This window comes from Nonomuraea sp. NPDC003727, from assembly GCF_053586935.1.
Genome location: NZ_JBSFNE010000014.1, coordinates 152593 through 265433, shown reverse-complemented (window position 1 = coordinate 265433; position 112841 = coordinate 152593). Strand labels below are relative to the sequence as shown.

Sequence of the window (112841 nt, the reverse complement as noted above, 5' to 3'; positions counted from 1 at the left end):
CTCGGGGGTGGCGGGCAGGTCGGCGGGAACGGCGAGCAGCCGGATGTGGAGGGGCCTGGCCTCCGGCGGGGCGTCGGCGGCCCGCCGGCTGTACTTCTTCAGCAGCAGGATGTACTCCTCGAAGAAGTCCTCCAGCTCGTCCAGCCGCATCCGGCCGAGCGCGCGCGACACCTTCACCCAGGCGGGGTCGGCCTGGTAGGCGGCGGGCAGCTGCTCCAGGAGGATCCGCTTGTCCTCCTCCAGCCCGATCCGGTGGAACTCGGCGAGGACCGGGCGGTCCTCGGGGGCGAGCTGGGCGGGCAGCGGCAGCCTGATGTCGCCCGTCTCCGCCCTGCGCCACCACCGCTCGCGCCCGGTGGACCGCTCGGGGATCTCCTCGATGAATCCGTACTTCTCCAGCTGGCGCAGGTGGTAGCTGGTCGTCCCGGTCTTGGCGTCGAGCAGCGAGCCGAGCGTCGTGGACGTGGCCGGGCCGTGCAGGCCGAGGTGGCGCAGCATCGCGCGGCGCATGGGATGGGCCAGGGCCTTCAGCTTGCCGGGATCGTCCAGAACCCAGGGCTCGTCATCCTTCATGACGATCACCCTAGTACTCCAGAAGGATTTCTGCAGACATCTCTTTGCCGAGAGTTCTCTGCAGACTATCTTCGGCAATATGACGCGATTCGTGAAGACAGTGATGCCGGCGCTGCTGGCGCTCTTAGCGGCACTCGGCCTGGCCGGGGCGGCTCAGGCCGCGCCCCCGGCCCCGCCCGCCGTACCCGTGCCCGGCGACCTGGCGGCGACGGAGGTGAGCTTCGCCGGCAGCGGGCTCACCCTGCACGGCACGGTCCTGGCCCCCAGGAACCGGCGCGGCGCGCTGCCGGGGATGGTGCTCGTGCACGGGGCCGGCGCCGGCACGCCCAGGACCAAGCTCATGACCGAGGCCGTGGAGTTCGCCAGGCGCGGCATGGCGGTGCTGGTCTACGACAAGCGGGCGGCGGGCTACTCGACCTTCCGGCGCTCCTACTCGCAACTGGCCGACGACGCGCTCGGCGCGGTGGCGGCGCTGCGCCGGCAGACCGGGGTGGACCCGGGCAAGGTCGGGCTCTGGGGGCTCAGCGAGGGCGGATGGGTGGTGCCGCTGGCCGCCTCCCGCTCCCGGGACGTGGCGTTCGTCGTGCTGGTCGGCGCCAACTCCCTCGAGCCGCTGCGCCAGCAGTCGTGGGCGGTCATGGCGGGCCTGCGCAAGGCGGGCGTGTCCGGGGCCCTGCCCGGCAGGGCGGTCCCCACGCTGTACCGGGCGATCTCCGCGGGCGGGCTGTTCCCCGAGCCGTGGCACGACCCGCTGTCTGTGCTGCGCGCTGTCCGCCAGCCGGTCCTCGCCATCTGGGGCACCCACGACCTGCTCACCCCGCCGCGGGAGAGCCCGCCGCTGATGGCGCGGGCCCTGGCCGAGGGCGGCAACGAGCACGTGACGCTCCGGCTGTTCCCCGGCGCCGAGCACGCCGCCCACCTGACCCCCGACGGCGGCGTCACCCGGCTGCCCGAACTGGCCCCCGGCTACGCCGACCTGGTCGGCTCCTGGGTGTCGGACGTCGCCACGGGCCGGGCGCCGCGGACGAGCCCGCCCCCCGCCGCCCCCCGGGCGCACCAGGCCTCGGCGACCGTCGCGGTGCCGCCGCCCGCCTGGTGGGAGTCGGCGCCCGTGCAGACCGCGGCGCTGCTGCTGTTCCTGACCGCCTTCCTCGGCTACCCGCTCACCGCGGCCGCCCGCCGGATCAGGCGCCTGGCCACGGCTTCGGGCGCACGGGGATCCCGCGAAGGGGCCTCCGGCACAGGGCGTCCAGGCGCGGCGGCCTCCGGCACAGGGCGTCCAGGCGCGGCAGCCTCCGACACAGGGCGTCCGGGCGCGGCGGCCTCCGACACAGGGCGTCCAGGGGCGGCGGCCTCCGGCACCGGAAGATCCGGGGCGGAGGAATCCGGCGCGAACGAAGCCGGGGCGCGGTGGGCCGGGGCGCGGTGGGCCGGGGCGGGCGGATCCGGCGCGAGGGGAGCCGGGGCGGCGCCGAGGGTGCTGGCGGCCTCCGGTCTGGTCGTGGTGCTCGGCGGCTTCGCGTACCTGACCTACCTGATCATGACCGGTGGCAAGCTGGCCCAGCCCGGCCCCGTGCTGGCGGGACGGCCCGTGCTCTGGCTGGCGTTGCAGGCGCTGACGGTGACCGTCGCCGTCACCACCGTCCTGACCGCCCGCGCCTGGCGCGCGGTCGAGCGGCGCGCGGAGCGGGTACGGCTCGGCCTGCTCGTCACGGCGGGCGCCGTGATGATCCCCTGGGCCCTCTACTGGGGCCTGCTGCTGCCGTGAAAGCGGCAGGCCGTCCGGGGGGCGGGCCGTCCGGGGGGCGAGCCGTCCGGGGTGCAGGCCGTGCCGGGGTGCAGGCCGTGCCGGGGTGCAGGCCGCACGGCCGCTCCGCCCGCACGGCCGCTCCGCTACTCGACCGTGACGCTCTTGGCCAGGTTGCGCGGCTTGTCGACGTCGCGCTCCAGGGCGACCGCCGCGTGGTAGGCCAGCATCTGCAGCGGGATGGTGAGCAGGATCGGGTCGAGCTCGATCTCGTTCTTCGGGATCACGATCACGTCGTCGGCCAGCTTGGCCTCGGGCTCGCGATGGCCGACCATGAGCACCCGCCCGCCGCGCGCCCTGATCTCGCCGAGCGTGGTGAGGTTCTTGTCGAGCAGCTCGTCGTCGGGCACGATCGCCACCGTCGGCAGCTCGGGGCCGATCAGCGCGAGCGGCCCGTGCTTCAGCTCGCTGGCCGGGTAGGCCTCGGCGTGGATGTAGGAGATCTCCTTGAGCTTCTGCGCGCCCTCGCGGGCCACCGGGTAGCCGCGCACCCTGCCGACGAACATCATGCTCGGGTGCCCCGCGTACTTCCTGGCCAGCTCGGCGATGCGGTCGCCCTGCTGGAGGATCTTCTCGATCTGCGCGGGCAGCTCGCGCAGCCCCTCGACGATGCGGCGGCCGTCGGCCGGCGACAGGTCGTGCACCCGGCCGAAGTGCAGGGCCAGCAGGGCGAAGGCGACCGCGGTCGAGGTGAAGGCCTTGGTGGAGGCCACCGACACTTCGGGGCCCGCGTGCAGGTAGATGCCGCCGTCCACCTCCCTGGCGATCGCGCTGCCCACGGCGTTGACGATGCCGATGACCCGCCCGCCCTTGCGCTTGAGCTCCTGGACGGCCGCCAGCGTGTCGTAGGTCTCGCCGGACTGGCTGATGGCGACGTAGAGGGTGTCGGGGTCGACGACCGGGTTGCGGTAGCGGAACTCGCTGGCGGGCTCGGCGTCCGCGGGGATGCGGGCCAGCTCCTCGATGAGCTGCGCGCCGATCTGGCCGGAGTAGTAGGCGCTTCCGCAGCCGATGATCTTCACGCGGCGGAAGGAACGGGTCTCGCGGGCGTCCATGTTGAGGCCGCCGAGGTGGGCGATGTGGAAGCGCTCGTCGAGGCGGCCGCGCAGGGTCCTGGCGATCGACTCGGGCTGCTCGGAGATCTCCTTGAGCAGGTAGTGCTCGTAGCCGCCGGTGTCGTAGTGGCCCGCGTCCCAGTCGACGGTCAGCGGCTCCTTGGCGGTCTCGCGCCCTCCGCTGGCGAAGGTGTGGAAGCCGTCGGCGGTCAGGACGGCCAGCTCGCCGTCCTCGAGGTGGACGACCTGGCGGGTGTAGCGGACGAGGGCGGCCACGTCGGAGGCGGCGAACATCTCCTTCTCGCCGAGGCCCAGGACGATCGGGCTGCCGTTGCGGGCGACCACGATCTCCTTGGGCCGCTCGGCGTCGACGACCGCGATGCCGTAGGTGCCGACGATGCTCTTGAGCGCCTTCCTGACCGCCGCCTCGAGCGTGTCGGTCTCGGTCACCGTACGGGCGATCAGGTGCGCGAGCACCTCGGTGTCGGTCTCGGAGGCGAAGGTCACGCCCTCGGCGACGAGCCTGGCGCGCAGCTCGTCGGCGTTCTCGATGATGCCGTTGTGGACGACCGCGATGCGCTCGTCGGACGACAGGTGGGGGTGGGCGTTCTCGTCGCTCGGCACGCCGTGGGTGGCCCAGCGGGTGTGCCCGATGCCGAGCGCGCCCTTGAACCTGGCGGGTACGGCCTTGGCCAGGTCGGCCACGCGTCCCTTGACCTTACGCAGCTTGAGGCCCTTGTTCGAGACCACCACCCCTGCCGAGTCGTAGCCGCGGTACTCCAGGCGCTGAAGCCCCTCCAGCAGGATGGGCGCGGCATCCTTGCTGCCGACATAGGCGACGATTCCGCACATGGGCCAACCTTCCTATCCGTAGACGATCCTGCGCAGCTGGCGCAGCGACAGCTCGGGAGCCGCCACGCGCCGCACGGGTAGTTCCGCCGCGATCCTCGGGAAGATCTCGTCGTTGGTGAGGCCGCGAGACTTCAGCTCGCCGTGGCGGCGCCGTACGAACTCCTCGACCGGCTCGGAGAAGTAGGCCACCACGTCGGCCACCACGCGCGCCGCCTCACCGGGATCGAGCTGGCTCGTCCTGGTCAGGTGCGCGATGAGGTCCTCGTAGGGATGCACAGGGCAGGACACTACGCATGGATCACACGACACGCCAACATCCTGCCCGAAATCGGGCAGGAATTCGCTCGATCGGATACGACACGCCGAAGGGCGGGATGCCCGCAAGCCCCGTAGGCGCTGACAACGCGCGCAGAGATCGCCATACCCCTCGAAAACACGAGCCACATGCCCTTTACGCTACGTAATTGACTGGTCTCGCATCGCAGGGGGTTCTCATGCTCTTCTGGGCCGCCGCACTTCTCGTCGCGCTCGCCCCAGGAGGGGCGCAGGAGGATTTCCGGGCCGCGGCCAAGGAGTACGGCGTGCCGGAGAGCGTGCTGCTCGGGGTCTCCTACCTCGAGTCGCGCTGGGACTCCCACGACGGGCGGCCCAGCGTGTCGGGCGGTTACGGGCCGATGCACCTGGTGGACGCGGAGGCCGTACCGCAGGAGGGGCATGACCACACGGGCGACCCGCGCGGCGACGACGCGCGCCCCATGCGCATCGCCCCCGCGCACCCGCCCGCACACCCCGGCGCCCGCTCCCCCACCGCCACCCGTGACGCAGCCGCCGGTGACGCCGCCGCCGGTGGCTCCTCCTCCGGTGACTCTGCCGCGGGTGACTCTGCCGCGGGTGACACCGCCACCAGTGACGCCGCCGCCGATCAGGACGCGCCGACCCTGCAGCGGGCCGCGCTGCTGACCGGGCTGCCCACCGAGACGCTGCGGCGCGACCGGGCGGCCAACATCCGGGGCGGCGCCGCGCTGCTGGCCGACCGGCAGCGCAGGCTCGGCGCCCCGCTCAGCGCCGAGCCCACCGCCTGGTACCAGGCCATCGCCGCCTACGCCGGCCCGTCCTTCGCCGGCGAGGTGTTCGAGGTGCTGCGCGAGGGCGCCGAGCGCCGCACCGACGACGGCTCGCTGGTCCGCCTGCCGGCCGCCCCCGTGCCGGTGTTCAGGACGGCGTCCGCCGCGAACACCGAGTGCCCCGCCACCCTGGCCTGCGAGTGGATGCCCGCCGCCTACAAGCGCTTCGGCAAGGACGACTACGGCAACCACGACAGGATGCGGACCGAGCGGCCCATCGACTACATCGTGATCCACGACACCGAGGGCTCGTACGGCGGTATCCCCACGCTGGTCAAGGACCCCAAGTACGTCAGCTGGCACTACACGATCCGGTCCGGCGACGGGCACGTCGCCCAGCACGTGGCGACCAAGGACGTGGCGTGGCACGCGGGCAACTGGGACGTCAACACCCGCTCGATCGGCATCGAGCACGAGGGGTTCATGGCCAGGGGCGGCAGCTGGTACACCGAGGCGATGTACCGCTCCTCCGCCCGGCTGGTGCGCTACCTGGCGAACAAGTACGACGTGCCGCTCGACCGGGCGCACATCATCGGCCACGACAACGTCCCAGGCGCGAGCGCCTCGGCCATCCCCGGCATGCACAACGATCCCGGGCCCTACTGGGACTGGGCGCGCTTCTTCGCCATGATGGAGGCCCCCCTCGGCGACGAGGCGGAGGACGGCAGGTCCGTGGTCATCAAGCCCGACTACGACGCCCACCGGCCCGACTTCGTCGGCTGCGTCCGCAAGCGTCCCGCCAAGCTGTGCGAGCCGCAGGGCGCCGCCAGCGTCTGGCTGCACACCGAGCCGCGCGACGACGCGCCCCTCGTCGACGACGTCGGCAAGCGGCAGAAGGGCGCCTCCACCTACAGCGTCTACGACCACAGCGCCCGCGCCAGCGCCGGCCAGCGCTACGCCCTCGCCGACACCAGCGGCGACTGGACGGCCATCTGGTACCTCGGCCAGAAGGCCTGGTTCCGCAACCCGCCCGACCAGCCCACCGCCGTCCGCGCCGCCGGCCCGCTGGTCACCCCCGTCCACGACCAGGTCAAGGTGTACGGCAGGGCCTACCCCGAACGGTCGGCCTACCCGCCGGGCGTGCGCTTCCAGGAGCTCACGCCGCTGCCGTACCGGCTGGGCAGGGGGCAGCTCTACTCGCTCGGGCAGACGGTCAGGGGCACCTATCTGGCGGCGTCGCATTTCAACCCGGCCAAGCACGTCATGGTGCGCGGCAGGATCCGCTACCACCAGATCCAGCTCGGCCACCGGCTGATGTTCGTCAAGGCCGACGACGTGCGGATCGTGTCATGAAAGTCGGGCCCCCCGCACCTCGCTGCGCACACGCACTCTCCAAAGGCGATATGGTTTTCCCGTGGCCGACGAGCACATCGCCGGATCTCACGCGGAAGTGGCTCAGTGGTAGAGCATCACCTTGCCAAGGTGAGGGTCGCGGGTTCGAATCCCGTCTTCCGCTCGGAGCACGATCTCCTGGTGGAGTGGCCGAGAGGCGAGGCAGCGGCCTGCAAAGCCGTCCACACGGGTTCAAATCCCGTCTCCACCTCGGGCGTCACGCGGAACCTCGCGGATCCGCTAAAGTAGGTAAAGCGCCATGCGGAAGTGGCTCAGTGGTAGAGCATCACCTTGCCAAGGTGAGGGTCGCGGGTTCGAATCCCGTCTTCCGCTCTGAGTGACAACTCGATACGGACGATTAGCTCAGCGGGAGAGCGCTTCCCTGACACGGAAGAGGTCACTGGTTCAATCCCAGTATCGTCCACCACGCTTCAGAGCCCCAGCTCACGGCCGATGCCGCGAGTCTGGGGCTTCTCGCTTTTCATGGACTTTCGTGGTTGCTGTCAGCACATGTGCTGACGTTGAGGGCCGCGCGCCGGATCGTGGCCAGGATGCCGGCAAGAAGCGGTCACAAGTCGCGCCAAGTGCGGCACCAGTGGGCGTCGGCATCATGTCTCCCTTCCTCCTTGAGAAAGGGACATCCATATGAGAAGGACAGCGATGCTGCTGAGCGGTTTGCTGCTCACCAGCCTGCTGGCCGCCAGTCCGGCGCTCGCCGCCCCCACCGGGAAGACCGCCGCCCTCCCCGCGAAGACAGCCGCCGCCACCGTGAAGACAGCCGTGGCCAGTGTCAAGGCGAGCCCCGCGAAGTCGGGCGAGTGCCCCACCACGGTGGGCTTCTCCGCGGTGGTGGCGGCCAAGGGCGCGGGAACCGTCCGCTACCGCTGGGTGCGTGGCGACGGAAGCAAGGGCGTCATCAGGAGCTTCCGCGTCAACGGCGTGCGCAGGGTCGTGGTGAAGGAGCGTCAGACGTTCGACCGGACCACCTCGGGCTGGCAGGCCGTCGAGATCCTCGGCAGGCGCGGCCTGTCCGGCAAGGCCCGTTTCGACGTCACCTGTACGGGCCCCGGCACCGTGTGGGACGGTTCCCACCTGCTGCCCGCGCGGATGGACAGGCCGCTGGTCGCCGCCGCCCACGTCGACGGTCCGCCGGTCCACCACGGCCCCTGCCCCACGACCGTGACGTTCACCGCCACCATCCAGGTCTCGCGCACCCCTGCGACTGTCGACTACCAGTGGATCGACAGCGCCACAGGTGAGGGCCGGCCGGAGACGGTCTTCTTCGCCGCGGGCGGCCCCCGCGTCCGCCAGGTGACACTGCCGCTGGCCGTCGGCGACTCCACCAGCGGGTGGAAGGCCGTTCACATCCTCAACGCGAACGGCCACGACTCGGGGCGGGCCATCTACCAGGTGACCTGCAAGGGCACGCCGGCCACGCCCACACCCACGCCCACGCCGACCTCCACGCAACCGCCGGCGCACAAGCCGGAGGCAGAGATCTTCGACCTCTCTCCGGGTGACTACGCGGGTCGTTGCACCGAGCCGGTCGAGTACCAGGCCGTCGGCCGCGTCAAGCTGCCGGCGGGACCGGCGCAGAGGGTCACCTACTGGTGGAGGCTGGACGCCACCCAGTGGGAGTCCAGGGAACTCGACTTCCCCGCGAGCGAGCAGCCCCGGGCTCTGGCCGTCACCGCCACCTGGAAGCTCACCTCCAACGACGGAGGCTCCCACAAGCTGACTCTCAAGGCCGAAGGCGGCGCCGCTCCGGCGGAGCGGGTGTTCACCTTCAGCTGCGCGGCCCAGCCCGACCCCGCCAGGCTGACCGTCCGGTACCTGCTGACGCCTCGGTTCAAGGGGACGTGCACCGGCAACCTGACCCTCCAGGCGTCCGGGGTGGTCACGACGGATCGCGCGACCACGATGCGGTACCGCTTCGTCGTGGACGGCGTGCCGGGCCCGACCAAGACGCAGGAGCTCGCGCCCGGCACCAGCCGGGAGATCGCCGAGGTCTGGACCAACAGGGCGACGAGCAGCGGCACCGGCGTCGTGCGGCTCGAGGTCCTCAATCTGAACGAGCCGGTCAAGGAGGCGGCCTACGCCTGGACCTGCGTTCCGGAGGACACCTCGGGCGCGGTGCGCATCAGGGAGCTCTCGACCAGCGGCTACGACGGCGACTGTGTGGAGACGCCCCAGCTCGGGATCTACGCCGCACTCGTCGCGGCCGCGGGCACGGAGGTGACCTACCGCTGGGTCGTCGGCGGGGTGCCCATGGGCGCCGTGAAGACCACGACCCCGGCCAACGGCATCATCTCCATCGGGCAGGGTTGGCGCTGGGAGGACAGGCCGAACGGACCGGTCAGGTTCGAGGTCCTGAGCCACGACAAGCCGGCCGCTGAAATCACCGTCCCTGTGACCTGCCGGAAGTAGCGCACGGGAGACACGGCGTGCCCATGGGTTCACCCGTGGGCACCGCCTGCGTTCGGGGCTCGGCGGCAGGTCCCGGTGTCGCCGCGGGACGGCCATGGGGATCAGCGGCCGAGCCCCGCGTCCCTGGCGCGGAGGATGGCCTCGGCCCGGTTGGCGACGTGCAGCTTGGCGAAGATGTTGGAGACGTTGTTGCGCACGGTCTTCGGTGACAGGAACAGGGCGGCCGCGATCTGCGGGTTGGACCGGCCCGCGGCGATCAGCGCGAGGATCTCCCGCTCGCGCGGGGTGAGCTGCGGGAACGTGGCGTCGTCCGGCCTGGTGGCCGGGCCTGAGAAGTACTCGGCCACGCGCCGCGCGACCGAGGGGCCGAAGATGGCCTCGCCGTGGGCGACGGCCTGGATGGCACGGACGATCTCGGCCTGGTTGGCGCCTTTCAGCAGGTAACCGCGGGCTCCTGCGCGCATCGCCTCGAACAGGGTGGCGTCCTCCTCCGACATCGTCAGCATGAGGACGCCGATGTGCGGGCTGTCCGCGACCACGCGCCGCGTCGCCTCGATGCCGTCGAGGCCGGGCATGGCGACGTCCATGACGACGATGTCGGGCTGCAGGGCGGCGGCGCGTTCCACCGCCTCCAGACCGGTCGCCGCGGTGCCGGCCACGTCGATGCCGGGGATCGAGCCCAGCAGTACCGCCAGCCCGTCGCGGTAGATCGGGTGGTCGTCCGCGAGCAGCACGCGGATCGGTTCATCGGACACCTGCCACCTCCATGGTCTGCTCCAGCGGAAGCCTCGCGCGCACGAGCGTGCCACCGCCGGGCGGGCAGCTGACCTCGCAGTCTCCGCCCAGCTCGGCGGTGCGTTCGCGCAGCGACAGCATGCCGACCCCGGCCACGACGTCAGGTTCGATGCCGGAGCCGTCGTCGCGCACGAGCACCTCCAGTGCCCCGTCCCGCACGCCGAGTGAGATGTCGCAGCGCCCGGCGTCGGCGTGCCGTGCCACGTTGGCCAGCGCCTCCGACACGATACGGTATGCCGCGACCTCGACCGCGGCAGGCAGCGGGGCGAGCCCGTCGCCGGACACGACCACGTGCAGGCCGCCTGCGCGGACGCGCCCGGCCTGCTGCTCCACCGCGCGGAGCAGGCCGAGCTCGTCGAGCGCCGGCGGGCGCAGGTCGTGCACCAGACGGCGGACATCGGCCAGCACGGTCGAGACCTCGGCGGCCGTCTGCTCCAGGATGCGATCGGACTCCGCGGGCGCGGTGGCGGCCAGGTTGCGGGCGGTCTCGATGCGCAGGGCCACGGCGCCCAGGCTCGGCCCGAGCCCGTCGTGCAGGTCACGGCGCAGCCGGCGGCGCTCCTCCTCACGGGCGAGCACGAGCTGGGCGCGGATGCGTTGCAGGTCGGTGCTGAGCTCGCTGGCCCTGGCCGCCGCGGCGGCCTGCCGTACGAGGTCGCCGAGCAGCCGCTGGTCGCGTTCCGTCAGGTCGGCTCCGCACAGCACCAGGCGGCCCACCGCTTCGGCGCGGTAGGCGACGGGCAGCGAGACCGACGGGCCGCGCGGTGAACCGTGCTCGACCACGGACCGCACGCCGCCCGGCCGCTCGATCTCCACCCGCACGTACGGCAGCCGGAACGCCTCCGCCACTGTCCGGGCCAGGGCGAGGAGTTGCTCGTCCGGCTCTATGGCGAGCTCGAGCCGCTGGGCGAGGGTGGAGACCATCGCGTACGGATCATCGCGCGCCCCGCGGACGAGCCGCCGTGCCGCCCGCCACAGCCAGGTGCGCAGCGGCGCGTAGGCGACCGCCACGATCGCGGTCGCGGCCAGCGCGGAGTCGCGTTCGCCGAGCACGCTGCCCGCGAGGGTGAACACCGCCACATCGATCACCACCACCGCGACCGCGAGCACGCCGTACAGGAACGTCGCGGGCAGCAGCCGGTCGATGTCGTACAGGCGGTATTTGCTCACCGCGACCAAAACGGCGCCCGAGGTGAGCCCGAGCGCAGCGCACAGCAGCAGCGGCGGCAGCTCCGGCGGGGCCACCAGCGGCAGCGGCAGCACGAACATGCCCACCAGCGCCGCCCAGGTCAGCCAGCGGATCTGCGCCCGCCGCTCCGGATCCGCGACGCGGTAACGGTGCACCATGACCGCGAAAGGCACCACGAGGCTCACCGGCACCGCGGCACTGGCGACTTCGAGCACGGGCAGCCAGACCTCGTAGGGCAGGCCGACGCTGAACGGGTCGAGGTCGAGCCGGGCGATCTCGGGAGGCAGCGGGGCCGCGTCGTAGCGGGTCAGCACGGCCATCGGCGCGAACGCCCAGACGGCGGGCAGCAGCGCGGTCAGCGCGAGACTGGCCGCCGACAGCCACCGCCATCCTCTGCCGGACGGCAGGCGCCCGTCAGGGAACAGCAGGATCAGCAGCGGCAGCCCGATCAGCAGCGCGGCGCCGAACCGGGCGTAGAACCAGTAGGCGAAAGCGGCCCATGGCGCGCCGGGGGACACGTAGATCGCGTGCACCGCCCACGCGCCGAGGAAGCCGTTCAGCGCCCAGGCGAGCCCGGAGAGCGTCAGCACCCATGCGACCGGATGCCGGGGCAGCCGCCGCAGCAACAGCGCGCCGGGCACGGCCTGGGCCAGCCCCGCCAGCGCGGAGGGCCAGCCGGCCTCGTCGAGGTCGCTGTTCGGCGGAAGGGCCACGCCGGCGTTGCCGACGTCCAGCAGTACGGTGCCGACCAGCAGCGCGGCCGCGCACACCGTCACGGCCACCGGCAGGACCACGGGCCTGCGGGCAGAACTCGACGCCGGCATCCCTGCCGGTCCGGCATTCATCACCCGAGCATTGTCGCCGGGTTCGTGTCCTGATGTCCCGGGACAGCCTGTCCCGGGACAGCGGGCCGAGCGCCGGGACCTGAGTGGGGACGGGCGACCCTGCCGGCCCGGGACGGCGGACGCGCATCGTGGACCCCGTCGCCATTCGCAACCGGAGGGAAAGCATGGACGCCCGCATCACAGACGAGCCGGCCAAGGCTCGCACGGATCTCCAGATCATGAACGGCTCGCCGGGCACCGGCCGTCGACCGATCGGCGTCGCCGCCGTCCGCCTCGCCGGCGCCGGGCTCACGGCGGGCACGCTTTCCTGGGCATCGGCCATCTTCGTCTTCGGCTCGACCGGCGTCGGCGTGGGAGAGCGCGTCGTGGACCTGACCGGCCTGCTGTTCCAGCTCGGCGTGTTCTGCCTGCTGTGGGTGCAGATGAGGACCCAGGCCATCGGAACCTCCCGCGCCGCCGCCGTGGCGCTCAGGGTCGAGGCGGTCCTGCTGGGCATGGCCAGCGTCTGGTCGTTCCTGCACGGCGTCCTGCCGGACGACGTGAAGAACGCGGACTGGCTGGCCGCGCTCGACCTCTGCTGGCCGCTGTCGATGCTGGGCATGGCCGCCATCAGCGTGAAGCTGGCGGTCGCGGGCCGGTGGGTCGGGAAGCTGCGCTGGTGGCCGCTGGTCGCGGAGAGCTGGGCCGTCGTGACGGTCCCCTCCTACCTGGTGCTCGGCGAGGACGTGTCGCGCTGGGTGGGCGGTGGGCACCTGGTCGTCGGGTACGCCGCGCTCGGGGTGCTGCTTGCCGTCCGGCCCGGCCACGTGGCCTTCGTCCCGTCCGAGAAGGCGTGAGCGAGTACAGGTGGAATTTCGAGTCCTGGGTTCTCTGGAGGTGCGCGACGCCGAGGGAGGACCCGTCGAGCTGGGCGGTCCGCGCCCGCGCGCCGTACTGGCCCGGCTGCTGATCGCGCGGGGCGCGGTGGTCTCCGCCGACGCCCTGCTCCACGACCTGTACGGCGACGCGCAGCCGCCCAGCGCCCTGGCGACGCTCCACTCGTACGTGTCGAACCTGCGCCGCGCGCTCGAACCCCGACGCCCTCCGCGCACCAGGCCCACCCTGCTGATCGGCCGCCCGCCCGGTTACCTGCTGGCGACGGACCGGGTGGACGCGGTCCGCTTCGCCGACCTGGTGGGCCGGTCGGAGCTGCGTTCGCCGGGGGACGCGCTGGTCTGTCTGGAGGAGGCCATGGGGTTGTGGAGGGGCGCGCCGTACGAGGAGTTCGGCGACCAGCTATGGGCGCTCACCGAGGTGAGCCGGCTGCACGAGTTGCGGCTCACCGCCGTCGAACGGCACGCCCGCACGCTGCTCGACCTGGGCCGCCCGCAGGCCGTGCTCGCCTTCCTGGAGGCCGAGACGATGGCCAACCCGCTGCGCGAGCGGCTGTGGTGCCTGCTCGCGCTGTCGCTGTACCGCACGGGGCGTCAGGCGGAGGCGCTGGCCGTGCTCCGGCGCGCGGCCGACCTGCTGGCCGATCAGCTCGGCCTCGACCCGGGCCCCGAACTGCGCGCCATGGAACGTGACATCCTCCACCAGGCCGATTCGCTGGCCGCCGTCGCGCACGACGCCGTCCTGCTTCTGGCCGCTCCCGAGACCGCCCTGGCATCCTCGCCCCAGCCCCGCCCGATGACCGAGCCCAGTCCGATGCCCGAGCCCAGTCCGATGCCCGAGCCCAGCCGGATGCCCGAGCCCAGCCGGATGCCCGAGCCCCGCCCGATGCCCGAGGTCGGTCCCACGCCAGGGCGGGTGTTGCGCGGGCGCGACGGCGAGCTCGCCGCGTTGCTGGCGCCGGCCGGCCGGGCCGCGCACGCTGGGCTGTCGGTCGCGGCGGTGACCGGGGACCCTGGGGCAGGCAAGACCTTCCTGCTGGAGGCGTTCGCCGAGCTCTGCGCGACGCGGCTGGGGCAGCTGGTCCTCTGGGGCCGCTGTCACGACGACGAGACGACCCCGCGGCTGTGGCCGTGGATCCAGGTGTTGGACACGCTGGAGCAGCACTGCCCGGCGCCGGATCACCACCTGGTCGAGCCGCCACAGGACCGGTGGCCGGACGGGCACGCCGCATCGCCAGGCGCGAGCCGGACCGTCGCCCGACGGCTGATCGCCGCCGCCGGGTCCCGCCCGCTGGTGATCATCCTGGACGACCTTCAGTGGGCCGACCCCGCCTCGCTCGATCTCCTCAGGGACCTTCTCGACCTGGCGAAGGACGCCGCGATCACCCTGGTGACCGCGTTCCGTACCGGCTTCGACGGCCCGCTCACCACCTGGGCGCGCTACGACCTGGTCCGCGTGCCCGTGACCGGCCTCGGCGCCGACGCCGTGCGTGCCGTCGCCGCCGACCTGGGAGTGCACCTGGACGAGGAGTCCGCCCGGAGAACGACCCGGCGCACCGGAGGCAACGCGTTCCTCGTCCGCGAGAGCATCCGGGCGAGGAACCTGGACGCCGTCCCCGACGCGGTCGCCGAACTGGTGCGGCTGTGGCCGGCGCCCCTGCCCGGGATGGCGGAGGCGCTGGCGGTCGCGGCGTCGATCGGCGTCGCTTTCGATCCCGCGCTGGTGGCCGAGGTCGCCGGAGTCGAGGCGTACGGCCTGCTCGACGAGGCGGTCCGCGGAGGACTGCTGAGGACAGACGGGGCCGGTCGCCTGGCGTTCGCCTGTGACCTGGTCCGCGAGGCCGTGCGCCGCGGCATCCCGCCCCTGCGCGAGGCGGCCATCCACCGGGACCTGGCCACTGCCCTGTCCTCCCGTCCCTCCACCGAGGTGGCCGTCATCGCCCGCCACGCGGTCCAGGCGGGACCCGCGGCGTACGGCGAGGCCGTCCGCTGGGCCGTGACCGCCGCCGAGCACGCGGACCTGCATCTCGCCTACCAGGAGGCGGCCACCTGGTGGGACAGGGCGGTCGCCGCCCACGACGCCTCAGGGGGCGACCCGGCCGAACACGTCGAACTCCTCCTGCGCAGGATCCGGGCGTGCCTGAACGCCGGGGACCCGATCGCCGCGCGCCGGGCCAGAGCGGTGGCGCTCCGCGTCGCCGACCGCGGGGACCAAGAGACCGGCCTCGTGGTCCGCGTGCTGACCGCGTTCGACGTCCCGGCCTTGTGGACGTTACGGGACCCATACGAGCCTGTCGATCTCAGGCTCGTGCGACGTTTCGAGGCCGCGCTGCGCGACCTGCCCGCCACCGACTCTCCCGAGCGGGCCAGGCTGCTGGCCGGGCTGGCTCAGGAGCTGTACGACGGCACCTGCGACCCGCGTCGCGACGACCTGTCCGCCGAGGCCGTCGCCATGGCCCGCCGCCTGGGCGACCCGCACCTGCGCATGCTCGCGCTCAACGCCCGCCACCTCGCCCTGCCCCATCCGCGGCATCTCCCAGAACTGCAGCGCATCGCCGCCGAACTGCACGACCTCGCGGCACAGACGAACACCCCCGAGTTCGAACTGCTCGCCCACATGATGGACACCCACCACCACCTCGAAACGTTCGCCCTGCCCGCGGCCGACCGCGCCGCCGCCCGCTGCGACACCCTGCTGGAACGCCTCCCGCTGCCCTGGCCACGCCTGCAACACACCCTGTGGCGTGCCAACCGGCTCGCCATGGACGGCCGGTTCGACCAGGCCGCCCTCCTGTACGACGACGCCGAGGCCCAGTCCGCCCACCTCGGCGTCTGGCACGCCCGCCAGGCCGTCGCCATGGGCCGCATCGGCCTCGGCTTCCACCAGGGAACGATGGCCGAGGCCGGCCCGCTCATCGACGCCGTCCACGCCGTCCACCCCACCCTCGGCCACGACGTCCGGACCTTGCAGCTGTGCGCCCAGGGCCGCGTCGACCAAGCCAGGCTGCTGAACGACGGCCCGCGCCCCGCGCCGCGCCGCGACTGGTCGTGGCTGTCCATGGTCTGCCTGCGCGCCGCCGCCGCGGCCGCGCTGGGCCGCCCGCACGAATGCCGCGCCATCTACGACACCCTCCTGCCCTACAGCGGCCGTGTCTCCGCCCTCTCCGCGGTCGTCTGCATGGGGCCGGTCGACTGGTACCTGGCCCTGCTGGCCGCGGCGATCGGCAGGCACGACACGGCCGCCGCCCACCTGAGCACGCTCGAACGTCAGGCCGACGCCAACGGTCTCCTGTGGTGGCGCGAGCGCGCCACCGCCGCGTCCCGGCGCCTGCCGGACCGCAAGCCCCTCCACCTCGTCACCAGAGGATGACGGTTCCGGCCGGCACCGCTGGGGGTACCCGTCCCCGCGTGCCACCCGGGCGCGATCGGGCGGCACGTCGGCGCGACTTCCGGTGCGTACCGCACCGGAATTCCTGAGCCTGCCGAGTTTGAGAAGTCGTTGACGCCCTGCTCCACCTGGTCTTCCACGGCCTGACTCCGCGCGAGTCCAGCCTTCAGCAGGAGAAGGGATCTCCTGAGTCCGGCGTGCCGGGCACGCGGAGGGCGGTGTCGGCCGGCCTTCAGGAACTCCGCCGCATCCAACAACCTGCGCTTACGCAGAGGTCACAAGCTACGGGCGGTGATGTCGCCGTTGGAGGTGGTGGCGTGGATGTCGAGTCCGGCGGTGCCGTCGTTCTTGAGGGCGTTGGTGATGCGGCCGCGGGTGGTGCCGGCGTCCAGGGCGGCCGAGACTCCGCCGGCAGCGGCGATCGAGATGTCGCCGGACTGGGTGCGGAGCACGACCTTGCCGCCGACGGCCTCGGCGATCCGGATGTCGCCCCGTGCGGTGCTGATCTGTGCGGGGCCGCCCAGCCGACCGACCTCGACGTCGCCGTCGGTCGCGGTGAGGTGAAGGCTTGCGGTCTCCTCGAGCTTGATCCGGTGGTACGCGCCGTCGAAGGCGACGTCGCCGAGGCGGCCGACGGTCCTGAGTTCGGCGCCGGCCGTCTTCGCCTCGATGTGGGACCCGGCGGGCAGCCTGACCGTCACGTCGATGGATCCAGACGGGCCGAGGTACTGGTTCTTCACCGAAGTCCCGATCCGCAGGACGCCGTCGGCGTATTCGACCGTGGTCTGCTCGGCCGCCTTCACATCGCGGCTCTTCGCGGCGTTCGTGGGCCGGACCTCGACCGCGGTGTCGGCCCGGTCGGCGGCGATGAACTGGACGCGTCCGGCGGGGATGTCAAGGACGGCGGAGATCGGGGCGGGGGTGTCGAACGTCTGCATCATGTGCTCCTTGTGCTGTGTTCTGTCGACATCCACCATCGCCAACCGCTCTGATACCGGGCTGTCGCCGTCCTGACGCCGCCGCTGACATACGGCGGAGAGTAGCCAGCCGGGCCCGGCCGGGGTCCAGCTTGGTCGGGCCTCTTGCGCTCAGGGCGACCGCGACCGCGGCGGCGGCCACGGGTTGATCAGGAACTCTCAGGAGCTCGGTGAGCTGTCATGGAGCCCGCGGTAGCTTCGGCGATACCGGCTCACCTAGTCGTTTCTGCTGGTCAGGCACATGTGTTGGATGTTCGGCGGGTCGACCTGCCGGATCTGCCGTTGGAAGTGATGGGCCGGGTTCCGGTCTTCGAGGCCGCGTTCACCTCGGTCGCCGGCGGGGTGAGCAAACCGGCCGACTTCCACATCTCGGTTGCGGCCTGCCGCACGGCCGTCACAGTCGGGGCCGGGGCACGGTTCGCTCGAGCTCCAGGAGGGCAAGCGGAGGGCCCTCTCCGAAGTCGTGGTTGTGTCGCCTGCCGGTCTCGCTGAAGCCGTTCTTGGCGTAGAAACGGCGCGCCTGGGCTGAGTCTTGAAGCGTCCACAGATGCACGCGGTCATGACCGACCTCCCGCAGCCGGTCCAAGGTGGCGGCCAGCAAGGCCGCCGCGAGGCCGCTGCCCCAGACGTCTGGGTGGGCGAAGAAGGTGTGGATCTCCGCGAGGCCGGGGCGGGAGGAGGAGGCCCCGAAGCGGGCGAAGGCGCCTGGACGATCATCCAGGAGCGCGAGCAGAACTGTGTCCTTGCCCTCGGCCAGGATGGCGTCCCACTTGGTGCGCCGCTCCTGGATACCGGCGGCAGCGACCTTCGGCGTGCACAACGGGCCGTGCGAGATGCCCCAGGAGATCGCATGGATCTCGCCGAGGACGTCCCCGTCGCCGGGCCCCGCCTCGCGGATCGTGATCATGCCCTTCATGGAGGAGACTCTACGCGGTGACGTCGAGGGATGACCTCGCGGGTTCGCACCTCGCCACCCCTGCCGGTGATTTCTGTCGTGGCGGAGTGCCCGCGGTGGGGGCCGCTGCCTGTGCGGGCGTGGCCGCCGGCCCAGTCGACTGCTGCTCGCCAGGTTGGGCCGACTCGGCACGGACACCGGCCAGGCCTTGCCGACGGTGCCGTGTCACGCCGGCGGCCGGGTGAGTTTGGCGGCCACGGCGTCGAGGACCCAGTCCAGTCCGATCGCGAAGGACTCCTCGGCGTCCACCTCGGTGCCGTCGTGCACGGCCTTGGCCAGCGCGGGAAAGCGGCCCGTGGCCAGCATCCTGCTCACATGCGGGCCGTAGGCGCGCTGCCAGTCGCGCTTGGACAGGCCCGTGGCGCGCTCGGCCCGCAGGTTCGCGATCTCGCGCCTGATCGCGCCGGTGAAGTAGGCGCTGACGGTCTCCACGGCGCGCATGACGGTGTCGAGGTCGGCGAGGCCGTCGAGGGCGGCCAGCGTGGCCTCGGTCACGGCGAGGGCGTTCGGGCCCAGGCTCGGACGGCCGCCGAGCAGGTCGGCCAGCCATTCGTGACGGAGGGCGGCCTGCCTGGTGCGGTCGGCGCGGATGCGCAGCACCTCCCGCCAGTCGCCGGGCTGCTCCTCGGGGAGGATCTCGGCATGGACCTCGTCCACCATGAGGTCGAACAGCTCCTCCTTGGTGGAGATGTATCCGTACAGCCGCATCGGGCCGGCGTCCAGCCGGGCGGCGACCTTGCGCAACGACACCGCCTCCAGCCCGCCCTCGTCGGCCAGCGCGATGGCGGCGGCGACGATTCGCTCGCGGTCGAGCGGCGCGGGGCGCGTCGGCGGCTCCGGCCGGTCCCACACAGTCATGGGTCACATCGTAGCTGTTGCGATACAGCGTCTCGGCAAAATACAGTGTATCGATATGAGACATCGTATCGCCGTGATCGGAGCCGGCCCCGCCGGCCTTACCTTCGCCCGCGTCCTGCACCGCCACGATCACCCCGTCACCGTCCTCGAACGCGATCCCACCCCCGACGCCCGTCCCCCGGGCGGCACGCTGGACCTGCACGAAAATCTGGGCCAACTCGCGCTGGGCAAGGCGGGGCTGCTGGCGGAGTTCCAGGCGCTGTCCCGTCCCGAAGGACAGGCCATGCGCATCCTGGACGTGGACGGGACCGTCCTGCGCGACTGGCAACCCCGTCCTGATGACCGGGCCAATCCCGAGATCGACCGCAGGCAACTCCGTGACCTGCTGCTCGGCCCTCTGGACGTTCAGTGGGGGCGGGGCGTGACGGAGGTGGTGCCGGGGACCGGGGATGGCGTGCTGGTCCGTTTCGCGGACGGTCGAGAGGAGACGTTCGACCTCGTGATCGGCGCGGACGGCGCCTGGTCCCGGGTCCGTCCGGCGGTCTCGTCCGTGACGCCGCACTACACCGGCGTCACCATGGTCGAGACCTCCCTGGACGACGTCGACACCCGCCACCCCGACCTCGCCCGGCTGATCGGCGACGGTTCCATGGCTGTGTACGGCGTGAACCGCGGCCTCGTCGCCCAGCGCAACAGCGGCGGCCACGTCAAGGTGTACGCCCAGTTCCGCGCGCCGCTGGACTGGCACACGAACCTGGACCGGCATATGGGCCTCAACCGGCGCGCAGGCATGGACGCGGGCCTGGACCTGGCCGACGTCGAGGCCGTGCGATCAAGCATGCTGGCTCTGTTCGACGGCTGGGCCGCTCCCGTCCTCGACCTCTTCCGCCACGGCACCGCTTTCGTCCACCGCCCCCTCCACGTCCTGCCCGTGTCCCACACCTGGGCCCACGTCCCCGGGGTGACGCTCCTGGGCGACGCCGCCCACCTGATGCCCCCACTCGGGTTGGGCGCGAACCTCGCGATGCTGGAAGGCGCCGAACTCGCCGAGTCCGTCGCCGCCGCCCCCGGCCCAGGCGAACTGGACGAGGCCGTCCGCGCCTTCGAGGAACAGATGTGGGCACGGGCCGGCAGGTGGGCGAAGATCACGACGGCCGGGCTGGAACGCCTCGTGAGCCCGGACCCCACCGAAGCCCTCGCCCTATTCGACGAACTTCAGCCATCCTGACCGCCAAGCGCGACGCCAAGGCTTCACGGGGCAGCACGGCACGGCCGCGGTTCCGTCCGGCAGTTCCGCCGCCATGGGGCGGGCAGCAACCGGACGGCCGGTGCCGTTGGCAAGCCAGGGCGGGTGCGCTCGTCTGCACCGCTCGGGCTGCGAACCGGCCTCCAGCTGATTTCGACAGGTGCGCCCGCCATGACGGCAGACACCCTGCTCGCCACGTGGCTCGCCGAGGAGTCCACCTGGGCAGGTACCCGGCTGTCCAGCACATCGCGGCCGTCTCCTGCTGCTCTGGGGCGGGAAGTCGGTCTACCGAGCTTTGTGTCCCAGCACCGCCTCGTCGTATGACGGTAGGGGCTTGATCAGCGGGTTCAGCAGATCGGCGGCCTGCTGTGTCGTGATGACATCGGCCGGGTCGACCTTGATGATCTCGGCTTGGTCGGGGTCGAGTTCCCAGACGTCCTCGCCGATGAGCCGGCCGCGGTCATCGTAGGGCCAGACCATCTCTTCCTGAGCCTTGTAGATGTACATGGCGTTCTCGTCATCGACGTCGAACCCGGCGGCAGCGAGCACCTTGCCTGGTTTGAACTGGTATCCGGTCATCTTGGAGGCGATCATGTTGTCGCCGACGGCGATCATCTCGTCGTCGGTGTACATGACGCACTCGCCGGTTTCCGCCCAGGTGCGGTACAGATTGCGTATCGCGTCCTGTCCCCGCAGGGTCACGTCCATGCCCAGGGCATGGAAGTGGTACACCGGCTCCTCCACCATCATGTCCGGCGCGAAGATCTCCTGGTAGCGCCCGGCGATCTCCAGGTAGCGGTGACGATAGTAGGCCTGCAGAAGGAACCGGTGCCGCGGATTGTCGGTCGTCTCGAGCAGTCGCTCGATCGCCTGGTTCGTCCGGGTGATGTCGAGTTTCATGTCGGCCGCCTCTCTCGTGTGGCTCGCGGCGGAGCGCTGTCGTCAGGGTGACTTGGTGACCGGAGGGGTCTTCCAGGTGCCGTCGATGACGCTCTGCTCGGGCCAGTACATGCGCAGCATGAGGTTGAAGGCGCCGGTCGGGGCGGGCAGCCAGTTGGCCTGTTTGCCCGCAGGGGCGTCGTGCGCGATGTACAGGTCCACCGACCCGTCCGGGTTGGCGGTCGGCTTTGCGGTGTGCCCGATCTCGTAGCGGTTGATGGGGTTGTCGACGAGGAAGCCCGAAGGGCCGTACATCGTGATCGACCAGAACGCGTTCACCGGAGGCGTCTGTCCGGCAGGGAAGTGGATGACGTACTCGCCGGCCCCGTCGAGCGGTCGGCCCGAGGAGTCGACCAAGGTCAGCGGATAGATGGCGTCCTGGGGCAGGTTCGCGCCCAGGCCCTGCCAGGCTGTGGCGGCGCGCCGCATGTAGTCGGTGCCGTAGCTGCCCAGGTTGGTGGCGAAGCGCCAGCCGTTGACGTCCTCGCCGAGCGCGGCCACACCCGCCTTGATCTGTTTTTGTGCCGTTGGTACCGCCGCCCGCAGGGCCTTGCCGATGGCCGGGTCGACGGCGTTGAGGTCGAACGGCTTGCCAGGGTGGATTCCCAGCTTGGCCAGCGTGGCGACCATCGGCGCGTCCGCGGGGGCCGGCGGGTTGGTTCCCATCGCGGTGGCCAGCGTGGAGAAGAATGCTTGGGCCTCCATCTGCTCCACTTGCGCCGGCGGGGAGGCCGCGGAGACGGTCGGATCGACCTTGCCCGGCGCGGGCGTGTAGGCGCCGTGACCATAGGCGCTGAGTGGCAGCAGGGTGTACTGGGAGACGAGCTTTTGTACGGCGGGCAGGTCGGAAGGGCCGTTGAGCTGGGTGCGCCCGAGGATCCAGACCGTGTCGGTCGGAGATTTGATCTGTTTGACACCGTCAGGCAGGGCGCCGCGCCAGTTCGGCCCGGTGATGGCGAAATCCCCCTTCCCGGTGCCGGTGGTCCTCTTGCCGGGCGAGGCGAACACGTTGGTCCAGGCGTCCAGCATCGGCATCAGGTAGTACCGGCCCTGCGTGTCGGGCATGTGCAGCACCAAGGGCTCCTTGGCCAGATCCAGCCAGGCGCTGGCGTAAAGGGTGTCGACGTTGGGCGAGACCACCCCTTTGAAGGCGGGACCGGGAACGTTCTGCGCTTTCGCGAACTGGTTGATCGGCGCCTTGATGGCGACGGGATCGGGCTTGGCGACGTTGCTCAGGGTCCGCTTGGAGGTCTCCATCAGCACCAGGGGATAGCCGTAGACGTAGGCCCGGACGGCCTCCGCACTGAGGTCCTGGGGCATGGCCGAAAGGGATGGTGCGACTGTAGGGCGAGGCGAAGACCAGGCGACCGACCCCAGGAGCAGCAGGCCAGCGGCGGCAAGCGTGCCCGCACAACGAGCACGGGTGCCCGGTGGCCTCCTGCCCGTCGATGTCCGGGGTCGCGGGACAGCGTCCATGGTGCCTCCTCCAGTTGAGGACAACATCAACAGCCTTCCGCTCCTCTCCATCAGGCTCCGGAATCCATCTGGCTCCGGAATGAAGAGCTGCGGGTGAAACCGTGAAAGGCAAATTTCGCGGTAAATGACTTACTTCGGCGCCCCGGGAGAGGGCGACGCATGTCTTGCCGGACTGGCCGGTGTCCGCTTACGCACGATGTCGCGCCGCTTCGATCGTCGACCTGGAACTGTTTCAGCAGGGCCTCCACCAGCGGCCTGCCCGCGCTCGCGTTCAACCTTCAGCTCATCGGCCAGCCGCCGTCGGGCGCTGCCCTCAGGGACCGGCCGCGGTTTCGGCCGGCCGTACGGTCCGGGGACCGAGCTGGCGACGTGCCTGGCCGAGTGGGCGACCTTGTTTCTGCCGGGGCGGTCCGGAAGGCAGCGCAAACCCCGCCTCGGCCGGCTTCGTGAATCCGCCATGCCTCACAGGCTCCCCGGTCGGCCTGTCGGCTGTCCCGCAGGCCGTTGATGATGCCGTTGACCTCCGTCAAGCTCATGCGGCCATACCGGGACCCCCTTCCGCCCCCCAGGGCGAACACGCATAGTGAGTATGATTATACTCCATGTCACAATCGAGTGGATGTGGTCCGGATCCGGAGCGGTGAACCGCGTTGCCATGCGCGCCACGCCAGTCGGTGAACGTCCGGCCCGTGACGTGCCCGCCCGCCGGCGGAAGAGTGATCATCGGAGAGGTACACCCGAGGAGAGGGGATGTTCCGTGAGTCGTGCACTGATCATCGTCGATGTGCAGAAGGACTTCTGCGAGGGCGGCAGCGTTCCGGTGAAGGGCGGCGCGGATCGAGCCGCCGCCATCGCCCAGCTGGTCCGGCGCGCCGACGGACAGTATGCCTTCGTCGTCGCCACCCGTGACCACCACATCGATCCGGGCGCCCACTTCTCCGACAATCCCGACTTCCAGGACTCGTTCCCCGCGCATTGCGTCGTCGGTAGTGAGGGAAGCGAGTTCCATCCGGATTTCGCGCCCGCCGTCGACTCCGGGCACGTCGACGAGGTCTTCTTCAAGGGCGCTCACTCCGCCTCCAAGAGCGGTTTCGAGGGCTCGACCCAGGACGGCACGACACTGTCCGCCTGGCTGAAGGCCCGCGACATCACCGACCTCGATGTCGTCGGCATCGCGACCGACCACTGCGTGAAGGCCACCGCACTGGACGGAGCGCGCGCGGGCTTCACGGTGCGGGTCCTGCTCGACTACACCGCCGGCGTCGCTGCCGACACCACGCGCACCGCACTGGACGAACTGCGCCGGGCCGGTGTCGCGCTGAGCGGCGAACCTGTCGTCGCCTGAACAGGCCGGTCCGGCCTGTTCAGGCGGTTCGGATGACCCCGCGGATCAGTGCTTGGCGTTACCGCCCGGATGGAGAGTCCCAAGGCCTGGCACGCCGGGGCGTTCCGGCGTGACCCGTATCCGCACGGGGTCTCGACCCTCGACTCGGGTCGCGGCGGGCAAAGTAGAGCAACCCGGCCTGGGCAAACACGTCTCCCGCGCGTTATCGCCCAGCGGGCGCCCGACTGCCTGATCGGACCGAAACCCGGCCTTGGTTCGGGCGCACTCCATCCTCTGCGACCTGCGGCGATCTTCTACCTTGCGGCGGCGGTGAGCGGTCGGGGTGGAAGCACCGCGCGTTCCTGAGGGTCGAAGACCTCTGCCGGCGGGATTAGAGGCGCCGGCCACGGTGGGCTGCTACCTGCCATCGGCCTGGCCAGAGGGCGTTTGAGTGGTCCCATCAGCGGCCCTGCTGCCGGAAGCAGCCTATGGGCGAGGCGCCGCAGCCGGTGACGCCGATACCGGTAATCCGCAGGAGGGCGGCGAAAATCGTCTTCATGGCCCTGACTGTGGCCCGCTCGGATTGACACCCGGTTGACAGGAGATTGAGGTGAGCGCGGTCTGGCCGTTCATGGACATGCCACCAACCGGCACATGCGGCTGATCACTGGATCGCATGGAATGTCCGCCTGCACAGCATGATCCGTGCGGTAGGAAGGCACCGTGACCAACGATCAGCGGCACGGCAGTCGATGGCAGGACCGCTCGCGCGTGATCCGTCCCGTAGAGATCCTGGTGAGTGCCCTGGCGGTCGGAGCGGGATTCGGCGCGGCAACCTCCCTCGTGAACGCCCTCTCCCACAGCTACGCCGACCTTTCAAGCCGTGCCTACACCACCAGCGGGTGGTCGATCGCGGAAATCATGAGCGTGCTGCTCGACTCCGGCTGGGCTTGGGCGGGTTTGGCGGTCGCAGTGGGGTGGCTGGTCACACGTGCCGGGGAGAGCCGCCCCACCGCGCTGGCGCGGGGCGGTGCCGCCGCCGGCGCACTGGCCCTTCTTGCGGCCACAGCCGCCTACAGCATCGTGGACACCATCCGTAGCGGCGGGCAATTCCCCTGGTACGAGTCCGAACCGCCCCTGTGGTGGGTCGCCAGTGTCGTGTTCGGAGCGCCCTTGGGAGCCGTTGGTACATACGTCAAGCGATCGGGAGCGATCGGTTTGCTCGCACGCTTGACCGTGCCGGTCGGCGCCGCCGTCCAGATGGTCGTGCTCCCGCCCGGCAGGAACGAGGTGGTCGAGACCATAGGGAAGACGATCGTATGGATGGCGGCTGCGGCGAGTACCGGCTTCATCGTCGTCCGTTTCCTCCTCGTGGAGCGACGCCGGCGCTCTCTGGCAGCTGCGGAGTCGCCGTCAGTAAGGCCTCGTTCGTAAGTCCCTCAGGGGGCCTCAACGTTGGCCGAGGTGGAGACCGCCGGAGCTCCGGCGTTCGCGAGAAGGCCCGACTCACAAAAGCTGTGCCCGAACGAATCCAGCCAGCAGTACGGCGAAGCCGCCGATCTCACCGACGATCAGAGAGACCATGAACGCGCTCGTGCCGCGTACGGGATGGCGCAACTGATTGTCGGTGTCACGACGCCAGCCGTGGTAAACGTAGGTCCCGATCGCGGCCACGAAGAAGAAGATCATGACCCCCGCCGCCACCAGGTCCACCGACGACGGCCAGTCGCTCAACTCGACGAACGCCGCGAGCAGCAGCGTCGCGAACGAATAGAGCAAGGCGGTTCGATGTGCGACGTCCACGTAGGGGTGAGCCACGTGCTCCGCAGAGGTGGCCATCTGGCGATATTTCCATACGCCCAGCAGCAACGCCAGCAGAAAGATCAGGCCCGCCGCCAGCAGAACCGTCTTGGCATCCATGCTCAGCACCACGACCGTGCGCGCCTCCATCCATGATCGGACAGGTCTCCCGTAACTCGAACAATCATGTACGAATTAAGGTGGAGATCGTAGCACTGGGCCGGAACATGATGGCGAACGCCTACCCGCGATGGTTCGCATGCAATACCTGGGTTCGAGTTCGAGAAGGACGCCTCCACCATGCGTTCGAGCTCGGAGCGCAGGCTCCAAGACCTCCCGCGCTCGGCGACTGCGCCAGCACGCCCGCGACCGCTGGCCCCAACTGGCCGGCACACCTCAAGAAGCCCTCGACCGCGCCTGCCGGGCAAAGCAGCTCCGTGCGACGGGTCAGGTTGGCGATCGCACCAAGGAGCTGCGAGCGTTCCCCTTGCGGAACACCAGTTCGTCCCGGACGCCCGGGCCTCGGCCTTCACCGAGGTCGAGCACGAAGATCGACATTCCGGTACATGCCGTCGCCACCCGGATGGATCGGCCTCCTGACGATCCACTCGTGACGATCCAGAACCAGCAGGCCGAAATCGCACCGCAGGACTGACCCGGCGATGACAATGGTCGCGGCCGAGCCGCTCGTACAGGTGGACCACGAGGGTGACCGCCTCACGGGCTCACGGCACCGCGACGCGGGAGACAAGATCTCCGCCGACCTGTCGCCGCGCGGGGTGGATACCCAAAGGGGCTCCTGGCTGTCCGGAAGCCGCTTCATCACGGTCGGCATGCTCTGCTGCCGCCAACCGCCACGTGAACCATCCCGGCAGCCGCCGGCTACCTACGGCCCAGGTCCAAGCATGGAAGGAGGCGTGCCCGACTCTTCTGCTTCCGGCCCGACCGCATCGCGCGGGCGCCGCCGGAAAGCCGGGACGCGTCCTCGCGACGACCGCGTGTACCGCGCGGGACCGGTTACACCGCAAGGGGAGCGTGAGGTGGTGTGACCCGCCGCGGCGGGGCCCTTCCGGTCTCCGGTTACGGGGGGACGGGCGTGGGTAGCGCGACAGTCCCAGCTCCTCGCGTCAGGAGGGTTGCCGTGCCGGCTCTTCGCGTCATCGCGGCCACCGCGCTCTGCCTCGGCCTCGCCACCGGCGGGTGCACCGGCGTGACCCACGATCTCGACGATGTCACGCGGTTCCACCAGCCGCAGAACGAGGGTGCCAACGTCAGCCACCACGACGTGCACCTGCGCAACGTCTTCCTGCTCGCCGGCGCGCCCGGGCAGCCCCCGCCGGCCACGCTGCCCCTGTACGCGGTGATCATCAACGACCAGGGGCAGCCCGACCGTCTCGAGCGGGTCACCGTGGACGGCGGCGGCGGATCGGTCCAGCTGGCCGCGCCGGTCATGGTGCCGCCGGGGCGGCCGGTCGGGCTCGACCGGCCGATCGCCCAGGTCACCGGCGTGCGGCCGACGGGCTCGATCCCGATGACCTTCACCTTCAGCAGGGCGGGCGCGGTGCGGGCGCTGGTGCCGGTGAAGGAGAAGATCGGCTCCTACTCGACCGTCGCCCCCGGCCCGAGCGCCATGCCGTCGTGACGCCGTGATGCGCGCGGCAAAGGACGGCAGGCGTCCGGGACATACCATTCCGTATGGTACGGTGACGCGGACAAGAGAGGTTCACCATGGCGAGCAAGCGTGACTGGCTGGAGGCGGGGCTCCGGGTGCTGGGTGAGGACGGCGCGCCCGCGCTGACCATCGAGCGGCTGTGCGGCGACCTCGGCCTGACCAAGGGGTCGTTCTACCACCACTTCAAGGGCATGGCGGGCTTCAAGACCGACCTGCTGCGGCACTTCGAGACCGAGCACACCAGCCGCTACATCGACAGTGCCGAGGCGGTCGCGGACGCCGCGTCCGCCAAGCTCGATCACCTCGTCACCCTGGTGCTCGAGGACAAGGGCGGCAGCCACGACCTCGAGATCGCGATGCGCGCGTGGGCGGCGCAGGACGCCGAGGTCCACGCGCTCCAGCAACGCGTCGACCGGCTGCGCATCGACTACCTGACCGCCCTGTGCGGCGGGCTCGTCGGCCGGCGGGCCGACGCCGGCCCGCTGGCCCACCTGCTGTACCTGGTGCTGGTCGGGGCCCAGCAGGTCGTGCCGCCGCTGCCCGCCGAGGACCTGCGAGAGATCTACGCGCTGGCCCTGCGCCTGGCGCCGGAGAACCGGGGAGACGACGAATGAACGGGCTGAACCGCTGGGTCCCGCGGCTGATCATCGGGTTGGCGGTGCTCCATTTCGGGTGGGCGTTCCTCCAGCCCAACGCCTGGGCCGCGATCGCCGCCGACGGCTTCTTCCGCGGCGTCGCCGACACGGCGCTGCCCGACTTCTGGGTACGCGAGTCGAGCGTGTGGTTCATGATCTCCGGCATCGCGTTCCTGGCGCTCGGCACGATGTCGCGGCACGCCGTACGGACGACGGGGCGGGTGCCCGCGCAGCTCGGGTGGTACATGCTGGCCATGGGCGTCCCGCTGTGCGTGCTCTACTTCCCCGTCACGGGAAGCTGGCCGATGCTGGCCATCGGCGTGCTGGCCCTGATCGCCGCGCGCCGTCCGGAGGGCGCCGGCGGCTGAGATGACATCGCCTCGACGCGCGCCCGGTGTCGCCGGGCGGCCGGAGGGCGACGGGATGCGCGGGCGCGGGGGACGCGGTTGGATGTCGGGATGACGAGCGCACATCCGTGGCCCACCACGATCGCCGAGGCCGAGGCCGAACAGGAGCGGCTGCGTCCGCTGGTCGACCTGTCCGACCCCGGCCCTGAGCGGGTGCGGTTCGTCGCCGGGCTCGACGTCGGCTACGCCGCCGAGGGCGACGAGGTGACCGGCGCCGTGGTGGTCCTGGAGGCCGGCACGCTGCGGGTGGTCGACAGCGCGGTGGCCCGCGGGCCCGCCGCGTTCCCCTACGTGCCTGGCCTGTTCGCCTTCAGGGAGCTGCCGCCGCTGCTGGCCGCCATGGAGCGGCTGACGGTGGCGCCGGACCTGCTGGTCTGCGACGGCTACGGCCTGGCCCACCCCCGCCGCTTCGGCCTGGCCTGCCATCTGGGCGTGCTGACCGGCCTGCCGGTGATCGGCGTGGCCAAGACCGCCTTCGTCGGCGCGTGCGACGACCCCGCCGCCGAGCGGGGATCGTGGAGCTCGATCCTGCTCGACGGCGAGGTCGTGGGCCGTGCGCTGCGCACGCGCGACGGGGTGAGACCGGTGTACGTGTCCCAGGGCAACCGGATCGGCCTCGACAACGCCTGCGCCCATGTGCTGCGCATGACGCCCGCCTACCGGCTGCCCGAACCGATCAGGCAGGCCGACCGGCTGTCGCGCGCCTGAGCCCCTAGGCGGACGCGCACGATGGGCAGCTGGACGGGCCAGTGCCCGCGGTGGACGAGGAGCTGAAGCACATGCCGCATGCGTGGATGCGGACGACGACCTGGCCCGGCCCCGCCACGGGGTCGGGCAGCTCCTGGAATTCCCATGGTGAGTTCAGTTGTGTGACCACGGCTGCGCGCACGGTCTCCTCCTCCGCCTGCGATCCGGAGGACCAACGTAAGGACGGCTCGCGCGCGGCGGACAGGCTGACTTAACGCAGCTCGACGCGTTTCCTCGACAGGCGAAAGCGCTGGACATCCTCCCGGGTGACCATGAAGGTGGGTGCATGACCAGTCTGTACTCGCACGCAGGCGGCGACGAGGCGCTGCACAGGCTCGAGGAGATCTTCTACGCGAAGGTCCTCGAGGATCCCCTGCTCAAGCAGCTGTTCCGAGAGCGTCGCGCCACCCACGTCGATCACCTGACCTGGTTCACGGCCGAGTCCTTCGGCGGGCCCGACCGCTTCACCCGCGAGCTCGGCTTCGACCATCTCATCCAGGTGCACCGCCACCTCGACATCACCGACGAGCAGCGAGAGCGTTTCGTGGCGCTGTACATGGAGTCCTTCGACGAGGCGGGCCTGCCGGCCGACGAGCCGTTCCGCGAGGCGGTGCGCGAGCACCTGGAGTTCGGCTCGCGCGTCGCGCAGCAGAACTCCCGCGCCGCCACCGACGACGAGCTCCACCCCCTGCGCGACGTCCCGCTGTGGACGTGGAAGGAGCCCGATCAGTCCAGCTCGTAGTGCAGGCGCGCCTCGATGGCGTAGGCGTGCGGCGCGTACCCCGTGCGCCGGTGCTGGAAGACGACCCACGCGGCCTGCGCGTCGCGCTCGGCGGGCAGGCCGGCGTTGTGGGCGACGCGCAGGGTGTCGGAGAAGTTGCTCTCCTCGCGGCCCTGCAGGCTGACGGGCACGGCCGGCAGCCTGATGCACAGCTCGGCGGCCAGGCGCTGCATGCAGCGGGTTCCGGTGTCGAGCAGGGCGCGGGTGTGGGCGGGGGCCCAGCTGGGAGCCAGCGCCTCGGTGAGCGCGGCCACGTCGAGCACGATGACCGCGGCCTTCAGCCAGTCCAGGTCGCCGGCGGGCCGGCGGAAGGCCAGGGTGGGAGGGGCGATGTGGGTGCTCTCCACCTCGGTCATCCAGCCCGTCTACTCGGCGAACAGGCCGTCGAGGTGGTCACGGGAACCGGTCCTGAGGTAGGCGGCCAGCAGCGCGTCGGCGTCCCGCGGGTTGCACACGCTGGCCGCCAGCCTGGCCACGAGGCGCTCGCGCCTGCCGTAGGCGTGCAGGAAACGGAGCAGGTAGGCGGTCACGGCGGCGAGCAGCAGGCCGTGGGAGGCCCACTCGGCCTCCCGCAGCGGCGTGGCGTCCAGCAGCGCGAAGCCCGCCGACGACACGCCGAGCCAGATCGCGGCCACCGTGAGGACGGCCAGCGGCGCGCACAGGTCGAGCAGCGGTTCGCGGACCCGGCGCGGCAGCCGCCCGCCGACCGCGACGAGGACGGAGGCGTGCGTGCGCAGGGTGCCGCGGACCAGCCTGGACGGCCTGCCCCTGGGCGTGAAGACCGTGAGCAGGACGTTCGCACAGACCGCTGCCACCAGCGCGCCGCCGGCCAGCGCGGTCATCACGGCGATCACCATGGCACCCATCCTCCGGCCTGCGGCGCGCATGTCCCAGAGCCGCTTGATACTGGCAGTGCCACTGCCACCCAGGCCACCGCCACCGGGGTCACCAACCGCGACCAACGGCCACCGCCACCCGGGGCAGGGCGTCCCGGGGGCGGCGGGGCGGTCAGAGCGACGCGCGCAGCTCGGTGGCCAGCTCGCGCAGCGTGGCGGGCCCGAGCAGGTTGCGCAGCGGCACGTCCACGCCCAGGTCGCGGCGCATCCTGTCCCTGAACCTCATGGCCAGCACCGAGTCGAGGCCGAGGTGGGTGAGCGGCGTGTCGACGGCCACCTCGTGGCCGGGCACCGCCAGGACCTGCGCGGCCAGGCGGGCGACGGAGGCGGCCAGTTCCGCCTCGGTGAGCGCCGCGAGGTCGGGCCGGGAAGGGCCCGAGGCGGCGGGCTTGGGCGGCTGCGCGCTTTTCGCCGAGTCGGGCCAGAAGCGCCGCCGCTGCCAGCGGTAGGCGGGCAGCGGGACGAACCCGCCCTCGGGGTGCAGCCGCTCCCACGCCGGCCGGCACCCGAGGCCGTAGGCCCTGGCCAGCGCCGTGGCCAGGACGTCCGCTTCGGGTTCGGCGCGTTCCAGCGAGGAGACCACCGCCCCCTTGCCGCCGCCGGCCTCGATCTCCTCCTCCAGCGACGACCGCAGCAGGGGGTGGGGGCTCAGCTCGACGAAGACGGTGGGCCTGGCGCCGTCCATGACGGCTTGGGCGGCGTCGGCGAAGCGGACCGGCAGCCGCAGGTTCTCGAACCAGTAGCGGGCGTCGAGCTCCTCGCCCTCGACGAGCCTGCCCCACACGCTGGAGTGCAGCGGGACGGTGCCCGGCATGGGCTTGAGGTCGGTCAGTCCCGCCGGATGGCGACACCGGGCGGGATCGGGCACAGGTCCCACCGGGCGATGAAGCCGGCGGGGGTCGGGATCACAGGTCCAGGTCGAGCCGGGCGATGGGCTCCACGAGTTCCTGCTCCTCGTACTCCAGGTGCGACAGCAGGGCCGCGGCCAGTTCGTCGAGCCGGTCGCGGACGCCGTCGATGGCGTCGCCGTCCTGCACCATGGCGACCAGCGCGTCGTCGAGGCGGGTCAGCAGGCCGGCGATGACCTCGTGCTCCTCCTGGAGCCGGTCGATGACCGGTGCCAGCGAGGCCTGCGCGGACCGCAGCGTGGGGAACAGGTGCTCGTCCTCGATGGTGTGATGGGTGGTGACGATCCGGCAGTAGGAGGCGCAGAAGCTGCCGAGCGTCCAGTAGTTCTGCCGCATCGTGAGCTGGTTGATCATCGACCGGAGCGCGGCGACCTCGCCCCTGCCCTCGGCGACCTGCTCCAGCGCCTCGCGGATCCCGGCCAGCTCGTCGCGCAGGTCGTCGTGCACCTTGACCAGGTGCAGGCCGCGCTGGCGCTGGGCGGGCGAGAGCTCGGCCAGGTCGCGCTTGGGCAGCCTGGGCCTGGTCGAGTCGTCGAGCGGGCCGGGGGACGGCTTCGGCTCGGCGGTTCGCTGCTGCTCGCGGCCGACGGCCTGCCTCACGGCGGGCGCGACCTCCTCGGCGAAGATCTTGAGGTCGCGCTCGTCGGCGGGGGCCAGGACGAAGACGCTCATGCCGTACCGGTGGACGAGCTCGGTGAGCTGCTCGGCCCACAGCGCGGGCGGCCCGTCGAGGAAGCCGGTGCCGGGCAGCCGCGAGAAGCGGCCGTTGATGTTGTAGACGCGGCGGATCAGGGCGGGATCGCGGCCCGCGTCCGCCGCCGCGCGGTCGACGATCGCGCTCATCGCGGCCAGCTCGGCCGGCGGGGCGTAGGCGGAGGACGGCACCCAGCCGTCGGCGGTGCGCCCGGTCAGCTCCAGCATGCGCCGCCGGTAGGCGCCGACCCACACGCCGATGCGGTGCGGCGGGAACGGCCCCGGCGCGGCGCCGTCCAGCCGGTAGTGGGCGCCGTCGAAGCTGGCGGGGCCGCCGGGCGTCCACAGCGCGCGCATCACCTCGATGGCCTCCTCGAGGGCGGCGACGGCCTCGGCAGGGGTACGGCGGGGCCCGCCCATCGCGGCGACGCCGTCCCGGAAGGCGCCTGAGCCGACACCGAGCTCCACCCTGCCGCCGCTCAGGATGTCGAGGCTGGCCGCGGCCCTGGCCAGGACGGCCGGCGGACGCAGCGGCAGGTTGGCCACGTCGGGGAAGAACCTGATGTGCTGGGTGCGCGCCGCCAGCACCGACAGCAACGTCCACGTATCGAGGAAGGAAGGCTGGTAGGGATGATCCTGCACGCCGATGATGTCCAGCCCGGCGTCCTCGGCGAGCATGGCCTGGCGCGTCAGCGGGTGCGCGTCCTTGGCGGCGGGGGTAAGGAAGGCACCGAACCACAGGTCATGCCTAAAATCCGTCATAGGTCTTACATTACATAACCGGCTTACGGAAGGTAAGTGATGTCCTCTCCCGAGGCGCTCATGCGGCACTGCCCGCACTTCCAGACCGCGATCGAGCTGGTGGGCCGCAGGTGGAACGGCGTCATCCTGCTCGCGCTGGCCAGGGGCGCGACGCGGTACGGCGAGCTGCGCGACGCGGTCCCCGGCCTGTCGGAACGCCTGCTCGCGCAGCGGCTGCGCGAGCTGGAGTCGTCGGGCGTGGTGGCGCGCGAGGTGCGGCCGACCACGCCGGTACAGATCCGCTACTCGCTCACCGAGAGCGGCGCGGCGCTGGTCGAGGCCATGCGGCCGCTGATGGCTTGGGCCGACAGGTGGGTCGGTCAGTCGGCGATGTAACTGATCGACGAGACCTCGTACCCGCGGGCCTTGGAGCCGGCGACGTGCAACAGCAGCGCGCCGCCCTCGTACGACCAGGCGCAGGTCTTCTTCTCGCACCCCTGGAAGGTGTACGGCACGCCGTGGGGATCCCAGGTGACCTTGAACAGCGTCTTCAGCGCCGGTGTGGCGGCGACCTCGGCGCCCTGCCTGCGGTCGCCCTTGCGCCAGGCGTCCATCAGGTGCGTGGCCGCCTTCTCCTTGGAGTAGTGGCGCGACTCATACACGCGCGTCACCTTGCCGCCGGAGACGATCATCAGGATGCCGTTGAGCTCGCCCGGCACCCGCACGCTGGTGTGCCTGAACGCGCAGGCGCCGCCCGCACAGCCGGCCAACCCGTCGGGCGCGCGGAAGGGATAGGCGAACAGCGTCGTGACGGCGGCGGGCGTGGCGACCTTGGCGGCGGCGGTCCTGTCGTCGCGCAACCAGGCGTGGAACAGCCGGTTGGCCGTGGTCGCGGACTTGGGAGCGGCGGCGAGGGTCGGCGTCTCGAGGGTGGGGGCGTTCGCGGCCGCGGCGGGGGCGGGCGTGCTCGCCGGCGCGGCGGGCGCGGGGGTGGCACGCGGGGTGGCAGGACGGGCGGCGGCCTGTGCTACCGCGGCGGAGGAGAGGGAGGCCGAAGAGAGGGTGGCCGAGGGGAGGGTGCGGGTGGTGGCCGCCGTGGCGGCGGTGGGGAGCGTGAGGGTGGCCGCCGCGGCGGCGGCCACTCCGAGCAGCCATCGACTTGACATGCCCCGACGGTAGGGTGCGGTCCTTGCACCCCGGTTGCAGCGGCCTAGGGTGGGCCCATGGACTTCCTGGAGATCGCCGTCGAGCAGGCCCGCACGGGGCTGGCCGAGGGCGGGGTGCCCGTCGGGGCGGTGCTGGTGGCCGACGGCGAGGTGCTCGGCGCCGGCCGTAACCGCAGGGTGCAGGAGGGCAGCGTGATCCGCCACGGCGAGACGGACGCGCTGGAGCGGGCCGGACGACGGAGCGCGCACGTCTACCGGCGCTCGACCATGTACACGACGCTGTCGCCGTGCGCGATGTGCACCGGGGCGATCCTGCTCTACGAGATCCCGCGCGTGGTGATCGGCGAGAACCGCACCTTCATGGGCAGGGAGGACCTCCTGATCGCCCACGCGGTCGAGGTCGTGGTGGTCGACTCGGCCGAGTGCCGGGCGCTGATGGCGGCCTTCGTCGAGCGCTGGCCCGAGGTGTGGAACGAGGACATCGGACAGCCGTCCGAGTGACAGAATGCCCCTGCCCGGTTACCGAAAATCACCGCAAGCCGGGAACGCCCGCGGCTAAGGTCGCCCCATGGATCTACTCGCGCGTGCCGCGGAGCTCAAGCCGGAGCTGCTGGAGTTCGCGGTGTCAGGGCGGTTCACCCGGGAGCTCGGCCTGGTGTACGGCCGTTTCTTCCCCGACGGGGTGGTCACCGACGAGGCGACCTCGGCGCTCGCGCTCGACCACTTCGCGCTGGAGTACCGCCTTCCGGGAGGCGACCTGCTGATCGACAGGTTCGTGGCCGAACGTCCCGAGCTCCCCGAGGCCGAGCGCGCCATGGTGCTCGGCTGGAAGGACGTGGTGGAAGGTGTCTTCGAGGTCCGCACGGTCGCGGGCCCGGCGATCATCCTGTTCAACCTGATCGACGAGCTGACCTACACCGCCCACTCCGATCTGGGCGAGGGCGCCTTCGACGTGCTCGACCCAGGGATGTTCCTGGTGGGACGGCTCATCCCCGTCACCCTCGACGCCTGGCTGATCAGCGCCACCCCCGCCGTCCACACGAGCGAGGCACGGCCGCTGCTGGTGCGCGCGGCGGCCGAGGCCGCGCTGCGCCATCCGGCACGGGTGTTCCGCAACCCGGCTCTGCTGGCCGAGGCGTGGCAGATCCAGGCGGCACAGCGGCGGCAGTTCGTCGAGCACTTCGGCTCCGACCTGGTCGTCATGCGCGGCGCCGAGGTGGCCGAGCGGATGGGCGAGTTCGCCTCGCTGGAGTTCCCCGGCCATCTCGCCGAGGAGGAGAGCGTCGCCCTCATCTTCGACGAACGCGACGGGCTGGGCTACTACACCGACTTCGCCGCGGTCGAGGCGGCCTTCGCCGACCCGTCCCTGGTCACCAGGAGCCGCTACCGCGACGCCGTCAGCCGGTACCTGAGGGGCGACGCGGTCTCCCCCGTGCCGATCAGGCGCCTGGCGGCGCGCGACCCCCGGCCGGCCGGGGAGGTGTTCGCCAGGCTGCTCGGACGGCACGGCTTCACCTGGCAGCTGGACGGCGAGGCGCTGCTGCGAGCGCACAAACCCGGCTACTTCGCCACGCCCCGCCTGCCGGCGTGCACGCCCGTCACCTCGGTGATCGCCGAGCTCGAACGCGTCCTGGAGGACGGCCGCTGACCCCGGCGGCCCGTCCTGCGGGGCGGATCGGCCGCGGGCACCCGGGATCGCAGGGTGGGGGCACGGGCGGTCGCCGGTAGCGGTCGGGGCGCCGGCGGGCCTGGAGTCAGGGCTCGGGTGGGCGCCAGTCGGCGGGCCAGGGGTTGTAGTCGACCTCCAGCGGCTCCTGCTCCGGGCGCAGGCCCTCCGGCACGTGCTGCAGGTTGACCCTGATCCGGTACCACACGCTGCTGCGCCCGCGCATCCCGTCCACCAGCACATCGGCCGGCTCGAGGAACCCCACCACGTCGGGATGGCGGGCCTTCCACGCCTCGAGGCCCGCCAGTGCCTCGTCCTTGTGCTGGGCCCTGGCGATCTCGATCAGCGGGAGCTCGGTGCGCTCGGGCGGCGGGCCCTGCGCCTCGGCCAGCTCCAGCAGCGGGGTGAGCGAGCCGGCGTGCAGGTCCATGTCCTCCCACGGGTCGCCGAGCGCGGCGAACCGCTTGGGCACCGTGTCGATCGTGAACTCCTCCGGGCGGCACCCCGGCACCTCGTCCCACGCCAGCGGCGTGGACACGCGGGCGTCCTGCACCGGCCTGACGGAGTAGGCGGAGGCCACGGTGCGGTCGTAGGCGTTCTGGTTGTAGTCGACGAAGACGCCCTGCCGCTCCTCCTTCCACCACCGGCTGGTCGCCAGATCGGGCGCCCTTCGCTCCACCTCGCGGGCGACGGCCTCGGCCGCCTGCCGTACCTGCGAGAAGCTCCAGTCGGGGGTGATGCGGGCATAGACATGGAAGCCGCGTGAACCGGAGGTCTTCGGCCACGCCACCAGCCCGTGGTCGGCGAGCACCTCGCGCGCCACCTGCGCGGTCTCCAGCACCTGGCCCCACGGCACGCCCGGCACCGGGTCGAGGTCGATGCGCAGCTCGTCGGGATGGGCGAGGTCGGCGGCCCGCACGGGGTGCGGGTTGAGGTCGACGCAGCCCAGGTTGACCACCCACAGCAGCTGGCGGGCGTCGGTGACGACGACCTCCTCGGCGCTCCGCCCCGACCGGTAGCGCAGCTCGGCGATCTCGATCCAGGGCGGGCGCTTGGCCGGGGCGCGCTTCTGGAAGAACGCCTCCTGCTCGATGCCGTGCACGAACCGTTTGAGGATCATCGGCCGCCCCGAGACGCCGCGCAGGGCGCCCTCGGCGACCGCCTGGTAGTAGCGGACCAGGTCGAGCTTGGTCCGCCCGCTCTGCGGGAAGACCACCTTGTCCGGGCTGGTGATCGTCACACCGTCGATGTCCGGCATGGTCTCACCATACGTGAGCGCACCGACAAGATCCCGGCGCGCGCACGCCGCGCCGGGAGGAGGCGCGGCCGGTCAAGCCCAGGCCCGGGATCATGGTCACCAGGACCCCGGCGGGCGGTCCTCCCGAAGGGGTGGGGCCGGGTGGTCAGGGGGTGGAGAAGTCGCCGTGGCGGCCCGCTCCCGCGGCGAACCGGGCGGCGCCGTCGGCCGCCTCGCCCAGGGCGGCGATGCCGTGGCGGAGTTCGTTGCGCATCGCCTCCTGCTCGGGCAGCGCCGCCTGCTCCAGCGCCGACATGCGGTCGCCGCGCAGGCAGGTCTGGGGGAAGCGGGCCAGGTCGTGGGCCAGGCGTTCGGCGGCCTGGCGTGACTGCCCGGCGGGGACGACCCTGTTGGCCAGCCCCATGCGCAGCGCCTCCTCGGCCGCTACGGGACGGCCGCTGAGGATCAGGTCCATGGCGTGGGAGAGACCGATCAGGCGCGGCAGCCGTACCGTGCCACCGTCGATGAGCGGGACGCCCCAGCGCCGGCAGAAGACCCCGAACACCGCGTCCTGCTCGGCCACGCGCAGGTCGCACCAGAGGGCGAGCTCGAGGCCGCCTGCGACCGCGTGGCCGGCGACGGCGGCGATGACGGGCTTGCTCAGCCGCATCCTGGTGGGACCCATGGGGCCGTCGCCCTCCTCCCCGACATGGTTGTCGAGGCGTTTGAGGTCGGCCCCCGCGCAGAAGGTGCCGCCCTCGCCCCACAGCACGGCGACGGCCGCGTCCGACGCCTCGAACGCGGTGAAGGCCGCGACCAGCGCGTCGGCGGTCTCGCGATCGACGGCGTTGCGGGCTTCGGGCCTGGAGAGCACCACGGTGGTGACGGGGCCTTCCCGCTCGGTTCGCACGGTCATCCGGTCCTCCGGTGGACGTCGGGATCGGGCTCCTCCCTGGTCGTCGGCGGCCGTGGCGTGATGGGTGCCTGGTGACCGCCTGACGGGATCAGAGGGTGAACGCCCCGGCGACGAGCTCGTCGAAGCGCTCCAGCTCCTCCGCCGGGCGGTCGATGCCGCGCAGCGGCCCCTGGTCCGCGAGGTGCGCCTCGGCGTGGAGCCGGGCCACCAGGGCCTTGCGGTCGCCGAAGCCCGCGCGCTGCTCCCAGCCCGCCTGCTCCAGCAGCAGGGCGGCCGCGTAGACGTCCGCCATGAGCTGGGCCAGCGGGAACAGCCGGGCCTCGGCCACGACCGGGTCGAGCGAGGACCACACGGTGATCGCCTTGCGGAGGTCGTCGATGCGCCCGCGGACCAGGTCGACGGTCGCGGAGTCGCCGGACGGGGCCTGGTCGGCGGCGGCGGTCAGGCGGTCGAGGAAGGGCTCGTGCGCGTTCTCGCGGAGCATCGCCCGCCGTACGTCGAGGCACAGGATGTTGTCGCCGCCCTCCCAGATCGGGTTGACCTGGGCGTCTCGCAGGAGGCGGGCGACCGGCCACTGCTCGATGTAGCCGTTGCCGCCGTGGATCTCGATGGCGTCGCCGGCCGCGGTGACGCCGAGCCGGGCGGCGCGCAGCTTGACGAGGGCGGGCGCCAGGCGCAGCCGCGGGCCGAGGTGGCCGTCGAAGACCAGCGCCTGCGCCGCTTCGACCTCGACGATGAGCTCGGCGAGCTTGCGCCGCATGAGCGGCTGGTCGATGAGGCGGCGGCCGAAGGCCTCGCGGGCGGAGGCGTAGCAGATCGACTCGACGAGGGCGCGGCGGGCGACGCCGGCGCCCATCATGGCGACGCCGAGCCGTGAGGCGTTGGTGAGCTTCATCATCGTGCCGAGCCCCGAGCCTGATCCTGAGCCCGCCAGCAGGAACGCCTCGGCGCCGGTGAACTCCACCTCGGCGGAGGCGACCGAGCGGGTGCCGAGCTTGTCCTTGAGCCTCCTGATCCGTACGGCGTTGCGGGACCCGTCGCGCCGCTCCCACAGCACCAGGAAGGGCGCCACGTCACCGGTGGGCAGCCTGCCCAGCACCACGAACGCGGAGCCGTTGGCGTTGGAGGCGAACCACTTCAGGCCGGTCAGGCGCCAGGCCTCCCCGTCGGGCTCCGCGCTCGCCTCCAGGGCCGCGAGGTCGGAGCCGCCCGTCCGCTCGGTGAACATCTGCGCGGCCTCGCCGGAGTAGAACCCGTTGGCGAAGATCGAGCGGACCCGGTCGCGGACGTCGGCGGGCGCGTGCTTCTCGGCCAGGGACACCACCATGTCGCCGCCGGTGCCCAGGGCGCAGCCCATGCCGATGTCGGCCTGGTCGAGCAGGTACGTCCAGGCCGCGGCCAGCGCGGCGGGGTCGGCTCCGTGCTGTCTGGCGGTCTCGGCGAACGCGGGCGAGGTGAAGTTGTCGGCCATCAGCGCCTCGCGCGCCGCGAGGAACGACGGCGGCATGACGACCTGGCTGATGTCACGCCCCCACTTGTCGTACTTCTCCAGGCGGGGCGGGTTGCGGTCGGTCTCCTCCGCGTGCGCGGCGATCGGCCCGCCCATGAGCGCGCCCAGGCGGGACAGGTGGGGTGCGGCCCAGTCGTACCCCTCGCCCAGGTGGCGGCGCATCAGCAGCTGGAGCGAGGGGTCGCAGGACCACCAGTCGCGTCCGGCCGCGCCCTGGTAGCGCGCGGTGTCGTAGCGGCCGCTGGGGCCGTCGACGGGTTCGATCAGATAGCTCGCCATGCTCGGAGTGTTACATATAATCGACACGCGATGGAAGACCGTAATACTCTGACCGCCCGCTCGGCCGTGCTGAGCGCGCTGCTCGGCAGCCACCCGCCCCGGCTGCCGAGCCGGGCGCTGGTGCGCATCGGCGAGGTGTTCGGCATCGCGGAGGGCACCGTGCGGGTGGCCCTGTCGCGGATGGTCGCGGCCGGCGACCTGGTGCAGGACGACGGGCGCTACGCGCTGTCCGAGCGGCTGCGCGAACGGCAGGCCAGGCAGGACGAGAGCCGGTCCCCGCACACCAGGGCGTGGGACGGCACGTGGGAGATCGCCGTCGTCACCGCGGAACGGCGCGCGCCCGCCGACCGGGCGGCGCTGCGGCACACGATGACCACGCTGCGCCTGGCCGAGCTGCGCGAGGGCACCTGGCTGCGCCCGGCGAACCTCATCAGGCGGTGGCCGGAGATCGTCACGGCGCAGTGCACGCTCATCGACGGCACGCCGCGGGAGGACCCGACGGCGCTGCTGTGGGACCTGGCGGGGTGGGCGGCCGAGGCGCGGCGGCTGCTGACGGCGCTCGACCGGGCCGAGGGGCTGGCGGAGGGGTTCCTGGTGTCGGCGGCCGTGCTGCGCCACCTGCTGGCCGACCCGCTGTTGCCGCCGGAGCTGCTGCCCGAGGGGTGGCCGGGTGCGGAGCTGCGGGCGCGCTACGACGACTTCGACCGCGGCTACCGGAAGGCGCTGCACCGGCACCTCGAGGCGTGACCGCCGCCCGGCCGGCGTCGGGCCTCATCGGGAGCGCGAGGTTCGCCGGCCGGGCGGTTCGGCGCGTCCCCGGCGACCTCAGAGCGGGACGCCGAAGATCACCCGGCGGTTCCTGAACTCGGTGACGCTCCACAGCTTCCCGCCCGACACCGTCAGGTCCTCGGGCCCGACGGGGAACGGCCGGACCGTCACCTCCCCGCCCCGGTCCACGACGAGCCTCCCGTTGGTGCGCGCGTCGGCCGCCTGGCTGAGGTACCAGGCCCCGCCGGACGACACCGCCCCCTGGATCTTCGCGTGCGGCATCGTGAAGGCTTCCCGCGGCACCCCGTCGCCGAGGGGCAGCTCCCACCTGGCCACCCTGCCGGTGGGCGCGTCCTGGACGTACTCTCCCGCCACCAGCGTGTGCGGCGTCGTGCTGCGGTCGACCGCGACGAAGGAGAAGAGCGCCCCGGGCGTCGCCACGCGCCAGAAGTCGGTCTGCGGGATCACGTACCGGTAGCCGAAGGCGTGGAACCTCTCGCCGGATCGCCCGATGCGGGTGGGGTCGCCGAGGTCGTTCTGCGCCGTCCGCAGGTCGAGGAGGTTGTTCATGTCGAACACCCGCAGGCCCCGCGTGGTGTCGGCGACGTAGAGCTGGTCGCCGTACCACGCGATGCCGCCGGCGTGGATGTTGATCGGCCCGTACGACCCGTCGGGCTTGGCCTCCACGAGCAGCGCGTGCTGGTAGCGCAGCGTCGACGGGCTCAGGAAGGTGACCCTGACGCCGCGCTCGGCCACCGGCGGCACCGGCTTGAAGTACCAGCCGGCCACGAACACCGGCACGCCCGCGGCACCGGAGTCCTCACCGCAGGTCAGGCCCTGCGGGTACCAGTCGGGCGTGTCGTTGTCCTTCTCGTCGAAGGCGTACCAGTCGGCCGGCCTGGGCTGCATCGTGCCGAGCGCCGCGGCCGCGCCCTTGCGCACCGCCTTCCTGTTGGCCTGCGCGAGCACGGCCTCCACCGCGCTCGCCCCGATGTCGGCGGCCAGCTTGGCGGCGCCGTCCCGCAGGGTCCCCGTCACCCTCCGGAGCGCGAAAGGCGCCTTCTCGGCCGGAACCATCCCCTTGGAAGCCATCGTCCCCTCGCTTTACTCTCCCTTGGGATAGTTTGACGGACGAGAGTGGCTTCTGGTTCGGTTACCGCCACATGTGCACCGGCTGGCCGCTTAGCGCGTTCTCGTAGTAGCGCCGCACCATCGCCTCGCTGTCGCCGCCCAGCTCGGCCATGGCCTCGCGCTGCCACACCGCTCCGGTACGGCCGAGCCGTACCCGCTGGGCGATGATCTCCAGGTCGGCCTCGGACGGCTGGACGCCGGCCCTGAGCAGCGCCGCCCTGGCCTCCGGCAGCAGTGACAGCACCAGGTCGGCGGCGAGCACCTCGCGGCCCTCCCAGGTCAGCTTGGCCTGCAGCCCGTTCATGGCCGCGCGGTAGAAGTTCTGGTAGGCGGTGCCGAACGGCAGCCCGGTCAGGTCCCGCTCGGCCAGCGCGAGCGTCAGCCCCAGCAGGAAGGCGGTGTTGGCGGCCATGTCGGCGCAGGTCGGCCCGGCTGGCAGGGCCCGGAACTCGATGCGCAGATGACCGCCGTCGACGGGGTCGTAGACGGGCCTGTTCCACTGCCACACCGTCCCGCTGTGCAGCCTGAGCTCGGCCAGCTCGCCACCCTGGTCGAGGGCGGGGATCACCGGCTCGTAGTCGCGCGCGTACCGCTCGAACAGCTCGTAGGCCCCTTCGCGCACCCAGTCGGAGCCGAAGGTGGCGCGGCCGTCCCTGCGGAAGCGGCGGCCGATGTCCCTGTCGTCGGCCGCCTCCTCGAACAGCGCGATCCTGGTCTCCTCCCACAAGGTCCTGCCCAGGAAGAACGGCGAGTTGCCGCACGCGGCCAGCACCGGCCCGATGGCGAGCTGGGCGCCGTTGTAGGTCCTGGCGAAGTCGGCGGCCGGCGTGCGCAGGTGGACCTGCCACGAGGTGTTGGCCGCCTCCAGGATGACGTCCTGCACCTCCAGCTCGAGATCGTCGATCCTGACGATGAACGGCTCGAGCCGCAGCCGCCGCATCCCTCGGGCCAGCGCCCGGTACCGGGCCTCGTCGCTGATGGCCAACTGCGTGAAGTCGCCGGTGCCGAGCGTGGGCAGGATGCCGATCGGCACCGCCCCGCCGCCGGCCAGTTCGCCGACCGCGCCGTCGACGGCTCTGATCAGCTCCTGCATCTCGTCGGCCAGCCGCTCGAAGGGGCGGCCCGCCAGCGGCAGCGGCGTCAGGTTGGCTTCCACGTTGTAGCGGCCCAGCTCCACGGTCAGCCGGTCGTCGCCGAGCCGCTCCAGCACCTCGGCGTTGCGCGGCAGCGGCCGGCCGCGCCCGTCGACCAGGAAGAGTTCGAGCTCGGCACCGATGGTGGTGGGGCCCGCACCGAAGCCAGGTCTATCGAGCAGCCGGCGCAGCTCGGCCAGCTGGTCGTTGAGGCGTTCCGCGAAGCGCGTGTATTCGGCCTCGGAGAACCGCTCTTTGTCAACCTCTTGTCCCATGCCCCCCTACTGTCCGAGCGGCCAGGCTCCACACCTCACCGCGGAGGGCGGCCCGTCGCGCCGCGGCGGCCCCGGGTGAGCGACGGATCCCGGCTCCGGGCGGCCCGGCGCCGGAGCTGCCCTTGCGCGCATCGCGGGAGCTCACTCTAAGCTCATGAGATGCGCGCGGTGATGTTCGACCTGTTCGGCGGCGATCTCGACCTGCGGGAGGCGCCCGACCCCTCCCCCGGCCCTCATGGCGTGGTGATCCAGGTGGCCGCGACGGGACTGTGCAGAAGCGACTGGCACGGCTGGCAGGGCCACGACCCCGACATCACCACGCTCCCCCACGTACCGGGTCACGAGCTGGCCGGCGTGGTCGCCGCGGTCGGGGCGGAGGTACGCGAGTGGCGCGAGGGCGACAGGGTCACGGTCCCGTTCATCTGCGCCTGCGGCTCGTGCGGGTCCTGCGCGGCGGGCGAGCAGCAGGTGTGCGAGCGCCAGACGCAGCCGGGCTTCACCCACTGGGGCTCCTTCGCCGACTACGTCGCCATCGACCACGCCGACGTCAACCTCATCGCGCTGCCGGAGGAGATGGCCTTCACCACCGCGGCCGCCCTGGGCTGCCGCTTCGCCACCGCCTTCCGGGCCGTCGCGCACGTCGGCGCGGCCAAGCCGGGCGAGTGGGTGGCCGTGCACGGCTGCGGCGGCGTGGGCCTGTCCGCCATCATGATCGCCACGGCGGCGGGGGCCAGGGTCGTGGCCGTCGACATCAGCACCGAGGCGCTTCACCTGGCCGAGCTCGCGGGCGCCACCCACTTCGTCAACGCCTCGTCGGGCGACGCCGCCGCCCAGGTCATGGAGCTGACCAGGGGCGGCGCCCACCTGTCCATCGACGCGCTCGGCAGCGCGTCGGCGGCCGCCGCCTCCATCGAGAGTCTGCGCCGCAGGGGCCGCCACGTGCAGGTGGGCCTGCTGCCCGGCGAGCGCACGCCGTTGCCGATGGGCCGGGTGATCGCCCACGAACTGCGCCTGCTCGGCAGCCACGGCATGGCGGCCCACGCCTACGGGCCGATGCTGGAGCTGATCAGGGCGGGGACACTCCACCCCGACCAGCTCGTCACCCGCACGATCGGGCTCGCCGACGCGGGCAAGGCGCTGGCCTCGATCGGGTCGGTGCCGGGCGTGACGATGATCACGCCCTGATCCGGCGGATCGGCAGCCTGCCGCCCCACGTCTCGACCGCCTTGTCGTCGGCGAAGGCGAGGGCGCGCATCATGTTGCCGCCGTCGCTGGTGTCCACGGCGTGCCTGAGCCGGGCGCGCATCGCCTCCGGCAGCTGCGTGGTGCCCGCCTCGATCGTGTCGCCGTAGTGCGGCGCGTAGGACACCCCGGCGAAGCCGGTACGGCGCAGCAGCGTCGGCAGCGTCCGCGAGGAGTAGAACATCAGGTGGTTCTTGGTGAACCCGCTCCACGCCGACTCGTAGGCCTTCAGCAGCAGCGATCCGGCGTTGACCGTGAGGATGAGCAGCACCCCGCCCGGCGCCAGCAGGCCCCTGAACCGCTCGAAGTCCTCCAGCGGCCTGGGCAGGTGCGCCAGCACCGACCACAGCGTGATGACGTCGAACCCGCCCCTGGCGATCTCGGGCACGTCCTGGGGCGAGCCGAAGTAGGCCTTGGCGCGTGACAGCCTCGCGTTGGCCTGCTCGACCGAGTCGGGCGACAGGTCGACCCCGACGGCGTCGAAGCCGCGCCGCTCGGCCAGTTCGAGGAACAGCCCCGCGCCGCAGCCGAAGTCGAGCAGCCGCCTGCCCTTCCCGTCGTCGAACACCGGGGAGAAGGCGTCCATGGTGAGGGTGTAGCGGCGCTGCCTGTTCTCGGCGTACTTGCCGGTCAGGAAGCTGCTGTAGGCGTTGGCGTACAGGTCGCCGAGCCGTTCGGGCCTGACGTTGGGGTTGCGGTAGAGGAAGCCGCACGACGGGCAGCGCACGACGCGGTAGCGCCAGCCGTTCCCGCCGGTCGGCTCGTACATCGGCTGCTGGCGCGACTCGCCGCACATCATGCAGGAGAGGAACTCCTCGATCTCGCCGAGCGGCACCTCACGCCGGTATTCGTCCAGTGACACGGTCCGCGCCCGTGCGATCTTGATACGCCACTGCGCTTCGCGGATCAGCCTCTCACCAGGACGGACGTAGACCCGCTGTCCCCATGGCACCTTCTCGTAGCGGGATCCGAAAAGGAGCCTGGCTGCCTTGCGCTTGACCGAGACCATCGACACCTCACCTGTGTATGCCCCCGAGTCGTTGCCGGGTTAGATGTGCATTTCTCCTGACTAGTTCTGATCCTTTTTCCGCGCACCATTCCCCATAAGGTGGCAAACATGGAATACGCACGTCTTGGCACCAGTGGCCTCGCGGTCTCCAGGATCTGCCTCGGCGTGATGAGCTACGGCGATCCCGCGGCGTGGGAGTGGGTGCTCGCCGAGGAGCAGGCCGAACCGATCGTCCGGCGGGCAGCGGAGGCCGGCGTCACCCTGGTCGAGGAAGCCCCGTTGAGCTGCCGATCCGCTCCAGGGCACACCACCTCACCCACCGGCCGAAGATCTGACGATCATCACGCAAGCGCCGATCCGGCGTGGACTTTCATTGCACGATCAGGGGCGCGCGTCGGCCGGCCGGCCGGGCTGCGGCTCTTCGGCTGGTCCCTGCCGGCGCCGCCCGCGCGCTCCCAATCACCGAGACAGACCACCAGGCGATCGGAAACCACCGCCACCAGGACGACGTGATCCAGCTCGCCGGGGCAGCCCGGAGAGAAGGGAACGCATGAGGCTCTGCCCCTCTGCACCCTCGGCCCTCCTTGGTGGCGCGTCGGAGAAGGCTGCGACAGACGGTGGCCATCTCTCCGTCGGTCACCCATCAGTGATATGCCGGACCGGTCGCCCAAGGTGAAGCCGTTGAATGAAGGCACCTTTCACCACTTTTCGCAACAAAACGCCCTTTAAGAGGGCAAAGGTGACCTGTGTCGATCGGCGACCGAAACCCGCCGACAAATCGACGTCGAGCAAGGATTGTCAGCAGAACCGTTTTCAAACACCTGACTTCGCCCTTACGCTACGCTCTCGGACAGGAGTCAATATCGAGTCTCATGGCGGGGCCGCGGATTTGGTGAGCGAGACTTCACCGGGCACGCTCATCGCTGGCCGGTACGAACTGATCAAGCGCTTGGGCAGTGGGGGCATGGGTGAGGTATGGGAGGCCCGGGACCTGAGCCTGAACGTCGACGTGGCGGTCAAGTCCGTCCGATTGGACACCCCGAGCACCACCCGCCCGGCCGTCCTCGCATACGCCCGCAAAGAGGCACAGCACGCCGCCTCGCTACGCGAGCATCCGAACATCGTGGCAGTTCACGATGTCGTCGAGCATGCCGGGCTGCCGTGGACGGTGATGCGCCTCGTCCGTGGACGGTCGGTTGCCGAGTTACTGGAGGCCGAGCCCGACGGTCTTCCCATCGCGCTGATCAACCGGATCGCCCAGGGCGTCCTTGCCGCGCTCGGGGCAGCACACGGCATCGGCATCATCCACCGGGACATCAAACCGCCGAACATCATGGTCACCGACGGCGGCGACGTTCTGGTCACGGATTTCGGGATCGCCAAGCACTACGCCGACACCCAGATCACCAAGACCGGAGCCGTCATCGGCACGGTCGCCTACATCGCCCCCGAGCGGTTGGATGGAGTAGAAGGTCCGCCCGGGGATCTATGGTCGCTTGGGGTGACCTTGTACCACGCGGCCACCGGCGTCTCCCCGTTCGAGCGGGGCGCAATGTTGCCCACGATGCACGCCATCGCCCACGAGCAACCGGACGATCCGGTCCGTGCCGGGCACCTGGCACCGGTGATCATCGCGCTGCTGGACAAGGATCCGAAAACCCGGCCCGGCGTCGACTCGGTACTACGGATGCTGGACGGCACACCGCCGCCCACGCTGACGGCAACACTGCCGCCGCTGACAGAGACCGGTCCAAGGCGTACCTGGGTGCGGCCCATACTGTCACTGCTCGGCGTCGGGATGGCCGGGCTGCTGTCTTTCGCTGTCGCTTCCCAGTTCCGCGGGAAGGCCGCCGAGACACCCTACACAGGGGCGGAATCGGCGGACATCACGCCGAGCAGAAGCGGCGGTGACAGTTCGTCGTCCACTGCCGAACCGACCATCAGCCGCAGCCCCGGACCGGACGCGAGCTTGTGCACGGCTGCGGTCCAGACGGCTGGCAACGCCCTGCGACTGTCTGCCATCGCACTGGGCGACTCCAATCGCGGTCGGGCCGACAAGGCGAACGCTACCAGTGCGGCTCTGCGTGATGGTGTCAGGCAGATCTCGTATCTCGCCGGCCGCGCCACGATACCGGCGGTCAAGGCGAAAATCCACAACATGGCCGGAGACCTGACCGCTCAGGCCGACGCGTTCGACGCTCAACTCTCCGACATCGAGGCCGGACGTACCCCCGACACCAACGCCACCAGGCTCGCCATGAGACAGCTGAGCGAGGACGCGAAAGATCTGGGTTCACTCTGCTGGGAGTGAGGAGCGCCCGGCGTGGGAATCCGATCAGACCATCAATCCGACGAAACGGAAGCCTGGCTTCAGCAGCCGTTTCATTCATTTTCCCGCTTTTCTCAACCATACGAATATACAGGGGTGGACATGGCGCGGCAGAACAAGTTCGTCCTGATCGCTTACGGCGTGGCGGTCGCGGCGGCGATCGGGGTAGGAGCGTGGGCGGCTCTCGGCAGTGGCGACGGGACGTCGACAGTGAACAGCAGTGGCGTCGGGAAGTCGGCGGCGAACATACCGGCCTACTGCACGGACGGCGCCGAGGGGGGTTGGAACCCAGCTTCCGGCATGTGCAACATCAGGAACGTCGCCGGCTGCCAGCACGTCACAGAGTTCCAGCACATCGATACCCAACTGGCCTCGGAGAACCCCTTCAGGTCTTCCGGCTACAGCGGCAGCACCGCAGTGGTGCCGCTGCTCACGAAGATGAAGGACCTGACCGAGGAGGACCTGAAGCAGCCGAACATCCCCGATCCGATCAAGGTTGCCCTGCAGAACCAGGCCAAGGAACTCCAGAAAGAAATAGACCTCTACAACCAGCGGGGCAACTGGGTTGAGGTGAATACGAAGCGCGGCCTCAGCGAGACGAGCAGTTCGGCGCTCGCCTGCTTGAACTTCGTGGCCGACGAGGCGAAATTCGCGACGCCCGCAGCTGGACAAGGGTAAGAAATCATAATGTCCACACTCCGATGAAGTGCGCCGGGATCCGGCCGAAATCGTCCGGATCCCAGCGGGAAACGCGCGTCGCTCCGATCGGCCGATGAACGGGAACGCGTCCTTTCGGCCGCTCCGTCGCCAGATAAGACGCGGACGCGAAATTCTTCGGCCGGCACGGAATCACGCGGTGATGGCGTACAGCTTGTTGTCGTTGCTGCCGACGTAGACCACTCCGTCGGCGACCGCGGGAGACGAGTGCACCGAGCCGCCGGTGGCGAAGGACCAGATCTCGCGTCCGGTGGTGGCGTCGACGGCGTACAGCTTGTGATCGTAGCTGCCGACGTAGACCACCCCATCGGCGACCACGGGAGACGAGTGCACCGAGCCGCCGGTGGCGAAGGACCAGCGCTCGCGTCCGGTGGTGGCGTCGACGGCGTACAGCTTGTGATCGTAGCTGCCGACGTAGACCACCCCGCCGGCGACCACGGGAGACGAGTGCACCGAGTCGCCAGTGGTGAAGGACCAGCGCTCGCGTCCGGTGGTGGCGTCGACGGCGTACAGCTTGTGATCCTGGCTGCCGACGTAGACCACCCCGCCGGCGACCACAGGAGACGAGAGCACCAAATAGCCGGTGGCGAAGGACCAGCGTTTGCCTCCGGTGGTGGCGTCGACGGCGTACAGCTTGTCGTCCCAGCTACCGACGTAGACCACCCCATCGGCGACCACGGGAGACGAGCGCACCGAGTCGCCAGTGGTGAAGAACCAGCGTTTGCCTCCGGTGGTGGCGTCGACGGCGTACAGCTTGTTGGCTTCGTTGCCGACGTAGACCACCCCGCCGGCGACCGCGGGAGACGAGGACACCATGTCGCTGGTGGTGAAGGACCAGCGCTCGCGTCCGGTGGTGGCGTCGACGGCGTACAGCTTGTGATCGTAGCTGCCGACGTAGACCATCCCGCCGGCGACCGCGGGAGACGAGTGCACCGAGCCGCCGGTGGCGAAGGACCAGCGCTCGCGTCCGGTGGTGGCGTCGACGGCGTACAGCTTGTTGGCTTCGTCGCCGATGTAGACCACCCCGTCGGCGATCGTGGGAGACGAGCGCACCCTGCCGCCTGTACTGAAGGCCCACTGCTGCGCCCCGAGGGAGGGGCGCTGATCATGGAGTCGCGAGCCGATGACGCCGGCCGCTGCGGCGCCAATGCCCGCAAGCCCGAGCAGGGCCGTCCGGCGTGATATCCCTGTGCGGCCATCCGCCGGGCCGTCTGCGGCTGCTTCTCGGCGGGGGCTGCCTTCGTTGGAGGGGCGTGACAGACCACGGCTGCCGAGTCCCTCGGTTGGGCGATTGGCGGCTTGATGTGCCTGCGCGTTACTGTCAGGGAGCTGAGCCGCCGGCTGTACGACCGGCTTGGCCTGTGCTTCAGAAGCCCCAGGCGTGTCCGTGAGCGGCAGTGTTCGGTGCGGGCCGAAGGGCGTAAGTGGCGGTGGTGTGGCGGGCGGCGGTGTGGCGACGTGGGTCTGTACGACCCGTGCCACATTGTCGGGCAGCCAGGCGGACTCGGTGAAGAACTCGACGATGGTGGATGCGCCGGTGATGTTCTCGGCCAGCTCATCCAGAAGGGCTGGCGCGCTTGGCCGCTGTTCAGGCTGCTTGGCGAGGCACCTCGCCACCACCGACCGCAGCGTGGGCGTAAGCGCCGCAAGGTCGGGTTCCCGGTACACGGTACGGTAGAGCAGCATCTGCCACGAGCCGGTCCCGAAGGGTCCCTTTCCCATGGCGGTGAACGCCAGCACCGCCCCAAGGCAGAACACATCGCTGGCCGGTCCCACCGGGGCGCCGGTCAACTGCTCCGGAGACATGAACCCGAGAGTTCCCACGGCCACGCCCGTCTGAGTCAGACTGCTGTCCTCGGCCGCTACCGAGATCCCGAAGTCAATGACCCGGGGCCCGTCGGCGGCCAGCAACACGTTCGACGGCTTCAAGTCCCGGTGAACGACGCCGGCGGCGTGGATCGACTCCAGCGCTTCGGCCAGCCCCGCTCCCAACGCCAACACCGACGCCTCCGGCCATGGCCCATGGTCGGCTACCGCCTCATCCAGTGACATCCCCGGCACGAATGCCGTGGCCAGCCAGGGCGGTGAATCATGAGGGTCGGCAGCGACCACGCCCGCGGTGAAGAAGCCGTTCACCGTACGGGCCACAGCCACTTCACGGGCGAACCGGCGCCGGAATTCGCGATCCTCGGCCAGATCGGGCCGGACCACCTTCACCGCCACCGCCCGGCCGCTTTTTGAGCGCCCCAGGTAGACTCGGCCCATTCCGCCCGCGCCCAGCCGGGCCACGATCCGGTACGGGCCCACCTGCCGCGGATCTTCCGCCTGCAGCCCCTCGGACACCCCCATGCATCACTCCTCGGCCTCGTCCGCATTCCAGGTGTACTCGAGCAGCACATTATTCCTACGCCCGGATCACCACAGTGGAAGGCGATAACAAGTCAAAGGCGATGTGAAGCACCAAAGCCAGGGCTTGTGTGATCGAAGACAGCAGGCGATGCGCAGGGTGGCGTACGGCTGTCGACATCGGCGCCACCAAGGACAGGCACGTCGGCGACGCGGTGGCGGTGGAGCTGACGGACAAGGAACCGGCCTTCCTGGCCGAGCCCTACCGGCCGCGCGAGGTGCGCTTCTGACCGGCCCACGCGGCGGGGATCCTCCAGCGGTCCTCACCGCGTGGATCGGCTTGCCCTGACCCTGCCGCCTCACTCACGTCAGCTCCGGGACGCCGTCATGCCGGGTGCCCCCGGACAGGCGGGAGCCGGGCCGTCAGGGGGGTACGGCCCGGCTCTCGCGGTGTGCGGCGTGGGCGAGGGGGGACGCCCACGCAGCCCGTCTACGGGGTCAGGACCTTCGCCGACGCGGAGGTCCAGAACAGCGCCCTGGCCACCTGCGGGAACAGGCCCTTGGGGTGGTTGCGGAACATCGGCTCGGTACCGAAGAGCACCACGGCCGCGCCCCGCTCGTCCCTGCCGCTGACCACCGCCGCCTGGCCGCGCGCGGCCTCGGGGCCGCCGCTGCCGTCGGGGTTGGCCCGCCAGTGGCCCGACACCAGCGGCCCTTCGGCGGCGTAGGACTGCTCGACCTTCACCTCGGGGCCGAGCGCGGTGAACCAGCGTGGCGAGTAGACGAAGGAGTGCGCGGGCGAGCCCGCGCCGACGGCGCCAGGACCGGTGGAGCCTGTGGCGTTCATCCTGACCACGCCGTTGGCGTCGCCGCGGCCCGCCACGGCGGTCACGGTCAGCAGCCCGGCCGCGGCGTTGAAGTTCGCGCCCGTGCTGCCCCGGGTGACGACGCCGCCCTTGGCGAGGAATGCCTCGAGCGCCGCCCTGGCCTGGGGGTTGAGCGCCGGGAACGACAGGCCGCTGGAGACGTACAGCACGTCGGTGCCGCTCCAGTCGAAGCCCGCGTTCAGCACGGTGGTCGAGACGGGGGTGACGGCGAAGCCCATCTCGCGCAGCGTGAACAGCTCGTCGGCGGAGGCGGCCGCGGTGATCCGCACGCTGGACAGCGGGGTGCCCGTGGTCTGCGCGGCCCTGGTGAACGGCACGCCGTACCGGTCGGCGGCGGTGGTGGCGGCCTGGCGCGCCGAGGCCGGCACGATCGCGCTGCCGTCGGCCGCGAGGGTGACGGCCACGCCCTGGCCGAGCAGGTCGTTGAGCGCGCGCACCGCCTTGGCGTCGTCCAGTTTCAGCGCGAGCGGCCCGCCGCCGCGCGGCACGTCGCCGGTGGGAGAGGCGACCTTGACCGGCACGGACGCCACGTGGAAGCGCCGGTCGGCGACCGGGTCGGCGGTCGCGCCCCACAGCAGGCCGTGGCTCCAGCCGGAGATGTCGTACATCGCGTCGACCCGTCCGCTGATGTCGGCGCCCGCCTCCAGCATGACGTTGGCCAGGCCGCGCTTGGGCTGGCGCATGTCCACGACGTACGTGCCGGCCGGGTAGGTCCTGCCGCCTGCGCGGAAGGACAGCAGCGCCCTGTCGACCCGCACGTCGTTGGCGATGAGGTGGTCGACCAGGCGCGCGGCCGACGGGCCCGAGGCGGGGATGGCGTAGGCGCGCGGGTAGGTGGTGTTGTAGACGTCCTCGGGGCCGAAGCCCGGCACGATGCCGAGCGGCACCTGCCTGGACGGCTCGCCCGCCGCGCCCCGCCTGAACACCTCGATCTGGTCGGCGACCAGCTTCTCCCTGTTGTTCTGGACGAAGGTGTAGGTGGCCCTGATCGCGGCGGCGGCGATGTCGACGTTGATGCGGCTGCGGCGCTGCAGCTCGGCCACGGGCTGGTTGGTGTACTCGCTGCCGTTGACCCGCATGGGGAACTCGATGGTGTGCGAGGCGACCGCGCCGTGGAAGGGGGCGTACTGCGGTGTGAAGATCGGCGGCCAGTCGTCCCAGCCCTCGGCGGAGTCGCGGAAGGGGATCTGCGGCGGGAACGTGCCGTCCTTCTCAGGGGTGTAGCCGAGCGCGAGGATGGCCTGCTCGATGCCCAGCGCGTTGGCGTAGGCGTTCTTGATGAACAGGTCGTACTCGTAGTTGGCGCCGTGCGGCGGGGTGGTCGGCTCCACCAGGGTGCCGTTGACGTAGCCGTGCAGGTCGATCATGACGACCGGCTGGTTGTCGATCATGATCTGGCGCATCGCCCGCGTCTCCGGCTGGGAGGCGGTGACGAAGTCGCGATTGAGGTCGAAGCCGTCGGCGTTGGGCCGCTGGCCGAGCACGCGGCCGTCGGGGTTGGCGGTGATGTTGAAGTACAGGCGGGTGCGCTCGAGCAGGTCCTTGATCCGGGGCTCGGTGCTGGTGGCCAGCTCCTCGATGACGCGCAGGTTGGCGTCGGTCCCCTCCCACTCGTTGCCGTGGATGTTGCCGTTGACGAAGACCGGCGCCTTGTACCGCCTGGCGTCGACCTGCCTGCCCTCGGCGATCTGCCGGCGCAGCCGCTCCTGCCTGCGCGTCTCGGCGGCGCTCTCGGGGGCGGTGACCGTGACCAGGTACATCTCGCGCCCGCCCGCCGAACGGCCCACGACCTCGGCGCTGACCCTGTCGCCGACGGCCTGGAGCCGGTTGAGCCTCGCGGCGATGGCGTGGTGCGGGACGAGCCCGAGCTTGATGGAGGCGTCGGCGGGGTTCTCCGGCGGGATCGGCAGCGTGTTCGTGCGGGGGTAGCCGCGGCTGTGGTCGGCGCGCCAGGTCAGCTCGGGCGCGCCGTCACGCAGGGTCTTGGCGGACTCGGCTGCGGACCGCCCCACTCCGGCGGCTTCTTCGTTGCGGTCGGCCCCGTTGCCGAAGTCCCTGACGGGTGGCGTGGGGTCGGCGGCGGCCGTACCGGAGGGAAGCAGCAGAACGGACAGCAGAGGGATCAGAACACGTAAGCGCACGAAGTTCCTCCAGATGGTTCAGATCCGTTCGTACTGAACGCACCTGACCTGACACAAGGGGCGACATTCAATTCAGGCCGATCCGTGATCTGGAAGTGTCAGAGCGCTCCCCTACGCTGGGGCGCATGGCACGGGCTAACGACGAGGCGGCAGCCGCCCTTCAGGAGTATTCGGAGCTCTTCGCGCTCACCGGTGGCGACGCTTTCCGCGTGCGCAGCTACCAGAAGGCGGCCAAGGCGATCGCCGGGTTCCCCGACGACATCGCGCAGGTCGACGTGCGCAAGGTGCCGGGCGTGGGCGAGGCGATCGCGCTGAAGATGGAGGAGTTCCTGCAGCGCGGCAGCTTCCGCCAGCTCGACGCGCTGCGCGAGCGGGTGCCCGCGGGGGTGCGGAGCCTGACCAGGGTGCCGACGCTCGGCCCCAAGACCGCGATCATGCTGTTCGAGGAGTTCGGCATCGACTCCCCGGCGGCGCTGGCCGAGGCGATCGGCGCGGGGCGGCTCGACGGCGTCAAGGGGCTGGGGCCCAAGACGCTCGCCAACCTGGTCAAGGGCATCGAGCAGCTGGAGCAGGCGGGGCGGCGGGTCCACATCGGGGTGGCGATGTCGCTGGCCGAGAGCATCATCGCGAGCCTGAGCGCCGAGCGGATCGCCTACGCGGGGTCGCTGCGGCGGATGAAGGACACGATCGGCGACATCGACATCCTGGCCGTGGCGCCCGAGTCGATCATGGAGGAGTTCCGGGCGCAGCCGTACGTGGCCGAGGTGATCGCCGCCGGCGACAAGAAGACCTCGGTGCGCACGACCAGCGGCATCCAGATCGACCTGCGCAGGGTGCCGGCCGAGTCGTGGGGGGCCGCGCAGATCTACTTCACCGGCTCCAAGGAGCACAACGTCGCCATCCGCGAGATGGCGGTGAAGAAGGGCTGGAAGCTGTCGGAGTACGGCCTGTTCGAGGGCGAGCGGGTGATCGCGGCGCAGACCGAGGAGGAGATCTACGCCGCGCTCGGCATGCAGTGGGTGCCGCCGACGATGCGCGAGGACGGCGGCGAGGTGCGGGCGGCGCTGCGCGGCGAACTGCCCGCGCTGGTCACCCTGGAGGATCTGCGGGGCGACCTTCACACCCACACCGACCTCACCGACGGCATCGCCTCGCTGGAGGAGATGGTGGCGGCGGCCCACGCGCTCGGCTACGCCTACTACGCGGTCACCGACCACGCCCCCGACCTGGCGATGCAGCGCATGACGCTCGACAAGGCGATCGAGCAGCGCGGCGCCCTGCGGAAGCTGCAGGACGCCTACCCCGGCATGCGGCTGCTGCACGGCACCGAGCTCAACATCGCGCCAGACGGCTCGGTCGACTGGCCGGGCGAGGTGCTGAGCCAGTTCGACGTGTGCGTGGCCTCGGTCCACTCCCACTTCACCCAGAGCCGCGAGGAGATGACCAGGCGCTTCATCGCCGCCTGCGAGAACCCCCACGTCGACATCATCGGCCACCCCACCACCCGCAAGATCGGCAAGCGGCAGCCCGTCGACGCCGACTGGGAGGCGGTCTTCCGCGCGGCGGCCCGCACCGGCACGGCCATGGAGATCGACTCCTTCCCCGACCGCTCCGACCTGCCCGCCGACCTGGTACGGCTGGCCAAGCACCACGGGGTGAAGTTCTCCATCGACAGCGACTCCCACGCCATCCCGCACCTGGGCAACCAGCGCTTCGGCGTGGGCCTCGCGCAGCGGGCGTGGCTGACGCCCGACGACGTGATCAATACGTGGCCGATCGACAGGCTGCTGGCGTTCCTCGGCCGCTGAGCCGCGCGTGGCGGATGGGGGGCGACGTCATCCTGGTGGCGATCCGCTGACCCTGACGAGGTGCGCGCACGGAGGATTGGATGGTTAATAGGTAGGGAATTAGTGGAACCATGAGGCTAGCCACCGACACCATCGTCAAACCCCTGCCGGCTCACCTGTTCACCCTCCACGATGGCAGTGCCGAGACGCGCTGGGAAGCGATGGCGGGCCAGGGTTACCACACCCCCACCGACCGCTTCTTCGTCCGCAACCACACCTCCACGCCGCGCGTGGACGCCGCCTCCTGGCGGCTGCGCCTGCACGGCGGCGGCCTGCGCCGCCACCTGCTGATCGGCTACGACCAGCTGCGCGCCATGCCGTCCCGCACCAGGGACATCGCGCTGGAGTGCGCGGGCAACGGCCGCCGCTTCTACAGCACCCAGCAGCGCCAGGCCGCCCCCGGCATGCAGTGGGGCCTGGGCGCGGTGGGCGTCGCCCGGTGGAAGGGCGTGCCGCTCGGGCACCTGCTGGAGCTGGCGGGCCTGCGCGCCGGCGCGGTCGACGTGCTGGCGACGGGTCTCGACCAGCCGTTCGTGCACGAGGGCGTGAACCTCGGCCACGTGCGCCGCCCGCTGCCCGTGGAAAAGGCGCTCGACGACGTCCTCGTGGCCTACGAGATGAACGGCGCGCCCCTCCCTCCCGACCACGGTTTCCCCGCCCGTCTCATCGTTCCCGGCTGGGCCGGAATCGCCTCCGTCAAATGGCTCGGCGACCTGGAGGTGTCGACCAAGGAGTTGTTCACGCCGTGGAACACTCTTTTTTACCCAGGGGTCACGACCATGACCGTGAAAAGCGCGTTCGAGCTGCCGTGGCCGGCCATACTCAAGGCCGGCGTGCGCCACGTCCTGTACGGCAGGTCGTGGTCGGGCACCGGCCGGGTCACGCATGTCGAGGTGAGCGCCGACAACGGTCTGACCTGGCATGCCGCCGAGCGGCGCGGCCTGCAGGACGACGCCTGGCTGCCCTGGCGGATCGCCTGGACGCCGCGAGAGGAGGGCCCGCACGCCCTGCTCGCCAGAGCCCGCGACGACAGCGGCGCCTGCCAGCCCCTCCAGCGGTCCTGGCACCCCTTCGGCTACCACTTCGACGCGGTCGTCCGGCACCCTATTCTGGTGACCAGCGGATAGGTAAATGTCACTTCCATTACCTGAGCTGGGAGGTCATAAAGCTCCGGACAATCGCTGGTCTGCGTCATGGAATTCATCTGGAAGACTTTTGCGGAAACGTTCCTGAAATCCTGAAGAGGCACGATGGACGCATCGTGCAGAGGGAGGCCCGATGACGCAGCTGACCGCGCTCGACGCGCAGTTCCTGAGTGCCGAGTCCGCGACGACCGCCGCGCACGTGGCGGGGGTGGCGATCCTCGACCCCAGCTGCGCTCCGTCGGGTGCGATCACTCGTGCGGGCCTGGCGGAGCTGCTGCTGGAGCGGCTGCACCTGTCGCCGGCGCTGAGCCTGCGGGTGACCGGCGTGCCGTTCGGGCTGGACCTGCCCTACTGGGCGCCCGACCCCGGTTTCTCCATCGACAACCACCTGTTCGAGGTGGAGCTGCCCGCGCCGGGCGGCGACGCGGAGCTGGCCGAGACCGTCGCCGCGCTCCACATGCGCCATCTCGACCGCGAGCATCCGCTGTGGGAGATGCACCTGATCACCGGGCTGGCCGATGGCAGGGTCGCCGTCTACACCAAGGTCCACCACGCCGCCATCGACGGCGTGTCCGGCGCCGAGACGCTGGCCGCGCTGCTCGACCTCTCCCCCGAGCCGCGCACGGTCGAGCCGCCCTCGTGCCCGCCGCCTCCGGCGCCACGGCTGCTCGACATGCTGGCGGGCGCCGCCGTACGGACCGCCGCCCATCCGGTCAAGGCGGTGCGCTCGCTGGCCAGGGCCGCGGGCGACCTCGACGCGATCCCCGTCGTCGCGACGCTGCCGGGTTCCCGGCTGATCGCCAGGGCCGCCAGGTTCGTCACGGGCGACGACCGGCCGCGCCCCGAACTGCCGTCGCTGTCGGCGCCGCGCACCCCGCTGAACGGCCCCATCAGCGGCGAGCGCCGCTTCGCCTTCGGTTCGGTGCCGTTGAAGGAGGTCAAGCAGGTCGCCAAGAGCTTCGGCCTGAGCGTCAACGACGTGGTGATGGCGATCTGCGCCTCGGCGCTGCGGGCGTGGCTGGACGAGCATGGCGCGCTGCCCGGCCAGCCGTTGATCGCCGCGGTGCCGGTGGCCGTGCGGACGGCGGGGCGCGACTGCGCGCGCAACCAGATCTCCGCCATGATCACGCCGCTGCCGACCCACGTCGCCGACCCGCGCGAGCGGCTGCTCGAGACGGGCGAGACCATGCGCACGGCCAAGCGCAGGTTCGCGATGTCGCCGGCGAGCTGGCTGAGCGAGCTGTGCGCGATGCTGCCCGCGCCGATCTCGGCCCTGACGCCGACGGTGTTCAAGCTCGCCTCGGTGGCGCGCCCGGCGATCAACCTGATCATCAGCAACGTGCCGGGGCCGCAGTTCCCGCTGTACCTGTGCGGGGGGCGGGTGCTGTCGTACTACCCGGTGTCGGTGCTGACCGATGTCAGCGGCGGGGTCAACATCACCTGCTTCTCCTACGACGGGGCGCTCGACTTCGGCGTCGTCGCCTGCCCGAACCGGGTGGACGACGCGTGGCGGCTGATGCACCACCTGCGGACGGCGATGGACGAGCTCACCGCGCTCACCCGCGACCTCGCCCCGGTGTGACCGTCACCTCGGCGGCACGACCCGCCTCCCCGTACGGCGGCGCGTGAAGGTCACGGTCGAACCAGCGCGCGGCGGGGCGCCGCGCGAGGCCGGGTTCGCGTCAGGCCGGCCGGGGCCGGCGGGGTTCGCGTCAGACAGGGCCGGGCCGGCGGGATTCGCGTCAGACAGGGCCGGGCCGGCCAGGCTCCTGTCGGGCAGGCCGGAGCCGGCCTGAGTCGTGTCAGGCCGAGGTGCCGCGGACGGCGTCGAGGATGATGGCGGCCACCTCTCGCGGCCGGGAGACCGCGACGGCGTGCGACGCGCCCTCGACCTCGACGATCGTCGCACCCGCGCGCTTGGCGCCGTACCGCTCGACCTCGGGGTTGATCGCCTGGTCGGCGGAGGCGACCAGCGCCCAGGAGGGCTTGGTCTTCCACGCCGCCGCCGAGGCGGTCTCGGCGAAGGCGCCGGCGGCCAGCGGGCGCTGGGTCACCGCGAGCACCTTCGTCGCCTCGGCCGGGACGTCGGCGGCGAAGATCTCGGGGAAGGCCTCCGGGGTGATGGTGACCTCGACCGCCGGGTCGCCACCCGCGACCGGATAGGTGGCCTGCCGCAGGTTGGCGACCAGCGGCGAGGCCGGGAAGCGGCCCTGCAGCTCGCCGAGGCTCTCGCCTTCTTCGAGGACGTACGCGGCGATGTAGACGAGGCCGACGACGTTCTCGGTCACGCCGGCGACGGTGATGAGCGCGCCGCCGTACGAGTGGCCGACCAGGATGACCGGCCCCTCGATCTGGGCGGCCACGGAGGCGATGTACGCGGCGTCGGCGGCCAGCCCGCGCAGCGGGTTGGGCGGGGCGACGACGGGGACGCCCTGCGCCTGCAGCTCGGCGATCACGCCCGACCAGCTGGAGGAGTCGGCGAACGCGCCGTGCACGAGGACGACGGTGGGGGTGGTGCTTGCCATGAAGGTTTCCTTTCTGTGCTGTACGGCACGCGGAGCCGCGCGCCGGCCGAGGCCGGTGCGGCACGGGGGGCGCAGGCCGTCAGGAACGCGCCGGCGTGCGGCGTCGCACGCCGTTCAGGGGCGCACGGCCCGCGCGGACGCGAGCCGTACGAAGCGGACAGGTCAGGGGCGCACGGCCCGCGCGGACGCGAGCCGTACGAAGCGGAGAGGTCAGGGGTGCAGGGCGTCGCGGAGGAACTCGCCCGCCTGGCGGGTCGCCGACGTCGCCGCGTGCGTGTCGCGCATCGCGTTGACCATCACGAAGTCGTGGATGATCCCCTGGTAGCGCACCGCCGTCACCGGCACGCCCGCCGCGCGGAGCTTGGCGGCGTACGCCTCGCCCTCGTCGCGCAGCACGTCGGCCTCGGCCACGATCACCAGCGCGGGCGGCAGCCCTGCCAGGTCCTCCAGGGAGGCCCGCAGCGGCGAGGCGGTGATCTCGGCGCGCTCCTCGGGCGAGGTCGTGTACTGGTCCCAGAACCACTTCATGCCGTCGCGGCTGAGGAAGTATCCCGACTGGAACTGCTCGTAGGAGCCGGTGTCGAAGTTCGCGTCGGTGACCGGGTAGAACAGCAGCTGCGCGGCCAACCTGGGGCCGTTGCGCCGCTTGGCCATGAGCGTGGTGGCCGCGGTCATGTTGCCACCGACCGAGTCGCCCGCGACCGCGATCCGGGTGGGGTCGAGGTCGTGCTCGGCGCCGTGCTCGGAGATCCACACCAGCGTGGCGTAGATCTCCTCGATCGCGGTGGGGTACTTCGCCTCGGGCGAGAGGCTGTAGTTGACGAACACCGTCGCGGCCCCCGCACGGGTGGTGAGCTCCCGCACGAGCCGGTTGTGGGTGTGGGCGTTGCCGAACACCCAGCCCGCGCCGTGGATGTAGAGGACCACGGGGAGGACGCCTTGGGCGCCGGCCGGGCGGAAGACGCGGATCGAGACCTCGCCCGAGGGCCCGCCGGGGATGGTCAGGTCCTCGATGTCGGCGTCCGGCACGGGGACGTCGCCGTCCTGGACGGAGTCCACGGCCTTACGTCCCTCGACCGGGCCGAGGTCGTAGAGGAACGGCGGGTTCTTGGTCGCCTCGACGAACGCCTGCGCGGCGTCCTCGAGGACGGGCTTGATGTCGTGCATGAAGCTCAGCCTGGCGATCCTTCATGCGGGACGCATCAGTATGTTGACTGTCCTTTTCGGATGAGGCCGCCGAGCGGCTCCACCAGGGCTCAGCGCCCCGTCCCCAGGGACTCCCGCAGGAAGGTGCCGCCCTGCCGGACCGCTGTACGCGCCGACGGGCTGTCCCGCACGGCGTTCAGCGACACGAAGTCGTGCACCGTTCCCTGGTAGCGCACCGCCGTCACCCGTACGCCGGCCGCCAGGAGCCGCCGCGCGTACAGCTCGCCCTCGTCCCGCACCACGTCGGCCTCGGCGGTGACGATCAACGCCGGCGGCAGGCCCGCGAGCGCCTCGATGCTCGCCCGCAGTGGCGAGGCGGTGGGCTCGGCGGCGTCCCGGGGATCGTCCAGGTACTGTTCCCAGTACCACTCCAGCGCCTCCCGCGTCAGCAGGTAACCGGAGGCGAACACCCGCCGCGAGGAGGTGTCCGCGCGCGGGTCGACGAGCGGGTAGTACAGCACCTGCGCCCGCAGCCGGGGCCCGCCGCGTCGCTTGGCCAGCATCGTCAGCGCCGTCGCCATGGTGGCGCCCGCGCAGTCACCGGCGACCGCCAGCCTCCGCCCGTCCAGCCCCAGGCCACCGGCGTGCTCGGCCACCCAGGTCAGCAGGGCGTAGGACTCCTCGACGGCCACCGGGTATCGCGCCTCCGGGGTGCGGCTGTACTCGGGCACGACGAACGCCGCTTCGCTGCGCTCGGCCAGCTCGCAGATCAGCCGCGCGTGCGTCTGGGCGTCACCGAGCATCCACCGGCCGCCGTGGACGTAGAGGACCGCCGGCAGGTGCCCGGCCGGCCGTACCGGCCGGAACACCCAGAAGCCGACGAGCCCGGACGGCCCGACCGGCGCGACGCGGAACTCGACCTCCACCCCGAAGTCGTCGCGCGGGTGTCCCTGGCTCTCCAGCAGCGCCTGCCGGCCGTCCACCGGCCCCAGCTGGTGCAGGTACGGCGGCGCGGACGACGCGTCCACGAGCCGCTGCACCAGCGGATCGAGGACGACGCGACGATCCTCGGAAGCGGATCCCACGGGCTCACCTCTCGTTCGTCACGGCTGCGAAGGCTCGATCACAGGTCGTCGAAGAAGTCGCGCAGCTGGTGGCGGCTGCTCACACCCAGTTTCGGATACACCTGGTACAGGTGCGAGCTGATCGTGCGCGGGGACAGCATGAGCTGCTCGGCGATCTCCCGGTTGCGCAGCCCGCGCGCGGCCAGCCGGACGATCTGCTGCTGCTGGGCGGTCAGCTCGGACAGCGGATCGGGGTCGGCGGGCGTGGCGGCGGCGCCCGCCGCCCGCAGCTCTCCGCGCGTCTCGTCGGCGAGGCCGGACGCGCCGAGCCGGGTGAACGCCTCCAGCGCCACGGTGAGCAGCCCGCGGGCCTCCAGGGGGCGCCGCTTGCGCCGCAGCCACTGGGCGTAGTGCAGCCGGGCCCTGGCTCGGGCCAGCGGCCATTCGTCACCGGCGGGGTTGACGACGGCCAGCCGGAAGTCGCGTTCGGCCTGCTCCGGGTCACCGGCGAGGGCCGCGGCGTGGTGCAGCAGCAGCGTCATGCGGGTGGTCGGCTGGGGGCCGGCGGCCTCGCGCACCGCGTCGATGATCGGCGCCACCTCCTCCTGACGGCCGATCCGCTGGGCGGCGGCGGCGAGGTCGGTGATCGAGCGGGGCGACAGGAAGTAGTGAAGCGGCGCGCCGTCCGTCCCGAAGAGCTGCCGGAAGTGGCGGAACGCGCCGTCGAAGTCGCCCGCCGCGGCGGCCGCCGTCCCGGCGGCGTGCAGCAGCCGGGCGTGGGTGGCGCGGTTCTCCTCCAGGGCGACGGCCGTCCACTCGGGGTCCTCCGGCATGCCGCCGGTGGGCCGGCCGCGCAGGGCGCGCAGCGTGACGCGCAGCGCCTCGACGTCGATCTCGACGTGCCGCCACTTGTGGACGGTCGCGAGCGTCGCCGCCTCCGCGAGCAGTTCGTCGGCCTCCGCCCAGCGGCCGGTGTCGATCAGTACCGAGGCCATCGGCGTGAGGGACTGCGCGGTCACGCCCATGGCGCCGAACGCGCGGTACATGGCGAACGCCTGGCGGAAGGACGCGACGCACATGTCCGATTCGTCGGCCCAGTAGCTGATCCCCCCGAGCCCGTGCAGCCGGGTCGCCTCCACCACGCCCGTCGACGCCGGCGGCGGATTGCGCCGGCCGAGCCGCTGCGCCATGACGGGGGCGATGGCGACCGGGTCGACCGCGGCCTGGACCACGGCGCGCACCGCGTCGAAGCTCGCGGCCTCCGCCAGCTCCGCGTAGGGCGACTCGTCCGGCCCGGCCTCGACCCCGTCGAGCAGGTGCGCCAGCACCCGCCGCACCTCCGGCAGCCCGGACTGGAACGCGACCGCCACCAGCGCCGACGCCACGGCGAGCGCCGTCCTGCCGTCCGTGGGCCGGTCGCGCTCGAACGGCTGCATCAGCAGCCGGAACGCCTCCCGCTGGCGGCCCAGCAGCGACAGCGCCATGCCGGCGCAACCGGCGGCCATGCCGAGCAGGTCGGGGTCCCGCGTCAGGGCCGTGACCTTCTCATAGAGCTCGCGGACCCACGAGGAGTCGCCCGCGTTGTTCATGACCCTGATCGCCTTGGCGTACCGTCGCGCGCGGTCCTCTGTCGCCGGGCTGCACTCGGCCGCGCGCTCCAGCGCCCGCGCGGCCGCGAAGAGGCCGCCGCGCCGCTCGGCGAGCTCCGCGCTGTCCTCCAGCGCCGCCGCGACGGACTCGTCCCGTCCCTGGCACGCGAAGGCCAGGTGCCAGGCGCGGCGCCCGGGATCGGCGCCCAGGACGGCCGCGAGGTCCGTGTGCACCCGCTGCCGCTGATGCGCGGGGGCGCTGTAGTAGGACCCCGCGCGCACGAGCGGGTGACGGAACGCCACCCGGCCGTCGGCGATGACGATGAGCCCCGCCTCCTCGGCCGGCGCCCACGGTCCGAGGTCCTGGCCGGACCCGGCCGCCGCCATGATCGTGTCCAGGTCGCCGTGCTCGGAGGCGGCGGCGTAGAGGACGAGCCGCTGGGTTGCCGCCGGCAGCGCGCGCAGCCGCGCGGCGAACATCTCCTGGATGCGCTGCGACTGCGGGAGCCCGCCGCCCGGCCACGCGTGCCCGGCCCGTACGGCGTGGCACAGCTCGATGATGGCCAGCGGGTTGCCGGCGGCCTGGTCGAGCAGGTCGATGCGGCCCCGTCCGGTGGGCGGCTCCGGCTGGGCGTCCAGCAGCCGCGCCGACGCCTGGCGGCTCAGCGGCGCCAGCGCGAGAGTGGGCAGGTCGGCGGCCAGGCCGTCCGGCCGGGTGTGCCCACGCGCGCCGAGCAGCACCGTCACGGGCTCGGTACCGAGCCGCCGCATCACGAAGGCGAGGACGTCGAGGGAGTCGCGGTCGAAGTGCTGGACGTCGTCGACGACCAGCAGGACCGGCCGTTCTCGGGCGACCCCGGCCAGGAGACCCAGCACGCCGACCCTGAGCACCATCGGGTCGTGCGGCCGGGTGGCGGGGACGATCCCGAAGGCGGTCTCCAGCGCCTCCCGCTGGTGCGCGGGCAGATCCCCTGCCCTGGGCAGCAGCGGCACGAGCAGCTGGTGCAGCGAGGCGAACGACTGCTCCGCCTCCGCCTCGCATCCCCGTGCGGCGAGCACGAGGGTGCCGGCGTCTCGCGCGTGCTCGGCCGCTACCTCCAGCAGCGCCGTCTTGCCCGTGCCTGCCTCGCCGAGCAGCAGCATGGCAGCGGCCGCGCTGCGCCCGGCGTCGATCGTGTCGACGAGCCGAGCGATCTCGGCCCGCCGGCCCACCAGCGTCATCCGCTGTCCCACCTGTGCTGCCCCCGTTTCGTGTGACCGGGCGCGTCCGCGTGCCCGAACCGCCATCATCTCGGACAAAACGCCACAAAGTCACACTGGCGGTGTCCGCACGGCGGGGCAGGGACGGGGTGGCGGGGGTTCAGACCAGGGAGTGGGCGATGAGTTCGGCGACGGCGTCCGGATCGATCTGGTGGCCGGTCAGCTGGCAGAGGTTCTCCTGGTAGAGCAGCACCGCCGCGAACGTCGCCGCCGCGACCTCCAGCCGCGCCCTGTCGCCTCGGCTGCCGGGAAGCGCCAGCTCCAGGGCGAACCTGGCCCGGCCGATCAGCTCGCCGTTCAGCCTCCCGAGCCGCTCGCGCACCGACCCGTGCGTGTCGGCCTCCCTGAACAGGATGCGGCGCATCGCCGGTGAGGCGCGCAGCGGAAGCCGCCGGGCGAGCTTCGACAGCGTGCGGGCCGGATCGCCGGGGACGGCGTCGACCTCCTTCACCTCCTCCACCAGCGTCCGCTCGTCCACCAGCGCCACCAGGACGTCGATCTTGCGCGGGAAGTAGTGGAACAGCAGGCCCTTCGGCACCTGCGCCAGCTTGGCGATCAACGAGGTCGGCGTGGCCGCGTAGCCGCCGCCCGCGAACAGTTCCTCCGCCGCGTCCAGGATCCGCGTCCTCGAGTCGCTTGCGTCGATGGCCTGGTGGATGGGTGCCGCGTCAGGCGGCGAGGAGGTCTCGTGCACAGCCCGAACATAACCAAGGCCCCGCCGCGCGAGCCCTGCCGCCAAGGGGAGATCACCGTTTTTGACGAGATGGTGTAGCGTTTGAGACATTAGTGTCGCAAACGAGACGGAGGCGTACGATGGCGGTGACCGAGGAGCAGATCGTCACGGCGGCGATCCATCACCTCAACACCAGGCCCACCGCCTCCATGGCCGACCTGGCCGAGGCCGCGGGCGTCAGCAGGGCGACCCTGCACCGGCACTTCTCCAGCCGTGACGACCTCCTGGTCGCCCTGGGCAGCCGGGCACTGGCGTGCTGGGAGGCGGCGCAGGACTCCGTCGGCATCACCGCCGCGGCGGCCGAGAGCGACCCCGACCGCCTGCGCGGCACCCTGAGCGACCTGCTCACCGCGCTGGTCGACGTGGCCGACGAGCACGGGTTCGCGCTGACCGACCACGCCATGAGCGTCAACCCCGGCCTGCTGCGCCGCGCCGACGAGCTGGAGGATCGCGAGATCGCGCTCTTCGCCGCCGCCCAGCGGGCCGGCGTCCTGCGCGCCGGGCTGCCGGTGCGCTGGATCAGCAACGCCTGGTACGGCCTGCTCGTCGGCGCGCGGGAGAGCCTGCGCAGGGGCGACGTGGCCCGCAGGGACATGCCGGCGCTGCTGGTCGAGACCTTCTTCCGCGGGGCCGGCTGACCGGCTCCCCCGGGTCGGGCTGACCGGCTTCCCCGGGACCGGCCGGCCAGCGGACCAGCTCCGCCCGGGACCTGCGGGCAACGGGTCCCGGGCGGGCCACCGCCCCGGCGGGCAACTATCCCGGCGGGCAACGGCCTGTCCCCCGGCCGACGCGAGACCCTGCGACCACCGGACCGGCTGAAAGGAACAGCCCGATGACCACCAAACGCCGCTGGGCGGCGCTGGCCGTCCTGTCGGCGAGCCTGTTGCTCGTCGTCATGGACCTGACGATCCTCAACGTGGCGCTGCCGGCCATCTCCGAGGAGCTGCGCCCCGGCGCGATCGAGCTGCTGTGGATGGTCGACGCCTACTCCCTGGCCGTGTCAGGGCTGCTGGTCACGGTCAGCGCCCTCGGCGACCGGTGGGGCCGCAAGCGGATGCTGATCAGCGGGTTCGCGCTGTTCGGGACGGCGTCGGTCGCGGTGGTGCTGGTGGACAGCGGCGCCGGGCTGATCGCGGTCCGGGCCCTGCTCGGCGTGGGCGGCGCGATGATCATGCCGTCGACGCTGTCGATGATCCGCACCGTCTTCACCGACCCGAAGGAACGGGCCACCGCGCTCGGCGTCTGGTCGGCGATGGCGGCGCTGGGCGGCGCGCTCGGCCCCATCCTCGGCGGGCTGCTGCTGGAGGCGTTCAGCTGGCACGCGGCGTTCCTGGTGAACGTCCCGGTGATGGCCCTGGCGATCCTGGCGGGGCTGATCCTGCTGCCCGAGTCGCGCAACCCGCGCCCCGGACGCTGGGACGCCCTGGGTACGCTGCTGTCGATCGTCGGCATGGTCGCGCTCGTCTACGGCATCAAGCACGCCGGGCAGCCCGTGGGATGGATCGCGCTCACGGCGGCCGCGGTGACGCTGGCCTGGTTCGTGCGACGCTGCCTGACCAGGAGGGACCCGCTGCTGGAGATCCGGTTGTTCGGCAGCCCGTCGTTCGGCGCGGGTACGGTGGCCGCGCTGACCACCTCGATCGCGATGGCCGCGATGATGCTGCTGCTCGCGCAGTGGATGCAGCTCGTCATGGGCTACTCACCGTTGGAGACCGGCGTGCGCATGCTGCCGACGGCCGTCGGCGCGTTCGTGATGTCGCCGCTGGCGCCCGCGCTGGCGGCCAGGATCGGCGCGCGGACGGTGCTGGCGGGCGGCCTGCTGGTGGCCGGGGTGGGCTTCCTGGTTCTCTTCGTGGCGCCGAGCCCGCTCGGCTACGGTCCCGTCGCGCTGTCGCTGCTGCTGGTGGGCGCGGGCATGGGGTCGCTCGCCATCGCCTCGGCGGTGATCATGGCGGGGGCGCCGCCGGAGAAGGCGGGCAGCGCCGCCGCGATCGAGGAGACCAGCTACGAGCTGGGCGCCGCGCTGGGTGTGGCCGTGCTCGGCAGCGTCGCGGCGGCCGTCTACCGGGCCCATCTGGTGGTGCCCGACGGCCTGCCCGCGCATGCCGTACAGGAGTCACTGGGCGGCGCGCTGGAGGTGGCGCGCGAGGCGGGCGCCGCGGGGGCGGCGCTGGCGCGCCAGGCGCAGGCCGCCTTCACCGACTCGCTCGCCGTCACGGGCGCCGCGGGAGCCGCGCTGATGCTGGTGGCCGGGGTCGTGGTGTGGTGGCTCACGCCCCGCGCGCTCGCCCTCACCGACCACGCCGAGCCGGGTCCCCAGGAGTCCGGCCGGCGGCAGGAGCCCGCCGAGCGGTGAGGAGACGGCGAGCAGCCGGGGCCCGCCGAGCAGCAGGGACACGGCAGGCGACACAGACACGACGACCGGCGGGGACACGACGACCGGCGGGGACACGGCGACCGGCGGGGACACGGCGAGCGACAGGGGCTCAGCGAGCGCCGATGGCGCGCATCAGCAGCGGGAAGGCACGGTGCAGTTCCCGCTGCCAGTGCGCGTGATCGTGCCTGCCCGGATAGAAGTGCGTCCGCGTGGGGATGCCGAGCTCGTCGAGCCGGGCGGCGAACGCCTTGGCCGCCTTGCCCGCCAGGTGCTCGGCGGGATCCTGCCAGAACTCCGCCGTACCCGAGGCGACGTACAGCGTCACGCCCCTGAGCCTGCCGGCCTGGTCGTAGGGGTTGTGCGCGCGCCAGATGTCGCGCTGGGCGTCGGGGTCGCCCCAGATCCGCTTCCAGTCGGTGCCGAAGCAGCCGACCGTGGTGCCCGCCATCACCGCCTGCGGCACTCCCTGCTCCAGGATGTGGACGGCGCCGCTGAAGGAGGCCGCCGCCTGGAAATGGCCCGCGGCGGCGTACAGCATCGCGCCCTGCCCGCCCATCGAGTACCCGGCGATGGCGCGCTGCTTGCCCGCGCGGTAGCGGGACTCCAGCAACGGCAGCAGCTCCTTCAGGTGGTAGGTGGCCCAGCGGGGGGCGCCGCCCGCGCCGCCGTTCCACCAGTCGGAGTAGCTGCCGCACCTGCCGCCGTCGGGCATGACGACGATGACGCCGGTGTCCCTGGTCAGCCGGTCGACGTCGGTCCTGGCGGTCCACGAGGTGTAGCTGTCGAGGCCGCCGTGCAGCAGCCACAGCGCCGGCCAGGTGCGGTCGGCGTCGCGCGACCAGCCCTCGGGCAGCAGCAGCCGGACCCTGGTGGTGGCCTCCAGCGCCGTGGACTCGATCGTCAGCTCCATGCGCCGCTCGTCGAGCCGCTGCTCGGTGACCCTGCCGATCCCGGCGGAGGCCTCCGGTACGGCGGGCGTTCTCGGCGGCGGCCGTTCGGGTGGTCGCCGGGCACCGCCGAGGAGCACGCCCGCCGCGACCACGACGGTCAGGACGGCAAGGACGATCAGGCCGCCCGCCACCATGACCCGGCCCGCCATCCGGCCTCCTTATGAGACCCGCGCATAATAGCCCGGTGAGAACGATCAGCACCACGGCCCTGTCCGTGTTCCCTCTTTGCCTGGGCACCAACACCTTCGGCTGGACCGCCGACCGGGAGGCGTCCTTCGCGATCCTCGACGCCTACGTGGCGGCGGGCGGCAACTTCATCGACACCGCGGACGTGTATCCGAGCTGGGCGACGGGCGAGCCCACGTCGGAGATCATCATCGGCGAGTGGATGGCCGAGCGCGGCAACCGCGACTCGATCGTGCTGGCCACGAAGGTGGGCATGCTGGCCGGTTTCCAGGGCCTGTCGCCCGCCACCGTCCGCACCGCCGTCGAGAACTCGCTGCGCCGCCTGCGCACCGACCGCATCGACCTGTACTGGGCGCACGTCGACGACCGTGACACCCCGCTGGCCGACACGCTGGCCGCCTTCGACGCGCTGGTGCGCGAGGGCAAGGTGCGCTACCTCGGCGCGTCCAACTACGAGGCGCCCCGCCTGGCCGAGGCGCTGCGCGTCTCCGACGAGGAGGGGCTGGCCCGGTACGTGGCGCTGCAGCAGCACTACAACCTCGTGGAGCGCGGCTACGAGGGCGAGCTGCGCGACGTCGTGGCGCGCGAGGGCCTGTCGAGCACGCCGTGGGCGGGCCTGGCCCGTGGCTTCCTGACCGGCAAGTACACGCCCGGGGCGGTCGTCGACAGCCCGCGCGCCGAGAGGGCCGGGGAGTACCTGAACACCGAGCGGGGACCGCGCGTGCTGGAGGCGCTGGCCACCGTGGCCGCCGGCCGGGGCGTCGAGCAGGCGTCGGTGGCGCTGGCCTGGCTGCTCGCGCAGCCGACCGTCGCCGCTCCGCTGGCAGGCGTGCGGGAGGCGGCCCAGCTCAAGCCGCTGCTGGACGCCGTCGAACTGCGGCTGAGCGGCGAGGAACTGGCCCTGCTGGACGCGGCCTCCCGCTGAAGCGCGCCGGCCGTACCGCGGCCGCCCGCATGACGGAGGGCCCGGCTCCCTGAGGAGCCGGGCCCTGGCGGCGGGAGGGTCAGTGCTGGACGGCCTTCTCGGCACCGACGCCGGTCAGGGAGCGGACCTCGATCTCGGCGTACTTGGCGGCGTTGTACTCCTTGCTCAGTACGGTGCCGAGCCAGCCGAAGAAGAAGCCGAGCGGGATCGAGATGATGCCCGGGTTCGACAGCGGGAACCAGGCGAAGTTCGCGTCCTTGAACAGCGCGGTCGCCGAACCCGACACCACCGGCGAGAAGATCACCAGGATGAGGGCGGAGATCAGGCCGCCGTAGATGGCCGAGACCGCGCCGGCCGTGTTGAACCTCTTCCAGAACAGGCTGTAGAGGATCGCCGGCAGGTTGCCCGAGGCGGCCACCGCGAAGGCGAGGGCGACCAGGAAGGCGACGTTCTGTCCCTGGGCCAGGATGCCGAGGCCGATGGCGATGGCGCCGATGACGAACGCCGACAGCCGGGCCACCACGACCTCCTCGCGCTCGGTCGCCTTGCCGTGCTTGAACACGTGGGCGTACAGGTCGTGGGCGAAGCTGGAGGAGGAGGCGAGCGTCAGGCCCGCGACCACCGCCAGGATGGTGGCGAAGGCCACGGCGCCGATGAGGGCGAGCAGGATCGTGCCGCCGACGGGGCCGAAGATGGCCTGCCCGATCCGCTCGGCGAGCATCGGGGCGGCGGTGTTGCCCGCCTTGTCGCCCGCCGCGATGGCCTTGCTGCCGACCAGGGCGGCGGCGCCGAAGCCGAGAACGAGGGTGAGCAGGTAGAACGTGCCGATGATGCCGATGCCCCACAGGACGGACTTGCGGGCGTCCTTGGCGGTCGGGACGGTGTAGAAGCGGATGAGGATGTGCGGCAGGCCCGCGGTGCCCAGGACGAGTGCGAGGCCGAGGCTGATCAGGTCGATCTTGCCGGCCAGGCCCTGGGCGTCGGTGGCGTACTTGCCACCTCCGTTCAGGAAGGCGTCACCCTTGCCGCTCTGCGCGGCCGCGTCGCCGAGCAGCGCCGACAGGTTGAAGCCGAACTTGCCGAGCACCAGCAGCGTGACCAGGGCCGCGCCACCCATGAGCAGGACGGCCTTGACGATCTGGACCCAGGTGGTGCCCTTCATGCCGCCGACCACCACGTAAATGATCATCAGGACGCCGACGCCGATGATCGTCCAGACCTTGCCCTGGGGCGAGTGGATGTCGAGCAGCAGGCCGACCAGCGCGCCCGCGCCCACCATCTGGGCCAGCAGGTAGAAGATGCTGACCACGATGGTGGACACGCCCGCCGCGGTGCGCACCGGGCGAGGGCTCATCCTGAAGGCCAGCACGTCGGCCATGGTGAACTTGCCCGAGTTGCGCATGAGCTCGGCCACCAGCAGCAGCGCGACCAGCCACGCCACCAGGAAGCCGATCGAGTAGAGGAAGCCGTCGTAGCCCGACAGGGCGATGATGCCCGCGATGCCGAGGAAGGAGGCGGCCGACATGTAGTCGCCGCCGATGGCCAGGCCGTTCTGGAAGCCGCTGAAGGACCGGCCGCCGGCGTAGTAGTCGGCGGCGGTCTTGGTCTGGCGGCTGGCCCAGAAGGTGATGCCCAGCGTGACGACGACGAAGGTGAGGAACAGGATGGCGGAGAGGTTCATTGGATCTTCTCCTCGACCTCGTGGCGGAGCTTGTCGGCGATGGGGTCGAGCTTCCTCTCCGCATGCTTGGCGTAGGCCCACGCGATCCAGAACGTGGAGACGAACTGGAGCAGACCGAAGATCAACGCGACGTTGACGTTGCCGAAGAGCTTCATGCCCATGAAGTCGCGCGCCCAGGCCGACAGCACCACGTACAGCAGGTACCACGCCAGGAACGCCACCGTCATGGGGAAGGTCCACGCCCTGAAGCGCCGCCTCAGCTCCTGGAACTCACCGCTGGCCTGCATCTGTTCGTAGACCGATGTGTCATGTTCTCTGGTAGTCACGGCTCGACGCCCTCCGGGTGTGATGCGGATCACGCACAAGGTAAGAGGGGAAGCTACCGTTCGTGGAGGGGGCGAGTCCGGCCGTTCGGCGAGGCGCGCCGCCGCGGCGGCCAACTGGCGGCCACTTGCGGTGAAAGGTCTGATTTGCGGGTTGAGCGGTCGCGTGCCCGCTCCGTCAGCCCTTCACCGCGCCCGCGGTGAGCCCTTCGACGATGTAGCGGCGGATCGCGGCGAACAGCACCAGCGTCGGGATCACCGACACCACGGTGGCCGCCGCCATCGCACCCCAGTCGATGTCGTACTGGGTGATGAAGGAGTTCATGGCGACGGGGACGGTCTTGGCGTCCTCGCTGTCGATGAACGTGATCGCCAGGAACAGCTCGTTCCACACCTGGACGAAGGCGAAGATGAAGGTGGCCGCCACGCCGGGCAGTATCACCGGGATGATCACCCGCGCCATCGCCTGCAGCCTGGACGCGCCGTCCACCTGCGCCGCCTCCTCCAGCGCCGCGGGCACCCGCTCGTGGAAGCCGCGCATGATGATCGTGCAGAACGGCACCAGCATGGCGACGTAGACGACCATCAGCCCCGGCAGCCGGTTGAGCAGCCCCAGGTCCGACATCAGGAGGTAGAGCGGGCCCAGCGCGATGAACAGCGGGATCATCTGCGTGACCAGGAAGGCCAGCATGAGCGCGCCCCTGCCGGGGAAGTCGAAGCGGGCCAGCACGTAGCCGCCGAACACGCCGATGACGGTCACCACCGCCGCCGACACCAGCGCGACCACCAGGCTGTTGGCCAGGTAGCGGCCGAAGTCGGCGAAGGAGAACAGCTCGGCGTAGTGCTCCAGGGTGGGCTCCCCCGGCCAGTACCGCAGCGGCATCGAGAAGATCTCGCTCTTGGGCTTGAGCGAGGTGACGACGACCCAGTAGAGCGGGAAGACCGTGATCAGGAGCCAGGCTCCCAGCACGATCGCCTTGGCGGCGCGCCGCGCGATCATCGTGACCTCTCGAAGCGGGTGGCGTTGAGGTAGAAGACGCTGAAAGCCAGCAGGAGGCCGAGGACCAGGAAGCCGACCGCGCCGGCCCTGCCGTAGTCGCCCCCCATGACCTGCTGGATCAGGAAGGTCGTCACGATGTCCGTCGAGCCCGCGGGGCCGCCGCCGGTCATCGAGTAGATGAGGTCGGGGAAGTTCAGGATCCAGATCACCCGCAGCAGCACGATCAGCGCCAGCGTCGGGCGGATGTGCGTCAGCGTCACGTGCCAGAACTGCCGCAGCCTGGAGGCCCCGTCCACGGCGGCCGCCTCGTACAGCTCGCGCGGCACCGACTGGAGCGCCGCCATGATCATGATCGCGAAGAACGTCACGCCGTACCAGACGTTGGCGACGATCACCGACGTCATGGCCCAGCCGGGCGTGGACAGGAAGCCGATGCGGGTGTCGATGATCCCGGTCCGCAGCAGCAGGTCGTTGATCACCCCGAACTGGCCGTTGAACATCCACCGCCACAGCAGCCCGATCAGGAACCCCGACATCGCCCAGGGGAAGAACACCCACGCCTGGTAGAGCCCCCTGCCGCGGAACTGGCGGCGCAGCAGGAGGGCCAGCGCGAAGCCGAGGAAGAACTGGAAGAACAGCGAGACGGCGACCCACGTGCCGGTGTTGCGCAGCGCCGTCCAGAACCTGTCCTCGGCCAGCACGGCCCTGAAGTTGTCCAGCCCGACGAACGGGGTCGAGGTCAGGTCGAACAGGTTGTAGCGCTGGAAGGCGATGACGCTGCCGCGCACCATCGGGTAGTAGGTGAAGAGCGCGACGAAGACGACTCCGGGCAGCAGGCAGAGCGCGATCAGCCCTGCCTTGCGGGTGGTGAAGGCGGGACGGCTCACGAAGCCTGACCCGCCCAGAACGCGTCCCAGCCCTTCAGCACGTCGGCCACGCTCTTCTTACCGGTCAGCAGCGCCTGCACGTCACGGTCGGAGTCGACGAGGAACTGGCTCCATCCGGGCGAGTCGACCGGCCTGATCGTGATCACCTGCTTGGGGTCCTGCTGCGCCTCCAGGTAGGCCTTCCAGGCGCCCTGGGAGAACTGCGGGTCCTGCTGCGCGGAGACCGAGATCGGGATCAGCGAGTTGCCCTTGGCGAAGGCGATGCTCTGCTTGGCCTCCGACAGGAACTGCACCAGCTTGACCGCCTCGGCCCGATGGGCGCTGAAGGAGGTGACGCCCCATCCGGCGTAGCCGACGGGCTGGAAGGCGTAGCCGGTGGGGCCCTTGGGGATCGGCGCGGTCGACCAGGCCGTCTGCCCGCTCTCCTCCACCGTCTTGATCACCTCGGGGTCCTGGATCAGCATGCCGGTCACGCCCGAGGTGAAGCCCTGCACCATCTCCGGGTAGCCCCAGGCGACCGAGTCGGGCGGCGAGGCCTCCTTGAATATCTTCACGAACAGTTCCATGGCCTGGGCGGCCTCGGGCGTGGAGAAGATCGTCTTCTTGTCCTTCAGGTAGAAGGACTTCTGCGGGTCCAGCGCCTCGCCGTTGTAGGCGCTGATCATCTGGACGGCGTAGTCGGCGCCGCCCTTGCCGCCCCGGAAGGAGTAGCCGTACCGCTCGCCGGTGGTCATCTTCCTGCCCTCCTGGTAGAGCTCCTCCCAGGTGGCCGGCGGCTTGGTCATGCCCCAGTCGGTGCGGTAGAACAGCGCCCGCTGGTAGAAGCCGTAGGGGATGAGGTACGGCTTGCCGCCCACCTCCACGGCCTTCTTCCTGGCCAGCTCGGTCAGGTCGGTCCAGCCCGCCCACTGGGTGGTGGGCAGCTCGGCCAGCCAGCCGTTGTTGGAGAAGGACTTGACCGTGTGGTCGCGCACTTCCAGCACGTCCAGGTCCTTCTTGGTCTGCAGGATCTGGGTGATCTTCTGGTCCGCACTGTCCAAGGGCGGCGAGACGAGCTCCACCTCCACACCGGGGTTGGCCTTCTCGAACTCGGCGAGCAGACCCTTGATCAGCTTGGTCCTGTCGGGGCTGGTCAGGCTCTCGATCATGCGGAGCCTGATCGTGCCGCCGCCATCGGACGAGGAGTCCGAACCGCACGCGGCGATCGTCAGAGTGGCGGCGGCCAGGGCCGCGAGGAGGGGGGATTTCATGGGGTGCCTCCTGGGTGACAGCGCTGTCACTCAAGCTAGGGGCACAACCCCCTCCAGCGCTAGAGCCAGATCCTCGATGAGTGTGTCGGCCGGCTCCAGACCCACCGACAGGCGCACCAGCCCGACGGGGATGCCCATGGTGGCGCGCACCGACTCCTCGATGGTCAGCGCGGGCGCGATGACCAGGCTCTCGAACCCGCCCCACGACACGCCGATCCTGAAGGCCCTGAGCCGGTCCAGGAAGGCCGACACCGCCCGCCGGTCGTCGCTGTCGACCTCGAAGCCGAAGACGCTGGAGAAGCCCGACATCTGCCGCGCCGCCAGCTCGTTGTCGGGATGGGAGGGCAGGCCCGGATGGTGGACGGCCCGCACCGCCGCGTGCTTGTCCAGGAAGGCCGCCACGGCCAGGCCGCGCTCCTGGTGGGCGGCCATCCGCACGGGGAGCGTGCGCAACCCCTTGATCACCTTGGCCGCGTCGTGCGGCGACATGGCCGCGCCGTACAGCTGGTACTCCGTCAGCGCGATCGGCCTGATCAGCTCGGCGGAGCCGGCCACCACCCCGCCGACCAGGTCGCTGTGGCCGCCCACGTACTTCGACAACGAGTGGATCACCAGGTCGACGCCCATGGTCAGCGGCTTCTGGAACAGCGGCGTCGACCAGGTGTTGTCCATGACGGAGACCAGCCCGTGGCCCGCGGCCCACCGGGTCACCTCCGCGATGTCCACCAGCCGGTAGCTCATGTAGGACGGCGACTCGAAGTAGAGTACTCGCGTGTTCTCTCTGATAGCGCTGTCAAGACCAGCGGGGTCGCCGACGTGTGTGTGCGTGACGCCGAACTTCTCCAGGTAGCGCAGGAACTGCGTGGTCGGCCCGTAGATCGCGCCGAGCACCAGCACGTGGTCGCCTGCCGACACCAGCGACGAGATGGTCGCCGAGATCGCGCCCATCCCCGAGCCGAAGCACTTGGCCCGCTCGGCTCGTTCCAGCGCGGCCAGCTTGCGCTGCGCGAGATCGACGGTCGGGTTGGTGCCCCGCCAGTAGACGTAGCGCTCGTCCTCGTCCTTGATCGCCTCGGCCAGGTCGCCGACCGTCTCGAAGGTGAACAGGGAGTTCTCGTAGATCGGGGGATTGACGGCGCCGAGCGTCCACGGCGCGTCCTCGCCCAGCCTGCCGCAGATCCAGTCATCGTTCATGGGGGACACTATGACAGAGGGGCGCAAGCCGCCCACCATGGCCGACGTGGCCCGGCACGCGGGGGTGAGCCTGAAGACCGTCTCCCGGGTGGTCAACCAGGAGCCGCACGTCAGCGCCACGCTCCAGCGCAGGGTGCAGGAGGCCATCAACGCGCTCGGCTTCCGCCGTAACGAGGCGGCCAGCCGCCTGGCCAGGGGCGCGGCGATGCTCACGATCGGCCTGGTGATGGAGAACATCTCCAACCAGTTCTACTCCCACCTGGCCGCGGCGGTGGAGAGCGCGGCGGCCGAGCACGAGGCGCTGGTGGTCTTCGGCTCCTACGAGGAACGGCCCGAGCGCGAGCGGATGCTGGTGGAGTCGATGTTCGCGCGCGGCGTCGACTCGCTCATCCTCGTGCCGTCGGCCGGCCGGCACGACTGGCTCGGCGAGCTGGTCGCCGGCGGGCTGCGCGCGGTGTTCGTCGACCGGCTGCCGCCGGGCGTCCCCCACTCCGGCGCGGTGCTGCTCGACGACTTCACGGGCGGGCGCCTGGCCACCGAGCACCTGATGGCGCGCGGGCACCGCAGGATCGCCCTCATCTCCGACGACGAGACGGTCAGCTCGGTGCACGACCGGGCGCGCGGCTACCGCGAGGCGCTCGGCACGCTCGACGAGCGGCTGGTGACGCGCGGCGTGTTCGACCCCTGGCGGGCCGCGCGCGAGGTGGACCGGCTGCTGGCGCTGCCCGACCCGCCCACGGCCTTCTTCGCCACCAACAACAGGGCGGCGATCGGCATCCTGCAGGCGCTGCGGCGGCGGCCCGACAGGCCGGCCTTCGTGGGGTTCGACGACTTCGCCCTGGCCGACGTCTTCGACCCAGGAGTGACCGTGGTGCGGTACGACACCGGTCTGCTCGGCCGTACCGCCGTGGACCTGCTGCTGGGCGGCGGGCCACCGCAGCAGGTGCGGGTGCCGGTCGAGCTGGTGGTGCGCGGCTCGGGCGAGCTGCCCGTCAGGACGAGCGCGGACGCCAGTCACCGCGGTCCAGGTTGAGGGTCTCGGGCGTGTGCAGCCGCACCATGGTGCGGGCCACGCCCGGGGGCACGTGGTGCGGGGTGAGGAACGACACGGCGATCATCACCACGAAGGCGATCGGCACCGTCCAGGCCGCGGGCTGGGCCAGCAGCGCGCCCACGAGACCGTCGAAGGGGCCGCCGGTGATCTGCGCCATCACCGCCGCGCACGCCAGGCCGCCGCCCACCAGCAGCCCCGCCAGCGCGCCCGTCGACGACAGGCGGCGCCACCAGATGCCCAGCACCAGCAGGGGGCAGAACGAGGAGGCCGCCACGGCGAAGGCCAGCCCCACCACGTCGGCCACCGGCAGGGCCCTGGCCCACACCGCCAGGCCCAGCGGCACCGTCACCGCCAGCAGCGTCGCCAGGCGGAAGGCGCGCACCGCGCCGCCGCCGAGCAGGTCCTGCGCGATCACGCCCGCCACCGACACCGTCAGCCCCGACGACGTCGACAGGAACGCCGCGAACGCGCCCGCGGTGACCAGCGCCGTCAGCAGGTCGCCGAGCGTGCCGCCGATCATCCGCGACGGCAGCGTCAGCACCACCGCGTCCGTGCCGGCCAGGTCGGGCGCGTAGATCCGGCCCAGCCACCCGTAGAGCGCCGGCAGCAGGTAGAAGGCGCCCAGCAGCGACAGCACCACCAGCGTCGTACGGCGCGCCGCCCGCCCGTCGGGGTTGGTGTAGAAGCGCACCAGCACGTGCGGCAGCCCCATCGTGCCGAGGAACGTCGCCAGGATCAGCGAGTAGGTGGAGTACAGCCCGTACTCCTTGGCGCCGGCCAGCGGCAGCTGCCAGTGGGCCGCGTCGTGCGCCGGCAGTCCGGGCGCGCCGCCCGAGCGCCAGGCCAGCAGCAGGAACACCAGCGGGAGCGCGAGCGCGGTCAGCTTCAGCCAGTACTGGAAGGCCTGGACGAAGGTGATCGACCGCATCCCGCCCGACAGCACGTTCACCGCCACGACCACCGCGACCAGCAGCCCGCCCACCCAGCCCGGCGCCCCGGTGATGGCCCGCAGCACGATGCCCGCGCTCTGGAACTGCGGCATCAGGTAGAGCCAGCCGATCAGCACGACCAGCACGCTGGCGGTCCTGCGCACGGCCATCGACTCCAGCCTCGACTCGGCGAAGTCGGGCAGCGTGTAGGCGCCCGAGCGGCGCAGCGGCGCGGAGACCAGGACCAGCAGCACCAGGTATCCGCCGGTCCAGCCGACCGGCAGCCACAGCATGTCGGCGCCGTGGGTGAGGATGAGGCCCGCGATGCCGAGGAAGGAGGCGGCCGACAGGTACTCCCCGCCGATGGCCGAGGCGTTCCACAGCGGGGTCACGGTGCGGGAGGCGACGTAGAAGTCGGAGGTCGTGCGCGAGAGCCGCAACCCGAACGCCCCGATGAGGATCGCCGCGGCCATCACCAGGCCGACGGCCGCGAGGCTCACCCGACCGTCACCCGCCCCGCGGACGCGCCGTTCACTGCCGCTCGACCAGGTCTTCGAAGTGGCGCTCGTTGCGTTCGGCCTGCCGTACGTAGAGCCAGGCCCCCGCGACGAACAGCGGATAGATCAGCCCCGCCAGCACCGCCCACGGCAGCGGCACGCCGGCCAGCTCGGCCGCGCGCAGCTCGGGCACCAGCAGGAACAGCAGCGGCAGGCCGAGCACCACGCAGGCCAGCACCGTGCAGACGAACAGGGCGAGCCTGAACTGCGTGCGCAGCAGCGAGCGCATGTAGACCTCGCCGAGGCGGGTCTGCTCGTCGATCTCCCTGCTGGCCGGGTAGCGGGGACGGCGGGCGGCGGCGGTGCGCGGGCTGGTGACGGTGACGCGGCCCTTCATCGCTTCGCCTTCCGCAGCAGCAGGTCGCGCAGCTCGCGCGTGTGGCGGCGGCTGACGGGGATCTCGGTCTCGCCCACCCTGACGGTGCACCGGCCCGAGTCGATGTGCAGTTCCTCGATGTGCTTGACGGCGACCAGGTGGCTGCGGTGCACGCGGACGAAGCCCGAGGAGGCCCACCGTTCCTCCAGCGTGGCCAGCGGGATGCGCACCAGATGGCTGCCGCCGGAGGTGTGCAGGCGGGCGTAGTCGCCGTGCGCCTCCACGTAGACCACGTCGGCGGTGGAGACGAACCTGGTCACCCCGCCCAGCTCGACGGGGATCGTGTCGTACTCGGCGTTCTCGGCGGGCACGTCGGACGAGACGCACACCCGCCTGATCGCCTCGGCGAGCCGTTCCGGGCGGACCGGCTTGAGCAGGTAGTCCTCGGCCTTGATCTCGAAGGCGTCGACCGCGTGCTCCTCGTAGGCGGTCACGAACACCACCCGGGGCGGGTCGGCGAAGCGCGACAGCAGCCTGCCCAGCACCACCCCGTCCAGCCCGCGCATCCTGATGTCGAGGAAGACCGCCTCGATCGGCCTGCCCTCGGCCATGGCCCGGTCGAGCAGCCGCAGCGCCGCCGCCCCGTCGCGCGCCGTGGCGACCTCGCCGATCCGGGGATCGGCGCGCAGCAGGTACGCCAGGTCCTCGAGCGCGGGGAGCTCATCGTCCACCGCCAGCACCCGCAGCCCGTTCACGGCTCTCCCTCCGGTCATTTGAGAGTGATGAAACAGACATCAGGCGTCAAGCCTGTCACGACCCGATCACAGGCTCGCGAAATCGTCGCGGGCTCCGCCATGTGTGCGAGGAGGACCGTACGGCCACTGCTACCAGGGCCACGCCTTTACAAAGTAGATCAGCGGGCTGACACCCCGGGGTGGTACTTGGGGACCCTGACGTTGACCTTCGTGCCGGCCCCCTGCGCCGTCTCGACGACGATGCCGTACTCGTCGCCGTAGACCTGGCGCAGCCGCTCGTCGACGTTGGCCAGGCCGACGCCGCCGGCCGCCGGGACGTCGCCGGCCAGGATCCGGCGCAGACGTTCGGGATCCATGCCGAGGCCGTCGTCCTCGACGCTGATGCGGCATTCGGCGCCCGCGTCCTCGGCGATGATCGTGATGCGGCCGACGCCGTCCTTGGACTCCAGGCCGTGCCGGACGGCGTTCTCGACCAGGGGCTGCAGGCACAGGAACGGCACGGCGACGGGCAGCACCTCAGGCGCGATCCGCAGCGTGACGCGCAGGTGGTCGCCGAAGCGGGCGCGTTCGAGGATGAGGTAACGGTCGATGGAGCGCAGCTCCTCGGCCAGGGTGGTGAAGTCGCCGTGCCTGCGGAAGCTGTAGCGGGTGAAGTCGGCGAACTCCAGCAGCAGCTCCCTGGCCCGCTCGGGGTCGGTGCGGACGAAGCTGGCGATGGTGGTGAGGGAGTTGTAGATGAAGTGCGGGGAGATCTGGGCGCGCAGCGCCCGCACCTCGGCCTCCATCAGCAGGGTGCGGCTGCGGTCGAGTTCGGCCAGCTCGAGCTGCGAGTCGACCCAGCGGGCCACCTCCTGGGCGGCGCGGACCAGCCCGGCCGAGCTGTGCTCGCCGTAGGCGGCCAGCGAGCCGACCACCCTGTCGTCCGTGGTGAGCGGCACCACCACGGCGTGCCTGATCGGGCACTCGAGCAGCTCGCAGTCGAGGTTGAGCACCTGGGTACGGCCGTCCTTCAGGGTGCCCGCCGCGTGGGCGAACGCCTCGGCCGCGTGGTGCTCGCCCGCGCCGTCGTAGACCAGCAGCCGCTCGCCGTCGGTGATGGCGATCGCCGGGGAGCCGAGCAGCTCGCGCAGGTGCTTGGAGGCCCGCTGCGCCCCCTCCTCCGACAGGCCGGCGCGCAGCGGCGGCGCGGCCAGCGAGGCGGTGTGCAGGGTCTCGAACGTGGCCCGCTCGGCCGGGCCCGAGCCGAGCTCGCGGCGCCCGCGCAGCACCCGCCACAGCACGAGGGCGGGACCGCCCACGAGGAGAGCCAGGAGGAGGGCGACGACCACGGGTTCCACGGCCGGAGCCTACCGCCGTCCCGCCGCCGCGGGGCGCGGCCCGCGGTCCTCAAGGCGGACTCGCGGTGCTGAAGGGCGGACCCGGCGGGCGCGCGGGGGCCGCCCGCTCAGCCGCTCCCCCTGATGGCGGCGGCGTAGGCCGCGGCCTCCTCGTCGGAGTCGTACTTCACGCGCGGCCAGAAGAAGCCGCGCAGCCCGTCCTTCCTGTTGCGCGGCACGATGTGGACGTGCAGGTGGGGGACGCTCTGGCTGATGCGGTTGTTCATCGCCACGAACGTGCCCGCCGCCTCCAGACCCTTCTCCACGGCGCCCGCCAGCTGCTGCACCCGCTCGAAGAAGGGGCCCACCTCGGGCAGGTCGGTCAGCGTTTCGACGTGCTGCCGCGGCACCACCAGCAGGTGCCCCTTGAAGACGGGCCTGGCGTCGAGGAAGGAGACGGCCACCTCGTCGGAGGAGACGACGAAGGCGGCCCGCTCCCCCGCGACGATCTCGCAGAACGGACAGCTCACCAGCCGACCCTCACCGTTCCCTTGAGCAGTTCCCTGGCGATCAGCAGGCGCTGCACGTCGTTGGTGCCCTCGCCGATCGCCATCAGCGGCGCGTCGCGGTAGAGGCGTTCGAGGACGAACTCCTGCGAGTAGCCGTAGCCGCCGTGCACGCGCATGGCCTCCATCGTGACGCGCAGGGCCACCTCCGAGGCGAAGTACTTGGCCATGGCCGCCTCCGCCCTGGCCGACCTGGAGGCCGCCCAGTAGGTCATCAGCCTGGCCGCCTGGATGTCGGTGGCCATGTCGGCGAGCTTGAGCTGGATGGCCTGGAAGTCGCCGATCGGCCTGCCGAACGCCTCCCGCTGTCCCGCGTAGGCGAGCGCGGCGTCGAAGGCGCACTGCGCGACGCCGACCGCGCGGGCGGCGATGTTCACCCTGCCGAGCTCGAGGGCCGACAGCGCCTGCTGCATCCCCCGCCCCTCGACGCCGCCGAGCAACCGGTCGCGGTGCACCCGCACGTCCTCGAGGGTGATCTCGCAGGTCTCGGTGCCCTTGTAGCCGAGCTTGGGCAGGTCGCGGCTGATGGTGTAGCCGGGCGTGCCGGCCTCGACGAGCAGCATCGACATGCCCTTGTGGGCGGGCGTCTCGATCGAGGTCTTCACCAGGACGGGCATCGGGTCGGCGTGACGGGCGTTGGTGATCCAGGTCTTCGCGCCGTTGATCACGTAGTGGTCGCCGTCGCGGACCGCGCGGGTGGTGATCCCCTGCAGGTCGGTGCCCGCCCCCGGCTCGGTCAGCGCGATCCCGGTACGGCGGGTGCCGGCGGCCAGGCCGGGCAGGTAGCGCTCCTTCTGCTCGGGCGTGCCGTACTGGTCGATCATCCACGCCGACAGCGAGTGGGAGCCGAGCACGCCCGCCACGCCCATCCAGCCGCGGGCGATCTCCTCGAAGACCAGGGCGTAGGAGACGCGGTCGAGCTCGAGGCCGCCGTAGCGGGCCGGGATCGTCATGCCGAACAGGCCGAGCTCCTTGAAGCGCTCGACGATCTCCGCCGGGTAGCGGCCCGACCGCTCCCATTCGCCGGCGACGGGCACGATCTCCTTGTCGACGAACTCTCTCAGGGTGGCGCGGAACAGCTGCTGGTCCTCGTCGAGCTCGAAGTCCATCACATGGGTCCGTTCTTCGCGGTCGGGAAGTAGCCCTTGTCGTGCGGCGCGTCCCGCTTGTAGACCATGACGGTCCGCCGCCACGACATGACCTCGTCGCCGTCCTGGTTGAGGCCGCGGGTGGCGCAGGTGACGATGCCGGCGTAGGGGCGCGACCTCGACTCGCGCTTGTCGAGGACCTTCGACTCGGCGTACAGGGTGTCGCCGACGAACACCGGATGGGTGAGCCTGATCTCGTCCCAGCCGAGGTTCATCATCGCGTTCTGGCTCACGTCGATCACCGACAGACCGAGCACGATCGCCACGGACAGGCCGGAGTTCACGATGATCTTCCCGGCCGGGGCGCCCGCGGCGAAGTGCGCGTTGAAGTGGTTCTGGTTGGTGTTCATCGTCAGCAGGGTGAACCAGGTGTTGTCCGCCTCGCTGATCGTGCGGCCCAGCGGATGCTGGTAGACGTCGCCGACGACGAAGTCCTCGTAGTACCGGCCGAGGCCGGGTTGGTGCACCGTCACCTGGGCAATCTACGACTAGAACTTTCTTCGGTCAACGAAGGTCGTCCAGCTCGTCTGGTTGGGCGCGCTCCACTCGACGGGCGCGCTGATCGGGCCGAAGAACGCCTCGAGGTTGCCCGGCACCTCGTCGACCTTGGCGCCCCTGCAGTGGTAGACCAGCGCGCCCGGCCGCTGGGCCATCGCCATCCACGGCAGCCACGGCGAGACCCGGCACCACGACAGCGTGCTCGGCACCGAGGGGGCCTGGCCGTCCAGATCGGCCGCGGGGGCGAAGAACTGGAACAGCTCCATGGCCCGGTAGGTGTCGCTGAAGGAGTTGTCGGGATGGTCGGCCACCTTCAGCGGCGACGGGTAGGCCAGCAGGATGTCGGTGTTGAACACGACCGTGTCGCCGAGCCTGGTGGTGGGCACGGTGAAGCCGCGCAACCGCTGGTTGACCGGATCGTTGTAGACGTGCTGGACGTCGACGGACCGGCCGGTGAAGGGGTTGTCCCAGATGTCGAGGGGCTCACGCGAGACGGGGTCGAGGTAGGCCGCCGCCTCCCTGGTCAGCAGCTCCCAGCCGCCGTCGCCCTCCACCGCCCGCGCCACGTTGACACCCTCGAAGCCGAACAGGTGACGGGGCCCGTCGTCGGGCAGATAGGCGTAGACGTCGCCGGTCCACCAGGTCACCGTCTCCGCCCCGTCGGCGCTGGCCCGTACGCGCATGAACTCCCGGAGATCGCTCATGCGCGGCACCCTACTGCACGGTGATCGCCACCGTCGCCGCTCCCTGACCGGTGATCTCGACGCGTGTGCTGCCGGGGTGCTTGGCGTTGAAGACGAAGTAGGAGCGGTCGTCGGCGTGCTCCTCGCTGATGAAGGAGGCCACCTTGGCGTCGGGCACCTGCTTCAGCTCCCAGTCGCCGTGCGGCAGCGCCACCGAGAAGCGCTGCCCCTTGCCGACCTGGACCTGCGTGGTCGCGCCCGGGACGCCCTCGACGACCTTGCCGAGGTCGCTGACCGCGCCACCGCCACCGCACCCGGCCAGGCCGAGCGCGATGATCACGGCCACCACCGCACGACGAATCATGTCGGCAGCGTATCGGGCGCGGGCGGGTCCCGCGGAACCGCATAGGGCTCGGCGTCCGCGGGGTGCCCCTCCGCCATGCGCTTGCCCCTGATCAGCTCGGCGTCGAACTCCGCGCCGAACAACACCGCCATGTTGGACAGCCACAGCCAGATCAGGAACACCACGACCGCGGCGAGCGTGCCGTAGGTCTTGTTGTAGGAGCCGAAGTTGGCCACGTACAGGGCGAAACCGCCGGAGACGATCACCCACAGCACGACCGCGACCAGCCCGCCAGGGGTGATCCAGCGCAGCCCCGGCTGGCGCACGTTCGGCGCCGCCCAGTACAGCACCATGATGAGCCCCGCGGCGATGAGGGCGAGCACCGGCCACTTGGCGATGTCCCAGATCGTGACCAGCGTGTCGTCGACGCGGAGCCGGTCGCCTGCCACCTCGGCCACCCGGCCGGTCAGGGTGACGGCGACCGCCCCGGCCGCCAGCAGCACCATGACCAGCAGCGTCAGCCCGAGGCGCAGCGGCGTCAGCTTCCAGAACGGACGGCCCTCCCGGATGTCGTAGATCGCGTTGGCCGCGCGGATGAAGGCCGCGATGTACCCCGAGGCCGACCAGAGCGCCACGAGCAGGCCGACGATCGCCAGCGCTCCTGCGCCGGTGCTGCGCACCCCCGCAAGCCCCTGGAGCAGCAGGTCACGCACCTCGGCCGGGGCCAGGACGGCGATGCCGCCGAGCACCGTGGCCGCGTCGTCCCTTCCGACCATGCCGAGCAGCGACACCAGCACGATGAGGGCGGGGAAGATCGACAGGACACCGTAGTAGGTGAGCGCCGCCGCCCAGTCCTGCACGCCGTCGCGCCGGAACTCGGCGAACGCCCGCCTGAGCGCGCTCCACCACATACGCTTACTTCTTGCCTCGCCGCATCAGCCTCCGGGCCACGAGCAGGGCCACGACGCCGGCGGCCACGGCCGCCAGGCCCGGCCGGCGCCGCGCCTGCGCGCCCACCTTGTCGGCGGCGTCCCTGACGGGGTCCGGCATCCGGTCGGTGACGGCGACGACCCGGTCCCTGGCCGCGCCGGCCACCCCGCTCGCCCTGCCCTTGAGGTCGGCCTTGTTCACCATGGCCTCGACGGTGCCGCCCAGTTCCCCGCGGGTCCCGGCGATCTCGTCGCGCCCGCCGCCCTGCCCGGGCCCGCCCGCCACCAGCCGGTCGGTGCTCGGCCGCGGCGTGGCCGCGGCGCTCGCGCCGCTCCGGCCGCCCGGGCCCGGCCCGCCGGCGACCTGGTCACCACCGGAGTCCTGGCCGCCGGAAGCCTGGCCACCGGGAACCTGCTCGCCGGGGGCCTGGCCACCGGAGACCTCGGCGGGCTCGTCGTCCCACTTGTCCGCCTCGCCGGCCCTGTCATCGGGGATCGGGCCCTCGGGCACGAACTCCTCGTGCGGCCTGCGCGCCTCGGCCGCGGCCTCGGCGTTCTCCGCCGCCCCTGCCCTGGTGGGCGGGACGTTGACGGACTCGTGGTCGGTCGGGGTGCCCACCGTGGCCCTGCGCGCGCCCACGTCGCCGGCGTGCGCGTCGCTGAAGCCCGGATCGGTCTCGGTCATCGTCGTCCCCTCTCTCTCACCACGTCGATCCACGTCGATGTCGGTCCTGACGCTCTCGTTCGCCGCCACGGGCGCCGGCGATGCCACCTGTTCGCCCTGCTTCCTACCGATAAGACCAAGTACGGCGGCAAGGATGAGCAAAACTCCGGCCACGATTGCGGCCGTGGCCCGTGGCGGCGGCAGCGCGACGACGACGACACCGACGACGCCGGCGACACGGGCGCGTCGCCGGCCGGCTCAGCCGTGCAACGGTGCCGCTCGGTGTTCATGGAGGGAGCGACTACCCGCCCCGCGGCGGGGAAACCTCAGCGCTTGGCTGCCTTCAGCAGCGCGTCGAGCACGCCGAGCACCGAGGAGCCCGGCACCTCGCACCACGGGGCGGGAGGAGCCGGTCGCTCGCACCACGGCTGGGGTGGTCGCGGCCGCTCGCACCAGTTGCCGGGACGTTTCATGCTTCCTGTCTACCACCGATGAGGTGTGTCAGCGCGGCCACTGCTCTGTAGGGGTCGGTACGGCCGGCGATCTCCTCGCAGTCGATCAGCGCGTCCAGGTCGTCCGGCGTGGGCGTCGCGTCGGGGGCCGGGTCGGTGAAGACGCGCACGCCGTACCAGTGCGTCACCTCCAGGCCGCGCGCCACCAGCGCCGCGGTGAGGTCGGCGCGGCGGTCGGCCCGCGCGCGCACGCCCAGTCTGTTGGTGTAGGCGTCGGCGGTGAAGGCGGCCCGGGTGGCCGGCCAGTCGCCCGCCAGGCCGGGCCGCATGGCCAGCGCGTCGCCGTTGCGCACCAGCAGCGACAGGAACCCGCCCGGCCGGACCAGTCGTGCCAGGTCGGTGAGCAGCGGACCGGGGTCGGCGAAGTACATCAGCACGCCGTGGCACAGCACCACGTCGAACGAGGCGGGCGGAAACAGCGCCGGCAGCTCGGACAGGTCGGCGCGCACGGTCGTGACCCTGCCGGGGGGCAGCAGGCCGAGCAGGTCCGCGGAGGTGTCGACGCCGGTGACGTCGTGGCCGCGCTCGGCCATGCGCAGCGCCTGGGTGCCCTGGCCGCATCCGGCGTCGAGCACGCGGGCGGGCGCGGCGGGCAGGTGGCTGTCGAGCTGCCGGGTGACCAGCTCCTGGCGGACGACGTTGCGCAGTTCGCCGAGACGGTGCCGCCAGCGGTCCTCGGCGTTCTCGAACCCCACGCCTACCGACCCTAGTCCCCGCGGGAGAAACCGCAGAGGAACCGAAGTGAAACCCGGCGCGACGACACTCGCTGCATCGCACGCCTGTCCCACCCCTGAAAGGGATGTTCATGCATGTCGTCATATTGGCGGGCGGCAAGGGAGTGCGGCTGCGGCCGTACACCTCGGCGCTGCCCAAGCCGCTGGTGCCGATCGGCGAGGAGTACGCGATCCTCGACATCATCCTGCGCCAGCTCGCGGCGCAGGGCTTCACCAGCGTCACCCTGGCCGTCGGCCATCTGTCCCCGCTGATCAGGGCGTTCGTCGGGGACGGCGCCCGGTGGGAGCTGGCCGTCGACTACACCGAGGAGGTCGCGCCGCTGTCGACGATCGGGCCGCTGTTCTCGATCAGGGACCGGCTGCCCGAGCACTTCCTGGTCATGAACGGCGACGTCCTGACCACGCTGAACTACGCCGACCTGCTGCGCGGCCACGCCGCCTCGACGGCGCCGCTGACGGTGGCCACGGCCCCGCGGGTCGTCAAGATCGACTTTGGGGTGCTGGAGGCCGCCGGCGGGCACATCACGGGCTTCAGGGAGAAGCCTCTGCTCAGCTACCTGGTCAGCATGGGCGTCTACGCCCTGTCGCGCGGCTGCATCGAGGGCTATCCCGAGGGGATGGCCTTCGGCTTCGACGACCTGGTGCTCGACCTGCTGGCGCGCGAGCGGCCGCCGGCGGTCTTCGAGTTCGACGGCTACTGGCTCGACATCGGCCGCCCCGACGACTACGACGAGGCGAACGCTCGCTTCGAGGAGATCAGGCCGCTGCTGCTCCCGGAGCCGGAGCGGGCGCTGTGAGGGTGCTGCTGCTCGGCGCCTCGGGGTTCCTCGGCCGCCAGGTCAGGCTGCTGCTGGACAACGACCCCCGGGTCGGGGAGGTCGTCTGCGCGGGGCGGGAGCGGCTCGACCTGCTGGCCGCCGACGTCGCCGCCGTGACCGGCCTGCTGGCCCGCGTCCGGCCCGACGCGGTGCTCAGCTGCGTGGGGCGGATGGCGGGCGGCCCCGACGAGCTGCTGCGCGGCAACGCGGGCGTGGTCGCCCTGCTCGTGGAGGCCATGGCCGCGGTCGCGCCCGCCGCCAGGCTGGTACGGCTCGGCTCGGCCGCCGAGTACGGGCCCACGCCGTACGGGAGCTCGGTCCGCGAGGACGACCCGGCCAGGCCGGTCACCGCCTACGGGGTGAGCCACCTGGCCGGAACCGGGCTGGTCGCCTCAGGACCGGTGGACGGCGTGTCGCTGCGCGTCTTCAACCCGGTGGGGCCCGGCCTCACACCGGTGAACGTGCTGGGCCGGGCGGCCCGGCTGCTGCGCGAGGGCAAGGACGACATCACGCTCGGCCCGCTCGGCGCGATGCGCGACTTCGTGGACGTGCGCGACGTCGCCGCCGCCGTGGTGGCCGCGACCTTCGCGGACCTGGGCGGCGAGCGGATCCTCAACGTGGGGTCGGGGCGGGCGGTGCCGGTCCGCGACGCCGTGGCGCTGCTGGCCCGCGCGCTGGGCTTCGACGGCGGGATCCACGAGATGGCGGGGGGATCCGACCGGTCGGGCGCGGCGCCGTGGAGCCAGGCCGACATCACCCGGGCGATCAAGGTCCTCGGCTGGCGTCCCGTCCACGGCCTGGCCGCGTCGGTCGCGGCCATGGCGGAGGAGCGATGAGGCGGCTCGCCCTCGCCCTGCTGCTCACGGTGAGCGCCTGCGCCTCCGCCCCTGGCGCCGGGGGACTGCTCGACGTCACCTCCTTCACCTACGTGCTGACCGGCTATCCCGGCGGCCGGCTGGACACGGTGGCCGCCGCGCCGCACCGGCTGGCCGTCGTGGACCTGTCGCGCGACGGCACCGCCGCCGGCTACTTCACCGCCGCCGAGATCGCCGCGGTGCGCGAGAGCGGCAAGACGGTGCTGGGCTACTTCGAGATCGGCTCGCTGGAGGAGTTCAGGACGGAGTTCGCGAGCCTGCCCGCCGGGCTGCGGCTGAACGTCTGGCCGGACTGGCCCGACGAGCACTTCGTCAAGTACTGGGACCCGTGGTGGTGGGACCGGGTGATCAGGCCCAGGGTCGACCAGGCCCTGCGGGCCGGCTTCGACGGCGTCTACCTCGACACGCCCCTGGCGTACGAGGAGATCGACCTGGCGCGCGTGCCCGGCGAGACCCGCCACAGCCTCGGCAGGAAGATGACCGATCTGATCGTCCGGATCAGCGCCTACGCCAAGGCCGTCCGCCCCGGCTTCCTCGTCGTCCCGCAGAACTCGCCCGAGCTGCGGCACAACGGCGGCTACACCGCCGCCATCGACGGCATCGGCATGGAGGAGCTGTTCTTCAGGGCCACCGACCGGGCCTGCGCGAAGGAGTGGTGCGCCGGCAACCTCGCCGAGGCCGCCGCCCTGCGCGCCGCGGGCAAGGCCGTCCTGGCCACCGACTACGCCGCCGCCCCCGGCAACCGCCGCGCCGCCTGCGCGGCCTACCGCCGGCACGGGTTCGCGGGCAACGTCACCACGGTCGACCTGGACCTGGTGAGTCCCCCCTGCGGGGTTTTCCCTCGGGAAGGAAAGGAGTGACGATGCCGAAGACCGTCGGCGTTGTCGGCATGGGATACGTAGGCCTGACGCTCACCGCGGCACTGGTCCGCAAGGGTTTCACGGTCCACGGCGTGGACGTCGACCCTGCCGTCGTGGAGGCGCTGTCGCGCGGGCGGATCCACGTGTTCGAGCCGGGCGTGCAGGAGGTGTTCGACGAGCACCTCGGCGGCCGCGTCCGCATCGGCGCGGCGCTGCCCGGCGAGCCGCTGGACGCGGTGATCCTGTGCGTGTCCACGCCCGTCGACCTCGCCACCGGGACACCGCGCCTGGACGGCCTGGCCACCGCCGCCGAAGCGTGCGGGCGGCAGCGCCTGGTGGTGGTGCGATCGACGGTGCCGATCGGCACCAGCCGCTCGGTCGTGCTGCCCCGCCTCGAGCCCGGCACCCGCCTGGTGATGGCGCCCGAACGCACCATCCAGGGGCAGGCGCTGCGGGAGCTGGTCGAGCTGCCCCAGGTGATCGGCGGGCTCGACCAGGACAGCCTCGATGCGGGGGTCGAGCTGTTCGAGGGACTGGCCGACCGGATCGTCCCCGTCTCGAGCCTCGAGGCGGCCGAGATGGTCAAGCTGGCCAACAACTGCCACACCGACCTGATCTACGCCTACGGCAACGAGCTGGCGCTGATCGCCGAGCAGCACCGGCTGGACCCGCTGGAGGTCATCGGCGCGGCCAACCTCGGCTATCCGCGCCCCGACCTGGCCAAGCCCGGCTACGTGGGCGGGGGCTGCCTCACCAAGGACCCGTACCTCATGCGGGCGAGCGCCACCACCTCGCTGGTGGGCCACGCCCGCGCGCTCAACGAGCGCCTGCCGTCCCATGTCGCCGAACGGCTGGTCGCCCTGATCCGTGAGACGTTCGGCGAGACGGACGGCGTCATCCTGTCGGTGCTCGGCTGGGCCTACAAGGGCTGGCCGGCCACGGACGACATGCGCGGCACCCCCGTCGAGCACATGATGCCGGTCTTCACCAGGGCGGGGCTGACCGTCCTCGGCCACGATCCGCTGGTCGCCGACGAGGTCATCGCCCGGTACGGCGGGCGACCCGTCAGCCTCGACAAGGCCTTCGCCGAGTCCGACGCGATGCTGATCGTCAACGACCACCCCGACTACCGCGGGATGACGGTCGGCGACACCCCGATCAGGGTGCTGTTCGACTCCTGGCGCATCCTCGACGCCGACGGGCTCACCGGACGGGGCATCCGCTACGCGGGGATCGGATACACGCGATGAGAGTCCTTCTGCTGGGCGGCGCCGGCTTCATCGGGCTCCACCTCGCCAGGCGCCTGCTGGCCGACGGCCACGCCGTCACCGTCGTCGACGACTTCTCCAGGGGAAGGCGCGACCGCGACCTGGAGGGCATGCCGCTGGACGTGCGCGACGCCGACCTCACCGATCCCGCCTCCTACCGGGCGCTGGAGCACGGCTGGGACCAGATCTACCTGCTGGCCGCCGTCGTCGGCGTCCGCAACGTCGAGCGGGACCCCGCCCGGGTGCTGCGCGTCAACACCCTGGCGCTGATGCACCTGCTGGACTGGATCAGGCCCGGCGAGCCGCTGTTCTACGCCTCCACCAGCGAGGCGTACGCGGGCGGCGTCACCGCCGGGCTGGTGCCGGTGCCGACGCCCGAGAGCGTCCCGCTGGTCATCGAGGACGTGGCGGCGCCGCGCTTCTCCTACGCCATCAGCAAGCTGCACGGCGAGGCGGCGGTCCTGCACGGCGCGCACGCCGTCGTGGGCCGCTTCCACAACGTGTACGGGCCGCGGATGGGCGCCGACCATGTGATCCCCGAGCTCGCGCTGCGCGCCCTGCGCGGCGAGAACCCGTTCCGGCTGTACGGCGGCGAGCAGACGCGGGCGTTCTGCCACGTCGAGGACGCGGTGGAGGCGATGGTGCGGCTGATGGCGACACCCGCGGCCTTCGGGCGGATCGTGCACATCGGCGACGACACCGACGAGACGACCATCTCCGACCTGGCCAAGCTGGTGCTGCGGCTGGCGGGCGGAGACCCGGTCATCGACCCGGTGCCCGCGCCGGCCGGCTCGGTGGCCCGCCGCTGTCCCGACATCTCCCTGCTGCGGGAGCTGACGGGCTTCGAGCCGCGGGTGCCCCTGGAGGAGGGGGTCAGGCGGACGTTCGACTGGTACCGGCGCATCTCGCCCGGCGCCTGACCCTCGTGGCCGCGCCTGCCGGGACCGCGATCCCGTCCCGGCAGGCCGCGGGTCCGGCCGGGCGGCGGGCGGCGCTCAGCTGTCCTGGAAGTCCGGTGGCACCATCACGCGCACCCCGTTGGGCACCACGCGCAGCCTGATCGGGGTGCGCAGCCGTACCTCGCCGTCGACGTCGGCGGCCATCGGCGGCTCGGTCTCCAGCAGCATCTCGCGCCCCATCACGAACGGCCCGCCGGCCAGGCTGCGCCACCTGCCGGTGGTGGCGCGCACCAGCGTCTCGCCGAGCAGCCGCAGCTTCTTGCCGGAACCGAGCTGGTAGGCCACCAGCATGCCGTTGTCGATGCTGATGTCGCGGGCCACCTGCCAGCCGCCGTGGAAGCGGCCGTTGGCGATGTTGAGCTGGTCGGTGAGCAGCTCGTGCCGCTTGCCGTCGACGGTCAGGACGGCGCGGAACGGCTTGTGGCCCGGGATGATCGTCAGGGCGGTCAGCGGGTAGGCGGGGCGGCCGAGGATGCGCTTGAGCCACGGCTTGACCGTGCCGGCGACCTCGACCGAGACGCCGAAGCTGGCCAGGTTGGCGAACGGCCGGTCCTCGGCCATACCGAGGTCGATGTCGGCGACCTTGCCGGTGTCGAAGACCCGGATGGCGCCCGCCAGGTCGAGCGGCAGGCCGAGGCTGCGGGCGAAGTTGTTGGTGGTGCCGAGCGGCAGCACGCCGAGGGCCACGTCGCGGTGGGCGACGTGGCGGACCGCCGACGACAGCGTGCCGTCGCCGCCACCGACCACCAGCAGGTCGGGCTTGGTCTCCAGCGCCCTGTCCAGGTGCGCGCGCAGCCGCTTGGGGTTGACGACGGAGTACTCCGCCAGCGGCTCGAAGCCGAGCGCGTGGATCTGGTCCAGCACCTCGAAGTAATGGCGGCGGCCACGGCGGGAGCGCGTGTTGATCACCACGGCGATCCTGCGGTCCCTGCGGATGGCCTCGGTGTGCTCAGCCTTGCTGCGGAGCTCGGTCATGGTTGACATGGTAGGGCCGCCGGGCGCCTGGCCCGGCGGCCGGTGATCGCCGCGTGCGCATGGGGATCCCGGCATGGCCGCCGCCGGCGCCCTCTCAGAGCAGCCCCCGCCGGAGAAGCAACGCCAGAACAGCAACGTCAGAACAGCCCTGTCACAACAGCCCTGTCACAACAGCCCTGTCAGCACAGCAGCACGGCGGCGACGACCGTGCCGGCGATCGCGGCGCCGTAGCAGGCGACCGCGAGGGCGCGGTCGAACCTGGCGATGCCGAGGATCTCCTCACTGGTGAACCTGATGCGGTGGGCGGCGTGGGACAGGCAGAGCGCCACGACGACGACCAGCGCCAGCCGTACCGGGACGGGGTCGAGCAGCGCGGCGAGCCGCGCCTGCGCCGGCCAGTCGAGCACGCCCAGGGGCATGAGCACCCCGAACAGCAGGACCAGCACCGGCAGCAGCAGCGCGGCGACCACGCCGCCGGCGCTGAACAGCAGCCACAGGTACGGCTCCGGCGTGCGTCTCATCGCAGCACCGCCCACGCCAGGACGGCCGAGACCAGCAGCCACGCGGTGTGGTTGCCGCCCTGGATCATGAAGGCGGGCACCCGCCAGCCGTCCAGCCTGACGACGGTGGCCTTGGGCGCCAGGTTGAGGAAGGTGACCGCGTGGAAGGCGGTGGCGGCCAGGGCGAGCACGTTGAGCGCGATCATCCACGGCCGCGCGGCCAGGGCGGCGAACTCCTGCAGCGTGCCGCCGGTGACGGCGGCGACCAGCAGCAGCAGGTAGGCGACCGTCCAGGCGACGAAGAGGCTGGTCAGTTCCCTGGCGACGAAGAGCGCGTAGGAGCGCGAGCGCAGGAACCACAGCCGGTCGCGGGGCGGCCGGTAGGCGCCGGCGGCCGTCATCGCCTGCTCCACGGCAGGACCGACCGCATGGCGGCGGTGACCTTGTAGCGCTGGATCGCCTCGGCGGGGTCGACGTGCTTGGGGCAGACCCTGGTGCACTCGCCCACGAACGTGCAGCCCCACACCCCCTCGTCGCCGCCGAGCAGGTCGAGCCGGTCGCCCTGGTCGCGCGAGTCGAGGTTGTAGCGCTGGGCGAGCGCGATGGCCGCCGGGCCGAGGAAGTCGGGGTTGAGCACGTAGACCGGGCAGGCCGAGTAGCACAGCATGCAGTTGATGCACATCGAGTACTGCTTGTATGCCTCGAGCTGCTCGGGCGTCTGGGCGTACTCGGCGGTCGGCGGCAGCTCCTCGCCCTCCCTGATCAGCCAGGGCCGCACGTGTGAGAGCTTGGCGAGGAAGTCGTCGATCTCCACGACCAGGTCGCGGATGACGGGGAAGCCCTTGAGCGGCTCGATCCTGACCGGTCCGCCGCCGAACTCGGTGAGGAAGGTGCCGCAGGTGAGCCTGGGCTTGCCGTTGACGTTCATGCCGCACGACCCGCACACGCCCATCCGGCACGACCACCGGAACGTCAGCGTGCCGTCCAGCCGGTCCTTGACGTGGTTGAGGCCGTCGAGGACGGCCCAGTCGTCGCGCATCGGCACGTCGAAGGACTCGAACACCGGTTTCTCGTCCCGTTCGGGGCGGTACCGGCTGATCTCCAGCCTGATCGTGGCCGGGGCGTCCCGCACGGCGGGCCGGGCGGTGTCCGACCCGGTGTCCAGCCCGGTGTCCCGCGCGGTGTCCTGCGTGCCGTCCCCGCCGGCCGGCGCCGGCTCCTGGCTCGACCTGGTGCTCATCGGCCTCCCTTCCCCATCGCCCCTTCTTCGTCGCCCCGTCTTCAATCGCCCCGTCTTCAATCGCCCCGTCTTTTGTCGACCCTTCGCTCCGCCACCGGCGGCTCAGTCACGGCCGTACACCCGCCGGCCGGGCGGCCAGCGGGTGAGCGTGACGGGCAGCAGGCCGACCGACGGCAGGCCGGACGGCGCGCGCTGGACCAGGGAGTGGGCCAGGAACTGCGCGTCGTCGCGGGCCGGGAAGTCGAGCCGCTGGTGCGCGCCTCTGGACTCGGTCCTGCCGAGCGCGCACGCCACGATCGTCTCGGCGACGTCGAGCATCGCGTGCAGTTCGAGCAGCGAGAGCAGCTCGGTGTTGAACGTGGTGCTGTCGTCGTCCACCCGGGCGTCCACCGCGCGTTCCCGCAGCGACGCCAGCGTCTGCGCCGCCTTGGCGAGCGTCTCGCCCGTCCGGTAGATCCCCGCCGCGCCCTCCAGCGTCTGCTGCATCTCCTCGCGCAGGTCGGCGATCCTCGGCCCGGTGCCGCCGCCGTCCAGCGCGCGCCGCAGCCGCCGCCGCTCGTCCTCCCCCTGGCCGCGGACGGCCGCGACCTCGCCGCCGCGGTGGGCTGCGGCGAACCTGGCCGCCGCCGCGCCCGCCCGCGCGCCGAAGACGAGGATCTCGGGCAGCGAGTTGGAGCCGAGCCGGTTGGCCCCGTTGATGCTCACGCACGCCGTCTCCCCCGCCGCGAACAGGCCCGCGATCGGGGTGGCGCCGTCGAGGTCGGTGTGGACGCCGCCCATCATGTAGTGCACGACGGGCCGGACCGGGATCAGGTCGGTGGCGGGGTCGAGGTTCTGGTAGCACCTGCACAGCTCCCTGACGAACGGGATCCGCGCCTCGATCTTCGCCTCGCCGAGGTGGCGCAGGTCCAGGTAGACGACGGGGCCGTAGGGCGTCTCGGCGGTGCGGCCCCTTTCCTGCTCGCCGACGAAGGCCTGCGAGAGGCGGTCGCGGGGGCCGAGCTCCATGCTGCGCAGCCGGGGCGTGTCGGTGGGCTGCCCGAGGTCGTAGTCCTGCAGGTAGCGGTAGCCGTCCTTGTTGACCAGCCAGCCGCCCTCGGCGCGGGCCGCCTCGGTGATGAGGATCCCGGTGAACGGCAGGCCGGTCGGGTGGTACTGGACGAACTCCATGTCCTTCAGCGGCGCGCCCGCCCGGTAGGCCAGCGACATGCCGTCGCCCGTCTTGATCGCCGCGTTGGTGGTGAACGGGAAGACCCGCCCGCAGCCGCCGGTGGCCAGGATGACGGTCCTGGCCGCGATCGCCTCGACCCGGCCCGTCCTGATCTCGATGGCGACCACGCCGTGGACGCGGCCGTCGTCGACGATGAGCCGGGTGACGTACCACTCGTCGTACCTGACGATCTCCTGGTACTTCAGCGTGGTCTGGAAGAGGGTGTGGAGCAGGTGGAAGCCGGTCTTGTCGGCGGCGTACCAGGTGCGCAGGCGCTTCATGCCGCCGAACGGCCGGACCGCCACGCGCCCGTCGGGCTCCCTGCTCCACGGGCAGCCCCAGTGCTCGAGCCGGATGAGCTCGCGCGGCGCCTCGGCGACGAACGCCTCCACCGCGTCCTGGTCGCACAGCCAGTCGCCGCCCGAGATGGTGTCGTAGGCGTGCTCGTCGAGGGTGTCTCCGATGCCGATCACCCCGGCCGCGCCGCCCTCGGCCGAGACCGTGTGGCTGCGCATGGGGTAGACCTTCGACACGACCGCCACCGTCAACGAGGGGTCGGTCTCGGCGACCGCGATCGCCGCCCGCAGACCGGCCCCGCCTCCCCCGACAATGAGCACGTCGATCATGTGTCAGCTCCCGTGGTCGGGCTGGTCCTGATCCCGGATGCGCCTGCCGTCGTGGCGGATGACGCTGAGGTGGATGCTGCCGTCGTGATACTCGTGCCGGATCCTGCGGCATCCGCAGTCGAAGTACTGGTCCTTGATCACCAGGCCGTAGCCGTCGTCGTCGACCAGCCGTTCACCGCCGGATTGGCGACCGCAGGGCGCGGTCTCCGGACTGAAGGGAGTGCGTGTACCTGTCATCGCCGATCTCCCTAGATTGGCGAAACGTCCTTTTCCACGTAAGCACCGGGCCGGGGATCGGGCTAGCCCCGATCTGGTACGGCCCGCCACGTCATGGTGGGCCGCCGGGCCCGCGTTCCTCGGCGCCCAGCTCGGCCGCCCGGACCTCGTCGACCTGGCGAGACTGCGCGGCCACGCGCGGGTAGTGCAGGTCGAAGGCGGGCCGTTCGGAGCGGATCTGCGGGATGCTCACGAAGTTGTGCCGGGGCGGCGGGCAGGAGGTGGCCCATTCCAGTGAGCCGCCGTAGCCCCACGGGTCGTCGATGGTGATCTTGGGTGCGGTGCGCCAGGTCTTCCAGACGTTGTAGAGGAACGGCAACGTGGAGGCCCCGAGCAGGAAGGCGCCCACCGACGAGATGAGGTTCAGGGTGGTGAAGCCGTCGGTGGGGCTGTAGTCGGCGTAGCGGCGGGGGAAGCCGACCATGCCCAGCCAGTGCTGGACGAGGAAGGTGGTGTGGAAGCCGATGAACAGCGACCAGAAGTGCACCTTGCCGAGCCGGTCGTCGAGCATCCGCCCGGTCATCTTCGGCCACCAGAAGTAGAAGCCGGAGAACATGGCGAACACGACGGTGCCGAAGACCACGTAGTGGAAGTGGGCGACGACGAAGTAGCTGTCGCTGATCTGGAAGTCCAGCGGCGGGGAGGCGAGGATGACGCCGGTCAGCCCGCCGAGCAGGAAGGTGACGAGGAAGCCGATCGCGAACAGCATGGGGGTCTCGAAGCTCAGATGGCCGCGCCACATCGTGCCGACCCAGTTGAAGAACTTCACCCCCGTGGGCACGGCGATGAGGAACGTCATGAACGAGAAGAACGGCAGCAGGACCTGGCCCGTCGCGAACATGTGGTGCGCCCACACGGTCATCGACAGGCCCGCGATGGCGATGGTGGCCCCCACCAGGCCGATGTAGCCGAAGATGGGCTTGCGGCTGAAGACCGGGATGACCTCGGTGACGATGCCGAAGAACGGCAGCGCGATGATGTAGACCTCCGGGTGGCCGAAGAACCAGAACAGGTGCTGCCACAGCATCGCGCCACCGCTCTCGGGGGCGAAGACGTGGGTGCCGAGCTTGCGGTCGGACTCCAGCACGAGTAGCGCGGCGGCCAGCACCGGGAAGGCCATGAGCACGAGCATGCTGGTCAGCAGCGTGTTCCAGGTGAACAGCGGCATCCTGAACATCGTCATGCCGGGCGCTCGCATGCCGATGATGGTGGTGATGAAGTTGACCGAGCCGAGGATCGTGCCGAGCCCGGACATCGCCAGGCCCATGATCCACAGGTCGCCGCCGGGGCTCGGCGAGAACGTCGCGGTGGACAGCGGGGCGTAGGCGAACCAGCCGAAGTCGGCCGCGCCGCCGGGAGTGGCGAAGCCGGCCAGCACGATTATGCCGCCGAACAGGAACAGCCAGTACGCCACGGCGTTCAGCCGCGGGAAGGCCACGTCGGGCGCGCCGATCTGCAGCGGCATGATGACGTTGGCGAACCCGGCGAACAGCGGCGTGGCGAACAGCAGCAGCATGATCGTGCCGTGCATGGTGAACAGCTGGTTGTACACCTGCTGGGTGACGAACTCCAGGCCCGGCTGGGCCAGCTCGGCCCGGATGATCATGGCCATGACGCCGGCGACGAGGAAGAAGACGAACGAGGTGATCAGGTAGAGGTACCCGATGACCTTGTGGTCGGTCGTCGAGAGCCACGCGGCGATGACGGTGCCCGTGTGGCGTCGTCTGACCTGCTGCATCGAGGTCTCGCGAACTGTCGTCACGGTTGCTCCCCCTCCACGCGGAGTGTTGCCCCGATCACTCCATTTGACGCCAATGCCCGCCGTACCGGAAGCCATCTGCTCGTTTTTCTCGTGGTCGTGCTGACCTGGGCTTCCTCACTACCCCGGCGGTCACGGGGGATGCGTGACGACACACTCTCTGTGCGACTCCCTCTGTGCGACTCCGGCGGCGGACCTGGGCCTGATGACCGTCTCGGCGGCCGTCTTCCATCAGTCGGAACACTGGTCTAATCTTCGGAACATGATCGACCCTGGAACGCCGCCAGGTGAAGACCGCCTCGTCGGCGCCGACCGGGTGCTGGCGGTGCTGCGGCTGCTGGCCGAGCGGCCCGAGGGTGTCGGGCTGGAGGAGATGGCCAGGGCGGTCGGCAGCCCCAAGCCCACCGCGCACCGGGCGCTGGCCGCGCTGCGCCGCGCGGGGCTCGCCGTCCAGGACGGCCGGGGCCGCTACCTGCTGGGCGACGAGTTCCTCAGGCTCGCCTTCACCCACCACGAGGCGCGGCCCGACCACGTCAGGATCAGGCCGGCGCTGGAGCGGCTGGCGGCCCGCTTCGGCGAGACCGCGCACTACGCGGTGCTCGACGGACACGAGGTCGTCTACCGGGCCAAGGTGGATCCGCCGTCCGGCCCGGTGCGGCTCACCTCCACCGTCGGCGGCCGCAACCCGGCCCACAGCACCGGCGTCGGCAAGCTGCTGCTGGCCTGGGCGCTACCCGACGACGCCGCGGTGACGGCCTGGGCGCGCGCGGCCCCGCTGGAGCGCCGCACCGCACGCACCAGGACCGGCCTCGCCGAGCTGTGCGCGGAGCTGGCGGCGGTGCGCGAGCGCGGCCACGCGCTCGACGACCAGGAGAACGAGGAGGGCGTCACCTGCGTGGCCGTCCCCGCCTTCCTGACCTCCGCGACCACGCCGAGCGGAGCGGTCAGCGTCAGCGCGCTGGCCTACCGCACCCCGCTGACCTCCCTGGTGGAGGCGCTGCCCGACATCCACGCCATCGTGAAGGAGCTGCGATGATCGCCGACCGGCTGTCCACCGAGACCTACGAGCTGGCCGAGGGGCCGCTGTGGGACCCCGTGGCCGAGCGGCTGCTCTGGGTCGACATCCCGACCGGCAGGGTCCTGGAGGGCGCTTTCACGGCCGGCGACCTGCGGGTGGCCAGGACGCACACCCTGCCGGGCACCGTGGGCGCGGTCACGCCGGCCGCCGACGGCTCCCTGCTGGTCGCGGCCCGGGACGGCTTCGCCACGATCGGCGAGCGGATCACGATGGGGCCGAGGGTGCTGCCGGAAGGGGTGGCCAGCCGGCTCAACGACGGCCGGTGCGATCCGGCGGGACGCTTCCTCGCCGGCAGCCTCGCCAAGGACGACCGGCAGGGCCAGGAACGGCTCTACCGGCTGGAGCTCGACGGCACGGTGAGCGTGCCGGCCGACGGCCTGACCGTCTCCAACGGCCTGGGCTGGTCGCCCGACGGGCGGACGATGTACCACGTGGACAGCATCCCGGGCGTGGTGTGGGCGCAGCCGTACGACGTGGAGTCGGGCCGCGTCGGCCCGCGCGCGGTGGCCTTCGAGGTGAACGACGGGCTGCCCGACGGCATGGCGGTCGACGTCGAGGGCAACCTGTGGATCGCGGTCTGGGGCGTCGGCGAGGTCCGCCGGTACTCACCCGGCGGGCGGCTGCTCGGCGCGGTGAAGGTCGGCGCGCCGAAGACCTCCAGCGCGGCCTTCGTCGGCACCACCCTGGTCGTCACGACCGCGGGCGGGGGGCTGTTCGCGGCCGACGCCGGCATCACCGGCCTGCCCGCCACCCCCTGGCAGGGCCGGACGGACTTCGCCACCCACTGACCGCGCCACCTCCCGGGCGCCCGGCCACCGACCGCGCCGCCTCCCGGGCGCCTCGTCGATGAACGCGCCTCCTTCCGGGCGCCTGGTCGACGAACGCGTCTGTTCCCTGCGCCCCTCCACTGACCGCGCCTCCTTCCGGCGCCTGGCCATGAACGCGGCGACCTCGGCCGGCGCCCCGTCCGCGCCGGTCTCGTCAAGCCTCGTGGCGGGCGCCCGGGGACATCACCTGACGGCCTCGCCGGCGCTCATGCCGCCGGCCAGGGCATCAGCCGAACAGCGATCGGCGGCGCCCCGCCCCGAGGTTGCCCCGCCCCAGCGGTCGTCTCCATGGCGGTCGTCTCCATGGCGGTCATTTCCATCACGGTCGCGAACGCGACGACCGTGGGGCGCGGCGTACGCCGGGTCCTACAGTTTGACCATGGGGACGACGACGGGGAAGACACCGGGAAAGGCGGGCTCGCCGCGCAGGGCCGACGCCGAGCGCAACATCGCGGCGATCCTGGCCACGGCCGCGCGGCTGCTGAGCGCCGACCCGAACGTCAGCGTGGCGGAGATCGCCAAGGAGGCGGGCGTCGGCAGGGTCACGCTCTATGGTCATTTCCCCTCCAGGGAGTCGCTGGTCGACGCCGTCCTGCAGGAGGCCGTCGACAACGCCGAGGCGGCGCTGTCCGGCCTCGAACTCGACGCCCTGCCCGCCGCGCAGGCGATGGACAGGCTGATCGGCTCCTCGTGGGAGATCCTCGACCGGCACCGCCGCCTGTTCGTGGCGGCCGACAGGGCGCTGCCGGCCGAGCGCATCCGCGAGCGCCACGGCAGGCCGCTCGCCCGGGTGGAGCGGCTGGTCGAGCGCGGCATGGACGAGGGCGCCTTCCGCACCGACCTGCCGCTGTCGTGGCTGGTCACGACGTTCTTCGGGCTGCTGCACAACGCGGCGGGCGAGATCGAGGCGGGCCGCCTGCCGCGTGAGGTCGCCGCGGATGTGCTGACCAGGACGCTCCGCTCGGTGCTCGCCGCCTGACATCACGCTGGACATACCCGCCCTCCGTATGCTTGCCTCATAACTCGAACACTACTGTACGAGTTAGCGGAGAGGGGTTCCCCCATGCTGCTGGTCCTGCTCTGCCTGGCCCAGTTCATGCTGATCATCGACATCACCGTCGTGCAGGTGGCGCTGCCGTCCATCGGGGCCGACCTGGAGCTCGGCCGCGAGGCGCTGACCTGGGTCGTCACGACGTACACCCTGTGCTTCGGCGGGCTGATGGTCCTCGGCGGCCGGCTCGCCGACACCTTCGGCGCCCGGCGGACGCTCATGACCGGGCTCGCCGTCTTCACGCTGGCCTCGCTGCTGTGCGGGCTGGCCCCCGGCGGCGGCCCGCTGATCGCCGGGCGCGCGCTGCAGGGGGTCGGCGCGGCGCTGCTGTCGCCCGCCGCGCTGGCCGTCATCACCGCCGCCTTCCACGGCGAGCGCCGTACCAGGGCGCTGGCGGTGTGGGCGGCCATCGGCGGCACGGGCGCCGCCGTGGGCGTGCTGCTCGGCGGCCTGCTGACCGCCGGTCCCGGGTGGGCCTGGGCGTTCTTCGTGAACGTGCCCGTCGGCCTGGCCGTCCTGGCCGCCCTGCCCGCCGTGCTGCCGGCGTCCGCGCCCGCCCGCCCGGCCGGGCGACGGCTGGACGTGCCCGGCGCGCTGCTGGTCACCGCCGCGACGGCGCTGCTCATCTACGGGCTGGTCGCCGCGGGCGAGGCCGGATGGGGGACGGCGGGGCTGTGGCTGGCCGCCTCCGCCGCCCTCTACGCGGCGTTCGTGTGGGTGGAGCGGGTGTCCGCGGCGCCGCTCATGCGCGCGGGGACGCTGGCCAGGCGCCCGGTGCTGTCGGGCACGTTCGTCATGCTGACGGCGACGGGCCTGATGCTCGGGCTGTTCTTCCTCAGCTCGCTCTACCTGCAGCGGGAGCTGGGGTACGGCGCGCTGGAGACGGGCCTGCTGTTCCTGCCGGTGGCGATCGCGATCACGCTCGGCGCGCACCTGGGCGGACGGCTGGTCGGCAGGGTGGGCGGCCGTCCGGTCGCGGTGGGCGCCTTCGTGCTCACCGCGGCGGGCGCGGCCCTCATGACCCGCGTCTCGCCCGAGGCGGGCGTCCTCACCACGCTGCTGCCGGGATTCGTGATCGCCGCCTTCGGGATCGGCCCCGCCTTCGTCACCGCGACGGCGACGACCATGGCCAACGTCCCGCCCGGCGAGGCGGGCGTGGCCTCGGGGGTGATCAACATCTTCCACGAGCTGGGCGGCTCGATCGGGGTCGCCCTGGTCTCCAGCCTCGCGGTGGGCGGCTTCCCCTCGGCGCTGGCCTGGTGCGCGGGCGCGGCGGCCGTCGCGGCCGCCGCGGCGATCGCCCTGGTGCCCGCGGGCCGGCCCGCCGCGCTCGTCGGCCACGGGCACGGGCATGTGCGACACGACGTGGCCGCCGGACAGGACCACGGGCACGGGCACGGGCACGGCTAGCATGAGACGGACCCCAAGGAGGTTGATCATGTCGTTCGCCGTGCTGGGCAGTGTTCTCGGTGACGCCGCGGCTCGCGCTTCCTCGCGGAGGTCCGTGACCCGCTGACCCGTCCCCTCCGCGTCGAAGTGCTCTTCATCGACATCTCCCATCGATCAAGAGGAGCACGCGATGCTCGACGTCCACTGGACCGAGGACGGCCGCCTCCAGGCGGCGGGATGGCGCTCGCCCGAGCCGCCGCCCGCCGTCCTGGTGCCCGCCGACGACACGATGAACGCCCGCACCGCCTACCGCCTGGCCCGTGAGGGCACCGGGCTGGTGTGGCGGGGCGACTACCACAACGCCAGGCAGTTGCTGCGCGCCCTGGCCCGTCGCGCCGACACGGGCCGCACGCCGCCCGCCGGTTTCCACGAGTACCGGCGGGCGCGCGCCGCCAGGGCCCGCCTGCTGGCCAGGCTGCTGGTGCCGCTGGCCGCCGACCTGTCGGTCCCCCTGCGCCGGGCCCCCGACGTACGGCAGGCGTGCGCGGAGGCCTACGGCCGCCCCGCGGGCCCCGTGCTGGTGCCCCTCACCGAGTTGCTCGGCGTGATCGGCGCGCACGAGTGGCGCGTGAAGGGCGTGCCGGTGCCCGCGCTCGGCGCCCGGATCCACCCGCACTACGGCGTCTTCTCCCCTGTCCGCGGCGAGTACGTGGACCTGGTGGCCCGCGCGCCGCTGCCCTCGCGGACGGCCGCGTTCGACGTCGGCACCGGCACCGGCGTGCTGGCCGCCGTGCTGGCCGTGCGCGGCGTCCGGCGGGTGGTGGCCACCGACGTGGACGAGCGGGCGGTGGCCTGCGCCCGCGACAACCTGGACCGCCTCGGCCTCGGTGACAGGGTCGAGGTCGGCAGGCGCTCGCTGTTCCCCGAGGGCAGGGTCCCGCTGGTGGTCTGCAACCCGCCGTGGCTGCCCGCCACGCCGCGCACCGCGCTCGACCACGCCGTCTACGACGGGGACGGGCGGATGCTCGACGGCTTCCTCAGCGGCCTGGCCGGGCACCTGTCACCGGGCGGGGAGGGCTGGCTGATCCTGTCCGACCTGGCCGAGCACCTGGGCCTGCGCACCAGGCGGGAGCTGCTGGCCGCGTTCGACGGCGCGGGCCTGCGGGTGGCGGGACGGCTGGAGGCCCGGCCGCGCCACCGGCGCGCCGCCGACGCCGCCGACCCGCTGCACGCGGCGCGCGCCGCCGAGGTGACCTCGCTGTGGCGGCTGACCCGGTGACCGGGCTGGTGCGTCGTTATCGTTTCGACACCCACTATTGTTCGTTGTCCCAGCCTAGGAAGGAACATCCCGTGACCCTCGACGAGCTGACCGCGCAGCGCGAGCAGGCCGCCAGCGACTACGACGCCCTCGTGCGGCGGGGCCTGAAGCTCGACCTGACCAGGGGCAAGCCCTCACCGCGCCAGCTCGACCTGGCCGACGGGATGACCGGTCTGCCCTCGACGCACCTGGCGGCCGACGGCAGCGACTGCCGCAACTACGGCAACCTGCAGGGCCTGGCCGAGGTGCGCGAGCTGTTCGCCGCTGCGCTGCAGGTGCCCGCCGCGCAGCTGCTCGCGGGCGGCAACTCCAGCCTGGCGATGATGCACGACACGATCGTCTTCTCGATGCTCAGCGTGCTGCCGGGGGCCACGCGCCGGTGGGCGGACGAGGAGGAGATCGTCTTCCTGTGCCCGGTGCCGGGCTACGACCGGCACTTCGCGCTGTGCGAGCGCTTCGGCATCAGGATGGTCCAGGTGCCGCTGACCGCTGAGGGCCCCGACATGGACGCCGTCGAGCGGCTGGTCGCCGACGACCCGCGGGTCAAGGGCATCTGGTGCGTGCCCAAGTACAGCAACCCCTCGGGCGTCACCTACAGCGACGAGACCGTGCGCCGCCTGGCCGCGATGCCGGCCGCCGCGCCCGACTTCCGCATCTTCTGGGACAACGCCTACGCGGTGCACCACCTCACCGACACGCCCGCCGAGCTGGCCGACCTGCTGGCGCTGTGCGAGGAGCACGGCAACCCCGACCGCGCCTTCGTCTACGGCTCGACCTCCAAGGTGAGCCTGGCCGGCAGCGGCGTGGCCTTCTTCGGCTCCTCGCCGGCCAACGTCGCCTGGTACCTCGGCAACCTGTCGAAGCAGAGCATCGGCCCGGACAAGATGAACCAGCTGCGCCACGTGGAGTTCCTGCGCGACGCCGAGGGCCTGGCCGCGCACATGCGCAGGCACGCCGAGCTGGTCTGGCCGAAGTTCGAGACCGTCGACAGGATCCTCACCAAGGAGCTGGGCGGCACGGACCTGGCCACCTGGTCGGCGCCCACGGGCGGCTACTTCATCAGCCTGGACGTGCCCGAGGGCTGCGCCCGCGAGGTCGTCGCCAAGGCGAAGGCGGCGGGCATCGCGCTCACCCCTGCCGGGGCGACGCACCCCTACGGCGACGACCCGGCCGACCGCACGATCCGCATCGCCCCCACCTACCCCGACCTGGCGGAGCTGGAGGAGGCGATCACCGGCCTGACCGTGTGCGTCCGGCTGGTCGCGACCGAGAAGCTGCTGGCGCGCGGCTGACGGCCGCTTCGGCTTCAGGTGCGGGGACGCTTGCCGTACCTGAAGCCGAAGATGTACTCACGGGTCTCGCTCGGGTGGAAGGCGACGCCGACCCCCGGCTCGAAGGCGACGTTGTCCCGCGAGCAGTAGAAGAGCTCCTGCCACACCAGGAGCGCCTGCTCGCGGGCCGGCGCCTCGGCCTGGTCGCGTTTGCGCGCGCCGTGCGCGCCGAGGACGAACATCAGCCCGAACCACCAGAAGACGCCCGTCACGCAGAACGGCCCCAGCAGGTCCACCAGCAGGTTCGTCTTCTCGGTCATGGCCAGGGTCAGCGCGAGCACCACGTGCGCCAGCGCGGCGAAGCCGAGCATGACGTAACCCTGGTGGCGGGCGCGGGGCACCTCGTGCCTGGCAGGGAAGGACAGCCACACCGCCAGCTGTGTCCTGGTCATGGGGTGCTTCCTGGTGCCGATGAGCGAGGCGGCGGGAAGGTCGACGACGGCGCGTTCCTTGGGCATGCTGGCGCGCCCGAGGTGGAAGCTCGTGCCCTCGGCCACGGCCCCCGGCACCGACGTCACCCTGTCGGCAGAGCCGCACTCCGGACAGGACAGATCCATCCGGGCAGTCTGGCCCTGACGTACGGCTGGCGCAAATCGGGCCGTAAAGTCCTCAACGTGATTGAGGCACTTGTGAAGAGCCTTCCCGAGGGAAGGGTGCTGACCGACCCCGACGTGGTCGACTCCTACGCACGCGACCGCACGTTCCTCGAGCCTGGCAAGGCTCTCGGGGTGGTTCTGGCCACCTGCCGCGACGACGTCGTGACCACCATGCGGTGGGCCACCGAGCACCGGGTGCCCGTCGTGCCGCGCGGCGCCGGCACCGGCCTGGCGGGCGCGGCCACCGCCAGCGAGGGCTCGATCGTGCTGTCGCTGGCCCGGATGACCGCGATCCGCGAGCTGAACCCCGCCGACGAGATCGCCGTCGTCGAGCCCGGCGTGATCACCGCGGACCTCGACAGGGCGGCCAGGCAGCACGGGCTGATGTACGCGCCCGACCCCTCCTCCTACGAGATCTCGACCATCGGCGGCAACCTGGCCACCAACGCGGGCGGGCTGCGCTGCGTGAAGTACGGCGTGACCCGCGACTCCGCGCTCGGGCTCGAGGTGGTGCTGGCCGACGGCCGGATACTCAACACCGGCCGCCGCACCGTCAAAGGCGTCACGGGCTACGACCTGACCGGCCTGTTCGTCGGCTCGGAGGGCACCCTCGGCGTCATCACCTCGGCGACCGTACGGCTGCGCCGTGCCCCGATCGCCCCGCCGGCGACGATCGCCGCGGAGTTCGGCTCGCTGCGCGACGCCGCCGCGGCGGTCTCGGCGATCATCGCGGCCGGCTGCCAGCCGTCCCTGATGGAGCTGCTGGACCGGGCCACGCTGAAGGCGATCGACGACTGGCGCAACATCGGCCTCGAGGACGCCACCCAGGCCATGCTGATCGGCCAGTCGGACGCCTCCGACGGCCAGGCGATGGCGGCGGTGATGCAGGAGCTGTGCGAGGCGAACGGCGCCTCCTTCGTGGCGGTGTCGTCCTCGCCCGAGGAGACCGAGGACCTCATCGGGATCAGGCGCATGGCCTACGAGGCCAAGGAGCGCCTCGGCGCCTGCCTGGTGGAGGACGTGTGCGTGCCGCGGTCGAAGCTGCCCGACATGATCACAGCGGTGGAGGCGGCGGCCGCGCGCCACGACGTGATGATCTGCACGGTGGCCCACGCGGGCGACGGCAACCTGCACCCCGTCTTCATCTTCGAGCACGGCACGCTGGAGCCGCCCGCCAACGTGTGGGCGGCGGCCGACGAGGTGTTCAAGGCGGCGCTGGAGCTCGGCGGCACGCTGACCGGCGAGCACGGCGTCGGGCTGCTGAAGCGGCGCTGGCTCGGGCTGGAGGCCGGCCCGGTCGTGACCGAGGTGCAGAAGGGCATCAAGCAGGTCTTCGACCCGCTCGGCATCCTCAACCCGGGCAAGGCGATCTGAGCGTCGTCGCGCCGGACGCCGGGCGGGCGTGACCTGCGAGGTGGAGGCCGGTACGGAGTTCGTGCCGGCCTCTGACTGCACCCAGTCGATCGCAATCCGGACACATCGTCAAACCCGGGGGACGACCCACGAACCACACTGATAACGTTTTGCCCCACCTATGACGGAATACGGGGGTTCGACGTGACTCAGTTCCAGCCGTTGGCGGCTGACGACCCGCGTCGGCTGGGTGTGTTCGAGATCACCGCGCGGCTCGGCGAGGGCGGGCAAGGCGTGGTCTACCTGGGCAAGGGCCCGGCAGGCGAGCAGGTGGCGGTCAAGCTCCTGCACAACGCGCTGGTGGCCGACGCCGACGCGCGCACGAGGTTCCTGCGCGAGGTTGCGGTGGCGCAGCGGGTGGCCCGGTTCTGCACCGCGCCCGTGCTGCACGCCGATCTGGAGGGCAGCCGGCCGTACATCGTGACGGACTACGTGCCGGGGCCGTCCCTGCGGCAGCTGGTCGACCAGGAGGGACCGCGCAGGGGCGCGGCCCTGGAGCGGCTGGGCATCAGCACGGCCACCGCCCTGGCGGCCATCCACCGCGCGGGCATCCTGCACCGCGACTTCAAGCCCGCGAACGTGCTCATGGGGCCGGAGGGCCCCGTGGTGATCGACTTCGGCATCGCCCGCGCCCTGGACTCCCCGGGCGCGACGGCCACGGGCATGGCCATGGGCACGCCGGCCTACCTCGCCCCCGAGCAGCTGAGCGGCGCGCCGGTCTCGGAGGCGGCCGACGTGTTCGCCTGGGGCGTCACGATGGTGTTCGCGGCGACGGGCAAGCCCGCTTTCGGCTCCGACTCCATCCCCGTGGTCATGAACCGGATCCTGAACGAGGAACCGGAGATCAGCGGGCTGGACGGGGTGCTCGGCGGGCTCGTGGCGGCCTGCCTGTCCAAGGACCCCTCGCTGCGGCCCACGGCCGAGCAGCTGGTCGCGCGTCTCACCGGCCAGACGACCGGCGAGACGGCGCTCGGGGTCCACCAGACCGGCAGCACGCTGCCGCCGCCGTTCCCCCAGCCCGGACAGCCCGGACAGCCCGGACAACCCGCCGCGCACCCCCCGGCACCGGCAGGCGGCCAGGCCGCCCCGGTCGGTGGCCAGCCCGCCCCGGCCAACGGCCGGCCCGCCCCTGTCGGCGGCCAGCCCGTGCCGCCGCCCGGCGCGCCCGGGGGCCCGCCGGTGCCGCCTGGCGGCCCCGCCGTGCCGCCGCAGCCCTTCGCGCCCGGCGCTCCCCCGCCCGGCACCGCCGTCCCCGGCCAGCGCCCGCCGTCCGGCGACACGGCGCCCTCCGGCGGCCCGAGCGCCCGCCGCCGCACCGTGACCGTGGCGCTGTCGGCCGCCGCCGCCGGCGCGCTCCTGCTGGGCGGCACCGTCGTGTGGGCGAACGCCGGCAAGGCGGTCCCGGCGGAGCTTGTCGCGGTGGACTCCCCCGCCAGCGGGACCGACCAGGACCCGGCGGCCAGGAACCAGGCGGGCCCGAACCAGCCGGCGCAGAACCAGCCGGGGCAGGACACCACCGTGGCGCCCACCGACGTGCTGCCGCCCGACGCGCAGCCGACCGAAACCGACGTCATCCCCGAGCTGGTGGAGGCCACGCCCGGGCCCGAGGCGACCGCGTCCGGGCCGAAGGAGCGGGACGTGCCGTCGGTGTCGGTGCCGCACACCACGGTGCCGCACGCCACGGCGCCTCCCACCCAGCGCCAGCAGCCGCGGCCGACGGCGGAGCCGACCAGGAAGAGGCCGACGGCCAAGCCGACCAAGAGCACCGGGCTGGTCGACCCCGACCCCGACCCGACGGGGTTGACGGAGCCGACGACCGGCGTCGCCTACGGCCAGCCCAGCACCAAGCCGACCGCCAGGCCCACGGTGAAGCCCACCGTGAAGCCCACGGTGAAGCCGACGACCACGGCGAAGCCGAGCCCGTCGCCGAAGCCGAACCCCTACACGGCGACCGGCGTCTGCGGCGCGGGCTACAAGGTGATCAACTCGCACGCGCTGGGCACGAAGGCCACGGTCTACCTGCTGTACAACACCAGCGCGGGCAAGAACTGCGTGATCACCATGTCCAAGTACGTGGTGCCCGCCAAGGTGTCGATGAACGCCGTCCTCCAGGTGCAGGGCGGCGCCAGCGGCGCCAACCCCGGTTCGTACACCGCCTACGCCGGGCCGCTGCGGCTGGCGGCGGTCAAGAAGTGCGTGATCTGGGGAGGCTCCTGGGGCACGCTGTCGTGGAAGAGCGGCTGGAGCCACTGCGGCTGAGCCACCCCCGCTGACCCGCTGAAGGGCCCGGCGGACGCCTACCCGCGTCCGCCGGGCCCTCGGCGTTGCCGGGGGCTTCCACGGGCATCACCCCGTTGCTACATTGTTGACGTGATCGTCAAGTCTGAGACGCTGACCGCGCGCGGGCGGCGGACCAGGGCCGCGCTCCTGCAGGCGGGGCGCGAGGCGTTCGAGCAGCACGGCTACGACGCCGTGCGCATCGACGACGTCTGCGCCAGGGCCGGGGTCTCCCACGGCACCTTCTACACCTACTTCGACTCGAAGGAGACGCTGTTCGGCGAGGTCGCGGGCGCGGCGGTCGGCGAGATGTTCGCCGCCAGCGTCGTCGGGCCCGCCGCCCCCGACGACCCCTACGCCCGCGTCGAGGCCGCCAACCAGCTCTACCTGCGGGCATGGGCGGCCAACTCGCGCCTGCTCAGGATGCTGGAGCACATCGCGACCGGCGACGACCGCTTCCGCGGGCTGCTGCTGGAGCTGCGGGAGGTGTTCGTCCGGCGCGGCGCCGAGGGCCTGCGCCGCCTGCAGGAGCAGGGGCTGGCCGATCCCGACCTCGACCCCAGGCTGACGGCCATCATGCTGGGCGGCATGGTGGAGCACTTCGCCCACGTGTGGCTGGACCTCGGCGAGCGCGCCGACGAGCGCACCGCCGTCGACCACCTGACCAGGCTCTGGGCCAGGGCGATCGGGCTGACGCGGCCGTCAACTTCCGAGCCGGACCCGCCGCTGACACGGACATCGACTTCCGAGCCCGACCCGCCGCTGACACGCACATCGACTTCCGAGCCCGACCCGCCGCTGACACGGACGTCGGCTTCCGAGCCCGACCCCCGATCGAACGAGCCCGGCCCCCCATCGAAGGGGACGTCGGCTTCCGAGCCCGAGCCGCCGTTCGTCCGGCCGGCGGACGGCGGCGGCGGAGGATGCATGTCCGGCAGCGGCGGAAAGGAGGACAGGTGATCATCAGCAGGCTGGATCCCACCGATCCGGACTACCAGGGCCGCAGGCGCGCCATGCTCGCCAAGCTCGCCGACCTGGACGCCGAGCACGCCAAGGCCGTCGCGGGCGGCGGCGAGAAGTACGTGGAGCGCCACCGCGGACGGGGCAAGCTCCTGGCGAGGGAACGCGTCGAGCTGCTCATCGACCCCGACTCCGCCTTCCTCGAACTGTCCCCGCTGGCCGCCTGGGGAAGCGACTTCCCCGTGGGCGCGAGCGTGGTGACCGGCATCGGCGTCATCGAGGGCGTCGAATGCGTGATCACGGCCAACGACCCGACCGTCAGGGGCGGCGCGTCCAACCCGTGGACGCTCAGGAAGACCCTGCGGGCGGCCGACATCGCGCTGCGCAACCGCCTGCCGTACGTGAACCTGGTGGAGTCGGGCGGCGCCGACCTGCCGACGCAGAAGGAGATCTTCATCCCCGGCGGGCAGATCTTCAGGGACCTGACGCGGCTGTCGGCCGCGGGCGTCCCGACGATCGCGCTGGTCTTCGGCAACTCCACGGCGGGCGGCGCCTACGTGCCCGGCATGAGCGACTACGTGGTGATGGTCAAGGGGCGCGCGAAGGTGTTCCTGGGCGGCCCGCCGCTGGTCAAGATGGCCACCGGCGAGGAGTCCGACGACGAGTCGCTCGGCGGGGCCGAGATGCACGCGCGCGTCAGCGGCCTGGCCGACCACCTGGCCGCCGACGAGCACGACGCGCTGCGCATCGGCCGGGGCATCGTCAGGTCGCTGCGGTGGCGCAAGCTCGGCGTCGGCCCGCGGGCCGTACGGGAGCCGGCGTACCCGGAGGAGGAGCTGAGGGGGATCGTCCCCGAGGACCTCAAGGTGCCCTTCGACCCGCGCGAGGTGATCGCGCGGGTGGTCGACGGCAGCGACTTCGAGGAGTTCAAGCCGCTCTACGGGCCCAGCCTGGTCACCGGGTGGGCGATGCTGCACGGCTACCCGGTGGGCATCCTCGCCAACGCGCGCGGCGTGCTGTTCAGCGAGGAGGCGCAGAAGGCCGCGCAGTTCATCCAGCTGGCCAACCAGACGCGCACGCCGCTGCTGTTCCTGCAGAACACGACCGGCTACATGGTCGGCAAGGACTACGAGCAGGGCGGCATCATCAAGCACGGCGCGATGATGATCAACGCGGTGTCGAACTCGACGGTCCCGCACCTGACGGTCGTCATGGGCGCCTCCTACGGGGCGGGCAACTATGGCATGTGCGGGCGCGCCTACGAGCCCCGCTTCCTGTTCTCCTGGCCGAGCGCGAAGTCGGCCGTGATGGGTCCCGCGCAGCTGGCCGGCGTGCTGTCGATCGTCGGCAGGCAGGCGGCGCAGGCGCGCGGGCAGATCTACGACGAGGAGGCCGACGCGGCGATGCGGGCCATGGTGGAGGCGCAGATCGAGCAGGAGTCGCTGCCGTTCTTCCTGTCCGGCCGGCTCTACGACGACGGGGTCATCGACCCGCGCGACACCCGCACGGTCCTCGGGCTGTGCCTGTCGGCGATCAACAGCGCGGCCGTCCCCGAGGCGGCGGGATTCGGGGTGTTCCGGCCATGACCCATCCCGCGAACGGGCGGCCCGCCATCACCAGGCTGCTGGTGGCCAACAGGGGCGAGATCGCCCGCAGGATCTTCCGCACCTGCCGCGAGCTCGGCATCGAGACGGTCGCGGTCTTCTCCGACGCCGACGAGGGCGCTCCGCACGTGGCGGAGGCCGACCTGGCCGTACGGCTCGGCAGGCCGTCGGCCTACCTCGACGCCGACGCGCTCGTCGCGGCGGCGCGGCGGGCGGGCGCCGACGCGGTGCACCCCGGCTACGGGTTCCTGTCGGAGAACGCCGGCTTCGCCCGCGCCGTGATCGCGGCGGGCCTGACCTGGGTGGGCCCGCCGCCGGAGGCGATCGCCGCGATGGGCTCCAAGATCGAGGCCAAGCGGCTGATGGCCGGGGCGGGCGTGCCCGTCCTGCCGTCGCTGACACCCGGCACGGCCCAGGCACGGAAGGACGCGGCCCGGGCACAGGAGGACGAAGCCGGGGCACAGGAGGACGCGGCCCGT

The 112841-nt window shown here is 71.7% G+C and carries 102 protein-coding genes, 4 tRNA genes and 1 pseudogene (1 of these 107 running past the window's edge); 49 read left to right on the top strand and 58 right to left on the bottom strand.

All coding sequences use genetic code 11. The features are described 5' to 3' along the window. Positions 1–573 carry the 5' portion of an ArsR/SmtB family transcription factor gene (locus ACWDLG_RS33010; RefSeq protein WP_449927700.1) on the bottom strand. 6 nt of this gene lie to the left of the window's left edge, so only the first 573 of its 579 coding nucleotides appear in the window; its start codon is at positions 571–573; its stop codon lies beyond the left edge, outside the window. A 79-nt stretch (positions 574–652) separates the two neighbouring features. Between ACWDLG_RS33010 and ACWDLG_RS33005 the strand changes: the two genes are divergently transcribed. Then, complete coding sequence (locus ACWDLG_RS33005) at positions 653–2341, top strand: prolyl oligopeptidase family serine peptidase (protein WP_449927697.1); 1689 nt, start codon at positions 653–655, stop codon at positions 2339–2341. A 125-nt stretch (positions 2342–2466) separates the two neighbouring features. Here the strand turns inward: ACWDLG_RS33005 and glmS are convergent, their stop codons facing one another. Both glmS and ACWDLG_RS32995 read right to left on the bottom strand, forming a co-directional pair. After that, positions 2467–4287: a glutamine--fructose-6-phosphate transaminase (isomerizing) gene (glmS, locus tag ACWDLG_RS33000; protein ID WP_354922561.1), complete on the bottom strand. Its 1821-nt coding sequence runs from the start codon at positions 4285–4287 to the stop codon at positions 2467–2469. 12 nt (positions 4288–4299) lie between these two features. Then, positions 4300–4563 (bottom strand): hypothetical protein, encoded by a 264-nt coding sequence (locus ACWDLG_RS32995; RefSeq protein WP_354922564.1) that lies wholly within the window; start codon positions 4561–4563, stop codon positions 4300–4302. Between the two features lie 188 nt (positions 4564–4751). On the opposite strand from ACWDLG_RS32995, the gene ACWDLG_RS32990 reads away from it, so the two are divergent. The 6 genes from ACWDLG_RS32990 to ACWDLG_RS32965 all read left to right on the top strand — a co-directional run bounded on the left by ACWDLG_RS32990 (position 4752) and on the right by ACWDLG_RS32965 (position 9170). Beyond that, complete coding sequence (locus tag ACWDLG_RS32990) at positions 4752–6704, top strand: N-acetylmuramoyl-L-alanine amidase (protein ID WP_449927692.1); 1953 nt, start codon at positions 4752–4754, stop codon at positions 6702–6704. A gap of 91 nt (positions 6705–6795) precedes the next feature. Next, positions 6796–6867: transfer RNA gene (locus ACWDLG_RS32985), tRNA-Gly, on the top strand. A gap of 16 nt (positions 6868–6883) precedes the next feature. After that, positions 6884–6954: transfer RNA gene (locus ACWDLG_RS32980), tRNA-Cys, on the top strand. Positions 6955–7004: 50 nt separating this feature from the next. Beyond that, positions 7005–7076, top strand: a tRNA-Gly gene (locus ACWDLG_RS32975). Between the two features lie 19 nt (positions 7077–7095). Continuing rightward, positions 7096–7170 (top strand) — tRNA-Val (locus ACWDLG_RS32970). 218 nt (positions 7171–7388) lie between these two features. Further along, complete coding sequence (locus tag ACWDLG_RS32965; RefSeq protein ID WP_449927689.1) at positions 7389–9170, top strand: hypothetical protein; 1782 nt, start codon at positions 7389–7391, stop codon at positions 9168–9170. Between the two features lie 101 nt (positions 9171–9271). Here ACWDLG_RS32965 and ACWDLG_RS32960 read toward each other — a convergent pair whose 3' ends face one another. Both ACWDLG_RS32960 and ACWDLG_RS32955 read right to left on the bottom strand, forming a co-directional pair. Beyond that, positions 9272–9925 (bottom strand): response regulator, encoded by a 654-nt coding sequence (locus tag ACWDLG_RS32960; protein WP_449927686.1) that lies wholly within the window; start codon positions 9923–9925, stop codon positions 9272–9274. Continuing rightward, positions 9915–11999 (bottom strand): sensor histidine kinase, encoded by a 2085-nt coding sequence (locus tag ACWDLG_RS32955; protein WP_449927683.1) that lies wholly within the window; start codon positions 11997–11999, stop codon positions 9915–9917. The genes ACWDLG_RS32960 and ACWDLG_RS32955 overlap by 11 nt, the downstream gene beginning before the upstream one ends. A gap of 164 nt (positions 12000–12163) precedes the next feature. On the opposite strand from ACWDLG_RS32955, the gene ACWDLG_RS32950 reads away from it, so the two are divergent. Together ACWDLG_RS32950 and ACWDLG_RS32945 are read left to right on the top strand one after the other, a co-directional pair. After that, positions 12164–12835, top strand: a complete 672-nt coding sequence (locus tag ACWDLG_RS32950) for a hypothetical protein (protein WP_449927680.1) — start codon at positions 12164–12166, stop codon at positions 12833–12835. A gap of 10 nt (positions 12836–12845) precedes the next feature. Continuing rightward, positions 12846–16241 carry a BTAD domain-containing putative transcriptional regulator gene (locus ACWDLG_RS32945; protein ID WP_449927677.1) on the top strand — a complete coding sequence of 1132 codons (3396 nt, stop codon included), beginning with the start codon at positions 12846–12848 and terminating at the stop codon, positions 16239–16241. 293 nt (positions 16242–16534) lie between these two features. Here ACWDLG_RS32945 and ACWDLG_RS32940 read toward each other — a convergent pair whose 3' ends face one another. The 3 genes from ACWDLG_RS32940 to ACWDLG_RS32930 all read right to left on the bottom strand — a co-directional run bounded on the left by ACWDLG_RS32940 (position 16535) and on the right by ACWDLG_RS32930 (position 19049). Beyond that, positions 16535–17197 (bottom strand): DUF4097 family beta strand repeat-containing protein, encoded by a 663-nt coding sequence (locus ACWDLG_RS32940; protein ID WP_449927745.1) that lies wholly within the window; start codon positions 17195–17197, stop codon positions 16535–16537. A gap of 433 nt (positions 17198–17630) precedes the next feature. Next, entirely contained in the window at positions 17631–18152 is a 522-nt protein-coding gene (locus ACWDLG_RS32935) for an N-acetyltransferase family protein (protein ID WP_449927674.1), read from the bottom strand. A gap of 204 nt (positions 18153–18356) precedes the next feature. Further along, positions 18357–19049: a TetR/AcrR family transcriptional regulator gene (locus tag ACWDLG_RS32930; RefSeq protein ID WP_449927671.1), complete on the bottom strand. Its 693-nt coding sequence runs from the start codon at positions 19047–19049 to the stop codon at positions 18357–18359. 55 nt (positions 19050–19104) lie between these two features. On the opposite strand from ACWDLG_RS32930, the gene ACWDLG_RS32925 reads away from it, so the two are divergent. After that, positions 19105–20277: an FAD-dependent oxidoreductase gene (locus ACWDLG_RS32925; protein ID WP_449927668.1), complete on the top strand. Its 1173-nt coding sequence runs from the start codon at positions 19105–19107 to the stop codon at positions 20275–20277. Positions 20278–20580: 303 nt separating this feature from the next. Here the strand turns inward: ACWDLG_RS32925 and ACWDLG_RS32920 are convergent, their stop codons facing one another. Both ACWDLG_RS32920 and ACWDLG_RS32915 read right to left on the bottom strand, forming a co-directional pair. Continuing rightward, positions 20581–21195, bottom strand: a complete 615-nt coding sequence (locus ACWDLG_RS32920; RefSeq protein WP_449927665.1) for a hypothetical protein — start codon at positions 21193–21195, stop codon at positions 20581–20583. 42 nt (positions 21196–21237) lie between these two features. Beyond that, positions 21238–22554: a DUF1254 domain-containing protein gene (locus ACWDLG_RS32915; RefSeq protein ID WP_449927662.1), complete on the bottom strand. Its 1317-nt coding sequence runs from the start codon at positions 22552–22554 to the stop codon at positions 21238–21240. Between the two features lie 913 nt (positions 22555–23467). Between ACWDLG_RS32915 and ACWDLG_RS32910 the strand changes: the two genes are divergently transcribed. Together ACWDLG_RS32910 and ACWDLG_RS32905 are read left to right on the top strand one after the other, a co-directional pair. Then, entirely contained in the window at positions 23468–24055 is a 588-nt protein-coding gene (locus ACWDLG_RS32910) for an isochorismatase family protein (RefSeq protein ID WP_449927659.1), read from the top strand. 702 nt (positions 24056–24757) lie between these two features. After that, positions 24758–25468 carry a hypothetical protein gene (locus ACWDLG_RS32905; protein ID WP_449927656.1) on the top strand — a complete coding sequence of 237 codons (711 nt, stop codon included), beginning with the start codon at positions 24758–24760 and terminating at the stop codon, positions 25466–25468. 72 nt (positions 25469–25540) lie between these two features. Here the strand turns inward: ACWDLG_RS32905 and ACWDLG_RS32900 are convergent, their stop codons facing one another. Beyond that, a complete protein-coding gene (locus tag ACWDLG_RS32900; protein ID WP_449927653.1) occupies positions 25541–25984 on the bottom strand; it encodes a hypothetical protein in 444 nt (147 codons plus the stop codon). A gap of 991 nt (positions 25985–26975) precedes the next feature. On the opposite strand from ACWDLG_RS32900, the gene ACWDLG_RS32895 reads away from it, so the two are divergent. The 5 genes from ACWDLG_RS32895 to ACWDLG_RS32875 all read left to right on the top strand — a co-directional run bounded on the left by ACWDLG_RS32895 (position 26976) and on the right by ACWDLG_RS32875 (position 30037). Next, positions 26976–27476 carry a hypothetical protein gene (locus tag ACWDLG_RS32895; RefSeq protein WP_449927650.1) on the top strand — a complete coding sequence of 167 codons (501 nt, stop codon included), beginning with the start codon at positions 26976–26978 and terminating at the stop codon, positions 27474–27476. A gap of 86 nt (positions 27477–27562) precedes the next feature. After that, positions 27563–28120, top strand: coding sequence for a TetR/AcrR family transcriptional regulator (locus ACWDLG_RS32890; protein WP_449927647.1), 558 nt, complete (start codon positions 27563–27565; stop codon positions 28118–28120). Then, a complete protein-coding gene (locus tag ACWDLG_RS32885; RefSeq protein ID WP_449927644.1) occupies positions 28117–28509 on the top strand; it encodes a DUF6463 family protein in 393 nt (130 codons plus the stop codon). The genes ACWDLG_RS32890 and ACWDLG_RS32885 overlap by 4 nt, the downstream gene beginning before the upstream one ends. Before the next feature lie 90 nt (positions 28510–28599). Continuing rightward, the gene (gene nfi, locus ACWDLG_RS32880; protein ID WP_449927641.1) at positions 28600–29256 is read left to right on the top strand and encodes a deoxyribonuclease V; all 657 of its coding nucleotides are present in this window, start codon (positions 28600–28602) and stop codon (positions 29254–29256) included. 325 nt (positions 29257–29581) lie between these two features. Beyond that, a complete protein-coding gene (locus tag ACWDLG_RS32875) occupies positions 29582–30037 on the top strand; it encodes a group II truncated hemoglobin (protein ID WP_354907207.1) in 456 nt (151 codons plus the stop codon). Here the strand turns inward: ACWDLG_RS32875 and ACWDLG_RS32870 are convergent. The 4 genes from ACWDLG_RS32870 to ACWDLG_RS32855 form a co-directional block, all read right to left on the bottom strand. Then, positions 30022–30432, bottom strand: a complete 411-nt coding sequence (locus tag ACWDLG_RS32870) for a hypothetical protein (protein ID WP_449927637.1) — start codon at positions 30430–30432, stop codon at positions 30022–30024. The genes ACWDLG_RS32875 and ACWDLG_RS32870 overlap by 16 nt on opposite strands. Before the next feature lie 9 nt (positions 30433–30441). After that, positions 30442–30933: a hypothetical protein gene (locus ACWDLG_RS32865; protein WP_449927634.1), complete on the bottom strand. Its 492-nt coding sequence runs from the start codon at positions 30931–30933 to the stop codon at positions 30442–30444. A 151-nt stretch (positions 30934–31084) separates the two neighbouring features. After that, entirely contained in the window at positions 31085–31849 is a 765-nt protein-coding gene (locus ACWDLG_RS32860; protein WP_449927631.1) for a phosphopantetheine-binding protein, read from the bottom strand. 28 nt (positions 31850–31877) lie between these two features. Further along, complete coding sequence (locus ACWDLG_RS32855; RefSeq protein WP_449927628.1) at positions 31878–33335, bottom strand: LLM class flavin-dependent oxidoreductase; 1458 nt, start codon at positions 33333–33335, stop codon at positions 31878–31880. 39 nt (positions 33336–33374) lie between these two features. Between ACWDLG_RS32855 and ACWDLG_RS32850 the strand changes: the two genes are divergently transcribed. After that, positions 33375–33710 (top strand): winged helix-turn-helix transcriptional regulator, encoded by a 336-nt coding sequence (locus tag ACWDLG_RS32850; RefSeq protein WP_354907214.1) that lies wholly within the window; start codon positions 33375–33377, stop codon positions 33708–33710. Here the strand turns inward: ACWDLG_RS32850 and ACWDLG_RS32845 are convergent. Then, entirely contained in the window at positions 33695–34480 is a 786-nt protein-coding gene (locus ACWDLG_RS32845) for a hypothetical protein (protein WP_449927624.1), read from the bottom strand. The two genes, ACWDLG_RS32850 and ACWDLG_RS32845, sit on opposite strands and share 16 nt — an antisense overlap. A gap of 57 nt (positions 34481–34537) precedes the next feature. On the opposite strand from ACWDLG_RS32845, the gene ACWDLG_RS32840 reads away from it, so the two are divergent. Continuing rightward, entirely contained in the window at positions 34538–34981 is a 444-nt protein-coding gene (locus ACWDLG_RS32840; protein WP_449927621.1) for a nucleoside deaminase, read from the top strand. Between the two features lie 67 nt (positions 34982–35048). Continuing rightward, complete coding sequence (locus ACWDLG_RS32835) at positions 35049–36128, top strand: hypothetical protein (protein WP_449927618.1); 1080 nt, start codon at positions 35049–35051, stop codon at positions 36126–36128. Between the two features lie 106 nt (positions 36129–36234). On the opposite strand, the gene ligD is transcribed toward ACWDLG_RS32835, so the two are convergent. The 3 genes from ligD to ACWDLG_RS32820 all read right to left on the bottom strand — a co-directional run bounded on the left by ligD (position 36235) and on the right by ACWDLG_RS32820 (position 40088). After that, complete coding sequence (gene ligD, locus ACWDLG_RS32830) at positions 36235–37404, bottom strand: non-homologous end-joining DNA ligase (protein WP_449927615.1); 1170 nt, start codon at positions 37402–37404, stop codon at positions 36235–36237. 145 nt (positions 37405–37549) lie between these two features. Continuing rightward, complete coding sequence (locus ACWDLG_RS32825; protein ID WP_449927612.1) at positions 37550–38299, bottom strand: crotonase/enoyl-CoA hydratase family protein; 750 nt, start codon at positions 38297–38299, stop codon at positions 37550–37552. A gap of 88 nt (positions 38300–38387) precedes the next feature. Beyond that, positions 38388–40088 carry an acyl-CoA dehydrogenase family protein gene (locus tag ACWDLG_RS32820; RefSeq protein ID WP_449927609.1) on the bottom strand — a complete coding sequence of 567 codons (1701 nt, stop codon included), beginning with the start codon at positions 40086–40088 and terminating at the stop codon, positions 38388–38390. Between the two features lie 30 nt (positions 40089–40118). On the opposite strand from ACWDLG_RS32820, the gene ACWDLG_RS32815 reads away from it, so the two are divergent. After that, positions 40119–40835 carry a PaaX family transcriptional regulator C-terminal domain-containing protein gene (locus ACWDLG_RS32815; RefSeq protein ID WP_354907221.1) on the top strand — a complete coding sequence of 239 codons (717 nt, stop codon included), beginning with the start codon at positions 40119–40121 and terminating at the stop codon, positions 40833–40835. Between the two features lie 78 nt (positions 40836–40913). On the opposite strand, the gene ACWDLG_RS32810 is transcribed toward ACWDLG_RS32815, so the two are convergent. Together ACWDLG_RS32810 and ACWDLG_RS32805 are read right to left on the bottom strand one after the other, a co-directional pair. Beyond that, a complete protein-coding gene (locus ACWDLG_RS32810) occupies positions 40914–41948 on the bottom strand; it encodes a hypothetical protein (RefSeq protein ID WP_449927605.1) in 1035 nt (344 codons plus the stop codon). A gap of 61 nt (positions 41949–42009) precedes the next feature. After that, entirely contained in the window at positions 42010–43395 is a 1386-nt protein-coding gene (locus tag ACWDLG_RS32805) for a glutamate--cysteine ligase (protein WP_449927602.1), read from the bottom strand. A gap of 159 nt (positions 43396–43554) precedes the next feature. Between ACWDLG_RS32805 and ACWDLG_RS32800 the strand changes: the two genes are divergently transcribed. Then, positions 43555–44580, top strand: a complete 1026-nt coding sequence (locus ACWDLG_RS32800; RefSeq protein WP_449927599.1) for a zinc-dependent alcohol dehydrogenase family protein — start codon at positions 43555–43557, stop codon at positions 44578–44580. Here ACWDLG_RS32800 and ACWDLG_RS32795 read toward each other — a convergent pair. Beyond that, entirely contained in the window at positions 44570–45646 is a 1077-nt protein-coding gene (locus tag ACWDLG_RS32795; RefSeq protein ID WP_449927743.1) for a class I SAM-dependent methyltransferase, read from the bottom strand. The two genes, ACWDLG_RS32800 and ACWDLG_RS32795, sit on opposite strands and share 11 nt — an antisense overlap. Positions 45647–45754: 108 nt before the next feature. Between ACWDLG_RS32795 and ACWDLG_RS32790 the strand changes: the two genes are divergently transcribed. From ACWDLG_RS32790 to ACWDLG_RS32780, 3 genes are all read left to right on the top strand, one after another. Next, entirely contained in the window at positions 45755–46159 is a 405-nt protein-coding gene (locus tag ACWDLG_RS32790) for a hypothetical protein (RefSeq protein ID WP_449927596.1), read from the top strand. A 172-nt stretch (positions 46160–46331) separates the two neighbouring features. Beyond that, positions 46332–47957 (top strand): serine/threonine-protein kinase, encoded by a 1626-nt coding sequence (locus tag ACWDLG_RS32785; RefSeq protein WP_449927593.1) that lies wholly within the window; start codon positions 46332–46334, stop codon positions 47955–47957. Positions 47958–47969: 12 nt separating this feature from the next. After that, the gene (locus tag ACWDLG_RS32780) at positions 47970–48653 is read left to right on the top strand and encodes a hypothetical protein (protein WP_449927590.1); all 684 of its coding nucleotides are present in this window, start codon (positions 47970–47972) and stop codon (positions 48651–48653) included. 171 nt (positions 48654–48824) lie between these two features. On the opposite strand, the gene ACWDLG_RS32775 is transcribed toward ACWDLG_RS32780, so the two are convergent. After that, positions 48825–51041, bottom strand: a complete 2217-nt coding sequence (locus ACWDLG_RS32775; protein ID WP_449927587.1) for an outer membrane protein assembly factor BamB family protein — start codon at positions 51039–51041, stop codon at positions 48825–48827. Between the two features lie 128 nt (positions 51042–51169). Here ACWDLG_RS32775 and ACWDLG_RS32770 point away from each other — a divergent pair, with 128 nt between their 5' ends. Beyond that, positions 51170–51328: a hypothetical protein gene (locus ACWDLG_RS32770; protein WP_449927584.1), complete on the top strand. Its 159-nt coding sequence runs from the start codon at positions 51170–51172 to the stop codon at positions 51326–51328. A 200-nt stretch (positions 51329–51528) separates the two neighbouring features. Here ACWDLG_RS32770 and ACWDLG_RS32765 read toward each other — a convergent pair whose 3' ends face one another. Beyond that, a complete protein-coding gene (locus tag ACWDLG_RS32765; RefSeq protein WP_449927581.1) occupies positions 51529–54066 on the bottom strand; it encodes a M14 family zinc carboxypeptidase in 2538 nt (845 codons plus the stop codon). 125 nt (positions 54067–54191) lie between these two features. Between ACWDLG_RS32765 and polX the strand changes: the two genes are divergently transcribed. The 3 genes from polX (at position 54192) to ACWDLG_RS32750 (ending at position 58640) form a co-directional block, all read left to right on the top strand. Next, positions 54192–55874 carry a DNA polymerase/3'-5' exonuclease PolX gene (gene polX / locus ACWDLG_RS32760; RefSeq protein ID WP_449927578.1) on the top strand — a complete coding sequence of 561 codons (1683 nt, stop codon included), beginning with the start codon at positions 54192–54194 and terminating at the stop codon, positions 55872–55874. A 110-nt stretch (positions 55875–55984) separates the two neighbouring features. Then, a complete protein-coding gene (locus ACWDLG_RS32755; RefSeq protein WP_449927575.1) occupies positions 55985–57040 on the top strand; it encodes a sulfite oxidase in 1056 nt (351 codons plus the stop codon). 151 nt (positions 57041–57191) lie between these two features. Further along, a complete protein-coding gene (locus tag ACWDLG_RS32750) occupies positions 57192–58640 on the top strand; it encodes a WS/DGAT/MGAT family O-acyltransferase (RefSeq protein WP_449927572.1) in 1449 nt (482 codons plus the stop codon). Between the two features lie 220 nt (positions 58641–58860). Here ACWDLG_RS32750 and ACWDLG_RS32745 read toward each other — a convergent pair whose 3' ends face one another. The 5 genes from ACWDLG_RS32745 to ACWDLG_RS32725 form a co-directional block, all read right to left on the bottom strand. After that, positions 58861–59583, bottom strand: a complete 723-nt coding sequence (locus tag ACWDLG_RS32745) for an alpha/beta fold hydrolase (RefSeq protein WP_449927569.1) — start codon at positions 59581–59583, stop codon at positions 58861–58863. A gap of 210 nt (positions 59584–59793) precedes the next feature. Beyond that, complete coding sequence (locus tag ACWDLG_RS32740) at positions 59794–60750, bottom strand: alpha/beta hydrolase (RefSeq protein ID WP_449927566.1); 957 nt, start codon at positions 60748–60750, stop codon at positions 59794–59796. Positions 60751–60839: 89 nt separating this feature from the next. After that, entirely contained in the window at positions 60840–61814 is a 975-nt protein-coding gene (locus ACWDLG_RS32735) for an alpha/beta hydrolase (protein ID WP_449927563.1), read from the bottom strand. 38 nt (positions 61815–61852) lie between these two features. Then, positions 61853–64603, bottom strand: coding sequence for an AAA family ATPase (locus ACWDLG_RS32730; RefSeq protein WP_449927560.1), 2751 nt, complete (start codon positions 64601–64603; stop codon positions 61853–61855). A 139-nt stretch (positions 64604–64742) separates the two neighbouring features. Further along, entirely contained in the window at positions 64743–65336 is a 594-nt protein-coding gene (locus ACWDLG_RS32725) for a TetR/AcrR family transcriptional regulator (RefSeq protein WP_354907239.1), read from the bottom strand. A 119-nt stretch (positions 65337–65455) separates the two neighbouring features. On the opposite strand from ACWDLG_RS32725, the gene ACWDLG_RS32720 reads away from it, so the two are divergent. Further along, positions 65456–66013 carry a TetR/AcrR family transcriptional regulator gene (locus ACWDLG_RS32720; protein ID WP_449927556.1) on the top strand — a complete coding sequence of 186 codons (558 nt, stop codon included), beginning with the start codon at positions 65456–65458 and terminating at the stop codon, positions 66011–66013. Positions 66014–66207: 194 nt separating this feature from the next. Next, complete coding sequence (locus tag ACWDLG_RS32715; RefSeq protein WP_449927553.1) at positions 66208–67731, top strand: MFS transporter; 1524 nt, start codon at positions 66208–66210, stop codon at positions 67729–67731. Between the two features lie 130 nt (positions 67732–67861). On the opposite strand, the gene ACWDLG_RS32710 is transcribed toward ACWDLG_RS32715, so the two are convergent. Beyond that, the gene (locus ACWDLG_RS32710; protein WP_449927550.1) at positions 67862–68851 is read right to left on the bottom strand and encodes an alpha/beta hydrolase; all 990 of its coding nucleotides are present in this window, start codon (positions 68849–68851) and stop codon (positions 67862–67864) included. A gap of 35 nt (positions 68852–68886) precedes the next feature. Here ACWDLG_RS32710 and ACWDLG_RS32705 point away from each other — a divergent pair, with 35 nt between their 5' ends. Beyond that, positions 68887–69813 (top strand): aldo/keto reductase, encoded by a 927-nt coding sequence (locus ACWDLG_RS32705; protein ID WP_354907244.1) that lies wholly within the window; start codon positions 68887–68889, stop codon positions 69811–69813. A 79-nt stretch (positions 69814–69892) separates the two neighbouring features. Here ACWDLG_RS32705 and ACWDLG_RS32700 read toward each other — a convergent pair whose 3' ends face one another. The 6 genes from ACWDLG_RS32700 to ACWDLG_RS32675 all read right to left on the bottom strand — a co-directional run bounded on the left by ACWDLG_RS32700 (position 69893) and on the right by ACWDLG_RS32675 (position 76148). Further along, a complete protein-coding gene (locus ACWDLG_RS32700) occupies positions 69893–71494 on the bottom strand; it encodes a solute symporter family protein (RefSeq protein ID WP_449927547.1) in 1602 nt (533 codons plus the stop codon). Continuing rightward, the gene (locus ACWDLG_RS32695; RefSeq protein WP_449927544.1) at positions 71491–71820 is read right to left on the bottom strand and encodes a DUF485 domain-containing protein; all 330 of its coding nucleotides are present in this window, start codon (positions 71818–71820) and stop codon (positions 71491–71493) included. Before ACWDLG_RS32695 ends, ACWDLG_RS32700 begins: the two co-directional genes overlap by 4 nt. A gap of 175 nt (positions 71821–71995) precedes the next feature. Further along, positions 71996–72817: a carbohydrate ABC transporter permease gene (locus ACWDLG_RS32690; RefSeq protein ID WP_449927541.1), complete on the bottom strand. Its 822-nt coding sequence runs from the start codon at positions 72815–72817 to the stop codon at positions 71996–71998. Further along, positions 72814–73704, bottom strand: coding sequence for a carbohydrate ABC transporter permease (locus ACWDLG_RS32685; protein WP_449927538.1), 891 nt, complete (start codon positions 73702–73704; stop codon positions 72814–72816). Before ACWDLG_RS32685 ends, ACWDLG_RS32690 begins: the two co-directional genes overlap by 4 nt. Then, positions 73701–74954 (bottom strand): ABC transporter substrate-binding protein, encoded by a 1254-nt coding sequence (locus ACWDLG_RS32680; RefSeq protein WP_449927535.1) that lies wholly within the window; start codon positions 74952–74954, stop codon positions 73701–73703. The genes ACWDLG_RS32685 and ACWDLG_RS32680 overlap by 4 nt, the downstream gene beginning before the upstream one ends. Positions 74955–74984: 30 nt before the next feature. Beyond that, positions 74985–76148: a trans-sulfuration enzyme family protein gene (locus ACWDLG_RS32675; RefSeq protein ID WP_449927532.1), complete on the bottom strand. Its 1164-nt coding sequence runs from the start codon at positions 76146–76148 to the stop codon at positions 74985–74987. A gap of 10 nt (positions 76149–76158) precedes the next feature. Between ACWDLG_RS32675 and ACWDLG_RS32670 the strand changes: the two genes are divergently transcribed. After that, positions 76159–77181, top strand: coding sequence for a LacI family DNA-binding transcriptional regulator (locus ACWDLG_RS32670; protein ID WP_449927529.1), 1023 nt, complete (start codon positions 76159–76161; stop codon positions 77179–77181). Here ACWDLG_RS32670 and ACWDLG_RS32665 read toward each other — a convergent pair. The 14 genes and pseudogenes from ACWDLG_RS32665 to ACWDLG_RS32600 form a co-directional block, all read right to left on the bottom strand. Further along, a complete protein-coding gene (locus ACWDLG_RS32665) occupies positions 77141–78631 on the bottom strand; it encodes a sodium/solute symporter (protein ID WP_449927526.1) in 1491 nt (496 codons plus the stop codon). The genes ACWDLG_RS32670 and ACWDLG_RS32665 overlap by 41 nt on opposite strands. Positions 78632–78662: 31 nt before the next feature. Continuing rightward, entirely contained in the window at positions 78663–79025 is a 363-nt protein-coding gene (locus ACWDLG_RS32660) for a hypothetical protein (protein ID WP_354907253.1), read from the bottom strand. Continuing rightward, a complete protein-coding gene (locus ACWDLG_RS32655) occupies positions 79022–79777 on the bottom strand; it encodes a LytR/AlgR family response regulator transcription factor (RefSeq protein ID WP_449927522.1) in 756 nt (251 codons plus the stop codon). Before ACWDLG_RS32655 ends, ACWDLG_RS32660 begins: the two co-directional genes overlap by 4 nt. 140 nt (positions 79778–79917) lie before the next feature. Further along, positions 79918–81096, bottom strand: a complete 1179-nt coding sequence (locus tag ACWDLG_RS32650) for a sensor histidine kinase (RefSeq protein WP_354907254.1) — start codon at positions 81094–81096, stop codon at positions 79918–79920. A gap of 107 nt (positions 81097–81203) precedes the next feature. Further along, positions 81204–81605 (bottom strand): HIT family protein, encoded by a 402-nt coding sequence (locus ACWDLG_RS32645; RefSeq protein ID WP_354907256.1) that lies wholly within the window; start codon positions 81603–81605, stop codon positions 81204–81206. Next, positions 81602–82750, bottom strand: coding sequence for an acyl-CoA dehydrogenase family protein (locus ACWDLG_RS32640; protein ID WP_449927517.1), 1149 nt, complete (start codon positions 82748–82750; stop codon positions 81602–81604). The genes ACWDLG_RS32645 and ACWDLG_RS32640 overlap by 4 nt, the downstream gene beginning before the upstream one ends. Further along, complete coding sequence (locus ACWDLG_RS32635) at positions 82750–83262, bottom strand: MaoC family dehydratase (protein ID WP_449927515.1); 513 nt, start codon at positions 83260–83262, stop codon at positions 82750–82752. The genes ACWDLG_RS32640 and ACWDLG_RS32635 overlap by 1 nt, the downstream gene beginning before the upstream one ends. A gap of 15 nt (positions 83263–83277) precedes the next feature. Further along, complete coding sequence (locus tag ACWDLG_RS32630; protein WP_449927512.1) at positions 83278–83991, bottom strand: DUF1838 family protein; 714 nt, start codon at positions 83989–83991, stop codon at positions 83278–83280. A gap of 10 nt (positions 83992–84001) precedes the next feature. Next, positions 84002–84334: a hypothetical protein gene (locus ACWDLG_RS32625; protein ID WP_449927509.1), complete on the bottom strand. Its 333-nt coding sequence runs from the start codon at positions 84332–84334 to the stop codon at positions 84002–84004. Further along, positions 84331–85224, bottom strand: a complete 894-nt coding sequence (locus ACWDLG_RS32620; RefSeq protein WP_449927506.1) for a YihY/virulence factor BrkB family protein — start codon at positions 85222–85224, stop codon at positions 84331–84333. The genes ACWDLG_RS32625 and ACWDLG_RS32620 overlap by 4 nt, the downstream gene beginning before the upstream one ends. A gap of 4 nt (positions 85225–85228) precedes the next feature. Beyond that, positions 85229–85927 (bottom strand): hypothetical protein, encoded by a 699-nt coding sequence (locus tag ACWDLG_RS32615; protein WP_449927503.1) that lies wholly within the window; start codon positions 85925–85927, stop codon positions 85229–85231. A gap of 45 nt (positions 85928–85972) precedes the next feature. Continuing rightward, positions 85973–86110 (bottom strand): annotated as a pseudogene (locus ACWDLG_RS32610) (phage holin family protein); the annotation flags it as partial. Between the two features lie 122 nt (positions 86111–86232). Then, positions 86233–86379: a hypothetical protein gene (locus ACWDLG_RS32605; protein WP_354907265.1), complete on the bottom strand. Its 147-nt coding sequence runs from the start codon at positions 86377–86379 to the stop codon at positions 86233–86235. Continuing rightward, positions 86376–87113 (bottom strand): class I SAM-dependent methyltransferase, encoded by a 738-nt coding sequence (locus tag ACWDLG_RS32600; RefSeq protein ID WP_449927498.1) that lies wholly within the window; start codon positions 87111–87113, stop codon positions 86376–86378. The genes ACWDLG_RS32605 and ACWDLG_RS32600 overlap by 4 nt, the downstream gene beginning before the upstream one ends. Before the next feature lie 110 nt (positions 87114–87223). On the opposite strand from ACWDLG_RS32600, the gene ACWDLG_RS32595 reads away from it, so the two are divergent. From ACWDLG_RS32595 to ACWDLG_RS32575, 5 genes are read left to right on the top strand one after another with little or no spacing between them, the layout of a single operon-like run. After that, positions 87224–87949: a sugar phosphate nucleotidyltransferase gene (locus ACWDLG_RS32595; protein WP_354907268.1), complete on the top strand. Its 726-nt coding sequence runs from the start codon at positions 87224–87226 to the stop codon at positions 87947–87949. Then, a complete protein-coding gene (locus ACWDLG_RS32590) occupies positions 87946–88806 on the top strand; it encodes an NAD-dependent epimerase/dehydratase family protein (protein ID WP_449927494.1) in 861 nt (286 codons plus the stop codon). Before ACWDLG_RS32595 ends, ACWDLG_RS32590 begins: the two co-directional genes overlap by 4 nt. Beyond that, complete coding sequence (locus tag ACWDLG_RS32585) at positions 88803–89705, top strand: endo alpha-1,4 polygalactosaminidase (RefSeq protein ID WP_449927491.1); 903 nt, start codon at positions 88803–88805, stop codon at positions 89703–89705. The genes ACWDLG_RS32590 and ACWDLG_RS32585 overlap by 4 nt, the downstream gene beginning before the upstream one ends. A gap of 2 nt (positions 89706–89707) precedes the next feature. After that, complete coding sequence (locus ACWDLG_RS32580) at positions 89708–90955, top strand: nucleotide sugar dehydrogenase (RefSeq protein ID WP_449927488.1); 1248 nt, start codon at positions 89708–89710, stop codon at positions 90953–90955. Next, positions 90952–91893 carry an NAD-dependent epimerase/dehydratase family protein gene (locus ACWDLG_RS32575; protein WP_449927485.1) on the top strand — a complete coding sequence of 314 codons (942 nt, stop codon included), beginning with the start codon at positions 90952–90954 and terminating at the stop codon, positions 91891–91893. Before ACWDLG_RS32580 ends, ACWDLG_RS32575 begins: the two co-directional genes overlap by 4 nt. A 75-nt stretch (positions 91894–91968) precedes the next feature. Here ACWDLG_RS32575 and ACWDLG_RS32570 read toward each other — a convergent pair whose 3' ends face one another. The 7 genes from ACWDLG_RS32570 to ctaD form a co-directional block, all read right to left on the bottom strand. Then, positions 91969–92907, bottom strand: a complete 939-nt coding sequence (locus ACWDLG_RS32570; RefSeq protein WP_354907274.1) for a diacylglycerol/lipid kinase family protein — start codon at positions 92905–92907, stop codon at positions 91969–91971. Between the two features lie 179 nt (positions 92908–93086). Further along, on the bottom strand, positions 93087–93428 hold the full coding sequence (frdD, locus tag ACWDLG_RS32565) for a fumarate reductase subunit FrdD (RefSeq protein WP_449927481.1): 342 nt from the start codon (positions 93426–93428) through the stop codon (positions 93087–93089). Continuing rightward, positions 93425–93808, bottom strand: a complete 384-nt coding sequence (locus tag ACWDLG_RS32560) for a hypothetical protein (RefSeq protein WP_354907276.1) — start codon at positions 93806–93808, stop codon at positions 93425–93427. Before ACWDLG_RS32560 ends, frdD begins: the two co-directional genes overlap by 4 nt. Then, positions 93805–94647, bottom strand: a complete 843-nt coding sequence (gene sdhB / locus ACWDLG_RS32555) for a succinate dehydrogenase iron-sulfur subunit (protein ID WP_449927476.1) — start codon at positions 94645–94647, stop codon at positions 93805–93807. The genes ACWDLG_RS32560 and sdhB overlap by 4 nt, the downstream gene beginning before the upstream one ends. Positions 94648–94749: 102 nt before the next feature. Continuing rightward, the gene (gene frdA / locus ACWDLG_RS32550; RefSeq protein ID WP_449927473.1) at positions 94750–96483 is read right to left on the bottom strand and encodes a fumarate reductase (quinol) flavoprotein subunit; all 1734 of its coding nucleotides are present in this window, start codon (positions 96481–96483) and stop codon (positions 94750–94752) included. Positions 96484–96486: 3 nt separating this feature from the next. Next, entirely contained in the window at positions 96487–96720 is a 234-nt protein-coding gene (locus ACWDLG_RS32545) for a hypothetical protein (protein WP_449927470.1), read from the bottom strand. A gap of 91 nt (positions 96721–96811) precedes the next feature. Then, positions 96812–98497 (bottom strand): aa3-type cytochrome oxidase subunit I, encoded by a 1686-nt coding sequence (ctaD, locus tag ACWDLG_RS32540; RefSeq protein ID WP_449927741.1) that lies wholly within the window; start codon positions 98495–98497, stop codon positions 96812–96814. Between the two features lie 283 nt (positions 98498–98780). On the opposite strand from ctaD, the gene ACWDLG_RS32535 reads away from it, so the two are divergent. From ACWDLG_RS32535 to ACWDLG_RS32510, 6 genes are all read left to right on the top strand, one after another. Further along, positions 98781–99554 carry an IclR family transcriptional regulator gene (locus ACWDLG_RS32535; RefSeq protein WP_449927467.1) on the top strand — a complete coding sequence of 258 codons (774 nt, stop codon included), beginning with the start codon at positions 98781–98783 and terminating at the stop codon, positions 99552–99554. Next, positions 99551–100384, top strand: coding sequence for an SMP-30/gluconolactonase/LRE family protein (locus ACWDLG_RS32530; RefSeq protein ID WP_449927464.1), 834 nt, complete (start codon positions 99551–99553; stop codon positions 100382–100384). The genes ACWDLG_RS32535 and ACWDLG_RS32530 overlap by 4 nt, the downstream gene beginning before the upstream one ends. Before the next feature lie 418 nt (positions 100385–100802). Continuing rightward, positions 100803–101402 (top strand): TetR/AcrR family transcriptional regulator, encoded by a 600-nt coding sequence (locus ACWDLG_RS32525; RefSeq protein WP_449927461.1) that lies wholly within the window; start codon positions 100803–100805, stop codon positions 101400–101402. 84 nt (positions 101403–101486) lie between these two features. Beyond that, the gene (locus ACWDLG_RS32520; RefSeq protein ID WP_449927458.1) at positions 101487–102884 is read left to right on the top strand and encodes an MFS transporter; all 1398 of its coding nucleotides are present in this window, start codon (positions 101487–101489) and stop codon (positions 102882–102884) included. Between the two features lie 169 nt (positions 102885–103053). Further along, positions 103054–104142: a methyltransferase gene (locus tag ACWDLG_RS32515; RefSeq protein WP_449927455.1), complete on the top strand. Its 1089-nt coding sequence runs from the start codon at positions 103054–103056 to the stop codon at positions 104140–104142. A 71-nt stretch (positions 104143–104213) separates the two neighbouring features. Next, positions 104214–105473 carry an aminotransferase class I/II-fold pyridoxal phosphate-dependent enzyme gene (locus ACWDLG_RS32510; RefSeq protein WP_449927452.1) on the top strand — a complete coding sequence of 420 codons (1260 nt, stop codon included), beginning with the start codon at positions 104214–104216 and terminating at the stop codon, positions 105471–105473. A gap of 14 nt (positions 105474–105487) precedes the next feature. Here the strand turns inward: ACWDLG_RS32510 and ACWDLG_RS32505 are convergent, their stop codons facing one another. After that, positions 105488–106069, bottom strand: a complete 582-nt coding sequence (locus tag ACWDLG_RS32505) for a hypothetical protein (RefSeq protein WP_449927450.1) — start codon at positions 106067–106069, stop codon at positions 105488–105490. Positions 106070–106126: 57 nt separating this feature from the next. On the opposite strand from ACWDLG_RS32505, the gene ACWDLG_RS32500 reads away from it, so the two are divergent. From ACWDLG_RS32500 to ACWDLG_RS32480, 5 genes are all read left to right on the top strand, one after another. Next, a complete protein-coding gene (locus tag ACWDLG_RS32500) occupies positions 106127–107482 on the top strand; it encodes an FAD-binding oxidoreductase (protein ID WP_354907289.1) in 1356 nt (451 codons plus the stop codon). A gap of 183 nt (positions 107483–107665) precedes the next feature. Then, a complete protein-coding gene (locus tag ACWDLG_RS32495; protein WP_449927446.1) occupies positions 107666–109780 on the top strand; it encodes a protein kinase domain-containing protein in 2115 nt (704 codons plus the stop codon). Positions 109781–109891: 111 nt separating this feature from the next. Beyond that, complete coding sequence (locus ACWDLG_RS32490) at positions 109892–110758, top strand: TetR family transcriptional regulator (RefSeq protein ID WP_449927443.1); 867 nt, start codon at positions 109892–109894, stop codon at positions 110756–110758. Next, on the top strand, positions 110722–112344 hold the full coding sequence (locus tag ACWDLG_RS32485; protein ID WP_449927440.1) for an acyl-CoA carboxylase subunit beta: 1623 nt from the start codon (positions 110722–110724) through the stop codon (positions 112342–112344). Before ACWDLG_RS32490 ends, ACWDLG_RS32485 begins: the two co-directional genes overlap by 37 nt. Continuing rightward, on the top strand, positions 112341–112841 hold a 501-nt coding region (locus ACWDLG_RS32480; protein WP_449927437.1), incomplete at its 3' end, for a biotin carboxylase N-terminal domain-containing protein. The genes ACWDLG_RS32485 and ACWDLG_RS32480, both read left to right, overlap by 4 nt.

What these genes read in the sequence shown, in the direction of transcription:
- nfi (WP_449927641.1), top strand. Translation starts at nt 28,600, where the DNA reads ATGACGAGCGCACATCCGTGGCCCACCACGATCGCCGAGGCCGAGGCC.
- ACWDLG_RS32745 (WP_449927569.1), bottom strand. Translation starts at nt 59,583, where the DNA reads ATGGCAAGCACCACCCCCACCGTCGTCCTCGTGCACGGCGCGTTCGCC.
- ACWDLG_RS32850 (WP_354907214.1), top strand. Translation starts at nt 33,375, where the DNA reads ATGTCCTCTCCCGAGGCGCTCATGCGGCACTGCCCGCACTTCCAGACC.
- ACWDLG_RS32605 (WP_354907265.1), bottom strand. Translation starts at nt 86,379, where the DNA reads ATGAAACGTCCCGGCAACTGGTGCGAGCGGCCGCGACCACCCCAGCCG.
- ACWDLG_RS32900 (WP_449927653.1), bottom strand. Translation starts at nt 25,984, where the DNA reads ATGGAGGCGCGCACGGTCGTGGTGCTGAGCATGGATGCCAAGACGGTT.
- ACWDLG_RS32805 (WP_449927602.1), bottom strand. Translation starts at nt 43,395, where the DNA reads ATGGGACAAGAGGTTGACAAAGAGCGGTTCTCCGAGGCCGAATACACG.
- ACWDLG_RS32620 (WP_449927506.1), bottom strand. Translation starts at nt 85,224, where the DNA reads ATGTGGTGGAGCGCGCTCAGGCGGGCGTTCGCCGAGTTCCGGCGCGAC.
- ACWDLG_RS32630 (WP_449927512.1), bottom strand. Translation starts at nt 83,991, where the DNA reads ATGAGCGATCTCCGGGAGTTCATGCGCGTACGGGCCAGCGCCGACGGG.
- ACWDLG_RS32670 (WP_449927529.1), top strand. Translation starts at nt 76,159, where the DNA reads ATGACAGAGGGGCGCAAGCCGCCCACCATGGCCGACGTGGCCCGGCAC.
- sdhB (WP_449927476.1), bottom strand. Translation starts at nt 94,647, where the DNA reads ATGAGCACCAGGTCGAGCCAGGAGCCGGCGCCGGCCGGCGGGGACGGC.
- ACWDLG_RS32820 (WP_449927609.1), bottom strand. Translation starts at nt 40,088, where the DNA reads ATGGCGAGCTATCTGATCGAACCCGTCGACGGCCCCAGCGGCCGCTAC.
- ACWDLG_RS32955 (WP_449927683.1), bottom strand. Translation starts at nt 11,999, where the DNA reads ATGAATGCCGGACCGGCAGGGATGCCGGCGTCGAGTTCTGCCCGCAGG.
- ACWDLG_RS32750 (WP_449927572.1), top strand. Translation starts at nt 57,192, where the DNA reads ATGACGCAGCTGACCGCGCTCGACGCGCAGTTCCTGAGTGCCGAGTCC.
- ACWDLG_RS32525 (WP_449927461.1), top strand. Translation starts at nt 100,803, where the DNA reads ATGGGGACGACGACGGGGAAGACACCGGGAAAGGCGGGCTCGCCGCGC.
- ACWDLG_RS32800 (WP_449927599.1), top strand. Translation starts at nt 43,555, where the DNA reads ATGCGCGCGGTGATGTTCGACCTGTTCGGCGGCGATCTCGACCTGCGG.
- ACWDLG_RS32715 (WP_449927553.1), top strand. Translation starts at nt 66,208, where the DNA reads ATGACCACCAAACGCCGCTGGGCGGCGCTGGCCGTCCTGTCGGCGAGC.
- ACWDLG_RS32520 (WP_449927458.1), top strand. Translation starts at nt 101,487, where the DNA reads ATGCTGCTGGTCCTGCTCTGCCTGGCCCAGTTCATGCTGATCATCGAC.
- ACWDLG_RS32675 (WP_449927532.1), bottom strand. Translation starts at nt 76,148, where the DNA reads ATGAACGATGACTGGATCTGCGGCAGGCTGGGCGAGGACGCGCCGTGG.
- ACWDLG_RS32730 (WP_449927560.1), bottom strand. Translation starts at nt 64,603, where the DNA reads ATGACGCTGGTGGGCCGGCGGGCCGAGATCGCTCGGCTCGTCGACACG.
- ACWDLG_RS32640 (WP_449927517.1), bottom strand. Translation starts at nt 82,750, where the DNA reads ATGGACTTCGAGCTCGACGAGGACCAGCAGCTGTTCCGCGCCACCCTG.
- ACWDLG_RS32485 (WP_449927440.1), top strand. Translation starts at nt 110,722, where the DNA reads ATGCATGTCCGGCAGCGGCGGAAAGGAGGACAGGTGATCATCAGCAGG.
- ACWDLG_RS32690 (WP_449927541.1), bottom strand. Translation starts at nt 72,817, where the DNA reads ATGATCGCGCGGCGCGCCGCCAAGGCGATCGTGCTGGGAGCCTGGCTC.
- ACWDLG_RS32505 (WP_449927450.1), bottom strand. Translation starts at nt 106,069, where the DNA reads ATGGATCTGTCCTGTCCGGAGTGCGGCTCTGCCGACAGGGTGACGTCG.
- ACWDLG_RS32595 (WP_354907268.1), top strand. Translation starts at nt 87,224, where the DNA reads ATGCATGTCGTCATATTGGCGGGCGGCAAGGGAGTGCGGCTGCGGCCG.
- ACWDLG_RS32825 (WP_449927612.1), bottom strand. Translation starts at nt 38,299, where the DNA reads ATGACCGTGCGAACCGAGCGGGAAGGCCCCGTCACCACCGTGGTGCTC.
- ACWDLG_RS33005 (WP_449927697.1), top strand. Translation starts at nt 653, where the DNA reads ATGACGCGATTCGTGAAGACAGTGATGCCGGCGCTGCTGGCGCTCTTA.
- ACWDLG_RS32615 (WP_449927503.1), bottom strand. Translation starts at nt 85,927, where the DNA reads ATGACCGAGACCGATCCGGGCTTCAGCGACGCGCACGCCGGCGACGTG.
- ACWDLG_RS32560 (WP_354907276.1), bottom strand. Translation starts at nt 93,808, where the DNA reads ATGACGGCCGCCGGCGCCTACCGGCCGCCCCGCGACCGGCTGTGGTTC.
- ACWDLG_RS32580 (WP_449927488.1), top strand. Translation starts at nt 89,708, where the DNA reads ATGCCGAAGACCGTCGGCGTTGTCGGCATGGGATACGTAGGCCTGACG.
- ACWDLG_RS32845 (WP_449927624.1), bottom strand. Translation starts at nt 34,480, where the DNA reads ATGTCAAGTCGATGGCTGCTCGGAGTGGCCGCCGCCGCGGCGGCCACC.
- ACWDLG_RS32965 (WP_449927689.1), top strand. Translation starts at nt 7,389, where the DNA reads ATGAGAAGGACAGCGATGCTGCTGAGCGGTTTGCTGCTCACCAGCCTG.
- ACWDLG_RS32840 (WP_449927621.1), top strand. Translation starts at nt 34,538, where the DNA reads ATGGACTTCCTGGAGATCGCCGTCGAGCAGGCCCGCACGGGGCTGGCC.
- ACWDLG_RS32790 (WP_449927596.1), top strand. Translation starts at nt 45,755, where the DNA reads ATGGAATACGCACGTCTTGGCACCAGTGGCCTCGCGGTCTCCAGGATC.
- ACWDLG_RS32890 (WP_449927647.1), top strand. Translation starts at nt 27,563, where the DNA reads ATGGCGAGCAAGCGTGACTGGCTGGAGGCGGGGCTCCGGGTGCTGGGT.
- ACWDLG_RS32545 (WP_449927470.1), bottom strand. Translation starts at nt 96,720, where the DNA reads ATGACAGGTACACGCACTCCCTTCAGTCCGGAGACCGCGCCCTGCGGT.
- ACWDLG_RS32875 (WP_354907207.1), top strand. Translation starts at nt 29,582, where the DNA reads ATGACCAGTCTGTACTCGCACGCAGGCGGCGACGAGGCGCTGCACAGG.
- ACWDLG_RS32575 (WP_449927485.1), top strand. Translation starts at nt 90,952, where the DNA reads ATGAGAGTCCTTCTGCTGGGCGGCGCCGGCTTCATCGGGCTCCACCTC.
- ACWDLG_RS32940 (WP_449927745.1), bottom strand. Translation starts at nt 17,197, where the DNA reads ATGCAGACGTTCGACACCCCCGCCCCGATCTCCGCCGTCCTTGACATC.
- ACWDLG_RS32835 (WP_449927618.1), top strand. Translation starts at nt 35,049, where the DNA reads ATGGATCTACTCGCGCGTGCCGCGGAGCTCAAGCCGGAGCTGCTGGAG.
- polX (WP_449927578.1), top strand. Translation starts at nt 54,192, where the DNA reads ATGGCACGGGCTAACGACGAGGCGGCAGCCGCCCTTCAGGAGTATTCG.
- ACWDLG_RS32585 (WP_449927491.1), top strand. Translation starts at nt 88,803, where the DNA reads ATGAGGCGGCTCGCCCTCGCCCTGCTGCTCACGGTGAGCGCCTGCGCC.
- ACWDLG_RS32515 (WP_449927455.1), top strand. Translation starts at nt 103,054, where the DNA reads ATGCTCGACGTCCACTGGACCGAGGACGGCCGCCTCCAGGCGGCGGGA.
- ACWDLG_RS32865 (WP_449927634.1), bottom strand. Translation starts at nt 30,933, where the DNA reads ATGGTGATCGCCGTGATGACCGCGCTGGCCGGCGGCGCGCTGGTGGCA.
- ACWDLG_RS32885 (WP_449927644.1), top strand. Translation starts at nt 28,117, where the DNA reads ATGAACGGGCTGAACCGCTGGGTCCCGCGGCTGATCATCGGGTTGGCG.
- ACWDLG_RS32660 (WP_354907253.1), bottom strand. Translation starts at nt 79,025, where the DNA reads ATGAAGGGCCGCGTCACCGTCACCAGCCCGCGCACCGCCGCCGCCCGC.
- ACWDLG_RS32720 (WP_449927556.1), top strand. Translation starts at nt 65,456, where the DNA reads ATGGCGGTGACCGAGGAGCAGATCGTCACGGCGGCGATCCATCACCTC.
- ACWDLG_RS32915 (WP_449927662.1), bottom strand. Translation starts at nt 22,554, where the DNA reads ATGCCCCAGGACCTCAGTGCGGAGGCCGTCCGGGCCTACGTCTACGGC.
- ACWDLG_RS32755 (WP_449927575.1), top strand. Translation starts at nt 55,985, where the DNA reads ATGAGGCTAGCCACCGACACCATCGTCAAACCCCTGCCGGCTCACCTG.
- ACWDLG_RS32535 (WP_449927467.1), top strand. Translation starts at nt 98,781, where the DNA reads ATGATCGACCCTGGAACGCCGCCAGGTGAAGACCGCCTCGTCGGCGCC.
- ACWDLG_RS32925 (WP_449927668.1), top strand. Translation starts at nt 19,105, where the DNA reads ATGAGACATCGTATCGCCGTGATCGGAGCCGGCCCCGCCGGCCTTACC.
- ACWDLG_RS32785 (WP_449927593.1), top strand. Translation starts at nt 46,332, where the DNA reads ATGAAGGCACCTTTCACCACTTTTCGCAACAAAACGCCCTTTAAGAGG.
- ACWDLG_RS32740 (WP_449927566.1), bottom strand. Translation starts at nt 60,750, where the DNA reads ATGCACGACATCAAGCCCGTCCTCGAGGACGCCGCGCAGGCGTTCGTC.
- ACWDLG_RS32570 (WP_354907274.1), bottom strand. Translation starts at nt 92,907, where the DNA reads ATGACCGAGCTCCGCAGCAAGGCTGAGCACACCGAGGCCATCCGCAGG.
- ACWDLG_RS32530 (WP_449927464.1), top strand. Translation starts at nt 99,551, where the DNA reads ATGATCGCCGACCGGCTGTCCACCGAGACCTACGAGCTGGCCGAGGGG.
- ACWDLG_RS32920 (WP_449927665.1), bottom strand. Translation starts at nt 21,195, where the DNA reads ATGAAACTCGACATCACCCGGACGAACCAGGCGATCGAGCGACTGCTC.
- ACWDLG_RS32815 (WP_354907221.1), top strand. Translation starts at nt 40,119, where the DNA reads ATGGAAGACCGTAATACTCTGACCGCCCGCTCGGCCGTGCTGAGCGCG.
- ligD (WP_449927615.1), bottom strand. Translation starts at nt 37,404, where the DNA reads ATGCCGGACATCGACGGTGTGACGATCACCAGCCCGGACAAGGTGGTC.
- ACWDLG_RS32795 (WP_449927743.1), bottom strand. Translation starts at nt 45,646, where the DNA reads ATGGTCTCGGTCAAGCGCAAGGCAGCCAGGCTCCTTTTCGGATCCCGC.
- frdD (WP_449927481.1), bottom strand. Translation starts at nt 93,428, where the DNA reads ATGAGACGCACGCCGGAGCCGTACCTGTGGCTGCTGTTCAGCGCCGGC.
- ACWDLG_RS32870 (WP_449927637.1), bottom strand. Translation starts at nt 30,432, where the DNA reads ATGACCGAGGTGGAGAGCACCCACATCGCCCCTCCCACCCTGGCCTTC.
- ACWDLG_RS32810 (WP_449927605.1), bottom strand. Translation starts at nt 41,948, where the DNA reads ATGGCTTCCAAGGGGATGGTTCCGGCCGAGAAGGCGCCTTTCGCGCTC.
- ACWDLG_RS32655 (WP_449927522.1), bottom strand. Translation starts at nt 79,777, where the DNA reads ATGACCGGAGGGAGAGCCGTGAACGGGCTGCGGGTGCTGGCGGTGGAC.
- ACWDLG_RS32935 (WP_449927674.1), bottom strand. Translation starts at nt 18,152, where the DNA reads ATGAAGGGCATGATCACGATCCGCGAGGCGGGGCCCGGCGACGGGGAC.
- ACWDLG_RS32680 (WP_449927535.1), bottom strand. Translation starts at nt 74,954, where the DNA reads ATGAAATCCCCCCTCCTCGCGGCCCTGGCCGCCGCCACTCTGACGATC.
- glmS (WP_354922561.1), bottom strand. Translation starts at nt 4,287, where the DNA reads ATGTGCGGAATCGTCGCCTATGTCGGCAGCAAGGATGCCGCGCCCATC.
- ACWDLG_RS32775 (WP_449927587.1), bottom strand. Translation starts at nt 51,041, where the DNA reads ATGGGGGTGTCCGAGGGGCTGCAGGCGGAAGATCCGCGGCAGGTGGGC.
- ACWDLG_RS32625 (WP_449927509.1), bottom strand. Translation starts at nt 84,334, where the DNA reads ATGATTCGTCGTGCGGTGGTGGCCGTGATCATCGCGCTCGGCCTGGCC.
- frdA (WP_449927473.1), bottom strand. Translation starts at nt 96,483, where the DNA reads ATGATCGACGTGCTCATTGTCGGGGGAGGCGGGGCCGGTCTGCGGGCG.
- ACWDLG_RS32700 (WP_449927547.1), bottom strand. Translation starts at nt 71,494, where the DNA reads ATGAACCTCTCCGCCATCCTGTTCCTCACCTTCGTCGTCGTCACGCTG.
- ctaD (WP_449927741.1), bottom strand. Translation starts at nt 98,497, where the DNA reads ATGCAGCAGGTCAGACGACGCCACACGGGCACCGTCATCGCCGCGTGG.
- ACWDLG_RS32950 (WP_449927680.1), top strand. Translation starts at nt 12,164, where the DNA reads ATGGACGCCCGCATCACAGACGAGCCGGCCAAGGCTCGCACGGATCTC.
- ACWDLG_RS32855 (WP_449927628.1), bottom strand. Translation starts at nt 33,335, where the DNA reads ATGACGGATTTTAGGCATGACCTGTGGTTCGGTGCCTTCCTTACCCCC.
- ACWDLG_RS32710 (WP_449927550.1), bottom strand. Translation starts at nt 68,851, where the DNA reads ATGGCGGGCCGGGTCATGGTGGCGGGCGGCCTGATCGTCCTTGCCGTC.
- ACWDLG_RS32930 (WP_449927671.1), bottom strand. Translation starts at nt 19,049, where the DNA reads ATGACTGTGTGGGACCGGCCGGAGCCGCCGACGCGCCCCGCGCCGCTC.